Source organism: Tritonibacter mobilis, from assembly GCF_001681715.1.
GTDB lineage: Bacteria > Pseudomonadota > Alphaproteobacteria > Rhodobacterales > Rhodobacteraceae > Epibacterium > Epibacterium mobile.
The window spans coordinates 1-115,343 of the sequence record NZ_LNWY01000005.1; the positions used below are offsets into that span (position 1 = coordinate 1).

General features: G+C 60.7%; 103 protein-coding genes, 1 tRNA gene and 1 riboswitch (1 of these 105 running past the window's edge). Of the genes, 53 read left to right on the top strand and 51 right to left on the bottom strand.

All coding sequences use genetic code 11. From position 1 onward, the window contains the following. Window positions 1-551: 551 nt before the first annotated feature. Window positions 552-1,678 (bottom strand): IS3 family transposase gene (locus tag UB90_RS04120; protein WP_211267730.1). Its coding sequence is split into 2 segments (ribosomal slippage): window positions 552-1,408 and window positions 1,408-1,678, totalling 1,128 coding nucleotides; the frame shifts between segments, so codons are not numbered across the junction. Window positions 1,679-2,974: 1,296 nt separating this feature from the next. Between UB90_RS04120 and UB90_RS04130 the strand changes: the two genes are divergently transcribed. Next, on the top strand, window positions 2,975-3,175 hold the full coding sequence (locus tag UB90_RS04130) for a hypothetical protein (protein ID WP_065325276.1): 201 nt from the start codon (window positions 2,975-2,977) through the stop codon (window positions 3,173-3,175). 378 nt (window positions 3,176-3,553) lie between these two features. Here UB90_RS04130 and UB90_RS04135 read toward each other — a convergent pair. The 9 genes from UB90_RS04135 to UB90_RS04175 all read right to left on the bottom strand — a co-directional run bounded on the left by UB90_RS04135 (window position 3,554) and on the right by UB90_RS04175 (window position 15,153). Next, a tRNA-Arg gene (locus UB90_RS04135) sits at window positions 3,554-3,631 on the bottom strand. Between the two features lie 155 nt (window positions 3,632-3,786). Further along, on the bottom strand, window positions 3,787-4,122 hold the full coding sequence (locus UB90_RS04140; RefSeq protein ID WP_009178158.1) for a hypothetical protein: 336 nt from the start codon (window positions 4,120-4,122) through the stop codon (window positions 3,787-3,789). A 417-nt stretch (window positions 4,123-4,539) separates the two neighbouring features. Beyond that, on the bottom strand, window positions 4,540-6,612 hold the full coding sequence (locus UB90_RS04145) for a S8 family serine peptidase (RefSeq protein ID WP_065325277.1): 2,073 nt from the start codon (window positions 6,610-6,612) through the stop codon (window positions 4,540-4,542). A 2-nt stretch (window positions 6,613-6,614) separates the two neighbouring features. Further along, on the bottom strand, window positions 6,615-7,676 hold the full coding sequence (locus UB90_RS04150; protein ID WP_065325278.1) for a phosphatase PAP2 family protein: 1,062 nt from the start codon (window positions 7,674-7,676) through the stop codon (window positions 6,615-6,617). Window positions 7,677-7,964: 288 nt separating this feature from the next. Next, window positions 7,965-9,551 carry a transcriptional regulator, sarp family protein gene (locus UB90_RS04155; protein WP_227431622.1) on the bottom strand — a complete coding sequence of 529 codons (1,587 nt, stop codon included), beginning with the start codon at window positions 9,549-9,551 and terminating at the stop codon, window positions 7,965-7,967. A gap of 84 nt (window positions 9,552-9,635) precedes the next feature. After that, a complete protein-coding gene (locus tag UB90_RS04160) occupies window positions 9,636-10,601 on the bottom strand; it encodes an ABC transporter ATP-binding protein (protein WP_065325280.1) in 966 nt (321 codons plus the stop codon). Then, the gene (locus tag UB90_RS04165) at window positions 10,598-12,481 is read right to left on the bottom strand and encodes a dipeptide/oligopeptide/nickel ABC transporter permease/ATP-binding protein (RefSeq protein ID WP_065331879.1); all 1,884 of its coding nucleotides are present in this window, start codon (window positions 12,479-12,481) and stop codon (window positions 10,598-10,600) included. The genes UB90_RS04160 and UB90_RS04165 overlap by 4 nt, the downstream gene beginning before the upstream one ends. Then, the gene (locus UB90_RS04170) at window positions 12,478-13,425 is read right to left on the bottom strand and encodes an ABC transporter permease (protein WP_065325282.1); all 948 of its coding nucleotides are present in this window, start codon (window positions 13,423-13,425) and stop codon (window positions 12,478-12,480) included. The genes UB90_RS04165 and UB90_RS04170 overlap by 4 nt, the downstream gene beginning before the upstream one ends. Window positions 13,426-13,566: 141 nt before the next feature. Beyond that, complete coding sequence (locus UB90_RS04175; protein ID WP_065325283.1) at window positions 13,567-15,153, bottom strand: ABC transporter substrate-binding protein; 1,587 nt, start codon at window positions 15,151-15,153, stop codon at window positions 13,567-13,569. A gap of 107 nt (window positions 15,154-15,260) precedes the next feature. On the opposite strand from UB90_RS04175, the gene UB90_RS04180 reads away from it, so the two are divergent. Then, window positions 15,261-15,935, top strand: a complete 675-nt coding sequence (locus UB90_RS04180; protein ID WP_065325284.1) for a DUF1028 domain-containing protein — start codon at window positions 15,261-15,263, stop codon at window positions 15,933-15,935. Here UB90_RS04180 and UB90_RS04185 read toward each other — a convergent pair. Next, the gene (locus UB90_RS04185) at window positions 15,932-16,699 is read right to left on the bottom strand and encodes a FadR/GntR family transcriptional regulator (RefSeq protein WP_046002048.1); all 768 of its coding nucleotides are present in this window, start codon (window positions 16,697-16,699) and stop codon (window positions 15,932-15,934) included. The genes UB90_RS04180 and UB90_RS04185 overlap by 4 nt on opposite strands. A 92-nt stretch (window positions 16,700-16,791) precedes the next feature. Between UB90_RS04185 and UB90_RS04190 the strand changes: the two genes are divergently transcribed. Then, entirely contained in the window at window positions 16,792-18,012 is a 1,221-nt protein-coding gene (locus tag UB90_RS04190; protein ID WP_065325285.1) for a Zn-dependent hydrolase, read from the top strand. Window positions 18,013-18,018: 6 nt separating this feature from the next. Here the strand turns inward: UB90_RS04190 and UB90_RS04195 are convergent, their stop codons facing one another. From UB90_RS04195 to UB90_RS04220, 6 genes are all read right to left on the bottom strand, one after another. Beyond that, the gene (locus UB90_RS04195; protein WP_065325286.1) at window positions 18,019-20,244 is read right to left on the bottom strand and encodes a Hint domain-containing protein; all 2,226 of its coding nucleotides are present in this window, start codon (window positions 20,242-20,244) and stop codon (window positions 18,019-18,021) included. A gap of 262 nt (window positions 20,245-20,506) precedes the next feature. Continuing rightward, on the bottom strand, window positions 20,507-21,880 hold the full coding sequence (locus tag UB90_RS04200) for an aspartate aminotransferase family protein (protein ID WP_065325287.1): 1,374 nt from the start codon (window positions 21,878-21,880) through the stop codon (window positions 20,507-20,509). 62 nt (window positions 21,881-21,942) lie between these two features. Then, on the bottom strand, window positions 21,943-23,418 hold the full coding sequence (locus UB90_RS04205) for an NAD-dependent succinate-semialdehyde dehydrogenase (protein ID WP_065325288.1): 1,476 nt from the start codon (window positions 23,416-23,418) through the stop codon (window positions 21,943-21,945). Between the two features lie 84 nt (window positions 23,419-23,502). Further along, window positions 23,503-23,982, bottom strand: coding sequence for an Lrp/AsnC family transcriptional regulator (locus UB90_RS04210; RefSeq protein ID WP_065325289.1), 480 nt, complete (start codon window positions 23,980-23,982; stop codon window positions 23,503-23,505). Window position 23,983: 1 nt separating this feature from the next. Next, a complete protein-coding gene (gene doeB, locus UB90_RS04215) occupies window positions 23,984-24,976 on the bottom strand; it encodes a N(2)-acetyl-L-2,4-diaminobutanoate deacetylase DoeB (RefSeq protein WP_065325290.1) in 993 nt (330 codons plus the stop codon). Window positions 24,977-25,119: 143 nt separating this feature from the next. Continuing rightward, a complete protein-coding gene (locus UB90_RS04220) occupies window positions 25,120-26,139 on the bottom strand; it encodes a GlxA family transcriptional regulator (RefSeq protein ID WP_005628121.1) in 1,020 nt (339 codons plus the stop codon). Between the two features lie 201 nt (window positions 26,140-26,340). Further along, window positions 26,341-26,532: riboswitch (cobalamin riboswitch) on the top strand. A gap of 171 nt (window positions 26,533-26,703) precedes the next feature. On the opposite strand from UB90_RS04220, the gene UB90_RS04225 reads away from it, so the two are divergent. The 5 genes from UB90_RS04225 to UB90_RS04245 all read left to right on the top strand — a co-directional run bounded on the left by UB90_RS04225 (window position 26,704) and on the right by UB90_RS04245 (window position 30,655). Continuing rightward, window positions 26,704-27,711: an ABC transporter substrate-binding protein gene (locus UB90_RS04225; RefSeq protein WP_065325291.1), complete on the top strand. Its 1,008-nt coding sequence runs from the start codon at window positions 26,704-26,706 to the stop codon at window positions 27,709-27,711. Then, window positions 27,711-28,751, top strand: coding sequence for a FecCD family ABC transporter permease (locus UB90_RS04230; protein ID WP_065325292.1), 1,041 nt, complete (start codon window positions 27,711-27,713; stop codon window positions 28,749-28,751). Before UB90_RS04225 ends, UB90_RS04230 begins: the two co-directional genes overlap by 1 nt. Then, window positions 28,748-29,509, top strand: coding sequence for an ABC transporter ATP-binding protein (locus tag UB90_RS04235; protein WP_065325293.1), 762 nt, complete (start codon window positions 28,748-28,750; stop codon window positions 29,507-29,509). Before UB90_RS04230 ends, UB90_RS04235 begins: the two co-directional genes overlap by 4 nt. 11 nt (window positions 29,510-29,520) lie before the next feature. Beyond that, the gene (locus UB90_RS04240) at window positions 29,521-29,943 is read left to right on the top strand and encodes a pseudoazurin (RefSeq protein ID WP_065325294.1); all 423 of its coding nucleotides are present in this window, start codon (window positions 29,521-29,523) and stop codon (window positions 29,941-29,943) included. 169 nt (window positions 29,944-30,112) lie between these two features. Further along, entirely contained in the window at window positions 30,113-30,655 is a 543-nt protein-coding gene (locus UB90_RS04245) for a CHAP domain-containing protein (RefSeq protein WP_009177730.1), read from the top strand. 112 nt (window positions 30,656-30,767) lie between these two features. On the opposite strand, the gene UB90_RS04250 is transcribed toward UB90_RS04245, so the two are convergent. Further along, window positions 30,768-31,679, bottom strand: a complete 912-nt coding sequence (locus UB90_RS04250) for a PRC-barrel domain-containing protein (protein WP_065325295.1) — start codon at window positions 31,677-31,679, stop codon at window positions 30,768-30,770. Between the two features lie 194 nt (window positions 31,680-31,873). Beyond that, window positions 31,874-32,713 carry an HTH-type transcriptional regulator BhcR gene (gene bhcR, locus UB90_RS04255; protein WP_065325296.1) on the bottom strand — a complete coding sequence of 280 codons (840 nt, stop codon included), beginning with the start codon at window positions 32,711-32,713 and terminating at the stop codon, window positions 31,874-31,876. A 168-nt stretch (window positions 32,714-32,881) separates the two neighbouring features. Between bhcR and bhcA the strand changes: the two genes are divergently transcribed. The 4 genes from bhcA to bhcD all read left to right on the top strand — a co-directional run bounded on the left by bhcA (window position 32,882) and on the right by bhcD (window position 37,315). Then, window positions 32,882-34,072 (top strand): L-aspartate--glyoxylate aminotransferase BhcA, encoded by a 1,191-nt coding sequence (bhcA, locus tag UB90_RS04260; RefSeq protein WP_065325297.1) that lies wholly within the window; start codon window positions 32,882-32,884, stop codon window positions 34,070-34,072. Next, entirely contained in the window at window positions 34,072-35,037 is a 966-nt protein-coding gene (bhcB, locus tag UB90_RS04265; protein WP_065325298.1) for a beta-hydroxyaspartate dehydratase BhcB, read from the top strand. Before bhcA ends, bhcB begins: the two co-directional genes overlap by 1 nt. A gap of 45 nt (window positions 35,038-35,082) precedes the next feature. Further along, the gene (bhcC, locus tag UB90_RS04270; protein ID WP_065325299.1) at window positions 35,083-36,246 is read left to right on the top strand and encodes a 3-hydroxy-D-aspartate aldolase BhcC; all 1,164 of its coding nucleotides are present in this window, start codon (window positions 35,083-35,085) and stop codon (window positions 36,244-36,246) included. Window positions 36,247-36,349: 103 nt separating this feature from the next. Next, entirely contained in the window at window positions 36,350-37,315 is a 966-nt protein-coding gene (gene bhcD / locus UB90_RS04275) for an iminosuccinate reductase BhcD (RefSeq protein WP_065325300.1), read from the top strand. 63 nt (window positions 37,316-37,378) lie between these two features. Here bhcD and UB90_RS04280 read toward each other — a convergent pair whose 3' ends face one another. Then, a complete protein-coding gene (locus tag UB90_RS04280; RefSeq protein ID WP_065325301.1) occupies window positions 37,379-38,287 on the bottom strand; it encodes a LysR family transcriptional regulator in 909 nt (302 codons plus the stop codon). Between the two features lie 164 nt (window positions 38,288-38,451). Between UB90_RS04280 and xdhA the strand changes: the two genes are divergently transcribed. The 4 genes from xdhA (at window position 38,452) to UB90_RS04300 (ending at window position 44,772) form a co-directional block, all read left to right on the top strand. Beyond that, window positions 38,452-39,915 (top strand): xanthine dehydrogenase small subunit, encoded by a 1,464-nt coding sequence (xdhA, locus tag UB90_RS04285; protein ID WP_065325302.1) that lies wholly within the window; start codon window positions 38,452-38,454, stop codon window positions 39,913-39,915. 14 nt (window positions 39,916-39,929) lie between these two features. Continuing rightward, a complete protein-coding gene (gene xdhB, locus UB90_RS04290; RefSeq protein ID WP_065325303.1) occupies window positions 39,930-42,263 on the top strand; it encodes a xanthine dehydrogenase molybdopterin binding subunit in 2,334 nt (777 codons plus the stop codon). Between the two features lie 4 nt (window positions 42,264-42,267). After that, complete coding sequence (gene xdhC, locus UB90_RS04295; RefSeq protein WP_065325304.1) at window positions 42,268-43,119, top strand: xanthine dehydrogenase accessory protein XdhC; 852 nt, start codon at window positions 42,268-42,270, stop codon at window positions 43,117-43,119. A 69-nt stretch (window positions 43,120-43,188) separates the two neighbouring features. Further along, on the top strand, window positions 43,189-44,772 hold the full coding sequence (locus UB90_RS04300; protein WP_065325305.1) for a permease family protein: 1,584 nt from the start codon (window positions 43,189-43,191) through the stop codon (window positions 44,770-44,772). Window positions 44,773-44,830: 58 nt separating this feature from the next. Here the strand turns inward: UB90_RS04300 and UB90_RS04305 are convergent, their stop codons facing one another. Next, on the bottom strand, window positions 44,831-45,319 hold the full coding sequence (locus UB90_RS04305; protein WP_065325306.1) for an Lrp/AsnC family transcriptional regulator: 489 nt from the start codon (window positions 45,317-45,319) through the stop codon (window positions 44,831-44,833). A 174-nt stretch (window positions 45,320-45,493) separates the two neighbouring features. On the opposite strand from UB90_RS04305, the gene UB90_RS04310 reads away from it, so the two are divergent. From UB90_RS04310 to UB90_RS04320, 3 genes are read left to right on the top strand one after another with little or no spacing between them, the layout of a single operon-like run. After that, entirely contained in the window at window positions 45,494-46,540 is a 1,047-nt protein-coding gene (locus UB90_RS04310; protein ID WP_065325307.1) for a pyridoxal-phosphate dependent enzyme, read from the top strand. Further along, entirely contained in the window at window positions 46,533-47,696 is a 1,164-nt protein-coding gene (locus UB90_RS04315) for a M24 family metallopeptidase (RefSeq protein WP_065325308.1), read from the top strand. The genes UB90_RS04310 and UB90_RS04315 overlap by 8 nt, the downstream gene beginning before the upstream one ends. After that, window positions 47,696-48,451, top strand: a complete 756-nt coding sequence (locus tag UB90_RS04320; RefSeq protein ID WP_009178201.1) for a maleate cis-trans isomerase family protein — start codon at window positions 47,696-47,698, stop codon at window positions 48,449-48,451. Before UB90_RS04315 ends, UB90_RS04320 begins: the two co-directional genes overlap by 1 nt. A gap of 42 nt (window positions 48,452-48,493) precedes the next feature. On the opposite strand, the gene UB90_RS04325 is transcribed toward UB90_RS04320, so the two are convergent. From UB90_RS04325 to UB90_RS04335, 3 genes are all read right to left on the bottom strand, one after another. Beyond that, window positions 48,494-49,597, bottom strand: coding sequence for a M24 family metallopeptidase (locus tag UB90_RS04325; protein ID WP_065325309.1), 1,104 nt, complete (start codon window positions 49,595-49,597; stop codon window positions 48,494-48,496). Between the two features lie 72 nt (window positions 49,598-49,669). Then, window positions 49,670-51,259 carry an ABC transporter substrate-binding protein gene (locus UB90_RS04330; RefSeq protein WP_065321207.1) on the bottom strand — a complete coding sequence of 530 codons (1,590 nt, stop codon included), beginning with the start codon at window positions 51,257-51,259 and terminating at the stop codon, window positions 49,670-49,672. A gap of 46 nt (window positions 51,260-51,305) precedes the next feature. Beyond that, window positions 51,306-51,920 (bottom strand): helix-turn-helix domain-containing protein, encoded by a 615-nt coding sequence (locus tag UB90_RS04335; protein WP_005622802.1) that lies wholly within the window; start codon window positions 51,918-51,920, stop codon window positions 51,306-51,308. 248 nt (window positions 51,921-52,168) lie between these two features. Here UB90_RS04335 and UB90_RS04340 point away from each other — a divergent pair, with 248 nt between their 5' ends. The 7 genes from UB90_RS04340 (at window position 52,169) to UB90_RS04365 (ending at window position 57,137) form a co-directional block, all read left to right on the top strand. Next, window positions 52,169-53,212: an ABC transporter permease gene (locus tag UB90_RS04340; RefSeq protein ID WP_009178128.1), complete on the top strand. Its 1,044-nt coding sequence runs from the start codon at window positions 52,169-52,171 to the stop codon at window positions 53,210-53,212. A gap of 9 nt (window positions 53,213-53,221) precedes the next feature. Continuing rightward, window positions 53,222-54,127, top strand: a complete 906-nt coding sequence (locus tag UB90_RS04345; protein WP_005622798.1) for an ABC transporter permease — start codon at window positions 53,222-53,224, stop codon at window positions 54,125-54,127. After that, window positions 54,124-54,963 (top strand): ABC transporter ATP-binding protein, encoded by an 840-nt coding sequence (locus tag UB90_RS04350; protein ID WP_065325310.1) that lies wholly within the window; start codon window positions 54,124-54,126, stop codon window positions 54,961-54,963. Before UB90_RS04345 ends, UB90_RS04350 begins: the two co-directional genes overlap by 4 nt. Continuing rightward, the gene (locus UB90_RS04355) at window positions 54,960-55,709 is read left to right on the top strand and encodes an ABC transporter ATP-binding protein (RefSeq protein WP_005622795.1); all 750 of its coding nucleotides are present in this window, start codon (window positions 54,960-54,962) and stop codon (window positions 55,707-55,709) included. Before UB90_RS04350 ends, UB90_RS04355 begins: the two co-directional genes overlap by 4 nt. Before the next feature lie 3 nt (window positions 55,710-55,712). Next, window positions 55,713-56,201 carry a GAF domain-containing protein gene (locus UB90_RS04360; RefSeq protein WP_065325311.1) on the top strand — a complete coding sequence of 163 codons (489 nt, stop codon included), beginning with the start codon at window positions 55,713-55,715 and terminating at the stop codon, window positions 56,199-56,201. Window positions 56,202-56,429: 228 nt separating this feature from the next. Further along, complete coding sequence (locus tag UB90_RS22415) at window positions 56,430-56,591, top strand: DUF1328 domain-containing protein (RefSeq protein WP_005622791.1); 162 nt, start codon at window positions 56,430-56,432, stop codon at window positions 56,589-56,591. A 48-nt stretch (window positions 56,592-56,639) separates the two neighbouring features. After that, complete coding sequence (locus UB90_RS04365; RefSeq protein WP_005622789.1) at window positions 56,640-57,137, top strand: Dps family protein; 498 nt, start codon at window positions 56,640-56,642, stop codon at window positions 57,135-57,137. Window positions 57,138-57,290: 153 nt separating this feature from the next. On the opposite strand, the gene UB90_RS04370 is transcribed toward UB90_RS04365, so the two are convergent. Continuing rightward, a complete protein-coding gene (locus tag UB90_RS04370; RefSeq protein ID WP_005622786.1) occupies window positions 57,291-58,112 on the bottom strand; it encodes a response regulator in 822 nt (273 codons plus the stop codon). Window positions 58,113-58,225: 113 nt separating this feature from the next. On the opposite strand from UB90_RS04370, the gene UB90_RS04375 reads away from it, so the two are divergent. The 4 genes from UB90_RS04375 to UB90_RS04390 all read left to right on the top strand — a co-directional run bounded on the left by UB90_RS04375 (window position 58,226) and on the right by UB90_RS04390 (window position 61,853). Continuing rightward, the gene (locus tag UB90_RS04375) at window positions 58,226-58,423 is read left to right on the top strand and encodes a NepR family anti-sigma factor (protein WP_005622784.1); all 198 of its coding nucleotides are present in this window, start codon (window positions 58,226-58,228) and stop codon (window positions 58,421-58,423) included. Then, a complete protein-coding gene (locus UB90_RS04380) occupies window positions 58,424-58,981 on the top strand; it encodes an RNA polymerase sigma factor (RefSeq protein WP_009177640.1) in 558 nt (185 codons plus the stop codon). A 122-nt stretch (window positions 58,982-59,103) separates the two neighbouring features. Continuing rightward, window positions 59,104-60,828 (top strand): sensor histidine kinase, encoded by a 1,725-nt coding sequence (locus UB90_RS04385; RefSeq protein WP_227512133.1) that lies wholly within the window; start codon window positions 59,104-59,106, stop codon window positions 60,826-60,828. 215 nt (window positions 60,829-61,043) lie between these two features. After that, window positions 61,044-61,853: a PRC-barrel domain-containing protein gene (locus tag UB90_RS04390; protein WP_065325313.1), complete on the top strand. Its 810-nt coding sequence runs from the start codon at window positions 61,044-61,046 to the stop codon at window positions 61,851-61,853. Between the two features lie 99 nt (window positions 61,854-61,952). Here UB90_RS04390 and UB90_RS04395 read toward each other — a convergent pair whose 3' ends face one another. Further along, complete coding sequence (locus UB90_RS04395) at window positions 61,953-62,540, bottom strand: exopolysaccharide biosynthesis protein (RefSeq protein WP_040642444.1); 588 nt, start codon at window positions 62,538-62,540, stop codon at window positions 61,953-61,955. Between the two features lie 216 nt (window positions 62,541-62,756). Here UB90_RS04395 and UB90_RS04400 point away from each other — a divergent pair, with 216 nt between their 5' ends. Further along, window positions 62,757-63,245, top strand: coding sequence for a hypothetical protein (locus tag UB90_RS04400; protein ID WP_005622775.1), 489 nt, complete (start codon window positions 62,757-62,759; stop codon window positions 63,243-63,245). Between the two features lie 13 nt (window positions 63,246-63,258). Continuing rightward, a complete protein-coding gene (locus UB90_RS04405) occupies window positions 63,259-63,387 on the top strand; it encodes an entericidin A/B family lipoprotein (RefSeq protein ID WP_005622773.1) in 129 nt (42 codons plus the stop codon). Window positions 63,388-63,430: 43 nt separating this feature from the next. On the opposite strand, the gene UB90_RS04410 is transcribed toward UB90_RS04405, so the two are convergent. The 6 genes from UB90_RS04410 to UB90_RS04435 form a co-directional block, all read right to left on the bottom strand. Continuing rightward, entirely contained in the window at window positions 63,431-64,459 is a 1,029-nt protein-coding gene (locus tag UB90_RS04410) for an AbrB family transcriptional regulator (RefSeq protein WP_065325314.1), read from the bottom strand. Continuing rightward, window positions 64,446-65,213, bottom strand: a complete 768-nt coding sequence (locus tag UB90_RS04415; protein WP_065325315.1) for a citryl-CoA lyase — start codon at window positions 65,211-65,213, stop codon at window positions 64,446-64,448. Before UB90_RS04415 ends, UB90_RS04410 begins: the two co-directional genes overlap by 14 nt. Beyond that, on the bottom strand, window positions 65,210-66,397 hold the full coding sequence (locus UB90_RS04420; RefSeq protein WP_065325376.1) for a CaiB/BaiF CoA transferase family protein: 1,188 nt from the start codon (window positions 66,395-66,397) through the stop codon (window positions 65,210-65,212). The genes UB90_RS04415 and UB90_RS04420 overlap by 4 nt, the downstream gene beginning before the upstream one ends. Then, window positions 66,387-67,907, bottom strand: a complete 1,521-nt coding sequence (locus UB90_RS04425) for a tripartite tricarboxylate transporter permease (protein WP_065325316.1) — start codon at window positions 67,905-67,907, stop codon at window positions 66,387-66,389. Before UB90_RS04425 ends, UB90_RS04420 begins: the two co-directional genes overlap by 11 nt. Before the next feature lie 12 nt (window positions 67,908-67,919). Next, a complete protein-coding gene (locus tag UB90_RS04430; RefSeq protein WP_009177475.1) occupies window positions 67,920-68,405 on the bottom strand; it encodes a tripartite tricarboxylate transporter TctB family protein in 486 nt (161 codons plus the stop codon). 87 nt (window positions 68,406-68,492) lie between these two features. After that, complete coding sequence (locus UB90_RS04435; protein WP_065325317.1) at window positions 68,493-69,473, bottom strand: tripartite tricarboxylate transporter substrate binding protein; 981 nt, start codon at window positions 69,471-69,473, stop codon at window positions 68,493-68,495. Window positions 69,474-69,575: 102 nt separating this feature from the next. On the opposite strand from UB90_RS04435, the gene UB90_RS04440 reads away from it, so the two are divergent. From UB90_RS04440 to UB90_RS04450, 3 genes are read left to right on the top strand one after another with little or no spacing between them, the layout of a single operon-like run. Next, complete coding sequence (locus UB90_RS04440) at window positions 69,576-70,241, top strand: response regulator transcription factor (RefSeq protein ID WP_005625131.1); 666 nt, start codon at window positions 69,576-69,578, stop codon at window positions 70,239-70,241. After that, complete coding sequence (locus tag UB90_RS04445) at window positions 70,238-71,623, top strand: sensor histidine kinase (RefSeq protein ID WP_065325318.1); 1,386 nt, start codon at window positions 70,238-70,240, stop codon at window positions 71,621-71,623. Before UB90_RS04440 ends, UB90_RS04445 begins: the two co-directional genes overlap by 4 nt. Then, the gene (locus tag UB90_RS04450; protein WP_009177739.1) at window positions 71,593-72,615 is read left to right on the top strand and encodes an ABC transporter substrate-binding protein; all 1,023 of its coding nucleotides are present in this window, start codon (window positions 71,593-71,595) and stop codon (window positions 72,613-72,615) included. Before UB90_RS04445 ends, UB90_RS04450 begins: the two co-directional genes overlap by 31 nt. A 4-nt stretch (window positions 72,616-72,619) precedes the next feature. On the opposite strand, the gene UB90_RS04455 is transcribed toward UB90_RS04450, so the two are convergent. Beyond that, window positions 72,620-75,004: a 1-deoxy-D-xylulose-5-phosphate synthase N-terminal domain-containing protein gene (locus tag UB90_RS04455; RefSeq protein ID WP_065325319.1), complete on the bottom strand. Its 2,385-nt coding sequence runs from the start codon at window positions 75,002-75,004 to the stop codon at window positions 72,620-72,622. Between the two features lie 9 nt (window positions 75,005-75,013). Beyond that, on the bottom strand, window positions 75,014-76,216 hold the full coding sequence (locus UB90_RS04460) for a methionine gamma-lyase (RefSeq protein ID WP_065325320.1): 1,203 nt from the start codon (window positions 76,214-76,216) through the stop codon (window positions 75,014-75,016). Window positions 76,217-76,330: 114 nt separating this feature from the next. On the opposite strand from UB90_RS04460, the gene UB90_RS04465 reads away from it, so the two are divergent. Continuing rightward, window positions 76,331-76,789 carry an Lrp/AsnC family transcriptional regulator gene (locus UB90_RS04465; protein WP_065325377.1) on the top strand — a complete coding sequence of 153 codons (459 nt, stop codon included), beginning with the start codon at window positions 76,331-76,333 and terminating at the stop codon, window positions 76,787-76,789. Window positions 76,790-76,834: 45 nt separating this feature from the next. Here UB90_RS04465 and UB90_RS04470 read toward each other — a convergent pair whose 3' ends face one another. The 7 genes from UB90_RS04470 to UB90_RS04500 all read right to left on the bottom strand — a co-directional run bounded on the left by UB90_RS04470 (window position 76,835) and on the right by UB90_RS04500 (window position 84,560). Continuing rightward, window positions 76,835-78,718, bottom strand: coding sequence for a beta-N-acetylhexosaminidase (locus UB90_RS04470; protein WP_065325321.1), 1,884 nt, complete (start codon window positions 78,716-78,718; stop codon window positions 76,835-76,837). Between the two features lie 37 nt (window positions 78,719-78,755). Then, window positions 78,756-79,211: a GNAT family N-acetyltransferase gene (locus UB90_RS04475; protein WP_065325322.1), complete on the bottom strand. Its 456-nt coding sequence runs from the start codon at window positions 79,209-79,211 to the stop codon at window positions 78,756-78,758. Beyond that, window positions 79,204-80,133, bottom strand: coding sequence for an ATP-binding cassette domain-containing protein (locus tag UB90_RS04480; protein ID WP_081285518.1), 930 nt, complete (start codon window positions 80,131-80,133; stop codon window positions 79,204-79,206). The genes UB90_RS04475 and UB90_RS04480 overlap by 8 nt, the downstream gene beginning before the upstream one ends. Further along, a complete protein-coding gene (locus UB90_RS04485; protein WP_065325323.1) occupies window positions 80,123-80,935 on the bottom strand; it encodes an ABC transporter ATP-binding protein in 813 nt (270 codons plus the stop codon). The genes UB90_RS04480 and UB90_RS04485 overlap by 11 nt, the downstream gene beginning before the upstream one ends. Next, on the bottom strand, window positions 80,932-81,840 hold the full coding sequence (locus UB90_RS04490; protein ID WP_065325324.1) for an ABC transporter permease: 909 nt from the start codon (window positions 81,838-81,840) through the stop codon (window positions 80,932-80,934). The genes UB90_RS04485 and UB90_RS04490 overlap by 4 nt, the downstream gene beginning before the upstream one ends. Beyond that, entirely contained in the window at window positions 81,840-82,817 is a 978-nt protein-coding gene (locus UB90_RS04495; protein ID WP_005623688.1) for an ABC transporter permease, read from the bottom strand. Before UB90_RS04495 ends, UB90_RS04490 begins: the two co-directional genes overlap by 1 nt. Before the next feature lie 87 nt (window positions 82,818-82,904). Then, window positions 82,905-84,560 (bottom strand): ABC transporter substrate-binding protein, encoded by a 1,656-nt coding sequence (locus tag UB90_RS04500; protein ID WP_065325325.1) that lies wholly within the window; start codon window positions 84,558-84,560, stop codon window positions 82,905-82,907. A gap of 354 nt (window positions 84,561-84,914) precedes the next feature. Between UB90_RS04500 and UB90_RS04505 the strand changes: the two genes are divergently transcribed. Beyond that, window positions 84,915-88,196 carry a hybrid sensor histidine kinase/response regulator gene (locus UB90_RS04505; protein ID WP_065325326.1) on the top strand — a complete coding sequence of 1,094 codons (3,282 nt, stop codon included), beginning with the start codon at window positions 84,915-84,917 and terminating at the stop codon, window positions 88,194-88,196. A gap of 3 nt (window positions 88,197-88,199) precedes the next feature. Here the strand turns inward: UB90_RS04505 and UB90_RS04510 are convergent, their stop codons facing one another. Then, the gene (locus UB90_RS04510; RefSeq protein ID WP_065325327.1) at window positions 88,200-89,105 is read right to left on the bottom strand and encodes a MurR/RpiR family transcriptional regulator; all 906 of its coding nucleotides are present in this window, start codon (window positions 89,103-89,105) and stop codon (window positions 88,200-88,202) included. Between the two features lie 175 nt (window positions 89,106-89,280). Between UB90_RS04510 and UB90_RS04515 the strand changes: the two genes are divergently transcribed. The 7 genes from UB90_RS04515 to UB90_RS04545 all read left to right on the top strand — a co-directional run bounded on the left by UB90_RS04515 (window position 89,281) and on the right by UB90_RS04545 (window position 96,103). Continuing rightward, window positions 89,281-89,802, top strand: coding sequence for a TRAP transporter small permease (locus UB90_RS04515; RefSeq protein ID WP_065325328.1), 522 nt, complete (start codon window positions 89,281-89,283; stop codon window positions 89,800-89,802). Then, window positions 89,799-91,085: a TRAP transporter large permease gene (locus UB90_RS04520; RefSeq protein ID WP_005624717.1), complete on the top strand. Its 1,287-nt coding sequence runs from the start codon at window positions 89,799-89,801 to the stop codon at window positions 91,083-91,085. The genes UB90_RS04515 and UB90_RS04520 overlap by 4 nt, the downstream gene beginning before the upstream one ends. Window positions 91,086-91,135: 50 nt before the next feature. Beyond that, window positions 91,136-92,179 carry a TRAP transporter substrate-binding protein gene (locus UB90_RS04525; protein ID WP_065325329.1) on the top strand — a complete coding sequence of 348 codons (1,044 nt, stop codon included), beginning with the start codon at window positions 91,136-91,138 and terminating at the stop codon, window positions 92,177-92,179. Window positions 92,180-92,242: 63 nt separating this feature from the next. Continuing rightward, entirely contained in the window at window positions 92,243-93,709 is a 1,467-nt protein-coding gene (locus tag UB90_RS04530; RefSeq protein ID WP_065325330.1) for a M81 family metallopeptidase, read from the top strand. Continuing rightward, a complete protein-coding gene (locus UB90_RS04535) occupies window positions 93,709-94,764 on the top strand; it encodes a D-TA family PLP-dependent enzyme (protein WP_065325331.1) in 1,056 nt (351 codons plus the stop codon). Before UB90_RS04530 ends, UB90_RS04535 begins: the two co-directional genes overlap by 1 nt. Then, window positions 94,761-95,687 carry a sugar kinase gene (locus UB90_RS04540; RefSeq protein ID WP_065325332.1) on the top strand — a complete coding sequence of 309 codons (927 nt, stop codon included), beginning with the start codon at window positions 94,761-94,763 and terminating at the stop codon, window positions 95,685-95,687. Before UB90_RS04535 ends, UB90_RS04540 begins: the two co-directional genes overlap by 4 nt. 26 nt (window positions 95,688-95,713) lie before the next feature. Further along, window positions 95,714-96,103 carry a RidA family protein gene (locus UB90_RS04545; protein WP_005637293.1) on the top strand — a complete coding sequence of 130 codons (390 nt, stop codon included), beginning with the start codon at window positions 95,714-95,716 and terminating at the stop codon, window positions 96,101-96,103. An 86-nt stretch (window positions 96,104-96,189) separates the two neighbouring features. Here UB90_RS04545 and UB90_RS04550 read toward each other — a convergent pair whose 3' ends face one another. Genes UB90_RS04550 through gpmI form a run of 3 tightly spaced genes read right to left on the bottom strand, consistent with a single transcriptional unit; the run spans window position 96,190 to window position 100,197 of the window. Next, complete coding sequence (locus UB90_RS04550) at window positions 96,190-97,527, bottom strand: S41 family peptidase (protein ID WP_065325333.1); 1,338 nt, start codon at window positions 97,525-97,527, stop codon at window positions 96,190-96,192. A gap of 7 nt (window positions 97,528-97,534) precedes the next feature. Continuing rightward, window positions 97,535-98,680 (bottom strand): murein hydrolase activator EnvC family protein, encoded by a 1,146-nt coding sequence (locus tag UB90_RS04555; RefSeq protein ID WP_081285519.1) that lies wholly within the window; start codon window positions 98,678-98,680, stop codon window positions 97,535-97,537. Further along, window positions 98,677-100,197 carry a 2,3-bisphosphoglycerate-independent phosphoglycerate mutase gene (gene gpmI / locus UB90_RS04560; RefSeq protein WP_065325334.1) on the bottom strand — a complete coding sequence of 507 codons (1,521 nt, stop codon included), beginning with the start codon at window positions 100,195-100,197 and terminating at the stop codon, window positions 98,677-98,679. The genes UB90_RS04555 and gpmI overlap by 4 nt, the downstream gene beginning before the upstream one ends. A gap of 225 nt (window positions 100,198-100,422) precedes the next feature. Between gpmI and UB90_RS04570 the strand changes: the two genes are divergently transcribed. Next, window positions 100,423-100,884, top strand: coding sequence for a DUF1203 domain-containing protein (locus UB90_RS04570; protein WP_009177780.1), 462 nt, complete (start codon window positions 100,423-100,425; stop codon window positions 100,882-100,884). Between the two features lie 5 nt (window positions 100,885-100,889). On the opposite strand, the gene UB90_RS04575 is transcribed toward UB90_RS04570, so the two are convergent. The 3 genes from UB90_RS04575 to UB90_RS04585 form a co-directional block, all read right to left on the bottom strand. Beyond that, window positions 100,890-101,513, bottom strand: a complete 624-nt coding sequence (locus UB90_RS04575) for a LysE family translocator (protein ID WP_009177828.1) — start codon at window positions 101,511-101,513, stop codon at window positions 100,890-100,892. 85 nt (window positions 101,514-101,598) lie between these two features. After that, window positions 101,599-102,105 carry a GNAT family N-acetyltransferase gene (locus UB90_RS04580; RefSeq protein WP_065325336.1) on the bottom strand — a complete coding sequence of 169 codons (507 nt, stop codon included), beginning with the start codon at window positions 102,103-102,105 and terminating at the stop codon, window positions 101,599-101,601. Next, window positions 102,105-103,034 carry an ABC transporter ATP-binding protein gene (locus UB90_RS04585; RefSeq protein WP_065325337.1) on the bottom strand — a complete coding sequence of 310 codons (930 nt, stop codon included), beginning with the start codon at window positions 103,032-103,034 and terminating at the stop codon, window positions 102,105-102,107. Before UB90_RS04585 ends, UB90_RS04580 begins: the two co-directional genes overlap by 1 nt. 70 nt (window positions 103,035-103,104) lie before the next feature. Here UB90_RS04585 and UB90_RS04590 point away from each other — a divergent pair, with 70 nt between their 5' ends. Both UB90_RS04590 and UB90_RS04595 read left to right on the top strand, forming a co-directional pair. Further along, the gene (locus UB90_RS04590) at window positions 103,105-103,287 is read left to right on the top strand and encodes a zinc-finger domain-containing protein (protein ID WP_005679955.1); all 183 of its coding nucleotides are present in this window, start codon (window positions 103,105-103,107) and stop codon (window positions 103,285-103,287) included. Between the two features lie 53 nt (window positions 103,288-103,340). Continuing rightward, a complete protein-coding gene (locus tag UB90_RS04595; protein ID WP_065325338.1) occupies window positions 103,341-103,826 on the top strand; it encodes a flavodoxin family protein in 486 nt (161 codons plus the stop codon). Between the two features lie 65 nt (window positions 103,827-103,891). Here the strand turns inward: UB90_RS04595 and UB90_RS04600 are convergent, their stop codons facing one another. After that, a complete protein-coding gene (locus UB90_RS04600) occupies window positions 103,892-104,425 on the bottom strand; it encodes a hypothetical protein (RefSeq protein WP_065325339.1) in 534 nt (177 codons plus the stop codon). A 30-nt stretch (window positions 104,426-104,455) separates the two neighbouring features. Here UB90_RS04600 and polA point away from each other — a divergent pair, with 30 nt between their 5' ends. Together polA and UB90_RS04610 are read left to right on the top strand one after the other, a co-directional pair. After that, window positions 104,456-107,263: a DNA polymerase I gene (polA, locus tag UB90_RS04605; RefSeq protein WP_065325340.1), complete on the top strand. Its 2,808-nt coding sequence runs from the start codon at window positions 104,456-104,458 to the stop codon at window positions 107,261-107,263. 91 nt (window positions 107,264-107,354) lie between these two features. Then, a complete protein-coding gene (locus UB90_RS04610) occupies window positions 107,355-107,618 on the top strand; it encodes a hypothetical protein (RefSeq protein ID WP_065325341.1) in 264 nt (87 codons plus the stop codon). A 147-nt stretch (window positions 107,619-107,765) separates the two neighbouring features. Here UB90_RS04610 and UB90_RS04615 read toward each other — a convergent pair whose 3' ends face one another. Together UB90_RS04615 and UB90_RS04620 are read right to left on the bottom strand one after the other, a co-directional pair. Beyond that, the gene (locus UB90_RS04615) at window positions 107,766-108,533 is read right to left on the bottom strand and encodes a hydroxypyruvate isomerase family protein (protein ID WP_065325342.1); all 768 of its coding nucleotides are present in this window, start codon (window positions 108,531-108,533) and stop codon (window positions 107,766-107,768) included. Window positions 108,534-108,813: 280 nt separating this feature from the next. Further along, window positions 108,814-109,407, bottom strand: a complete 594-nt coding sequence (locus tag UB90_RS04620; protein ID WP_081285180.1) for a DUF1285 domain-containing protein — start codon at window positions 109,405-109,407, stop codon at window positions 108,814-108,816. Between the two features lie 52 nt (window positions 109,408-109,459). Between UB90_RS04620 and UB90_RS04625 the strand changes: the two genes are divergently transcribed. The 4 genes in view from UB90_RS04625 to UB90_RS04640 are tightly spaced (at most 45 nt apart) and all read left to right on the top strand, a layout consistent with a single transcriptional unit that may run on beyond the window. Then, a complete protein-coding gene (locus tag UB90_RS04625) occupies window positions 109,460-110,467 on the top strand; it encodes an AAA family ATPase (protein WP_065325343.1) in 1,008 nt (335 codons plus the stop codon). A gap of 23 nt (window positions 110,468-110,490) precedes the next feature. Further along, on the top strand, window positions 110,491-111,372 hold the full coding sequence (locus UB90_RS04630) for a DUF58 domain-containing protein (RefSeq protein ID WP_065325381.1): 882 nt from the start codon (window positions 110,491-110,493) through the stop codon (window positions 111,370-111,372). Then, on the top strand, window positions 111,369-114,158 hold the full coding sequence (locus tag UB90_RS04635) for a DUF4159 domain-containing protein (RefSeq protein WP_065325344.1): 2,790 nt from the start codon (window positions 111,369-111,371) through the stop codon (window positions 114,156-114,158). Before UB90_RS04630 ends, UB90_RS04635 begins: the two co-directional genes overlap by 4 nt. A 45-nt stretch (window positions 114,159-114,203) precedes the next feature. Further along, a protein-coding gene (locus UB90_RS04640) for a hypothetical protein (RefSeq protein ID WP_065325345.1) crosses the window boundary here: on the top strand, window positions 114,204-115,343 show its 5' portion. Its footprint extends 909 nt past the window's final position; 1,140 of the gene's 2,049 nt are visible here — the first part of the coding sequence; it begins with the start codon at window positions 114,204-114,206; the stop codon falls past the right edge of the window.

A 115,343-nucleotide genomic window follows, 5' to 3' on the forward strand; every position in this document is an offset into this window, starting at 1 on the left:
TTTTGTCAACACGTCCTAGATGCAGCTTCTTCACTATTGGCGGGAGGAGCGTCAACAATATCTTTCAGTAAGGACGTTGGGTTGAAATCAGCGAGACGCAACTCGCCTTATTCGTATATTGCCTCGGTCCAAAGTGAACTCTTGTAGAAACTCAGTGGGCGCTCGAGCCGCTGTTTTGCTCCTCTCTGCGGAGCCGCATGAATAACTGTCACGGCCGCGCGACACGGAAGTCTGTTCCGGGCTGCCTGCGGCCACCAACGGAAGCATCTTCAGCCGTCTAGGCAGGTGACCAGCCCCAAGCCGACCTCCACCGGATTGGTCAAAGCTGCACCGCAGTTTCCGAAACTGGACATTCACCATAGTCGCGCTTGGCCGCGCCTTCTGCAGTGAACTAATCGAGTGTTGACAGTGTATCCGACCGTCAGGATGATCATGGTGGCAACGCAGGGGTGGGGGCTATGCCATACTACAAACGTGTTCAAGAGCCGGTGAAGTGGTCCCAGTTTTTCGGACAGGTCAGCGGCTGATCTAAGGTGTATCCGGGTTGGTTTTCATGCCGCCAATTTCTCGTCTCGGTCGTGCCAGTATGCCTCTCTGGGTGTTCTGCGTTCAAGGGAGGAGTGGGGCCGCTCGGTGTTATAGAACGTCATCCTGTTGCTGATCACCCGCCTGGCCTGGAAGCCGTCGGCGATTTCTTCGAGATAGATCGCCTCCTGCTTGAGCGACCGCCAGAGCCTCTCGATGAAGATGTTGTCCATGTAGCGACTGCGCCCATCCATCGAGATGCGGATGCCCGCTTCCTTCAGCGTTGCGATCCAGGCCGATCCGGTGAACTGTGACCCTTGATCTGTATTCATGATCTCGGGCGGCCCGAAGCGGGCAATGGCCTCATTCAGCGCCTCGACGCAGAAGTCCGCATGCATCGTGTTCGACAGCCGCCAGCTCAGCATCTTGCGCGTGGCCCAGTCCATGATCGCCACCAGGTAGAGGAACCCGTGCCGGACAGGGATGAAGGTGATGTCGGCGCACCAGACCAGGTTGGGCCGGTCGATCACCATCTTTCTCAGCGGATACGGAAAGACAGGGTGCTGCGGATGCGGCTGGCTGGTTCTGGGCCGCTTGTAGATCGCCTCAAGGCCCATCTTCGCCATCAGACGGCGTACACGGTGCCGCCCGACCACGATCCCGTCACAGCGCAGATAGGCCGCGATCTGGCGGCTGCCAAAGAACGGGTATTTGGTGAACGCCCGGTCGATGTGCTTCATCAGCGCCAGTGTCGCCGCATCGATGCCGACCGGCGTGTAGTAGAACGCTGACCGGCTCAGCCTCACCAGCCGACATTGCTGGCTGATGCTCAGCTCGGGATGGTTGCGTTGGATCATCGACCGTTTCTTTGCTGGGCTCACTTCTTGAGCCCTTCAGACAAAAAATCGTTCTCGACCGCCAACCTCCCGATCTTGGCATGCAGTTCCCTGACCTCCGCCTCAGTCGGGCCAGCCTGCTTGCCACCGGAGAACACGTCCGCCATGCCTTCAATGGCTTGCCGCTTCCACGTGCTCACCTGGTTCGGGTGCAACTGATGCCTTGCCGCGATCTCCTGCACGGTTTTGTCGCCACGCAGCGCTTCTAACGCCACCTTGGCCTTGAACTGATCTGTAAAATTCCGGCGCTTCGCCATCTTCGTATCCTTCCACTGTGGTTGGATACACCTTTGACAACTGTCCGATTTCCTGGGACCACTTCAAGGTACGCCGCGCCGGAAAGATTGGGCGCAACATTCGGTTTACCTGCAACGCCGTCAAGGCGATGAGCGACATGAGCCGGTAGTCTTGACAACGGTCATGAGGGTTCTTTTTGCCGATGGCCAATAGTGCAACGCGCCACTTTTTTGCCTGAATATGTGCGCACAACGGGCGCAATGATACTCAAAAGCTTACACAGGCTTTTCATTTTTTGGAGATTTCAGTGCGCCATCTGTTCCTCATAGTTGCGCTTGGCCTTTCGGCATGTTCTGCTTCGAATTCCGATGTTGATAGGAGTCCAGTCTTCGCCAAGACGCCCCTGCCTAACAATAGTGCTTTAAGCTACCATTTCTCTCCCTACACCGTAGGTGGCAACACTCAAAGCTTGACTCTTAAAATCGGATTTAGAGAAACCTCCAGGAGAGGTGGCAACCCTGTCATTCCTGTCTCCGCTTCCCGATTGGCAGCCTATACCGACGCACGTATATCGGGTCGAGGTATGGAGCATGCTTTGGCGGGTATCGCGACGGAGTTGGCGAGGCGAACTTATTGTCCGGAAGGCGCAATCCAGCTGGCACCCACCGGGGCACGAACACATTTCAACCCGGATCAATTTGCGGCGGTTCTTGGTTCTCAGGCGAATTACCCGAAGCCGAAAGGTCGCGTGGAGCAGGTGCCGCCAATCGAAGCAAACGCGACTGGTGGCACAGTTAGGCTCAAATGCGATAGTCCCAACCCCTACGTAACGCCTGTGGCTGCTCTGGAGCAGCAGCTGTCAGCTCCGCAACTTCGGGCGCTAGCGTCTGGCCGCACGCATCGCAGCTATTCGAAACAACATGGTACCCAAGTCGAATACCTAGCTCCGGATGGAAACGCATATCTTTGGTATCCTGGCAATACGCGCGTTGTTGCCGGCACATGGCGCGTTGAGCAGAATGACCAGAATCCCAAGGCGGGTGTGATTTGCTATGCGTATCGCAATTCCCACAATCCCGCGCTTGGGCTGCGCAGTGGGGAGCAGTGTATAACCGCGCGCAGCTTTAACAGCGGACAACACGATGCTCGGAGTGGTGACTTGTTCAATCTGCGGACAGGGCACATTCCATATGTTCTACCCAAGCGCGACCTATCGTTTGAGGAGCTCTGACTCGGTTACTTCTCAGAAAAGAGGCGGAGGTGCGTTGTGCGTGGTAAGAAACCAAGGGGCGCCGTTGGTAGCAAAGGAGACCCCAATGGCAACTGAAAAACCGCTCGAACTTGAAGCCGCCGAGAAATGCTGCGCGATCAACGAAAGGCTGCAATGTGGAAGCTGCGCCGAGGCGTTCGAACACGCTTATGGCGACAACCAGGTGTGCTTTGCAGGAAACTGCATATTTCGCTTCCTGCGCTTCGCTGACCTTGAAGCAAAGCGCGGCATCCGCAGCGCCGGCTGAGCAGTCTTGAAGGTCCGCTAACGGGAAGTTCTTTGCGCCCGCAGTAGAGTATTCGCCGCACCTTGTTCGAATGTCGCGATTGGGCTGGCTGCGGACATCGACGCCCGTTTCATGAATGGCAGTCCATGTCCGCACTGCTGACCTTCAGGCACAATGCAGCGAAGAGCCGCCCGGGTAGCCCACCCGATCAGAGGCAAGGCTTCTGACGAAAAGAGCAGACCTATGTGGTGCTGTTCACCACGGGTTATGCTGAAAGACCGTTCTATCCCAGTGTGCTAGAAGAATCCTTCGATACGGCACCTCAAGTCTCTTGACAGGGGGTGTGCATGAAAAACGCCAAAACGTGCAAGCTTATGCTTCATTGGCAATGAAAGAACATGGCGAGCCGTGGAGGACTCGAACCCCCGACCTGAGAATTAGAAGTTCCCTGCTCTAATCCAGCTGAGCTAACGGCCCGTCTTAGAGAGGGTGTATCAGGGAATTTCCGAAGTATGTCAACTTAGGGTCGCGGGCCGAAAAACCTTTTTCCCAAGTGCGTTGGCAGACAGGCGGAGCAGGTGAGATCGTTTGTGCTGCGCGACCTTTTCACAAACCTCGTCGCCTGCGCGCGCTTATTCCTTGTCACTTGGATCTGGCGTGGGGGCATCTGGGGTGTCATCGGGCGAAAGTTCCGCCAGCGCGTCAAGCGCCACCCCGTCCAGCAAATCGCCCTGACGCTCCGCGAGGAAGCGGGCGGTGTCGGCGGGGAATTTGTTCAGTTCACGTAAAAAGGTGACCTGTGCGCGCCGCAGCGCCGTGAGCGCTTGATCAAATGCACTCTGATCACCCGAAGCGCGCGCGACTTGCAAGGCGGCGGCCTGCGTTTCCATCTGCTGAAAAGCCTGTTTCAGATTGGTGTCGTCCGGTTCTAACCGGTCCATGCCGTCGCCTGGAACGGACTCATCCATCGACTACTCCGGGGCAGCATTGGGCCACTTGCACCGCCGCGCCGTTCTCCTCCATGAGGAGAATTTTGGCACGGCAAGCGCCCGAGAGATACCAACACATCACTCTTGAACCACGCTCTCGGAGGACACTCTCTTATTCCATCTTGGATCGCCGGCGGCCCCTCATGGGACTGGGGGCCGCCGAAACTGCGTAGCTTGCACAGCGCGATACACACCAACCATATCACTCTGTACGGAACCAGCTCACGCTTGCTTGGCGGAACTACTCAATACTCACATCTACACTTTGGTACTAAAAAGGTCTTTTCACTCAACGGCATGTCCGCACTCACAAGACCAGTATGCCGCTGCCCGCCTCTCAATGCACCTGCTGGCGCGTGATGAATTCGTGAAAAAAGTGTAAACGCTGTGAAGCTTCTAGTTAAAGGAGTGATCCAAACTAGCCTCATCCGGAGGCAGACCACCTACGCCGCTGCGCTCGGCAGGGTGGTGCGGTGCACGGCTGGCAAAGCTCTGTACCGGGGCAAACCCTGCGGGATCGTCTTTTGCGGACTGGTGCCATTTCGCCAGTTCCTGCGCCAGCCTGCGCGTCACCAAAGGCGCCGCAACGCTGGTGCCCGACATGCGCACCCGGCTGCCGCTTCGCGATCCTGCGCCAAGACGTCCGCGCAGGGCGGGGCCGTCGTCCGCGCAGGCATGAAGGCTCACAGTCGCCCCTTCAGCCAAAGGTCCCCCCGGACCGGCGGAGGAATAGTCCCCAAGCTGTTCACGCCGCACGAAAGACGCCGCCACGGTGACCAGCTGCGCGCCGCCAGAAAGCGCATTGAGCGTGCCTGCGCGGGTGATGCTGCATCCTGTGGTGTGAAGCTCTGTTTCGGGAAACCCATCATCATCAAAGCTGCGATACGCCGGGTCTACCAGCGTTGAGCGCTGACGCAGCGGATTGATCTGACGCGGCACATCATTGCGCAGCACCAGCAGTTCGATATCGCGCGCTTCGGTCTGGCCCGGAGCCAGCGCGATCTCGACGATCCAGTCGCCGCAAGGTGGCAGCGGGCGGTACGGGTCGGCCGCCGCATTGGGCGGCAGAGCAACGGTGACGATCTCCACCCCGGTGCCCTCCACCGCCCCGTCGACCGGGGAGAAATCCCGCTGGAAGCCGTGATAGATCCCGAACTGGGCAAAGCCCTTATCCGTCGCACTGCTCTGATCCTTCTTCATGACCAATTGCAGGGCGGTATCGATGCGGATGGGCGCCTTGGGCATCGCGGGCGCAAACACCCCGGCCCCGGTTGGCGGCGTCACCTTGACCGAGAGGGAGGAATAGTCCGGTTTCAAACCACGCTGGCTGACGGCGATTTCCATATAGGTGGAGCCGCGATTGTCGGGGGCGACACGCAGAACCGCGCGGTGCGGGCGACCCGGCGCGATATTGGCATGCGCCGCAAGACGCGATTGCAGCGTATTGCCCGCAGGCAACACCACCCGCATCGGCACCTTATGCCTGCGATGCCAATACGCCATGGCCTGCTCCAGCGCGGAGGCCACCAGATGGCCACCGTTCTTGCCCACCCCACCCAGACCAAAGCTGAGGTTGATAATGAGCGGGAAGGCCGCATCCGCCGCACGCATCATGGCTTCGGTGCGGCGCATAATATCGTGAACGCCAAGGATCATGGCCCCGGCCATAAAGGTGGCTGCCGTATCGCTGACCATCGCCGTGGGCAGGTTCACCGCCACAATCGGGAATTTCTCTGGTGCGGCGTCCATCTCGTCTCCGCGCCCCGCGCCCGCCGCCAGATCCGCGACATGGGTGCCATGCAGGCGACGATAGCGAAACGGCCCGCTCCCCTTTTTGCCAATGGGGGGAAGGTTGCGATAGAAACGGTCCTCGTCGTAACCCGCCTCTTGCAGGCGCTGTTCAATCTCGGCGCGGCTGAACACATGGCCAAAGGGGACATCCGCGCTGCCGGCCCGCAGGCATTGCGCGTCCTGTTGCCAGAGAGAGGCAAATCGGCTGCGTTGCCCCGCATCCATGCGAAACGCAGGATGCGCAAAGGCGATGCCATCGTCGATCACCCCGATCACCGTGCTGTCTTTGGGCACTAAGGGCACCTCCGCCGCACCGGTGCCGGGCCCGGTTGCCAATGTGCAATCTGCAGCGTCGGGCAGAACAGGGGCGATCAGCGTACGATCCCGCAGCCCGTCGCGCATGCGGGCCATCAGGGTATCCAGTGGCCCCTCCTCCTCCTGATCCGGCAGCGGCAGTCCCTTGTGTAAGGCCTGCCCCTGATCCGTCGTCAGCAGCAAGGGCGGCAGGCCAGCCACGGCATCCGGTGCCTCAAGATCCAGCGCCAGAAGGCGGGTATTCAGGCCCTCCTCTCCGGCGGCGCGCAATTCGTCATCCAGCGTGTACCACCAATGCGCCGAAGGGTGCCGGGGCAGCGGGCGCAGTGGCCCGGCCCGGTCTTGTCGCCAAAAGAGCGTCATGTTCACACCTCCTGCAGAGCTGCGCTGCGATGCAACTCATCGACACAGGTCTGCCAGAGCCAATGCAGTTGCGGACTATGACGCAGCGCTAGATCCACGGTGGTCAGTGTGGTCACGGTCTGATCGTTGATCGCGCAACCGGTGCGCAGCGCATCCAGCGTGTCGATGTTGTAATCCGCCGCGCCAAAGGCCTGCATCTGCGCGTCCAGTTGACGCCATTGCAGTGGCGCTGCTTCTGTCTCATTCGGAGCGTGCGTTTGAACGCGCGCCAGCACATACCGCGCCAGCGTATCGCCCAACACTGCACCAGCGGCGCTGTCGACCGGGAAATGCACCCCCGCCACCGTGCGACTGACGGCAATACGCACCGCGAGACGGTCACATTGGCTGCAGAATTGCGACAGCCAAGACTCGGCATCGCCTTGCAGAGTTGTCGCAAGCTCTTCGGCCATCGCCTTGAACAATGTCGCGAGAAAGATCGCCTCGGTCGCGTGGCCGCTGGGCAAAGTGCCGTGGTCCGGGGTCTGTATCATGGGCTGCACTTGCGCAGAAAAACTCGCCGGGCGCGGGCAGCCAAACCCGTGTTTGATGCGAAACTGGACGGTTGCGCAAAAGCGCAGAGCCGCCGCAATGAACCGGAATATGGCCTTGCTGCGCGCCGGGTGAAAATGCGCCAGCGCCGAGAAGAAAGACGTCAAATCAGAGAGTTGAACATCGATCTCCTCCATCCGGTCCGCACGTAAGTCTGCATAGTGATGCAGGTAATCCAACTGCTGTTCAAAGATATCCGCCCCCGGCGCTGCAAGACGCATGAGGTCGACCTTTGACGCGCTGCCAAGGGCATCGGCGTGACAAAGATAAGCCACCCCATCGGGCGCATCCGTTTCTTGTGCCACCAGATTGATCACCACAGGTGCGATCAGCTCATAGTCGATCACCGCAGCCTGCGGCGTGCCCGCCAGATGTTCGAGGCTTGCGGTGTCAAAACGGCTGACGGCCTTGGCAGCGGGCGGTTGCCAATTGCCGATGATGCCCTCGCGGCTGAGCATAAGCGCGGTCATCATGGCCGCACTATGGTTTGAGCCGGGAAACCCGGCCCCCGTTTGGCCGGTATGACCGGTGTGACCCGAAGGCCAAGCTACACCACTTTGTCCCGTGTGGCCTGTATGTCCTGTATGTCCAAATCGCGCCATTGTCCCCATCCCCCAGATGATTGATGCCGTGCCGATCCCACTGAGCAGCTGCTTTAGAAAAGCAGCTGCCTCACTGCAGGTACCGTGAAAAGTTCGTGAGAACCGGCGGAGCCGCTGGCGGAAAAGCCTGCGCGCCCTAAAGGCAATTCGGGGCGTGGATCAGGCGAGACCCGCGCGGCGCAAGTTCCCTGAGGGGTATTCCGGTTCGGACAGATCCGACATGTCGAAGCCGGGTTCGAGATCACGCATCCGATCCTTTAGCGTGTCCACCGCCTCGCCGTCGCCGCGCTGCTGTTCAAGGGCTGCGAGATAGCGCAAGGGGGGGCGGAAACTGGGCACCAGCGAATGGGCCATGCGGCTGTGTACGCGCGCCGCCTCGTAATTGCCGACCAGTGCTGCCGAGACCCCGGCCTGCATCTCCCACCAATGGCGAGAGCGCGAAAACCGACCGATTTGCAACGCCTTGCGGGAATATCCCGCCGCGGTTTCCAACTGCCCCATGGCGATCTCGGCATTGGCCCAAGAGGCCCAAGCCAGCGGGTTGGACGGGTTCAGCGCGGTGGCATCACGGGCCAGTTCTCCGGCGGCAATCGGATCTTGTCCGGTCAGTAGGAACACATGTGACGCGGCCGCCTTGAGGGCTGCGTTTTCGGGTTCGGACTGCAACGCACGACGCGCGAGATTGGCCGACAGATGCGCCTGATGGCCGGGGTCGAGATCGGTGCTTTCGACGATCAGATTGGCCTGAATAAAGGCCCGCCATGCGAGGAAGATACCTTTTGGCACACGTTCATAGGCCGCTTGCAGGTCGCTGTCCGCCTGATCCAGATCCGGGCGATCCATACTGAAGATATTGCGCAATGCACGAAACCCCAGAAGGCTCGCGCTGATCTTGTTCTTGCGGGTCTCACTGAGCGAGAGCGCATCCACCGCCGCCTCTTGTGCGCGGTAGGCCAGTTGCAGCAATTCATCGTCATCATAGAGCAGCAAATCCTGCTGCATGCCGCGCCAATGGGCGGTCCAGTTGCTCTGTCCGTTGGAATGGCCGGGCATCACCACGCGCAACAACGTCTCGCGTCCGGCCTCGAGGATCTGGGTTTTGACCAGCGTGTGATCTGCCGCGACGCTATCATCGGAGGTATACCGGAACTCCAGGGGCGCGAGATCAGCGAGACCTTTTTCGATCTGACACTGGAAGACCTCATTTGCAGTCTGCATGTCCAGTTGATCCGGAGAGGTCCGGTTGAAATAGACGATCGGCTCGCCGGTTGGTGGCTCGGGGGAGGTCCGTTCCGCACCGTCTTGGGGGGCGCATGGCGCACTCAAAGCCGCGCGTTGTTCCAAGAGCCAGCCATCAAAGGGCGCGGGCAGGTCCAGGCCTTCGAGAAATTCGCCAGACGTGGTGGCCAAAGGCTCTGCCGCATTCGTCGTGACCAAATCCGGATTGAGTGTGAGCGTGCCATGTTCCGACAGTATCACATCCGCCTGCGCAAAGGCCTTGCGGAGCAGACGCAACTCCTGCCGCAAACTGGCGGAGGCCTGCGCCTTGCCACGCCCCTGCCAGAGCAGGTCCTGCAACCAATCGCGGGTGCGCTGTCTTTTGCGACCGGTGGCAAGCGCCGCGATCAGCGCTCTGCCGCGTTTGCTGGGCAGATGCAGAACATCCCCCTCCGAAGTTGTCACCTCGAAGGGGCCGAACAAATTCACATGATATGTAATATGCTCTGGCACGTTGTCTGCCCGCATCCCAACCCGATCCCCAAAACCGAGTATCGGAAATCTGGCCATGACCTGTCAACACATCTCAAAAGATGAATTTATGAGGCAGTTTTAATCTGTATCCGCCAGCGGGTGAAAGCAGGCCGCAGAAACCGAGTCTGACTGTACCTCAAGCGAGGGAACCGCCCCTGCGCAGACCTCGGTGGCGCGCGGACAGCGGGCGCGAAAGGCGCAGCCCTCGGGCGGGTTCAGCGGGTCGGGGAGTTCGGTCTCTTTGGCCTCGGGCGCGGCAAGGGCGCGGCCCACAACCGGCGCGCTGTCGGCCAAAAGCCGGGTATAGGGATGGCGCGGCGCGGCAAAGACCTGATCGGCGGGACCGACCTCGACCACGGAACCAAAATAGAGCACCGCGACGCGATCACTGACCGCCTCCACCACCGCGAGATCATGGCTGATAAAGATATAGGTCAGGCCGAATTTCTGTTTTAGATCAGCAAGAAGGTTCAACACCTGCGCCTGCACGGAGACATCCAGCGCGGACACAGGCTCATCCAGGATCAATATACGCGCATCCGCCGCCAAAGCACGCGCAATGCCGATCCGCTGCGCCTGTCCGCCGGAGAATTCATGCGGGTAGCGGTCGAGAAACTCCTCGCGCAGGTTCACCGCGGCAAAGATCTCTGCAATGCGGGCGGTGCGCGCCTTGGCGTCCATGCCGTGCAGATGCCGCAGGGGCGCGTCCATGATCTGGCGAATGGTTTTGCGCGGGTTGAGGCTGCTGATCGGGTCCTGAAAGACATATTGAATCTTTTGCCCAAAGGTGGCCGGGTCCGCGTTATCAAGCGGTGCACCGTCGATCTCAATCTGGCCGGTGGTGGGCGGTAGCAAGCCCACCAGCATCCGCGCCAATGTGGATTTTCCACACCCCGACTCACCCACGATGCCGAGGGTTTCGCCCTGTTCCACCGTAAGGGAGAGCGGCTGCACCGCTTTGACGCCCGCCTTGGGTGCGCCAAACAGGCGTTTGCCCACCGGGAAGGTCTTGCTGAGGTCGGTGAGTTTCAGTGCCGCGCTCATGCCGTGGCCTCCTGCACTGGGATTTCAGGGTCGATACAGCGGATCTTGCGCGCAGGCCCAAAGGGGCCAAGGTCAATGTCCCCGCTGCGACAGGCACTTGCGGCCTTGGGACAGCGGTCAGCAAAGGCGCAACCTGCGGGCAGTTTGTCCACCACTGGCGGCAGACCGGGAATGGCTGCCAATTGGCGTCTGCCTTGGCCAAGCTCCGGCACGCAGGCCATCAGCCGCGCGGTATAGGGATGGGCGGGCGCATTGAGGATGGCATCGGTGGGGCCTTCCTCGACAATGCGGCCCGCATACATCACCGCCACCCGATCACAGAGCTGCGCCACCACGCCAAAATCATGGGTGATGAAGATGATCGCCAAGCCCCGCTCGCGCCGCAAATCATCCAGGAGCGCAAGGATCTGCGCCTGCACCGTCACGTCGAGCGCGGTTGTGGGTTCATCCGCGATGATCACCTCCGGGTCATTGGCCAGCGCCATGGCGATGCCGACCCGCTGGCGCATGCCGCCCGACATCTCATGCGGGTAATTGTCCACGCGGGCCTCGGCATTGGGGATGCGCACGGATTTCAAAAGCTCAATCGCGCGGGCACGCGCCTCGGAGGTGCTGGTGCGATGATGGCTCTGGATCGCCTCGATGAGCTGCGCGCCAACCGTATAGAGCGGGTGCAGTGTCGCCAGCGGATCTTGAAAGATATAGGCCACACGGTCACCGCGCAGATGGCGCAGGGTCTCATAGGGGGCACCGATCAGATCCTCGCCCTTGTAATGCACCGCACCGCCGGTGATGACACCGGGGGGCGAGGCCACCAGCCCCATGATTGACAGCGCCGTCACGGATTTTCCAGAGCCACTTTCACCAATGATCCCAAGGCATTCACCCGGCCTTACCGAGAGGTCAACTCCGCCCACGGCCTTGTAGATGCGATCCTTCACGTGGAACTGGGTTTGCAGGTTGCGCAGGCTCAAGATGCCGTCGCCTTCGGGCTGCGGCACGGGGTCTGTGCGGCGCACCATGGTGGTCGGCATCGGGCGGCTGAGCGCGCCGGATTTCAGACGCGGATCAAGCGCGTCGCGCACGCCATCGCCCAGAAGATTGATCGCCATCACGATCACAAGGATCATCGCACCGGGCACCACGGAGGTATGCGGATTGGTAATCAGCGCCGAACGCGCCTCCCCCAGCATTGAGCCCAGATCCGCCTGCGGCGGTTGCGAGCCAAGACCGAGGAAGCTGAGGCCTGCCGTCTCAAGGATCATCCAGCCAATGGTGGTGGACATGGCGATCACGATCACCGGGACCACATTCGGAACCACCTCCGTGATAATGATCCGCGCATTCGACATCCCGCAGAGCCGCGCCGCATCGACAAATTCCTTATGCGCAATACCGACGGTGACACCGCGAATATTGCGAGCAAAGAAGGGGATGTTGACGGCGGCCACTGCGATCAGCGCGTTCAGCAGCCCCGGACCAAGTGCTGCGACGATCGCCAGCGCCAGCAGAATATAGGGAAAGCCCATCAGCATATCGACGCCGCGCATGATCACATTGTCCACGCGCCCGCCATAAAACCCGGCGATCACGCCGATGGCCGCCCCGATGGTGGCCGCCGCCACCGCCGCCGCAAAGCCCACCGCCAGCGACAGCCGCGTGCCCCACATCAGGCGGCTGGCGAGATCGCGACCAAGGTGATCGGTGCCCAGCAAGGCCCGCTCGCTAAAGGGTTTCTTGAACCGCTCTGCCGTGTTGGTCACATCCGGGTCGGGCAGCGGCAAAATGGGTGTCAGCAGCGCCAGCAGCACCACCACCGACATCACGATGAGCCCCGCCAGCGCGAGGCGGTTGCGGGACAAAAGACGCAGGAAGCTCATGCTTTGATCCTCGGGTCCAGAAGGCTTTGGGCGACATCGACGGCAATGTTAAAAAGCACGTAGCAGGCAGCGACAAAGACCACGCCGCCCTGCACCAACAGGATGTCACGTTTGAGGATGGCATCGACCAGCATGCGCCCGACGCCGGGCCACTGGAACACCATTTCGATATAGACCGCGCCTGAGAGCACAAACCCGGCCTGAATGCCCAGCACCGGGATGATCGACACCATCGCCGCGCGCAGACCATGGCGCCAGATCACGCTGCGCTCATGCACGCCTTTGGCGCGGGCGGTGCGGATGAAATCCTGCCGCAGAACCTCCAGCATGGCGGAACGCGACAGGCGCGCGATGACGCCAGTGGCCACCACCGCCAGCGCAATGGCCGGAAGGGTCAGATGGCTGATAAGGGCCGAGAGATCCCGCGCGCCGTAGATCGGCCACATGCCGGACACCGGGAACCAGCGCAGATTCACCGCAAATATCAGGATCATCATCATGCCGAGGAAAAACGACGGGATCGAAATGCCCAAAAGCACCGCAAATGTGATCGCCTTATCCGCCAGCCCGTATTGGCGCGCCGCCGAGACGACACCTGCCGCAACACCAAGGATCGAACAGATCACAAAAGATGTGCCCGCCAGCAACAGCGTTGCGTTGAACCGCTCCAGCACCTCATCCAGAACCGCACGATTGAGCGAGAAGCTGCGGCCAAAATCGCCCTGCAACATATTGCCAAGCCAGATAAAATACCGCTGCACCAAGGGCTTATCGAGGCCGAGATCGCGATTGAGCTTCTCCACATTCTCGGGCGTCGCATAAGAGCCAAGGATCGCCGTGGCCGGGTCGCCCGGGATCATCGCCATGATCAGAAACACGATGACCGAGATCCCCAGAAGGACCGGCACCGCGGAGATGAGCCTTTTCACAATATAGCCAGTCATGGCGTGCCTTTCTGCTCTGCCGATTGGGGGAGCGTGTTTCCGGGGAGACTTCAGCAGAAATTCCGGGGAAACGGGGGCCGCGCGCGCCCCGCAGGGGCGCGCGCGGGTCGGATCGGGCAAAGCCCGATCCGAAACCTCTCATCAGTTCTTGGTCACATCATCGAGCAGCAGGAAGAACGAAGGCTGCAGGGCAAAATCCCCCACCCGGTCCGAGGTCACCGCGTTCTGCTTCCAGTTGGCGACAAAGACCCACGGCGCATCCTCCTGCACGATGGTCTGCATCTCCTGATAGAGCTTGGCACGCTCGTCCTGATCGGTCGCAACGCGGGCCGCTTCCAACAGCTCATCCACCTTCGGGTTGGAATAATAGCCTGAGTTGAAGCCACCCTTGTCAGGCCATGCATCCGTGCGCAGCGCAAGGAAGGGCAATGTGTCGGGGTCATTGGTCATCCATGCCATCTCAGCCATGTCGGCCTTGCCCTCCAGCCCCGGATTGACCTCGCCCAGGAACGTGTTCCACTCGTAGGTTTCGATCTTCACATCCAGCCCCACGGCATTGAGGTCCGCCTGAATGGCGGTGCCCATGGCGATAGGATCAAGCATACCAGAGCCGCCCTCGGTCACATAGAACGTCAGCTCCGCCCCTTCTGCCCCCGCCTCGGCCAAGAGTTCACGCGCCTTGTCGGGGTCATAGGGATAGGGTTCGAGCGATTCATTATACGCCCAGGCAAAGGCGGGCGGGGTTGGGCCTGCGGCCACCTCGGCGGTGCCCTCCAGCACATCGTTCACGATCGCGGATTTGTTGATCGCGTAGTTCGCCGCTTGGCGGACGCGCTTGTCGGCAAAGGGGCCTTCCTTGGCGTTGAGGATCAGGAACCAGACATGCGGACCGGCCTGCTCATGCACGGTGAAGGCATCACCCTGGAATTCCGACAGCGCCACCGGCGGCACCTCGACCATCAGATCAATGCCACCGGCCAGCATTTCTGCCGTGCGGGTGTTGGCATCGGTGATCGGGCGGAAGACCACCGCGTCCAACTCTGCCGCGCCGTCCCAGTAGTCGGGGTTTTTCTCGACCACCACGGCCTCGTTCGAGCGCCACTCGGCAAATTTGAATGCGCCGGTGCCGGAGGGGTTGCGGCCGAACTCCGCGCCATGGGTCTTGACCGCCTCGGGCGAGACAATCAGGCCCGTGGGATAGGCAAGGTTCGACAGGAACGGCGCATAGGGCGCGTTCAGCTTGAATTTCACCGTCAGGTCATCGACCGCCTCGACGCTCTCCACGGCAGAGAAGAAGAAGGCCAGCGGGAAGGGGCCGGTGTTGTGGAAGGGGTGGTCCTCATTGAGCATCCGCTCGAAGTTGAACACCACTGCCTCGGCATTGAAGGCGCTGCCATCGTGGAAGGACACGCCCTCGCGCAGCGTGAATGTATATTCGGTGCCATCCTCGGAAATGCTCCAGTCGGTGGCCAGTGCGGGCTCCACCTCCAGAGTGCCGTCCTTGTAGCGCACAAGCCCGTCATAGACGTTCATCAGGATGCGGAAGTCATTCACCGCCGTCACCGCCGCCGGGTCAAGCGCCTTGGGTTCTGCGATCTGGCCGACGATCAACACGCCCGGCGGTGTCTGCGCCGCCGCGGGTGCCACGCCCATCGAAACCCCGGCCAGAGCCGTCGTCGCGAACATTGCAGCCAGTGCGCCGCGCCGCGTCATCTCAAGAAATTTCATGTCGGATCCTCTCTGCTGAGATTTATTTTTCATGATTAATTGTATCCACGCAAATTTTCATGATAAATACAAGTCTAAACCTGCAAGACCCCCGTCCGGAGACCACAATGACCTTTTCAATCCTGATGTATGACCGTGAGACAGGCAGTTTTGCAGCGGCGGCGGCCACTGGCAGCCTGTGCGTCGGCGGCTGGGTTTTGCGCGGAGATATCGAATCAGGGCTGGTGGCCTCGCAGGGGACCGCACCCAGCACATTCTGGCGCGATGACGTGCTGCGGCGGATGTATAGCGGAGACCGAGCAGAAGCGGCGGTGGCGCAGGTTACAGATGCAGATCCGGGGCGCGGACATCGGCAATTGCTGGCGCTTGATCGTTGCGGCGGCACTGGCGGGTTCACCGGCATGCAGAGTGTAAACTACGCAGGCCATATGACAGATCGCGATCTGGCGATCGCTGGCAATATGTTGGCGGGACCACAGGTTTTGACGGCGATGCATGAGGCAGCACAGGGCGAGTATGCCACGTTATCTGACCGGATGCTGGCTGTTCTGGATGCCGCCGCAACGGTTGGGGGGGATGCGCGCGGGCTGCAATCCGCAGCCCTTTTGGTGCTGTCACCAGAGCGCCCGCCACTGGACCTGAGAATCGATTATAGCGACGACCCGCTACCCGCCTTGCGTGCCCTGTGCCTGCGGGCGCATCGCTCGCCTTATTATGACTGGCTTACAGAAGTTCCGGTGTTGAAGGACCGCCACCGGGCGGTGCTGCCGGACGCCAGCTAACGCTGCTCACCAATAAAGCGGCGCGCCAGTTGCGCTTCTTGCGATTGCATTTGCTCCTCTGCGCCCTGCATATGCGAGGCCATAATCTGCCGCGCAGCCTCCGCATCGCCATCGCGCAGGGCTGTCACCAATTGCATCTGATGCTCGCGCCCACGCCGCCAGAGTTCCGGGTTTGGTGGCTCGTAAAGTTTGCGATAGATGGTCATATCGGTGAGCACCCGCGCCATGAAGGAAATCACAAACCCCAACAGCGCATTGCCTGAAAACTCCGCCAGCCGCGCGTGAAATTCGAGCGAGGAGATATGCTGCTCCTTCTCTTCCTCAGCCGACCGCGCCGGTTCTGGGTACCGGGCCGCGAGGGCTTCCATCTCAGCCAATTGCGCCTCATTCAGGCGGCCGGCAAGGCTCGCTGCAAGCTCAGGCTCCAGCGCGCGGCGCATCTGGTAGATGTCTGCAATCGACAGGTTCTGAAAGTAGAAATAATTCGCCAAGAGCGACCGGGCGCGGTTGGCAGAGACCTTGTCGACGAAACTGCCACCCCCCGGACCGGTTCGGGTGATGATCAGCCCCTGCGCCTCAAGGATGCGCATCGCCTCGCGCACGGTGCCCTTGGACACACCGAATTGCGCGATCATCTCCGTTTCATTGGGCAGCTTGTCGCCCTGCTGGAGGTCTCGCTCCACCACCCATGTTTTGATTTCATCCGCGACCCGCACAGGGCGGGAGCGCTTGGGTTGTTTAGGGCTATTGCTCTTACTACTCATCACCCGCCGCTCTTTTATCATGATAAAAACATAGACGGGAAAGCGGCGGGGGTATAGACCTCAATTCATCATGATAAATTGGGGATTGGGCCATGGATTGGGGACAGGAAGCACAACGACGCTTGGACAAGATTGCGACCTGCAGCAGCCCCGGCCCCGGCGTCACCCGCCTGCCCTATACACCCGAACACGCGGCCGCCATAGAACAGATCAGCGACTGGATGTGCCGTGCGGGCCTTGAGCCAAGGCTGGACGCGGCCGCCACGCTGGTGGGGCGCAGTGCGTCACCCTCCAATGGCGCGGCGGTGCTGATCGGCTCGCACCAAGACAGCGTGGTAGAGGGGGGGCGTTACGATGGCATCATGGGGGTGCTGATCGGCTGCCTCGCGCTGGAACGGCTGGCGGCAGAGGGCACGGTGCTGCCTTTCCCTGTTGAGGTGCTTGCCTTTGCCGATGAGGAAGGTGTGCGCTTTCCAACTGCGCTGATTGGGCCGCGCGCCATCGCAGGCAGCTTTGACCCAGAGGTGCTGGAGATGTGTGACGCCGATGGCTTGCGCCTGCGCGATGCGCTGGAGGATTTTGGCGGCAGACCGGATGATATCGCCGCAGAGGCGCGCGGCAAGGACGCCGCCCGCGCCTATCTGGAACTTCATATCGAGCAAGGTCCGGTGCTGGAACAGAGCGACGCGGCGGTCGGAATCGTCACCGGCATCTGCGGCATCGAGCGCAACAGCGTGAGCTTTGGCGGCGAAACCGGTCATGCGGGAACCGTACCAATGGAAGGGCGGCGTGATGCGCTGGTCGCGGCATCTGAGTTCATCGTGAAGGTCCATGATGCAGCTCGCCGTATCGACGGGCTGCGCGCCACCATCGGCACGCTGGCGCTGAAACCGGATGTGGTGAACGCCATTGCGCGGGATGCGACGCTGACGCTGGAAATCCGCGCTCTGTCCGATGCGGCGCGGCTGGAGTTTGCCGCTGCCGCGCAGGTTTGGGGCACCGAGATCGCTGGGACACGCGATGTAAGCTTTGCAATGTCGAAAACCTACGAGCAAACCGCCGTGCCCTGCGTGCCAGACCTGATCCAGACCCTTGAACAGGCCGCTCAGGATGCGGGCCAAAATGCGCCGCTGCTGCCATCGGGCGCCACCCATGATGCCTCTGCGATGGCGGACCTTTGTGATATTTCGATGCTCTTTGTCCGCTGCAAAGACGGGCTGAGCCACCGCCCCGAAGAATTTGCCTCTGCCGAGGACATGGGGGCTGCGATTGACGTGACCTGTGCCTATCTGCGCCGATTGGCGAAAGGCTAATCGGGGTTATGCGGCGAAACGCGCGCCCAGCGCCCGCAGATCGCGGCGTGTCAGATCGGTGCGCGCCAACTGGCAGTATTTGCTGGCGACATAGCTGCGCCCCAATGATCCACTGAGACGGCGCGCCAAGAACAGGTCTGGGAACACATCGAACAATTCCCGGCGATCATCATCTGCGAGACCGCGCAACGCCTCCGGGCCAGGCCAGAAGGTCTCTGTTGCGATCCCTTCGGCAAAGATGACCTGATGCGTTTCCGTCATCAGGTGGATGTAACTCACCCCTGTCTGCGGACTGCGGCGCGCGACACGGTCAGGCCGGAGCGCATGCAACAGCCGCGCGCGCACAAATGCCTCGTTCATATGACCGAGATCCCCCAGCCGCGGACGGTCCAACATAAATCGGTGCTGCGGCGAGATCATCAGGGGCCGGTCATTCGCAAAAAGGCCACCGGGGTGCAACACCAGCGGCATAAGGTGGGGTTGCGCGATGAGGTCGTCACCGCTCAGATCGCGTCGTCCAGTCCAGATCACCGGCTGGAGCCCATTGTCCGCCGTCTGCAGCAAATCCCCTGTGCGGATCTGCTCCACCGGGATTGCGCCGCGGGCCGTCGCGATGCGAATGCCCGGCGTAAAGCAAGGAATACCTGCCGCATAAAGCTGAGGTTGCGTGTTGATCATTGAGGGAGCAACGCCCTTTAGCACCAACTGCTCACCATCGGGGAAGGTGAGAACCGCGCTCCCCGATCCATCGTCGGTGACAATAACATCAGAGGCTGTCACCAGCCCGCCTGCACCAGACCCGCCGCTCAGCCCACTGACATCGATCTGATCATTGTAGAACCCATCCAGATCATCATCCGTGAGATCAAAATCCGAGATTGTGTCGGCCCCACCGGAGGTGGTCATCACAAAACGGTCGTCGCCACCCCCACCGGTGAGACTGTCATCGCCCGCACTGCCCGTCAGCGTATCGGCCCCCGCGCCTGCGTCGACATTGACACCGGTGCTGGACGCGCTTGCATCCAGACTGTCGTCAAAATCCGTCAGCCGCAGCCGTTCGATTTCCTGAAAATAGGCGGTATCGCTGCCGCCTTCGATGATGCCGATTTCTGCACCCGTGAAATTGACCGAAGCCCCGCTGCTCCGACCGGAGAGATCAACGAGATCGTCATCAACGCCGCTCTCCCCCCCGATGATTGTATCGACGCCCGAATTGTCAAAGATCTGGAAGGTGTCGTCATCGGCGTCGCCCTTCAGTTCGTCATTGCCGGTGCCGCCGATCAGGGTATCGGACCCCGCCCCGCCCTGAATGAGATCATCGCCCTCTTGGCCTGACAGATAGTCGTCCCCATCGCCGCCCTCGACTGTATCGGCGTCTGTGCCTGCCCAGATCGTGTCATCGCCATAGTCCCCATCAAGGGTGTCGGCGCCGGTTTCACCATATAGGACATCATCCCCATACATCCCGAGGACCAGATCATCGCCAGAGCCAGCAAAAACTGTGTCATTCAGGCCGGACGCGCCGAAACTCACGGTTGGGTTCGCGCCCCCTTGAATGGTGCCGAGGTACCAATCATCAGGGTGGCGCAATTCCCAGTTATACTCCTCATAAGTGCTCTGAGTCAGCGTGTCGCCCGGTTGGATGGTTGCGTAATATTGCAGCTGGCCAGCGCCATCTACCCACCACAGTTCAATCGGGCCGTCGGCAGAATTGGTGACGGTGAGCGACGTGGGTGTTGTGCCCGTTCCGGACGCTGCAGAAGAAAGGGTCGCCCACACATTGTCAGCATAAACCGAGTCGTTTCCCGCTCCCGCTAAAATGCTGTCTTGCCCATCCCCGCCCGCAAGATTGTCATTGCCTTCGCCGCCATCGATGGTGTCGTCACCCTGATCACCCGAAAGCGTATCATCTCCTCCTGCACCGATCAGACTGTCATCGCCATCGGATGCTTCGATGTAGTCACTCGCGTCATTGCCGGTGATGATATTGAAATCGTCCAAGCTGGTTGGGCTTCCCAAATTGGAATCAGTGCTGCCATTTCCATCTTCACCGACGCGATACCATGCCCCCCCGTCCCAGATTGAGATGATACGTGCCTCTGCATCAATGTTTACATAGTAGGTGCTTGGGAGCGCACGAAAATCCAGCCAATGGCCGTCGCTGGATTCAGATATAGAAGACCAGAATCCGGGGTCATTATAATTTGAGGACGTTACGCTATAGGTCGTCATTTGCTTCCGAATTCACACCATCAACACCACATAGACCGGCCCCCAAAGCAAGAGAGCCTGTAACGCGCGCGTGCTGAAATCTGGCTTTCGCGCGATGCAATTGAACCTAGAAAAGATGAATTAATACCGGCTCAAACCGACCGCAAAATCACCGGTATCATCATTAAATCAGCGCAAGGAATTGGTCTTTTCTTGAGGTGGGCAAACGGAAAACCGCCCACAGACATGCTGCGGGCGGCGCAATCGTGTTGAGGGGTTTGGATCAGCCCAGCACGGATTTGACCGCGCGCAGGGTGCCTTCGACCACCTGATCGGCCTCGGCGCGGGTCAGGCAGAAGGGCGGCGCAAAGCCCAGGATATCGCCCTGCGGCATGGCGCGCGCGATGATCTTGTCCTGTTCCAGCAGTTTCGCGGAAACCTGCGGGCCGATCTTGTCGGCGACGTCAAAGAAGGTGCGACTGTCGCGATCCTTCACAAATTCCACCGCGCAGAGCATGCCCTCGCCGCGTATATCGCCCACATTGGCGTGCGCGCCCAGCGCCTCGGCCATGGTGGCGTTGAGGTACGCCCCTACCTCGCCCGCGTTGCTGACAAGGTTCAGCTCGTCGATGAGTTTCAGGTTGGCCACACCCGCCGCCGCCCCGATGGGGTGCGCGGAGTAGGTCCAGCCGTGGCCGATGGGGCCGTTTTCATCGGTGCCTTGCTCCAGCACCTTCCAGACCTTGTCGCTGACAATGGAACCGGAAAGCGGCGCATAGGCGGAGGTCAGACCCTTGGCGATGGTGATGATGTCGGGCTCCAGACCGTAGTGGTCAGAGCCGAACATGGTGCCCAGACGGCCGAAGCCGGTGACCACCTCATCCGCAACCAGCAGAATGTCGTGTTTCTTCAGGACTGTCTGGATCGCCTCCCAATAGCCTGCGGGCGGCGGCACGATGCCCCCGGTGCCAAGGATCGGCTCACCGATGAAGGCCGCGATGGTGTCGGCACCTTCACGCTCGATCAGAGCTTCCAGCTCGGCCACGCAATGCGCGACGAACTGCTCTTCGGTCTGGTTCAGATCTTCGCGACGGAAATAGTAAGGCGCTTCGGTGTGGATCACCTGCTCGACGGGCAGGTCGAATTTCTTGTGGAACAGCTCAAGCCCCGTCAGGGAGCCGGTGACCAGCCCGGAGCCGTGATAGCCGCGCCAGCGCGAGATGATCTTTTTCTTCTCGGGGCGGCCAAGGATGTTGTTGTAATACCAGATCAGTTTGACGTTGGTTTCATTGGCGTCCGAGCCACCAAGGCCGAAATAGACCTTTGACATGTTCTTGGGCGCGCGATCCAGGATCATCTTGGCCAGCGTGATCGAGGCCTCGGTGCCGTGGCCCACGTAAGAATGATAATAGGCCAGCTCGCGCGCCTGATCGACGATCGCCTCGGCAATCTCCTGACGGCCATAGCCGACGTTGACGCAGTAGAGCCCGGCAAACGCATCCAAGAGCTTGGTGCCGTCGCGGTCCTCGATAAAGACGCCGGAGGCGGTCTTGATCACCCGGTTTGCGCTCTCACCGCGCGCGTGCTGCGCCAGATGGGTCGAGGGGTGAAAGAAGTTGTCGCGGTCCCATTGGTCCAGTTGATCGTTCTTCAGCATGATCTGTCCTTCCTATTTCCGTGCTCCACCTGCGGGGTGGAAAATCTCATCTCACTCAAGGGTTAAGCCCAGTCGCGGCAGACGTATTTGACCTCGGTAAACTCTTCCATGCCCAGCCGTGCGCCCTCGCGCCCCATGCCGGATTGTTTGGTGCCGCCAAAGGGGATCGGCGCACCAGTGACCTTGGTGCGATTGACCGCCACCATACCAAACTGCAACGCGCGGCTCAGGCGATAGATCCGGCGCGGGTCGTGGCTGTGCACATAGGCAACGAGGCCATATTCGCTGTCATTGGCACGCTGGATCACCTCATCCTCGGTGTCAAACGGCGTGATCGGCGCCACCGGGCCAAAGGTCTCTTCGCGCAGGATGGCCGCATCTGCGGGCACATCGGTCAACACGGTGGGTTCATAAAACAGCGGCCCCAGCGCGTGGCGTTTGCCACCACAAGCGAGGGTTGCTCCCTTTTCCAGCGCGTCGGCCACGTGGTGTTCCTGTTTTTGCACCGCTTTTTCGTTCATCAAGGGACCGATGTCGGGATCATCAATCCCCTTGCCCACAGTCAGCGCCTGCGTCGCTGCAACAAAGCGGGTGCAGAACTCGTCATAGATGGCGCGTTCAACAAAGATGCGGTTGGCCCCGAGGCAATCCTGCCCGGAGGTGGCAAATTTCGCCTTGATGGTCTCGGCCACCGCGCGGTCCAGATCGCAGTTCTTAAAGACGATCACCGGGGCATGACCGCCCAGTTCCATCACCAGCCGTTTGACCGTCTCGGCGGACTGGCGATAGAGCAGCTTGCCCACCTCGGTCGAGCCGGTGAACGACAAGGCCCGCACCCGCGCGTCCCGTGTCCATGGCTCAACCACCACTGGGGCCTTGCCCGTAACCACGTTGAACACGCCCTTGGGGATGCCCGCGCGTTCCGCAAGCTCGGCCAATGCCAGCGCGCTGAAAGGTGTTTCACCAGAAGGATGTGCCACAACGGTGCAGCCTGCCGCCAGCGCGGCTGCGGCCTTGCGGGTCAGCATCGCGGACGGAAAGTTCCACGGCGTGATCAATGCGGCCACGCCCACAGGCTCGCGCCACAGCTCCACCTCGGCATCGGGCAAATGGCTGGTGACGCCCTCGATATTGGGGCGTTTGGATTCCTCGGCATAGAATTCGACAAAGGCCGCGCCATACTCGATCTCGCCGCGCGCCTCTGAGAGGGGCTTGCCCTGCTCCAGCACCATCAGGCGGGCGAGGTCTTCTTTGTGTTCGATCATCAATTCAAACCAGCGACGCAGGATGGCGCAACGGTCCTGCGGCAGCATCAATGCCCAGCTGGCAAAGGCGGCATGCGCCGCATCCACCGCAGCAGAGGAATCCTCTGCCGTCATTGCGGTCACATCACCGATGAAATCCCCGGTGGCCGGGTCGTTCACAGCGACAACCTCGCCATTGGATGAGGCACACCATTTCCCATTTATGTAGGAAAACGAGCGCACTAGCGATTTGTCACTGATCTCCGCACGCGCGGACAGGGCCGATAACGACATATCTGCTCCTCCTGAAAGTCTCAGGAAGAGTGTGCAGGGAGTTTTCAGAAGATGTGACTGAAGTTTGCCGGGTGGGCAGAGGATTCAACTGCCCTGCAGCAGGATTTCGAGAGGCGGCACGCCCGCGCCCTTAACGGGTTTGGTCACAATATAGGTGAAATAGCGGCTTAGACCGATGCGCGCATCAAGCATCGCGTCGATCAGCCGCTGGTAAGCATCGATATCGCAAGTAACGATCTGCAACAGATAATCAAAGCCACCGCCCAGCGCCCAGCAGGCCACCACCTCATCATAGCGCTGCATGGCGGCCTCAAAGGACTGAAAGCTTGCCGCCGTGTGATCCGCAAGTTCGGCCGCCACAAAGACGGTCACGTGCGGTGCGATTTTCTTGAGGTTGATGCGGGCGTTATACCCCTCGATCAGCCCGGCCTTTTCCAGCTTCTTCAGGCGTTCCCAGCAAGGCGTGGACGACAGGCCCACCTGATCGGCCAGTGCTGCCTTGGTGATGCGGCCATCGCGGGACAGAATGCGGAGGATATCAAGGTCGCGCTGATCCAGATGCATGTCAGCCCTCGACCACACCGATCACGGCGGCGCAGTCACCGGATTTTATCATGCCGGGGAAATGGCGGCTGATCAGCACGCCACTGCGGCGGGCGCGGTATTCCACGGGGGCCTGCCCGGTGCGGTCGGGCGACCAGACGCGGGCGACCACATCGCCCTTTTGCACATGATCGCCAAGGTCGAGCATGATCTCAAAAAGACCGTCGTGCTCGCTGAACAGGAAACAATCCCCATCCGGCATATCGAGCGTCACACTCGGGTCAATCTGCATCTCACCCTGAAAAATTCCAAAGTGGATCAACACATTGCGCAGGCCTTTCTTGGCGATGGCATTGCTGCGCGCGGTGGACATGCCGCCGCCTCCCAACTCCGTGGTGACCAGAACCTTGCCCATGTCCTCAACAGCGGTGTCGTACATGCCTTCGCTGTCGATCTCCAAAAGTTGCACGGAGTAAGGCGCGTTAAAGGCCTGCATCGCGGCGTAGCAGGCCTCCTGAAGGCCCTTGTCCTCAAGGATATGCGCCGCAGCGAAGGGCACAAAATCCAGCGTTTTGCCGCCGGAGTGAAAATCCACCGCCACATCCGCCATCGGCAGGAGCGTGCGTTGGAAATAATCAGCAATCTTTTCAGTGACCGTGCCATCGGGGCGGCCCGGAAACGCGCGGTTCAGGTTGCCCCGATCAATGGGCGAGGTGCGCGCGCTGACGCGAAAGGCAGGATAGTTGAAATAGGGCACGATGATCAGCCGCCCGGTGACATCCTCGGCGCGTGTGGTGGCGGCAAGCTCTTGCAGCGCCACGGGGCCTTCGTATTCGTCGCCGTGATTGGCTCCGGTCAACAGCGCGGTTTTACCCGTGCCGTTCTGGATCACCGTGATCGGGATCATCACGGACCCCCACGCGCTGTCATCCCGGCTGTAAGGCAGCTTTAGAAACCCATGGTGCACACCGTCCTGATCCAGTGGAATCGTCGGAGAGATCGGATTGTCTTTCATCGCCTTGTCCTTTTGCCTGTCGGGAATGAAGCACCCTTCGCCTCAATTGCGGGGCCTCTCTCTATGTCACCAATACGAAGGCTGAGCGGGAATTCAAAGCCTTGTGTGCGCTCGCGCCATTCGCGCAGGTTGTTGCGCTCTCGCTAGTCGGAGCGCAGCCCTGCCCCCGCACGGTCGCGCGCGCGCACCTGATAGGGGGTCATGTTGTACTCACGCCGATAGGCACGAGAGAGCGATGTTGACGAGGCAAAGCCGCTGGCAAAGGCGATCTCTGCGATGGGAAGGTTCGTATCCGTGATGAGCTTGTTGGCCAGTTTCAGCCGCAACTGCATGTAGTGCTTGGCCGGGGTGGTGTTGAGATGCGTCAGGAACAACCGTTCCAGATGGCGCACAGAGATCCCGGCACGCTCGGCGATCTCAGCCGTCGGGAGCGGATGTTCGATGAACTCTTCCATGATGGCCATGGCACGTACCAAACGGGCCTCTAGGAGGTTGGTATTGCGGGCAGCCCCCTGGGGCTGTTCGCCAGAATAGCCCCGTGCGGTGTCGATCATCAGCACGCTTGCCAGTTCGGCGCAATGTTGCGGTGCGAGGATCTGCGACAGGTAGCGCACCACCAATTCGGCACTGTAACCGCCCCCGGCAGAGGTCAGGAGACCTGCGTTATCCTCCACCAAGCGATCTGTGAGCGTTGGGTATTCTCCGGCCTCCCGCAGCGCGCGCAAGTCTTGCCAATGGGTTGTGGCCGGACCCGACAAGGGCGCGGACCGGCGGATATAGGCGGTTGCCGCATCTGACAGCAAAAAGGCCGGGCGACGCAGCTTTTGCATTGCACGCGCACGCGCCAGCCAGCTGCCGCCGCTGCAGTTGCGCCCGCCGATGACAAAGAGCACATCTTGCAGATATTGCAGCCCAATTGCCGGTTCCGCCCGGATCATCATTCCCGCAGTGCCCGTCACGACACCCGGACTGTCAGAGGTGATCCGCCATGAAAACCATGTGCCTGCTTCCAGTGCATTTGCGGCCTCAAACACCGCAAGGATCGAGGACAGCTCGATATGCGAAAACCCCGGCTGCACAAAAATCTCAACCGTCAATCGCGGGTTTTCACCGCTGGCGTCAGGCGGTGCGCTGGGAGTTGAGGGCGTGGGATTTGCGTTCATATTGGATCAAGACCCTATCCGGCTCGGAAGCACCTCCACAAGTCATCTCGAGCCGCTTTCTCGCAGCAATGCGTCACTTCAGGATCAAGCCGGTTCAGACACTCTCTCTGCTGGGCTGGCGACACGGCGGGATCTTTTTGGCGTGCGCTTGCCCCTGCCCGAGGGACGGTGGGAAAGGCTATTGCCGAACGCTAAGATCCCCCTTAACAATCGCGCGTCGGTTTCCATTTGGAAATAATAGGGAATCCGCCACCATTCTTTGGTGAACCGGAACTGCCCCCGCAACTGTAGGCGCGGAGCGTCGGCGAACTGCCACTGCAGCCTTGGCTGTGGGAAGGCCCGCCGACACGATGAAACGCCAGTCAGGAGACCTGCCGACATCTGTTTTGCAACTTGGCTCGGACGGGGTGTCCGAGGAGGTGTCGAATGCACGTTGTCAGCAGCAAAGTTGACGCGGATCATAGCCAGATCAGGGATACGGGCCATTGCCGTCCGGTCGGTGGTCCAGTTCTGAAGCGGCATATCCTCTCTTTCTCCGGGTCCATCACATACCGGAGTTGATCCATGTATCCGAAATTCCTTCTGGCGAGCGCTCTTTGCGCCACCGGTCTTGGCGTTGCCGCGCAGGCTGACACCACCTATCCGCTCACGCTCGAAAATTGCGGATCGGAAGTCACCTTTGACAAAGCCCCCGAAACAACGGTGACCGTTGGTCAGGCCGCAACAGAGGTTCTGTACGCGCTGGGTCTGGGTGAAAAGGTCACCGGTACCTCGGTCTGGTTCACCAAGGTGCTCCCCGAATTTGAAGAACTGAACGCCGGGGTTGAGCGTCTTGCGGACAATGATCCCAGTTTTGAGAGCGTTGTGGCCAAGCGCCCCGGGCTGGTGAGCGTACAATATGAGTGGCATGTCGGCCCGCAGGGTATCGTTGCCACGCGCGAGCAGTTCTCTGACCTTGGCATCCCGACCTACGTCCTGCCTGCCGATTGTGTGGGCAAAGACAACACCAAGGGGTCCGATGGCACCCGCCTTGAGATGTATGAAATGAGCAGCGTCTATCGCGGCATCGAAGAGATGGCGCAAATATTCAATGTTCCTGAGCGCGGCACAGAACTAGTGGCGAGCCTCAAAGCCCGCGAAACCGCCGCGATTGAAACCGCCAAGGCGCTTGATCTGACTGATAGCTCTGCGGTGTTCTGGTTCTCTTCGGCAGAGATGGACATCGACCCTTACGTCGCCGGGCAAGCTGGCGCACCCGCCTATATGATGGAGGCCCTCGGCCTGCGGAACGTCATCGAAAGCAATGAGGAATGGCCGACCGTCAGCTGGGAAACCATCGCGCGCGCCAATCCGTCGGTGATTGTGGTCGCCCGTATGGAACGCCGCCGTTTTGAGGCCGACGATGTTGAGAAAAAGCTGGAGTTCCTGCGCACGGACCCGGTTGCCAGCCAGATGGATGCGGTGAAAAACGACCGTATCGTGATCCTTGATGCCCATGCGATGGATCCCTCGATCCGCAATATCTCGGCGCTGGAAACCCTGGCCGAAGCACTGCCCGCATTGGATCAGTGATGAGCGACGCGGCACTCACCCGCCCCCTGCATAGAGGTGTCACGCTGTGGGGCGTGCCGGGGATTGCCGTCTTGACGCTGGCCATTCTGGCCGGCGTCATTATTGGAGAGACGCCGCTGCCTATCCCCACGGTGGCGGCGGCGCTTGCCAATAACCTGTGGGATGCAGGCTATGTAATCGATCCCATTGATGCCGGTATCATCTGGAGCTACCGGCTCCCCCGGACCTTGGTTGCGGCGGCCTGCGGCGCAGGGTTGGCGCTTTCGGGCGTGGTGCTGCAATCGCTGGTGCGCAATGCGCTGGCCGATCCTTATTTGCTCGGTGTCTCCGCCGGGGCTGGCGCCGGAGCGGTCACCGTGACTGTCTTGGGAGTCGGCGGCGGCCTCTTGGGGATCTCGACAGGTTCTTTTATCGGCGCGGCATTGGCCTTTGGTGTTGTATCATTGTTGGCGCGCGCCGCCGGGGGTGGCCCCGCACAACTGGTTTTGGCCGGGATTGCCGGGTCGCAATTATTCAATGCGGTCACATCTTTTCTGATCGCCAAATCGGCAAATGCCGAACAGGCGCGCGGGATCATGTTCTGGCTACTTGGGAACCTGTCCGGTGTGCGCTGGCCGGATGTGTCACTCGCGGTGCCTACAGCGGTTTTAGGTTTTTTCGTCTGCCTTTGGTTCGCCCGAGCCATGGATGCGTTTTCCTTTGGTGCGACCTCGGCGGCCGCGTTGGGCATACCGGTGCGCCGGGTGCAAATCGCCCTGATCGGAGCTGTGACACTGATGACCGCCGCCATGGTGAGCCTTGTTGGGTCCATCGGTTTTGTCGGTCTCGTGATCCCGCACGCCATGCGCTACGTTGTGGGACCGCGCCATGTGCGGCTGGTGCCAGCGACCGCCCTTGCAGGTGCGGTGTTCCTGATCGCCGCCGATATCGCATCACGCGTGTTGATCCCCGGACAGGTGGTGCCCATCGGGGTGGTCACCGCATTGGTGGGCGCGCCCGGCTTTGCGCTGATCCTCATTCACAATCGGAGTCGGGTATGAAACTGACCGCCACATCACTGGGTTGGCGCGCAGGCTCCAGAGCAATCGTCGAAGATGTCTCTGTGCAGATTGAACCCGGAGAGACCTTTGGCCTGATCGGCCCGAACGGATCTGGAAAGTCGACTTTGCTAAAGCTGCTGGCGGGGCTTGCCAAGCGCGGCAAGGGCACGGTGCATCTGGACGACCGCCCCCTCGCGGATCTGTCCCGGCGCGAGATCGCGCAGAGCATCGCGTTTGTGGAGCAGATCGCGGACACCTCGGAGCGACTGACAGTCCGCGATGTTGTGGAATTGGGGCGCACGCCCTGGCTCTCGGCCCTCTCTCCGTTTGATGATCATGATCGCTCCATCGTGATGGACGCACTGCAGGCCGTGGACATGGCGGATATGGTCGATCAGGCTTGGGCGACCCTTTCGGGCGGTGAACGCCAGAGGGTTCAGATCGCGCGCGCCCTTGCCCAGCGCCCGCGATTGCTGATCCTGGATGAGCCGACCAACCACCTCGACATCCATCACCAAATGACGCTCCTGCAATTGGTCAGCCGTCTTCCGATTACCATTGTGATGGCGCTTCATGATCTCAATCAAGCGATGAACTGTGATCGGGTCGGGGTAATGCAATCGGGGCGACTGATCGCCTGTGGCCCGCCCGCAGAGGTGTTGACGCCGGATCGGCTGGCTGAGGTTTTCCGCATCCGCGCAACGCCGCTCTTTGATCCAACCGATGACTCCACCGTTCTTCATTTTCATTGCCTATAGGACTTAACGATATGAAATTTCACATGGTTTTTGCAGCTGCAATGATGGCCTCGCCTCTGATTGCCGAGACCCACGAGGTGCAGATGTTCAATCGCAACGAACAGGGTGCGATGATCTATCAGCCCGAGTATTTACAGATTGCCCCCGGCGACAGTGTGCGGTTCATCCCCACGCAACCCAGTCATAACGCGGCAACGATTGACGGAATGATCCCCGAGGGTGCAACACCTTTCAAAAGCAAGATCAACGAGGACTTCACCGTGACCCTGACCGAGAGCGGACGCTACGGCATCAAATGTTCGCCGCATTTTGCGATGGGAATGGTGATGGTGATTGATGTGGGCGACGTGGACGTCGCACAGGAGTTGCCCGAGGATTTGCCAAAACGCGCGATGCAGCGATTCCGCGACATTCTCGCTGTGGACGCCCAGTGATATTGACACCCCTCTCGATACCAAGTCGGGAGGGGTGACGAAATTGTTCCATGTTTTCTGAGTCATTGGCAAGAATCTGCCACCGCGCAACAGGCGTATTGGCACACACGGGTTTTTGACAGAATGTTACGGCGCTTCACGAACGTCAGAAACAACGCCAGAGATTCCCTTGCAGACCATTGCCCGCACCCTCCGCCTGAAATCGATTGTTAGTGGAATTCTTCTTATCGCGGCTCTGGGCCTGAGCGCCTGTGGCGAAGCGCCCGTTGGCGATGATAGTCAGATCGATCCAACCCGCCGTGCCTTTGCGATGCGCGAGGCGGAGAGCCTGCGATCCCGTGGGGCACGCGTCTGGTGTGTGCCTTTTGCGCGTAATCTCTCCGGTGTGGAAATTCGCGGCAATGCGCGGACATGGTGGAAACAGGCGCAGGGCCTGTTTGATGTTGGCAAATCTCCCTCTGTTGGCGCCGTCATGGCCTTCAGCGCCACGCCATCTATGCCGCTTGGCCATGTTGCGGTGGTCTCTGAAGTTGTTGATGACCGCATGCTGCGAGTCGATCATGCCAACTGGCACCGCAACAAGGTATCGCTTGGGATGGCCGTGATTGACGTTTCCGACAAGAACGACTGGTCGCGTGTGCGTGTGGAAAGCAACCCCGGCTCATTTGGCAGCGTCTACCCGATCAACGGGTTCATCCGCCCCAATTCCTGATCGCTGGGCTATTATCCCGGCAGAACAGAGAGAAGGCCCGCCAAAGACTGGCGGGCCTTTTTCGTCAACAGATGGCAAGGGCGCCATCACTACTCACTAACCAAGCGCGGGATTACCCTTCGTAGGCATCCATGCCCTTCAGCTTATCTTCGGTCATCGGTAGATAGACACGAACTTCGTCACCGCCGGTCTCATGCAGAACTTCGATCTGGTTCAGGTCCAGTTTTACCGGCTTTTCACCGATACCGAGGAAACCGCCCACATCGACGATGGCGTGGGTGATCTCACCCTTGTCGTTCATCACGAGGTCAGACACCTCGCCCATCCATTCGTCCTTGGCATCATAAGCGCGGGCACCGGTCAGCATTTCGGCGGTGAGCTTATCACCCTGCACGGTTTCAAAGCCCTCGCGCTGCATCTCGCCCATCTCGCTCTTGACCTCGGCAGTGGTCTCTTTGACCTCAGCGGTCGCATCGTTCACTGCTTCGCCAACATTGTCTGCTACGGCTTGGGCGGAGTTCTCAAGGTCCTCGGCTGTGTTTTCCACTGCAGTCGCGGTGTTATCCGCCACCTGCTCTGCACGATTGCCGAGATCGTTCATCGCGGTGTGCTCATAAGCTGGTGCATTCTTCAACTCAGCCACTTCCGCCTGCATCACCAAGAAATAGTCCGCGTCATCTTCTGCGGTGGCGCTGTCCGACACCATTTTCAGAGCATCCATGTCGACAGCGACCTGACGTTCACCGATGCCGAGGAACCCCCCGATATCAACCAGAACGGACTGGATGTTGCCATCGCGGCTCAGCACGATGTCATGCACTTCGCCGATGTCTTCCCAATCTTGCTGCACACCTTCATAGCCCTCAGGGTTGACCTCGGTGCTGGTGGTGTAGATGCGCTGGCCAATGAACTCGGAGGCTTGGATCGCCATTGGATCAGCTTCGGCCATAAACTTGTGATCATCCGCAAACGCCATGGTAGAAGTGGCAGTCAGCAGGGCGGTAGAGATCAGAAGGTTTTTCATCAGTACTCTCCTCATTTGAGTGTATTCAGTTGCGGCCGCTTACAGCCACACAACGAGAGCACCGGAGAAATTGTTCCTGTGTTTTTTGAGGTTTGTCAGAAAATTCTTATCGCGCCCTTTGTGAAAGACCTGAATGATCGCGCCGTCATAGCCTCCGCTCTGCACCCCAACGGCACACGCGCAGGATGTGCCCCTCAGGAGGCAACATCTCCGCCAATGGCCAAGGTCAAGGCGTGCGCCGCCTCGATTACGGGGCGGCTCAACTGGGTGATTTCCTGCGCGCTGATCCGGCTGGTCGGACCAGAAACGGAGATCCCCGCGATGGCCTCTCGGTTCATGTCGAAAACCGGTGCCGCAATACAGCGCATGCCCGCGTTCTTTTCCTCATTGTCGACCGCAAAACCCTGCGCACGGATCGCCGTCAGATCCTGTTTCAGCGCCTCATGATCGGTGATGGTGTGATCGGTAAAGACCTCCAGCCGGGTGGTCGCCAGTAGCCGGTCCAGGCGACCGACATCCATCTGCGCCAAGAGCGCCTTGCCGATGCCCGATGCATGCATCTGCGACAGGGTACCGGGCGGAAAGAAAGCGCGAATGCTGGCGTGGGTCTCCACCTGACTGAGAAACAGCACATGGCCCTCCTTCTCGATCCCGAGGTTGGCGGTCTCGCCCGTTTCCTCCATCAGCTTTCGCAGGATCGGGCGCGCGCGATCCACCAGACTGGTGCGGCGCAGGAACCGCGCACCGATCACAAAAGCCCGCGCGCCGATGTGCCAGAGCTGTTCTTCGGTGTCGAACTCCACCAGCCCGCGCCCTTCGAGCGTCACCAGGATGCGGTAGACGGTGGCAGGCGACTGGCCCATCTCCTCGGCGATCATGGTGAGCGGTTTGCCCTGCGCTTCGCTGAGAAATTCAAACACCTCCATCGCCCGGTCGAGTGACTTGATGGTGTTTTGCGCCGTTTTGTCATGCCAGTCGCGCGGGCGTCCACGCGCCCGCCGGGTGGCTTTAGGAGCATTTTCTTGCGAATCCATAAGATCCCTCCGGCACTATGCGAAATTCAAATTCACGATATGAAAAACTCAAACCGCTGACAAGGAACGATATTTCCGGAAATTCCCATTTTCGAAAAACGATTTCAAAAAAATTTCATCGCTGACGGGTCCGGACTAGGGTGTCTCAACGACGGAAGGAGACATTCCATGAGCTTTCAAAATCCCGTTTTCATCCCGGGTCCGACCAACATCCCCGAAAGCCTGCGCAAGGCCTGCGACATGCCGACGATCGACCACCGCTCGCCGCTGTTCGGTCAGATCCTGCATCCGGCCCGCGACGGCGTGCGCAAGGTTCTGAAAAGCGAAACCGCCGAAGTTTTCATCTTCCCCTCCTCCGGCACCGGCGGCTGGGAAACCGCGCTGAGCAACACGCTGTCGGCAGGCGATACCGTGCTGGCGGCACGCAACGGCATGTTCAGCCACCGCTGGATCGACATGTGCCAGCGCCACGGGCTTGATGTGCAGATCGTCGAGACCCCCTGGGGCGCAGGCCTGCCCGCCGACCGCTATGAGGAGATCCTGAGCGCCGACAAGGACCACAAGATCAAGGCGGTGCTGGCCACCCACAACGAGACCGCCACGGGCGTGAAATCCGACATCGCCGCTGTGCGCCGCGCGTTGGATGCTGCTGGCCACCCGGCGCTGCTGTTTGTTGATGGCGTCAGTTCCATCGCCTCGATGGATTTCCGCATGGACGAATGGGGCGTCGACGTGGCCGTCACCGGCTCGCAAAAGGGATTTATGCTGAGCGCGGGCCTCGCCATCGTTGGCTTCAGCCCCAAGGCGATGGAGGCGACAAAATCCGCCCAGCTGCCGCGCACATTCTTTGACGTGCATGACATGGCCAAGGGCTATGCCAACAACGCCTACCCCTATACGCCCGCCGTGGGGCTGATGAACGGGCTCAATGAATCCTGCAAGATGCTGCTGGCTGAGGGACTGGAGAACGTCTTTGCCCGCCACCACCGCATCGCCGAAGGGGTGCGCGCCGCCGTGGGCGCCTGGGGGCTGGAGCTCTGCGCCGCCACGCCGGAGGTCTATTCCGACACTGTCAGCGCCATCCGCACGCCCGAAGGGTTCAACGCCACCGATATCGTCACCCATGCCGCCGACAAATACGGCATCGCCTTTGGCGTGGGTCTGGGCGAGGTCGCGGGCAAAGTGTTCCGCATCGGCCACCTCGGCAGCCTGACCGATGTGATGGCGCTCTCCGGCATCGCCACCGCCGAGATGTGCATGGTCGACCTCGGCCTTGATATCCGGCTCGGCTCCGGTGTTGCGGCAGCGCAGGAGTATTATCGCGGCAATGCGGCCTCCGCGCAGCAGGACGCCGCGTGATGAAGGACAGCGCGATGTATATCCCCACCTATGAGGACATGCTGGCGGCGCATGAGCGGATTGCGCCGCACATCCGCCGCACGCCGATCCGCACCTCGGCCTATCTGAACGAGCTGACCGGGGCGGAGCTGTTTTTTAAGTGTGAGAACTTTCAGGAGCCGGGCGCCTTCAAGGTGCGCGGTGCCAGCAACGCGGTGTTTGGTCTAGACGCAGCGCAGGCGGCCAAGGGCGTCGCGACGCATTCCAGCGGCAACCATGCCTCCTGCCTGTCCTATGCGGCGATGCTGCGGGGCATTCCCTGCAACGTGGTGATGCCGCGCACCGCGCCGCAAGCCAAGAAGGACACCGTGCGCCGCTATGGTGGCAAGATCACCGAATGCGAGCCCTCCACCTCGTCGCGCGAGGAGACCTTTGCCCGCGTGCAGGCCGAGACGGGCGGCGATTTTGTGCATCCCTACAACGACCCGCGTGTGATCGCGGGACAGGGCACCTGCGCGAAGGAGTTCGTGGAACAAACCGATGGGCTGGACCTCGTGCTCGCGCCTATCGGCGGCGGTGGCATGATTTCGGGCACCTGTCTGACCCTGTCGACGCTGGCGCCGGAAACCCGGATCATCGCCGCCGAGCCCGAGCAGGCCGATGACGCCTACCGCAGCTTCAAAGCGGGCTACATCATCGCTGATGATGCGCCCAAGACCATCGCTGACGGGCTGCTGGTGCCGCTGAAGGATCTGACCTGGCATTTTGTGGCGAACCATGTGTCCGACATCCTGACCGCATCGGATCCCGAAATCATCGACGCGATGAAGCTCATTTGGAAGCACCTGCGCGTGGTGATGGAGCCCTCTTCGGCGGTGCCCCTCGCCACGATCCTGAAGAACCCTGAGACCTTTCGCGGCAAGCGCGTCGGTATCGTTTTGACCGGTGGCAATGTCGACCTCGACCGCCTGCCATGGACGCTTTGAGACCCTGTGTGTCCCTAAATAGACTCTAATATGGGAGTAACCCCTATGAATGCACCCGCAAATTTCGAAAACCTTGAAGTGGGCTTTGACGTCCCAGCCCTGCCCGGCATGGACGAAGCCGATATTCAGACACCCTGCCTTGTGCTCGACCTTGACGCGCTCGAGCGCAACATCAAGAAGATGGGCGACTACGCCAAAGCGCATGGCATGCGGCATCGCGTGCACGGCAAGATGCATAAATCGGTGGATGTGGCCAAGCTGCAGGAATCGCTGGGTGGCGCAGTAGGTGTCTGCTGTCAGAAAGTGTCGGAGGCCGAAGTCTTCGCCCGTGGTGGCATAAAGGACATATTAGTCTCTAATCAGGTGCGGGATGCGGCCAAGATCGACCGTCTGGCCCGGCTGCCAAAGCTTGGCGCGCGCACGATCGTCTGCGTCGATGATCTGGCCAATGTGGCGGATCTGTCGGCGGGCGCACAAAAGCACGGCACCGAGATCGAGTGCTTTGTTGAGATCGACTGCGGCGCGGGGCGTTGCGGTGTCACCACCACCGAAGCCGTGGTCGAGATCGCACAGGCCATCGATGCGGCAGCGGGCCTGAAGTTCACCGGCATCCAAGCCTATCAGGGCGCCATGCAGCACATCGACAGCTACGAGGGCCGCAAAGAAAAACTCGACATCGCCATCGCACAGGTTGCGGATGCGGTCGAGGGTCTGAAAGCGGCAGGTCTCGCGCCTGAATTAGTCTCTGGTGGCGGTACAGGCTCTTATTATTTCGAGTCTAACTCGGGCGTTTATAACGAATTGCAGTGTGGTTCCTATGCGTTCATGGACGCCGACTATGGCCGTATCCTTGATCAGGATGGCAAACGGATCGATCAGGGCGAATGGGAAAACGCGTTCTTCATCCTCACCCAGGTGATGAGCCACGCAAAAGCCGACAAGGCGATCTGCGACGCGGGCCTAAAGGCGCAATCGGTGGACAGCGGGTTGCCCTTCATCTTTGGCCGAACCGATGTGGAATACGTCAAATGCTCTGACGAGCATGGCGTGATTGCCGACCCCGAGGGCGTGCTCAAGGTGGGCGAGAAGCTGAAGCTGGTGCCCGGCCACTGCGACCCCACCGCCAATGTGCACGACTGGTACGTCGGCGTGCGCGGCGGCAAGGTCGAGACCCTCTGGCCGGTATCTGCCCGCGGCAAGGCCTACTGAACAAACCCCCAACTGGCGGAGGTGCGCATCGCCGCCCTCCGCCGGCTTTTTATTTGCCTCGTGGTCCAGATGAATGGGCCGCGCCCGATCAATGGAGACACTGATGTATATCGTACCCGAACGGGCGATTGCCGACCTGATGACGCGCGATGCTGCCTTTGATGCGGTGGAGAAGGTCTTTGCCGCTATGGCCGCCGGTGACGCCTATAACTTTCCGGTGGTGCGCGAGGCCATTGGCCATGAGGACGCGCTTTATGGGTTTAAGGGCGGCTTTGACCGCGCGGGCCTGTCGCTGGGGCTGAAGGCCGGCGGCTACTGGCCCAACAACCTGGAAAAACGCGGGCTGATCAACCACCAGTCCACCGTGTTCCTGTTTGACCCCGACACTGGCAAGGTGCGCGCCATGGTCGGAGGCAATCTCTTGACCGCGCTGCGCACGGCGGCAGCGTCTTCGGTGTCGATCAAGCACCTTGCGCGCGAGGACGCCAAGGTGATCGGCATGATTGGCGCGGGCCATCAGGCCAAGTTCCAGCTGCGCGCCGCGCTGGAGCAGCGTGACTTTGACAAGGTGATCGGCTGGAACCTGCATCCCGAGATGCTGTTGAACCTCGAAGAGGTCGCAACCGAGGCGGGCCTGCCGTTTGAGGCGGTTGAGCTGGACGGCATGCGTGCTGCGGATGTGATCATTTCCATCACCTCCTCCTTTGATGCGATCCTGAAGGCGGATCAGGTCAGCCCCGGCACTCACATTGCCTGCATGGGCACCGACACCAAAGGCAAGCAGGAGGTCGATCCCCAACTTCTGGTGCGCGCCACTGTCTTTACCGACGAGGTGGCGCAATCCACCTCGATCGGCGAGGCGCAGCATGCGGTGGCGCAGGGTCTGATTGGCGAGGCAGATGTGGCGCAGCTGGGTGCCGTTATTAACGGCGCGCATCCGGGCCGGACCTCGGCGGAGCAGATCACCCTGTTCGATGGCACCGGCGTTGGCCTTCAGGACCTTGCGGTAGCCGCCTCAGTGGTTGAGTTGGCGGTGAAAAAGGGCATCGCCATCGAAGTCGATTTTTAACCTCAAGACGCCATCACTCACGGCTGTTTGCGCCCCGGTTCATCGCCGGGGCGTTTTTTTTCGTCAGACGTGCGCGCCCAGATAGGCCTGACCGCGTTCGGTGATGAAATCCACCAACAGGCGCACCTTCGGGTCCTGCAGTTTTTTATGCGGATAAAGGCAGCCGAAGATCGCAGCCATAGGGTGCGCCTCCGGCAGGATCTCCACCAGTGCGCCCGTGCGGAGATGCTCGGCCACCTCAAATCGCGGTTTATTGACGATGCCCCGGTGATCCAGCGCCCAGTTCAGCAGCACCTCACTGTCATCGGCATCATATTTGCCGCTGACTTCGAATTTTCGAAATCCAGATTCTGTGTTCAAGGTCCAGAAATACTCTGGCGAACGTGGGTAGCGCAGCAGCAGGCAGTTGTGTTTGCCCATCAGATCCTGCGGCACACGCGGGGTGCCGTATCGGTCCAGATATGAGGGCGATGCGCATAGCACGCGCTCCACCCCAGCGATCTTGCGCATCTTCAGGCTCGAGTCGCTCGGCGTGCCGACAAAGAACGCCAGATCCAACCCATCGGCAAGGATATCGACACGGCGATCCGACATCCGCATCTGCACATCAATTTCGGGGTGTACTTCGACAAAATCAGGCACTAACGGGGCAATTATGAGCCGTCCGGCCGCCAGAGGCGCGGTGATTTTCAGGGTCCCGCGCGGGCGGCCAGAGAACTGCGCAACCACGCTCTCAGCTTCCTCTACCACCTCAAGGATACGCAGGGCTTCCTGGTAGAATCGCTTGCCTGCCTCTGTGGGCGTCAGCGACCGTGTGGTGCGATTGAACAGCCGCACACCGAGATGTTCTTCCAGTTCTTTGATCCGTTTGCTGGCCACAGCCGGGGTCAGACGCACGTCCCGCCCGCCTGATGTGATACTGCCCAGCTCCACCACGCGACAGAACAGACGCAGGCTCTCCATATAAGCCATTCAAAAACCTCGATTGCTGAGACTCTCCCGATATAGCCGAGCAAATCGCCTCTGATTATCAACACATCGTTGAAAGTATTTCGCAAAGCACGCCGTATTTCAATGCAGTCAGAGGGGTTACTCTGTGCCGCAGCTCTAGAGGCAGGGCAGAACAGGGAGGTTCAATGGCTCAGGAACATCAAATCCGCTTTCTTCTGAACGGAGAGGAAAAGCGCATCGCTGACGTCAAAGCGACGCTGACCTTGCTGGATTACCTGCGCCTTGATCAGCGCCTGACGGGCAGCAAGGAGGGCTGTGCCGAGGGCGATTGCGGTGCCTGCACCGTGCTGGTCGGTCGCCTGCATCAGGGCCAGCTGCACTATGAGACGGTCAACGCCTGTATCCGCTTTCTGGCGTCCCTGAACGGGTGCCACATCGTCACCGTCGAGCATCTCTCTGGCCCAGAGGGTCGCCTACACCCGGTGCAACAGGCGATGGTGGATTATCACGGCAGCCAGTGCGGCTTTTGCACGCCGGGCTTTGTCATGTCGCTCTATGCGCTGTGGATGGGCAATCCGGAGCCGTCGATGCAGCAGGTCGAGACTGCGATCCAGGGCAACCTCTGCCGCTGCACCGGGTATGAGCCGATCGTGAAGGCGGCGATGGCCGTCACCCAATACGGCACCCCGGCGCATGACCACCTCACCCGCGAGCGCCAAGCTGTGACCGCGCAGTTGATCGCGCTTCAGCCCAAAGCGCGCATCACTACAGGCCCCGAGGACGACCGTGCGATCCTGCCGAAGGATGTTGCCGACCTCGCACAGGTGTTGGCCGAAAACCCCAAGGCGACCATTGTGGCTGGTTCCACCGATGTGGGGCTGTGGGTCACCAAACTCATGCGCCCGATCTCTCCGGTGGTGTTCATCACCCATCTGGAAGAGTTGAAATCCGTCGCCCTTACGGATGACGCGCTGACCATTGGCGCTGGTGTTACCTATTCCGAGAGCGAGGCCGCGATCCGCGAGGCTTTCCCGCATCTTGGCGAATACTGGGACCGCATCGCCGGCTGGCAGGTGCGCAATATGGGCACCATCGGCGGCAATATCGCCAATGGCTCTCCGATTGGGGACACACCGCCGGTGCTGATCGCCCTTGGCGCTGAGGTCATGCTGCAAAGCACCCGTGGTACCCGCATCCTGCCGCTGGAAGATTTCTTTATCGACTATGGCAAGCAGGACCGCGAGGCGGGCGATTTTGTCGCCGCCATTCGCATTCCGCGCAGCCAACCGGGCCAGATCGACGCGGCCTACAAGATCTCCAAACGCCGCGACGAGGATATTTCTTCGGTGGCCGCCGGGATCAGCGTCACCATCACTGATGGCATCGTCACCGCCGCCCGTCTGGCGTTTGGTGGCATGGCCGCGACGCCCAAACGGGCCGCGCATGCCGAAGCGGCGCTGGTCGGACAGCCCTTTACAGCCGCAACCTTTGATGCGGCTGCAAAGGCGCTGACCCAAGATTTCACCCCGCTGAGCGATTGGCGCGCAAGTGCGGACTACCGGATCACCGTCACCGCCAACCTCTTGCGCCGGTTCTATCTGGAACAAGACAGCACACAGGACGCGCCGGTGCGTCTGGCCATCGCGTGAGGGAGGATAGAACCATGAAAGATCTGAACACCACCGCCGAGATCAAGAGCGCCGCCCATCAGGACCTCAAGCACGACAGCGCCATCAAGCAGGTGCAGGGCCGGGCCGATTACACCGATGACATTTTGGAACCCGCAGGCACCCTGCACGCCTATCTCGGGGTCTCCACCGTCGCACATGCCAACATCCGCGGCATGGATCTGTCCCGGGTGCGATCCGCACCGGGCGTGGTGGACGTGCTGACCGCCGACGACATCCCCGGCGTCAATGACGTCAGCCCCACCGGCAAACATGACGAGCCGGTGTTCCCGACCGAGAAGGTAGAATTCCACGGCCAGCCGCTCTTTGCGGTGATCGCCGAGAGCCGCGATGCGGCACGCCGCGCCGCGGAGCTGGCGGATATCGACTATGAGGTGCTGCCCCACGCGCTGGATGCGATTTCGGCCCGTGACGCTGGCATGCCCATGGTCACCGACCCGCTGAAACTGGAGCGCGGCGATGTGGAGACTGGTCTGGCCGAAGCGCCGCACCGCGTGCAGGGCCGCGTCACTGTCGGCGGGCAGGATCACATGTATCTCGAGGGCCATATCGCCTTTGCCATTCCCGGCGAGGATGACGATGTGATCGTGCATTGCTCCACCCAACACCCGAGCGAGGCGCAGCATATGGTGTCTCATGTGCTTGGCGTGCCGTCGAATGCGGTGGTGGTGAACGTGCGCCGCATGGGCGGTGGGTTTGGTGGCAAGGAAAGCCAGATGAACCTGTTCTGCGCCGTTGCGGCCCTTGGCGCCAAGAAGCTGAACCGCCCCGTCAAGATCCGTCCCGACCGCGATCAGGACATGACGGCGACCGGCAAGCGGCATGATTTTGTGATCGATTATGATCTCGGCTTTGACGGTGAAGGGCGCATTCAAGCTGTGGACAGCCAGTTTGCCGCGCGCTGCGGCTATTCCTCGGACCTCTCCGGCCCGGTGACGGATCGCGCGCTGTTTCATGCCGACAACGCTTATTTCTATCCTCACGTCCGCCTGACCTCCTGCCCACAGAAGACAAATACCGTCTCTAACACAGCGTTTAGAGGCTTTGGTGGGCCACAGGGTGTGGTTGCAGCGGAACGGATGATCGAGGAGATCGCCTATGCGCTGGGCAAAGACCCTCTGGAGGTGCGCAAGGCCAATTTCTATGGCCAACCCGGCGATGGCCGCACCCTCACCCCCTATCATCAGGAGGTCGAGGACAATGTGATCGGTCGCATCGTCGAGGAGCTGGAAGAGAGCAGCGACTATCAGGCGCGCCGCGCGGCGATCATTGCCGACAATGCCAAGGGCGGCATCATCCGTCGTGGCATCGCGCTGACGCCGGTCAAATTCGGCATCTCCTTTACTGCCACATGGTACAATCAGGCCGGTGCGCTGATCCACATCTACAATGACGGCTCGATCCATCTGAACCATGGTGGCACCGAGATGGGACAGGGCCTGAACACCAAGGTCGCGCAGGTGGTGGCCGAGGCGTTTCAGGTCGATTTCGACCGCATCAAGATCACCAAGACCACCACGGAGAAGGTTCCGAACACCTCTGCCACGGCGGCCTCTTCCGGGTCCGACCTCAACGGCATGGCGGCGCTGGATGCCTGCGAACAGATCAAGACGCGGCTGGTCAAATTCGCCGCCGAGAGCCGGGGCGTGGCCGAAAGCGCGGTCAGCTTTGGCCCCAACCACATTCGCATCGGTGACGAGCTGGTGGAGTTCGCGACCTTCATCCGCGAGGCCTATATGGCGCGGGTGCATCTGTCGGCGGCAGGGTTCTACAAGACGCCCAAGATCCACTGGGATCGTGCAGCGGGCAAGGGACGGCCGTTCTACTATTACGCCTATGGCGCGTCTTGTTCCGAGGTCGCCATCGACACGCTCACCGGGGAATACCGGGTGGAGCGCACCGACATCCTGCATGACGTGGGTCGCTCGCTGAACCCGATCTTGGACAAGGGCCAGGTTGAGGGCGCGTTTATTCAGGGCATGGGCTGGCTCACCACCGAGGAGCTGTGGTGGGATGACGCAGGGCGCCTGCGCACCCATGCGCCTTCGACCTACAAGATCCCGCTGGCCTCGGATCGGCCGCGCAGCTTCAACGTGAAGCTCGCGGATTGGTCGGAAAACCGCGAGATGACCATCAAACGCTCCAAAGCCGTGGGCGAGCCGCCCTTCATGCTGGGGATCTCGGTGCTGGAGGCGCTGTCGATGGCGGTGGCCTCGGTTGCCGACTATCGCGAGTGCCCGCGTCTTGAGGCACCCGCCACGCCCGAACGCGTGCTGATGGCGGTCGAACGGCTGAAGGCCGGAGGGTGAGGCCATGCAGGCAGAGCGGCTTCGCCAGTTTCTCGATGCGCCCGGTCCGGTGGCCAGCCTACGGCTGACGCGGGTGCGGGGGTCCTCGCCGCGCAACATGGGCACAGAGATGTATGTGCGCGCAGAGAGCCTCTTTGGCACTATCGGCGGTGGCCAGCTGGAGCATCTTGCCATCGCGTCGGCGCGGGAATTGCTGGCGGCGGGAAACCTGTCGCACCATATGGATGTACCGCTTGGCCCCGAGATCGGCCAATGCTGCGGCGGGCGGGTGGAGATCGCCCTCACACGGATGAGCACCAGCGACAAGGAGGCCGCCCTGCGCGAAGCGGAGGCACAGGACGCGGCGTTGCCTGCTGTCTATATCCTCGGCGCAGGCCATGTAGGCCGCGCACTTGCGGATCTATTCCAGCACATGCCGGTGCGCGCGGTGCTGATTGACCAACGCGAAGAGGAACTGGACCAGTCCCACGCGCAGGTTGAGCGCCGCCTAAGCGCGATCCCCGAAATCGACGTGATGAACGCGGCCCCCGGCAGCGCCTTCATCGTGCTGACCCATGACCACGGGCTGGATTTCCTGCTGACCTCAGCCGCCCTGCAACGGGGCGATGCCGCCTATGTCGGCATGATCGGCTCTGCCACCAAGCGGGCGAAATTCGCTAGCTGGACCCAAGACCACTGCGACGGTCTCTCTGTCGCAGATCTGATCTGCCCCATCGGGGCAGGCGGTAGCCGCGACAAGCGGCCCGCCGTGATTGCCGCACAGGTTGCGGCAGAAGTGATCACGGCACTGACCTCTGAAACTGCCGCAGACCACCCCGCATATGGGGAGACTGCCCTGCATATCGCGGCGCAGTAGTAGACCGCCGCACCTGATTGGGGAGGGAGGAGAACCACCCCAAAGGTCGGCCATCAAAGGGAGGTCCCCATGAGGGATGGGAGTTATACCTACAAGCTGTTTCACCGCAGCGATTTCAGCGCGTTCTGGGCGCTGTTTACCGACAATATCGTCAACCTGATGGTGCTTGCGGGCATCTGTCAGTTCGTCTTTCAGATGCCCGCCGAGATCGTCTATGGCCGCATTGTGCCGGGGGCAGGTGTTGCGATCCTTGCCGGGATCGTGGCCTATGTGGCGCTTGCCAAACGCGCCGCACACCAACACGGGCGGGACGTCACCGCCCTGCCCTACGGCATCTCGACGCCAGTGATGTTTGTCTATCTCTTTGGCGTGATCGGCCCGATCTACTGGGCCACCAATGATCCGCTTTTGGCGTGGCAAGTGGGGATCGGGGCCGGCTTCATGGGCGGAATTGTTGCCGCCCTTGGTGCGGTTGTTGGCCCATGGCTCAAACGCGTGACACCACGCGCGGGTATGCTCGGCACGCTCTGCGGTATTGCCTTGGTGTTCATCGGTTCGGTGCCTCTGGCGACCGTGTTTGAGAACCCGTTCATCGGCTTTGCCTCCATGATCATCATTCTCTGGGGCCTCGTGGGGCGGTTTCGCCTGCCGTATAATATCCCTGCAGGTCTTCTGGCGCTGCTTGTTGGCACCGTGGTGGCGCTGATGCTGGGCACTTCGACCCTAAGCCTTGAGGGCATCGGGTTCTATCCGCCGCTGCCCTACATCGGGGATCTGATCGCGGGTATTCAGTACCTCTTTGCCAATCCCGAGCTGTTCTTGGTGCTGGTGCCAGTGCAAATCTACAACTTCATCGAGACGATGAACAACGTCGAGAGCGCCGAGGCGGCGGGCGATCACTACCCGGTGGCCACCTGCCAGATCACCGATGGCGTCGGAACCATGATCGGCGCGGTCTTTGGCTCTCCCTTCCCGACCACCGCCTATATCGGCCATCCGGCCTACAAACGCATGGGCGCGCATGCAGGCTATATCATCGGCGTCGGCACGGTGATCCCGCTGGCGGCGTTTTTTGGCCTGCTTGCCTTCCTCAACAACCTGATCCCGGTGGCCGCAGCAGCACCGGTGCTGGTGTTTGTGGCACTGAGCCTGATCACCAACACTGCCCATTCGGTCAAGACCGAGCATATGGCGGCAGTGACCATCGCGATGATGCCGCATGTCTCGGCGTTTTTGATGGTGAAATGGGCGGCCCTGATCGGCGCGCTCGGAGCGGTCGGCGTCGCAGGCGTGCCGCAGTTGGGAGACGCCGCGCTGACCTCGGCGCTGCTACAACAGGGCGCGCATTTCAGCGGTCATCTGTCGCTTTCGCAAGGGGCCATCCTGACCGGGCTGATCTGGGGGGCCATCGTTGCCTATGTGATTGACGGGAACTTTCGCAGCGCTGGCGGCTTTGCCATTGCTGCGGCAGCAATGTCGGCGCTTGGGATCATCCACGGGGCGAGCCTGCACTGGCCAGAACTGAACAGCGTGACTGGCGGCTATTTGATCGCGGCGGCGTTCCTCTTCATCTATCCGCTGTTTCACAAGGAAGATGATCTGGTGAATGCAAATGCGGTGTTGGAGGAAACCCCGCCACAAGCCGCAGAATAGGCCACTTGTCCAAACCCTGAACCTAGACCTGCGCGCTGAGTGGATACCAGCGCGCAGGTTATTGTGAGGTACGTCGGGACTGGTCGACCATATCAAGCACTGGCATTGAAAACCCTGTTTTAACCCGATCCATCACCGCGCTGGTGCGAAACCGCAGTACGTTTTCTTCGGCAAAGAACTGACGACGGGTGAACTCATCATAATCGGCCATATCGCGCGCCGAGATGATCAGCACAAAATCAGCGTTCCCCGTCACATAGTAGCACTGCATCACCTCCGGTGCGGCGCGCATCTGCGCCTTGAAGCGGTCCAGATCTTCCATCCGCTCGTTTTGCAATGTCACCTCGACAATCAGCAGCAACCCGCGTCCCACCTTGTCCGGGGCGAGCACGGTGATCTCAGATTCCACCACATTTGAGGCCCGCAACCGTGCCAGGCGTTTGCGGCAGGCATCCGGCGACAGCCCCACCTGCTTGGAGAGCGCCTCGGCGGTCATGCGGGCGTCGGACTGGATGGCCTCCAGTATCAAGGCGTCGAATCTATCCATACCGGCAGAATGGCGGAAATTCGGCCTCTGGGTAAGACGCAACGGTTCTGCCGGACGGTATTCGGATCATTATAGCTCGGTTAGTACGATTTTCGGCCAGATCCGATCCAAGAAATCCGGGATACGTCACCGCAAGAGCGCTAGGCTGAGCATCAAAGAACAGGAGCCCGCTTTATGCCCGTGACATTTGCCAACCCCCACCGTGGTCGGGGTCTCGCCCTCGACGCGCCGTTTCCTTGCGATGATGCAAAAGGGGTCGCCGATTTGCTGGGGCAATGCCCTGCGCATCAGGAAACACCGCTCCTGTCTTTGCCCACATTGGCCGCGCACTGTGGCGTTGCTCAGATCCACCTCAAGGACGAGCGCAACCGCATGGGGCTAGGCAGTTTCAAGGCACTCGGGGCCGCGCACGCCATTGCCCGCGCCGCCTGGGACGTGGTTGAGGGCGGCGATTGGTCAAAGGCGCTGGCAGGGCGCACATTCGTCACCGCAAGCGCAGGCAACCACGGACTGTCCGTTGCCACCGGGGCGGCGCTGTTTGGGGCGCAGGCGGTGATCTACCTTGCCGAAACCGTGCCCGAGAGTTTTGCCGCGCGCTTGCGTGCCAAAGGTGCCGAGGTGGTGCGCGAGGGAACCGATTACGAGGCCAGCATGGATGCGGCAGAGACGGCGGCAGTGCGCAACGGCTGGACGTTGCTCTCTGACAGCTCTTGGCCCGGATATACCGCACTCCCTTATCTGGTGATGGAGGGATACCTGCAACTCGCGGCGGAGGCTGCTCAGCAGATCCCCGCGCCACCAACACATATCCTGCTGCAAGCCGGGGTGGGCGGGTTGGCGGCTGCGGTCGCCGCCCATGCGCGCAAGGTCTGGGGCGACGCCCCGCAGATCATTGTCGTTGAGCCAGAGGCTGCCCCTGCCCTCATGGAAAGCATCCGGGCTGGCAACGTGGTCGACACCCAAGGGCCGGTCTCTGCGATGGGGCGGCTGGATTGCAAAACGCCGTCGATGATCGCGCTTCAGGGATTGGCGCGCGATGCGGATCTGTTTGTCATCCTCACCGAAGAGGAGGCCGCTGCCGCCGTGGTCACACTCCAAAACGAAGGACTGGCCACAACCCCCTCTGGCGGGGCCGGGATCGGTGCCTTGATCGCCGGGCTTGATCTGCCCGAAGACGCCCGCGTTTTCGCAATCTTGAGCGAAGGGCCAGAGGATGCCTGAGACGTCGCTGATCTTTCCCGCGCGTGAATATCAAAACCGCATCACCCGGTTACAGGACCGTATGGCAACAGCCGGGGCCGATGCGCTGCTGCTGACCACGGCGGCGGATGTGTTTTACGTGACTGGGTTCCTGACCCGGTTCTGGGAAAGCCCCGCCCGGCCCTGGTTCATCGTGTTGCCCGTCTCTGGCGATCCGGTGGCGGTCATCCCCTCGATCGGTGCCGCCTTGATGCAGCGCACATGGATCACGCAGGTCCGGACGTGGGATGCGCCTGACCCTGCGGATGACGGACTGAGCCTCTTGGTCGACACGCTGGCGTCATTGGTCCCAGAGCAGGGAAAAATTGCTGCCCCCATGGGATTTGAGACACATTTGCGGATGCCGCTTGCAGATTATCACGCCCTCTGCGCGCAGCTGGCCCCGCGACAGGTGATGGATGGCACTGATATTGTCCAACGGGTGCGTGAGATCAAATCCGAGGCCGAAATTGCCAAGATCCGCACCACCTGCGCCATCGCCGGGCGCGCTTTTGATCGGGTGTCAGAGATCGCGGGCGTGGACCGCCCGCTTGATCAGGTGTTTCGCGCATTTCAGGCTCTGTTACTGGGCGAGGGGGCCGATTGGGTGAGCTATCTCGCCGGCGGCGCGGGCGCAGATGGTTACGGCGATGTGATCTCTCCGGCCACCGCGCAGCCGCTGGAGCGCGGCGATATTTTGATGCTCGACACTGGTGCGGTCCGCGAGGGGTATTTCTGCGACTTTGACCGCAACTATGCCATCGGTCCGGCCTCGGATCTGGCTAAACGCGCGCATTCCGCGCTCTGGTCTGCGACGGAGACCTGTCTTGAGGCGCTGCGTCCGGGGATGCTGGCGCGGGATGTGCATCAGATCCTGCGCGATGCGCTGATCGCACAAGGGGCCACACCCGGTGCTGGACGGCTGGGCCATGGGCTGGGCGTGACGCTGACGGAATGGCCGTCGTTCACCCCGAAGGACACCACGCCCCTGCGCGCGGGCATGGTGCTGACGCTCGAACCCGGCGCACTGGTGGGGCCGGATCGCATCATGGTGCATGAGGAAAACATCGTTTTACGCGAAAGTGGTGCTGAGCTTTTGTCGCCCCGTGCCCCCTCTGACCTGCCGGAGATTGGGTGATGACATCCTTTCCGTATGAGATCGCGGAAGACCCGCGCCTGCGTCTCGGGCTGATTGCCTTGCAGGTGGATGAAACCATCGAAGAGGACTTCCGCCAGATGTTTCCTCAGCCTGCCGCACGGCTACACATCAGTCGCGTTCCTTCCGGTGCGGAGCTGACGCCCGACACCATCGCCGCCATGGAAGAGGATTTGCCACAGGCCGCGCGTCTGCTGCCGCCTGCCGCCCGGTTTGAGGTCATCGCCTATGGCTGCACCTCCGGTACCAGCCTGATCGGCGCAGGTCGCGTGAGAGAACTGGTCCGTGCCAATGCTACAACACACGCCGTCAGTGACCCGCTCAGTGCCGCGATTGCCGCGCTCCGGGCACTGAATATGACGCGTGTCGGGATCGTCTCGCCCTATATCGCCTCCGTGGCCGCCCCGATCCGCGCAGGATTTGAAGCGGCGGATCTTGTGGTGCCCGACATGCTTGGCTTTGGCGAGGAGATTGAGGCCCGTGTCGCGCGGATCGCACCTGCCTCCATCTGTGCCGCGGCCCGTGCGCTTGCATCACGGGCTGAACTGGATGCGATATTCCTGTCCTGCACCAACCTGCGCACACTTGAGGTCATTCCGACGCTCGAAGCGGAATTGGACCTGCCGGTGCTGAGTTCCAACCAAGTCCTCGGCTGGCACATGGCAAGCCTCGCGGGCCTTGCGCTGCGGGATCTGGCGGTGCCGGGACAGCTTGGAAAACAGGCGGCGCAGCTCTGAGCCACGCCGCCTGTTTGTCCTTAGCCCTGAGGGGCTGTGTGCTTAGACGCGCACCATGTCGCGTGGCATCTCGGAAAAGATCTCCGCACCGTCTTCGCGCAGGATGACGATTTCCTCCAGACGGATGCCGAACTTACCCTCTATGTAGATGCCCGGCTCGATCGAGAACACATTGCCCTCCGCCAGCACCACGTCGGAATTGGCGGCGATATAGGGCGGTTCGTGAATGTCGATACCGAGACCATGGCCGGTGCGATGCAGGAAGCGATCCCCATAGCCTGCGGCGGTGATCACATCGCGCGCGGCCTTGTCGATATCGCTGGCCACAACACCGGGTTTAGCCACCGCGAGTGCGGCCTGAACGGCCTTCTCGACCACGTCAAAGACCTCCTCGTAATCCTCTTCGGGCGTACCAAAGTAGCCGCAGCGGGTCATATCGGACGGGTAGCCATCCAGACGGCAGCCTGTGTCAATCAGCACAGCAGAGTTGCGGGTCAACTGGGTGTCACCGGGCGTGTGATGCGGGAAGGCCCCAGACGCGCCAAAGCACACGGAACAGAACTCCAGCGTCGCTCCGGCAGCAACATATTCAGTTTTGATCAGTTCAACGATCTCGCGCTCGGTGACGCCTTCTTTGAGGGCAGCAAACGCGGCTTTGACGGCCTTGTCATTGGTCAGATGCGCGGCTTTGATCGCGTGGTACTCGCTGTCGTCCTTGGAGGCCCGCAACAGGCTCACGGTGTCATCGGCAAAGCGACGGCGCGGCGTCTCCAGCGCGTCCAGAAGGCGCAGCGAGAAATCGGTGCGCATGGTCTCATCCAGAACCACCGACAGATTCGGGCGCGTCGCGCCGCAGGCCTCAAGAAGTGCGGCCAGAGCGGCATCCGGGCCTTCGTCATCACGCCATGGGTAGAACGGCAGGTCCGTGTCCTTGCGCGCGGCGGCGGCATTCAGCGCCGGCATCAAAAAGCCCGCATAAGACTGGCTCACCAAGAGCATCACCGGGCGCTCATCGCCATGGGGATGCACACCAGACAGCCACGCCATATGGCTGGAAGGGCCGAGGGCGACAAGGTCGGTGCCTGTCAGCTCCATACGGGCACGCAGAGCAGCGAGGCGGGCGGCGGTCAGCGGGAATTCGGTCATCGAAGGCTCCGGGATTATAGCGAGAGATAGGGGAATCGGGCCACCAGCGCGGGCGGCCCGATCAGTTCACGGTTACTCTTTTTCCACCAGACGGTAGAACACAAAGTCAGAGGTCGCGCCGTTGACGTAACCCGAAACCGCCTCGTTCATGGCGACCTGATAGGCGGCCTGGAACATGATCACGATGGGCGACTCGGCTTGCACCTCTTTTTGCAGCTCGCGGTACATGTCGAGACGGGCATCCGCGTCGCTCTCGGACAGCGCTGCCATGGTTTTCTTGTTCATCTCTTCCGGCACGGCCCATGCGTTGCGCCAGGTGGTGGTCGCTGCATAATTGTCGTCAGAGTTGTCGGAATTATAGGCGAAGGCCTTGGCGTTGGAGTGCGGATCCATGAAGTCCGGGCCCCAATACAGCAGCATCGCCTCATGGCTGCGCTCGCGGTATTTGGTGATCACCTGGCTCCCGGTGCCCGGCAGGATCTCAAAGTTGATGCCCGCATCGGCAAAGCTCGCTTGCAGCGACTGCGCCATATCGGTGAAGGGGGCCGCATTGATCACATCCAGAGAAACGGTGATCGGGGTCTCGATGCCGGCCTCGGACAGGATGCTCTTGGCCTTTTCCGGGTCATAAGAGAACGGGGTCTCATCATAAGAACCGGGGAAGCCCTTGGGCCAGAAGGCCTGATGCACTTCCATCTGACCTTTGATGATCGTGTCGGTCATGCCTTTGTAGTCGACCAGATAGCGTGCCGCTTCCCAAACTGCCGGGGGCGTCAGGCTCTCGGTTTTCTGGTTGAACGACAGGAAGTGGACAGCCGCCTGCGGGAAGGTCTCAACCTTAATCTCGCCACTGTCGAGCGAAGCCACCTGATCCGGCGTCATATTGCGCGCCAGATCCACGTCGCCTTGCTCCAGCAGCAGCTGCTGGGTCGCGCTTTCGGCAACGTGACGGATGATCACGCTGTCGATCTTGGGCGCACCGTTGAAATAGGTCGGGTTCGCCTGCATGCGAACCATCTGACCCGCAGAATAGCGTTGCAGCGTGAAGGGACCGGAACCGGCTGCATTGGCGTTGAGCCACGCATTGCCCATGTCGCCGTCAACTTCGTTTTCCTGCACCAGCTTGCTGTCGACGATGGATGCGGGGCGCGCAGCCAAAACGTTCAGCACAAATGCCGGAGAGAAATCGCCCGCGTATTTCACGGTGACGGTGTTGCCCTCGCCCGTGACCATTTCGCCGATATTATCCGCAGTCCAGCCCAGTTGGGTCAGGATGAACGCCGGGGTCAGGTTCAGCTTCACCACGCGGGAGAAGGAATAGACCACGTCTTCTGCGGTTACAGGGTTGCCAGAGGCAAACGTCGCGCCATCGCGCAGGGTGAAGGTGATGGTCTTGGCGTCGGGATCGGTGACCCATTCCGAGGCCAGACCTGCCGCCAGAACGGTGGTGTCTTCGGCATCGTATTGAACCAGACGGTCATAGAGGTTGGTGACCAGCTCGCCAGAGGTGAACTCATAGGCCTGCGCGGGGTCGATGGCGACGATATCGTCGATGTTCTGTGCCACCACCAGCACGCCCTCGGGCGTGTCGGCCAAGACGGCAGGTGCCGCAAGCGGCAACAGCAGCGCGCTGGCCAGCAATGTTGTCTTCAGATGTTTCACGGGAGGTCTCCTTGTTGGATGAAACTTCTAGTCAGTCTGTCGCGGTTTACGCGTTCTGTTTGTGGGACAGTTCCGGAAGCTCGATGGCGCCTTTGCGATTGAGAACTGTCAGCGTCCCGGTCCAGAGGATTCGGGCGGTGTGATCGGTTGGATTGCTCCATGCGTGCGGGGTATTGCCGCTGTAGTGCAGGCTATCGCCTGCGGTCATGGCGAAGGACTGGCCGTCCAGCGTTTGCTGGATTTCCCCCTCAAGGACAAAGATGATCTCTTCGCCCTCATGGCTCACGGTTTCCGATACATAGCCAGACGGGATGTGCAGGATATAGGACGACATCTCAGAGCCGGGAAAATCCGCGCCCAGCGCCTCATAGCGCAGAGAGGAATCATCCAGTGCAAACAGCGGTCGTGTTCCCGCACGGGTCAAACCATCCGAAGGCTTCGATGCCGAAATGAAATAATCCAGCCCAACATCCAGCGCCGCCGAAATCTGCGCCAACGTCCCAAGCGAAGGCGTTGCGTTGTCGCGCTCAACCTGACTGAGATAGCCGACCGACACACCGGATTTGTCGCAGAGCGCCTGCAAGGTCAGTTTCAACTGCTTGCGGCGCTTGCGGATCGCGGGGCCGACATTGGGCTCTTGTGGTGGTTTTTCACGCGGCATTTTTGTTCTTCACACTTTGGGTTGGACCCTGCGTCTGTAGCATCAGACAGGGTCACATTCCTGGATGTTGTCTCGCTCACGCTACAAAAAAAATTTTTGTCAGGCAAAAATTTTTTTGCACATTTCGAAAATTGTTTTATGCCTGATGCACCAACCACCGCGTCAGGGGCCTCTCTGGCGCAGAGTTTTCACGATGCCAGATCTCCCGGCTGCCGGGGGTTTTGGGAGGAGAAAAGGGGACCAGACCCTTGAATACAGCCGCGCCTTCACACGCCGGGCTGAGGAAAACCGCCAGCGCATTTGGTGGCTTTGTCATCGTCACTTTCCTGACGTTTGTCGGATTGATGGCGATCACTTTCTTCATCGGCCGCGTGATCCCGATTGACCCGGTTCTGGCCGTGGTCGGAGATCGCGCCACGCAAGAACAATACGACGCCGCCCGCATCGCCATGGGGCTGGATCAGCCACTGGTGGTACAGTTCATCACCTATGTGGGCGATGTGTTTCAGGGTGATCTCGGCCATTCGGTGTCCACCAACCGCCCCGTCGCAGAGGATCTGGCGCGTGTCTTCCCGGCAACCCTGGAGATGGCAACGCTTGGGATCATCATCGGCGTCGGCATGGGCGTTCCGCTGGGTGTCTGGGCCGCAGCAAGGCAAGGCACATGGGTGGATCAGTTGATCCGCGTCTTTGCACTGCTGGGTTACTCTGTTCCTGCCTTCTGGCTTGGTCTTGTGGGGCTGGTCGTATTTTACGCGGGCCTTGGCTGGGTCGGTGGTCCGGGACGTGTCGATATCTTCTACGAGGGTCTGGTCGAGCCGCACACCGGCCTGCTGCTGGTCGATGCCCTCATTGCAGGCGACATGGATGTGTTCCGAAGCGCATTGGATCACCTGGTCCTGCCCGCCACCATCCTTGGGTTCTTCTCCCTCGCCTATATCGCGCGGATGACCCGCAGCTTCATGCTGGATCAACTCGGCCAAGAGTACATCACCACCGCCCGTGTCAAAGGCGTGTCGGAATGGCGGGTGATCTGGACCCACGGCTTCCGCCCGATCCGGGTGCCTCTGATCACGGTGATCGGCCTTTCCTATGCGGCACTGCTGGAAGGTTCGGTGATGATCGAGACGGTCTTTAGCTGGCCGGGCATCGGCAACTATCTGACCGTGGCGCTGCTCAATGCCGATATGAACGCCGTCCTTGGCGCAACCTTGGTGATCGGTTCGGTCTTCATTCTCATCAACAAGCTGTCGGATGTGCTCTACCGCATTCTCGACCCGCGCAGCCGATAGGAGGGTGCCATGACAACGATGACAAACTGGCTGCTCGACGACTCCCCCAGCTCCCGCCTGCAGGCCTCCTTGGGTCACAGCTACCGTGTGACACGGATGCTGATGCGCAATCCGCTCGCTGTGGTCGGGGCGCTGATCCTCTTGGTGTTGATCTTGGCGGCCATCTTTGCGCCGTGGATCGCACCGCATAGCCCGCTGGGACAAAACCTCGGTCAACGCCTGCTGCCGCCCTCTGCCGCGCATTGGATGGGCACCGATGAGCTGGGCCGCGACATCTTTAGCCGCGTCATTTACGGCGCGCGTATCACCCTGTTGATCGTGGCGCTGGTGGCGGTGATCTCGGCACCGCTTGGACTGCTCATCGGGGCTGTGTCTGGCTATTTCGGTGGCTGGACGGACAAGATCATCATGGGCGTGACGGATGTTTTCCTGTCGATGCCAAAGCTGATCCTCGCGCTCGCCTTTGTCGCGGCACTTGGGCCGGGGATTGAAAACGCGATCATCGCCATCGCCATTACATCCTGGCCTGCCTATGCGCGTATCGCACGGGCCGAAACACTGACCTTCCGCAACTCGGAATTCATCTCGGCTATGCGCCTGCTTGGCGCATCACACACGCGGATCATCACCGGCCATGTGCTGCCGCTGTGTACCTCGTCGATGATCGTGCGGGTCACGCTGGATATGGCAGGTATCATCCTCACCGCAGCTGGTCTGGGCTTCCTCGGCCTTGGCGCACAGCCGCCGCTGCCCGAATGGGGCGCGATGATCTCGCGCGGTCGGGCCTTTATCCTCGATCAGTGGTGGGTCGCCACCATGCCCGGCTTTGCCATCATCATCGTTTCGCTCGGTTTCTGTTTCCTCGGTGACGGCCTGCGCGATGTGCTGGACCCCAAACAGGGGGGCAAATCATGAGCGATATGCCACTTTTGGAACTGGAAAACCTGCGCGTGAGCTTCCCCACGCCGCAAGGGCGCGTCGAGGTGGTCAAAGGCCTGTCCTTCACCTTGGGTCGCGAACGGCTCGGCATCGTCGGCGAAAGCGGGTCGGGCAAATCCATGACGGGCCGCGCGATCCTGCGGCTTGTGCGTAAACCGGGACGCCAGCAGGCTGATCGCATGATCTTTGACGGCATCGACCTGCAAGGATTGTCGGAACGCAAGATGCGCGACCTGCGCGGCGCGCGGATCTCGATGATCATGCAAGACCCGAAGTTCTCGCTCAATCCGGTGATGACCATCGGCGCGCAGATTGCCGAGGCGCTCAAGACCCACGAGAACCTTGCCCGCAGCGAGGTCAAATCCCGCGTGCTGGAGATGCTGCATTCCGTGCGCATCAACGATCCCGAACGGGTGGTGAACCTTTACCCGCATGAGGTTTCGGGCGGTATGGGCCAGCGTATCATGATCGCCATGATGCTGATCCCGCGCCCGGATCTGCTGATCGCGGATGAGCCAACCTCAGCGCTGGATGTCTCGGTGCAGGCGCAGGTTCTGGACCTCATCGACGAGCTGGTGCGCGACAAGGGCATGGGGCTGATCCTGATCTCGCATGACCTCAATCTGGTGGCGCGCTACTGCGACCGTATTCTGGTGATGCACGCGGGCGAAGTGGTCGAAAGCTGCGCGGCAGAGGACCTGCACAAAGCGACGCACCCCTATACCCAAGGCCTGCTGGCGGCGGTGCCACGGATGGAAGAAACGCGCGAGGAACTCCCCGTCCTCGACCGCAGCGCATGGAGCGGCACATGAGCGCGATCATTTTGAAAAATCTCGACATTTCCTATGGTCACACCAAGGTGGTAGAGGGCGTGAATATCGAGGTCGCCGAGGGCGAGAGCTTTGCTCTGGTCGGTGAAAGCGGATCGGGCAAATCCACGATCCTGAAGGCCATCGCAGGCCTTGCTCCGGATTGGAGTGGCGAGATCTCGGTCCTGGGACAGCCCCGCGGGCGCAACGTGGATCAAGGCTTTGCCACCCGTTGTCAGATGGTGTTTCAGGACCCTTATGGATCGCTGCATCCGCGCAAATCTGTGGACACGGTGCTGAGCGAGCCGCTCAAGATCCATGGGCTGGGAAATCGCGATGCTCGCGTGATCGAGATGCTCGCAGCCGTGGGCCTCGATCAGCGGTTTCGGTTTCGCTATCCACACCAGCTTTCGGGCGGGCAACGCCAGCGGGTCGCCATCGCGCGCGCCCTGATGCTGGAACCCAAGGTGATGCTGCTTGATGAGCCCACATCGGCGCTGGATGTCTCGGTACAGGCGGAGATCCTCAACCTGCTGAAGAAACTGCGCCGCGAGCAGGGGCTGACCTATCTGATGGTGACCCACAACCTGCCTGTCGTCAGCTTCATGTGCGACCGCATGGCTGTGATGAACAAGGGCCGCATCGTCGAGATCGCGCCCGCAACAGCGCTCCACGATGGCAGTTTCACCGACCCTTACACGCAATCCCTTTACGCCGCATCGGGCGGCAATCCAGACCGCAAGGACTAAGACATGACGGACACAAACACGGCGCGCCACGATTTTGAAAAAGCGCTGTCAGAGGCCACCACCGAAGAGCAGGCTTATGACGCGCTTTGCACGCTGACCAAGGCCACGGTGGGGGCAAAGCTGTTTACTGTTATGACCGCTGACATGGACGCTATGCTCGCCCGTCGCGTCTACACGGATGATGCGGAAAATTACCCCACAACAGGCACCAAGGAAATCGAGATGAACCGCTGGTTCGAGCAGGTTCATGGCCGTCACGAGACCTTTGTCTCCAACACATTGGCCGACATCGACACCGTGTTCCCCGATGCGGAGCTGATCGGCAAACTGGGCTGCGGATCGGTGATCAACCTGCCGGTGATCCTTGGCGGCAAGATGGTGGCCACGGTCAACATCCTGCACGAAGAGGGTTATTACACGCCCGAGCGTGTCGCACAGGCGCATGAGTTGCTTCGCCTGCCCTCCATGGCAGTGCTTGCTCTCGCCTCTTGATCTGTTGCGGGTATCCAGACCATCGCGTCTGGATGCCCGCCCACACTTTGTCGCGCTCAAACCCGTGCTGGGCCCTGCGCACATCCTCCGAAAAACCAAGGCTCTGTTGTCGCCAACCGGCGAATACGGCAGAGATTGAGAATTTCGCGGAACAAAATCTGCCCTCTGCCGTTGTCTCCCCGAAGCCCACAGAGGGTGGGCATTGAAACACGGCAAAGGAGACACCCCATGCTTGGTTGGGCACTGACATTCCTAGTGATCGCGCTGATCGCGGCCGTCTTTGGCTTTGGCGGCATCGCCAGCGCCTCGGCCGGGATCGCGCAGATCCTCTTCTTCATCTTCCTGGTGATGTTTATCGCCGCGCTGATCTTTCGTGCTGTGCGTCGCTGACGCACAGACACGACCCATCACGCAAACTCCCTTCGGAAAGGAGATATTATGACGACTGCATTGAACGTGAAACCACAACTGGCCCCCGTCGAGACAGGCGTTCGCGACACCGAGGCAATCGCCGAAGGTCTGAGCGACGTGCTCGCGGACACTTACCGCCTCACGCTAAAAACCCATATTTATCATTGGAATGTCGAGGGCCCGTTGTTCTTCTCGCTGCACAACCTCACCGAGGAGCAGTATCAGAACATGTTCGCGGCTGCAGACGAGTTGGCAGAGCGCATCCGCGCCTTGGGCCACCTGACGCCGGGCAAGATCAATGGCGTGCTGTCTGACAGCATCGTAGATGATCTGGGCCAAATGCCGAGCGCGGGCGAAATGTGCAAAGACCTTGAGAAAGATCACATGCGTTTGGCGCACCGACTGCACGCGCTGATCGAACTTGCGGAGGCGCGCAAGGATATGGTGACCGGCGACTTGGCAACCGAACGCGCGGCCTTCCACGAAAAAGCGGCTTGGATGCTGCGTGCTTTGTCTGCCTCGTAAGCACGCACTCATCCATTAAGAAGCCCTGCACACCCATCGGTTTGCAGGGCTTCTTTATTTTCAAACTTTAAAAACTGATTTGATATCTGTGCGCACAAAAAGACCCCGCACAAGCAAATGTACGGGGTCTTTGGCGAGGGATGGTCGCGTTGGTTAGCTGGTCAACGTATCGGTAGAGGAGAAGAACATCGCCTGACTGATCGCCGAGATTACCTGATCCGGGACATAGGGCTTTGCAATCATGAAGGCAGGTTCATGACGTTCGCCAGTGAGGAGACGCTCAGGGAAGGCCGTGATGAAGATCACGGGCACATCACCCAGCTCTTCAAGCAGGTCCGCCACGGCATCAATACCGCTGGAGTTATCGGCAAGCTGAATGTCAGCCAGGATAAGGTCCGGCTTTTCCTCAAGGCCAAGTTTCACCGCCGCCTTGTGAGTGCGTGCAATACCCGTGACCTCGTGCCCCATCATGGAACAGATACCTTCAAGATCCATCGCGATAATCGCTTCATCCTCGATGATCATGATCTTGCCGCTCACGGATTGCTGCATTTCATCGCGTGCAAGCTGGATCAGTCGCGCCGCTTCATCGGCAGAGATTTCCATGACGTCGGCAACTTCGCTCACCGAAAACGCCTCTACTGTGTTGAGCAAGAGCGCCTCGCGGGTATTGGCGGTCAGAGAGGCCAGATGTTGCAGCGCGCGGGCCCGTGGGCCGTCATCCAGCTCTGCCACAGGCTGGCCAGAACTGCTCCAGAGTTTGTGGAACACTTTGAAAAGCGCCACTTTTCCACCGACGCTCTCCGCATTAAAGCAGGACGGATCGGCAAGGATCGCCTCCAGCGTCGAGGCCGCATATGTGTCGCCCGATTGCTGAGCACCGGTGAGCGCACGCGCATAGCGGCGCAGGTATGGCAAATGCGGAGCGATAAGGTCAGACAGAGTCAGCGCTTGTCCTGTTGTAGGGGTCGACAATTTTTTTCTCCTGTCACCAATATTTCTCGGAACAAACGCACGATTGGGGCGTTTGTTCCATGGAAATGGATATTATTTGCGCCTGAAAGTTAAAGGTGTTGCGGGAGAGATGAATGGCAAACAAACTTTCACAACAGCCATGGGACACTCTGATCGACGAAAACCTTAAGCGGGTTTTTGACGAAGATGCGAATGCGGATTTGCCGCCGCATCTGATGGACCTACTTGATCGTCTGGACAAGATTCCGGTCGCGGATGGGTCAGGGAGCGCATCCGGCGCTCCCTCCCACTCCCAGGAGGAGGCCGAGTAAATGGATAGACAAGGTGCGAAGGCTGAATTGACAAGCCATATGAAGGTGCTGCGCGCTTTCGCCATGAGCTTGACCCGCAACGATGCGGCAGCAGATGACCTCGTGCAGGACACAATCCTGAAAGCATGGACCAATCTGGACAAGTTTCAGGAAGGGACTAACATGCGGGCATGGCTTTTTACCATCCTGCGCAACACGTTTTATTCAGGCCGTCGCAAGGCGATGCGCGAAGTGGAAGATTCCACCGGCAGCATCACCGAAAGCATCTCTGTGAAGCCAGCCCATGACGGCCGCCTGCAACTGGCAGAGTTCCGTCGCGCGCTGAGCGAGTTGCCAGCTGAACAACGCGAGGTTCTGACGCTGATCGGCGTTTTGCAATATTCCTATGAAGAGGCCGCCGAGGTCTGCGGCGTGAAGGTCGGCACGGTCAAAAGCCGCCTTAACCGTGGTCGCGAGGCCCTCTCCATCAAGATGCAGCTAAAGGCTGACGAACAGCTGGAACTGACAGATGCAGCCACCCATGCGGTCGTCGCTGCAAGTGGTGGAACCGCCGCGTGAACAGAATGAACTTTCCGTCCCTCGCCCTGCTTCGGGGTGGGGGCGCCCGCAATCGCGCCTCATCCATTTCTGACAATTCACCCGACGCGCCCCGGCCCTTCGCCTGGGCGCGGGGTCTGTCGGTGCGCCTTGCCGTTATGCTCTCTGTCGCGATGGTGCCGCTGGGCCTCATCGCAGTGGATCAAACCGTGCGGCTGCAACAAGAGGTCACCGCCTCCAACAACCTGAGCCTAAAAGCACTCACCGCAGAATTTGCGCAAGAAGAGCGTGAGATCATCAAATCCGCCTTCGCCTCTGCCGAGGCACTTGCGCTTTCAGTGCCCGATCTGACCCAAGATCTGGATCGCTGCCGGGCGTTGATGGAGCGTTTCATCGACACCGCCCAAGAGCGCTACAGCTTTGCAGGTTTTCTGCCCAAAGACGGCGTCATGTCCTGCGCCTCCACCGGGCTGACAATCGACTATTCTGAGAATCCGAACTTCCCAGATTGGATGCGTCGCCCGAAGCGTGAAATCAGGGTGAACTCCTTTGGCCCCGTTGCAGGCAGCGCGGTCCTGATCATTTCCGAACCCGTCTATGATCCGAACGGCACCTTTATCGGCAATCAGATCATTCACGTCCCGCACGAACGCATCGACAAGAAATTTCAGACCAAGCTTGGCGAGCGCCCGCTTGATCTGGTGACACTGAGTGCCGAGGGCGACATCCTGAGTGCCTCTGGTGCGCGCGAGACGGCGTTGGATCGCCTCCCCGCCAACATGAGCATCAAGGAGCTGATCTCGCTTAATCCGCGTCACATCGAGGCAGAGAATGCAGCAGGAGAGATGCGACTGTTCTCCATCGTCCCGATCCTGAGCGATGCGTTCTACGTGGTCGGAAGCTGGGACCCGGAGGGCATACACGCCCCGACAGAAACCAACGCGTTGCAGCATCTCTTTTTGACGCCTGCGCTGTTTCCGATGCTGATGTGGCTTGTCAGTCTGGTCCTGATCTACGTGGCGCTGGATCATCAGGTTGTCAGGCACCTTCGCATCATCGGTATGCAGATGCGCCAATTTGCCCGCTCCCGCGTGCTGCCCAGCCCTCCAAAAAGCGGACTGATGCCGCATGAGCTTGAGGTCATCTATAACCAATTCACGCAAGTCTCCGAAAAGCTGTTGCATGACGAGGCACATCTGTTTGATGCCATGCACGACAAGGATGTGCTGCTGAAAGAGCTGCATCATCGGGTCAAAAATAACCTGCAATTGATCTCTTCGATCATCTCGATGCAGATCCGCAGAACACGCAATCAGGTGACGGCAGCCGCGCTAAAGACCGTGAACCAACGGGTGACCAGCATGGCGACGGTACACCAGACGCTGTATCAGGCGTCAGAGCTTGGTCGCGTTCAGGCCAATGACCTATTGCGTGACGTGGTTAAACCGCTGACCGAATTGGCCCCGACCACCGCGCCTATACCCAAGATCGACATCGATCTGGAGCCGGTTGTCCTCTATCCGGATCAGGCCGTCCCGCTGGCACTGCTGACCGTCGAGGCCGCAACAAATGCGCTGAAGTATCTTGGCGTCGACAAGGCTGGCAATCGCTGGGTCCGCGTTTCACTCAAAGTTCTGCAAGAGGGTGAAGTCTGTCTGACCATCGCCAATTCGACCTCCGATGAGGCAGAATTTGAAGACGAAGGCACCGGGCTTGGCAGCCAGTTGATCCGCGGCTTTGCCCGCCAGTTGGAGTGCAGTCCAAAGATCACCGAGGGCGAAGACAGCTACGCCATGAGCGTGACCTTTGAGACATTGCCCTTTGACCACGAAGACAGAGCGCTCGCCGGCGTCGATCACGACAACTAACACGATCATCATGCACCATAGGGGCCGTTCTGTTTCGCAGGGCGGCCCTATTTTCGTGACGGGTTCACAACATGGATCTCGGCAAACTCTTGCGCGCCAATTCTTGCCGATGCGACGTACAGCATTTTTGGGCGCGGAACATTGAGTGGCGCTTTGCGTTTTGATTATGCCTGCATGCACATGCGGGCGCGTCTCACCGAATAGGAGTTAAGACGATGAAAAAGCTGTTGATTTCCACGTCTCTGATCATCGCGATGGGTTTGCCCGCTGTTGCAGCAGAGACCAGTGACATGTTCCGCAGCGAAGCCGGTCCCGCAGAGTTCCATGCCTCGTCTTTTGTGGGAAAGCGCATTTACCAGACCGAAAATGATGCGCTCAAGGATGTGATGGACGGCGTTCAGGACGGCTGGGCTGACATCGGTGAGGTCAATGATGTGATCCTCAGCCGCGATGGCACAGCAGAGGCGGTTTTGGTCGATATTGGCGGTTTTCTCGGGGTCGGAGAGAACCAGATTGCCGTTGATATGGACGCGCTGAAGTTTGTGCGCAACGGCAATTCAGACGGGGGTGCGGATGGCTATTTCCTCGTCCTGAATGCCCCGGCTGATGCCCTGGAAGCCGCCCCACGCTACGAGACCGCCAAGCAGCCCGCCATTGCAGAACCAACGCTCAAGGAACCCAAACGCAGCGATGCTCCGGCGGATCGGGTGGAGAGCGCATTTGGCATCAATGAAACCACCGAAGCCTCGGTTCACATGGCAGAGCTGACCGCAGAAGAACTGCTCAGCGCGACCGCCTTTGATGCCAATGACGAAATGATCGGACAGGTGGCTGATATCGTGATGGACGGTGAGGGCAACGTAAACGCCGTTGTGGTCGACGTCGGCGGTTTCCTCGGCCTTGGGGCCAAGCCGGTCGAACTGGAACTGGCGGACCTCAGCATTGAGGATGAATCCGGCACCATTCGCATCTACACGATGTTGACCAAATCCCAGATGGAAGAGCTGCCCGAATACAAGGGCTGACATAATCTGGAAGATCACGCCGTATCTTTGACATCTACCGGCCGGGCCTGACCACAGGTCCGGCCCTTTTGTTGGGCCGGACGCACCGCGACACTGCCCCTAAAAGAGATGGATCGCCGCCCCGCCGATCGCAAGGGTCAAGCCCGTGACGGTCACCAGCGCGATCAGCCCATCTCCGGTCAGCATCGACAGCGCCAGCAAAGCAACAACGCCGCCGAGGATCGACGAAGTAAATGGCAAGATTTCAAGGAAGGGCATGATCAAACCGCACAACAGGCAAATGCCCTGAAGCACCCGCAAGAACGGCGGTGTCAGCAGCGATTGCAAACGGCGTTTAAATCTGCGGTCCATCCAAGCCGCAAGCGATCGCAGCGTGCGGGTTGCTTTTTGCGTATTGCGCGCAGGCAGTGAGCGTTTCGACAAGAATGAGGGCAACCACAGGTGATTGCGTCCCATCAACATCTGCGCTGAAATCAACGCAATGGTGATGCCACACGCCGAGGAAAACAGCGGGATACCACTCAATGGTGACACCAATGCCAGCGATGGGGCCAACAACACTGCGGCAATGGATTTGACCCCCAGTTCATCCATCAGTTCGGATACTTGCAAACCATCCTTGCCGTCTTCTAACAGCTGGTCGGTCGTATCTAATACATCTTCGACTGGGTGGCTCGACTGGGTCATGGGGTCCGTTTTCCAAAAAAGGGGCTTGGCTCGAATTCTGAACGCCTCAGGCGGGGCAAAGTTCCCTTTGATTTCACCGTTATTCAATTGGCCATTATAAGGTCGGAACAAAATAGGCGGAAAATTTCCTTTAAAAATCAGGAACATTCTGCCGCCTCTGCGTGTTGATAGTGCAGATCCCGCGGGGATATGAGCACTATATCAAGGAGCTAAACGATGACACATCTGATCCGTACAACCGCTCTCGTTGCAACCATGGCGACCGCCGCTGGCGCGTCCACGATGGTACAGGAAATCGAAGTCACCGCCGACGCCAGCGCGCTTAAGAACAGCGAAGCCGTATCGGTCTGGAGCGAACTCGAAACCGACCTTGAGACCGCATTGGCGGCGCAGTTGGTGGATCAGATCGCCGACAAAGAGATGGAGGATGCCGCCGAGATCGACATTGAGATCGACACCGTGGCGCTGGCTTCCAGCCTTGAGGCCGAAATGGGGATCGCCGATTCCGTCCTCGAAGGGGACGTCTCTGTTGACCTGCCGGGGAGCCAGTACGACCAGCGCTACACCCTGACCGTGAGTGCCGAGCAGGCGAATGTCTACTACCCCGAGGGCACCGACGTGACCACGCTCAACGTGGGCAGTGAAGTCTTCTACACCGCGATGGTTGACGCCTTTGCAACCCATGTTGCCGAGAAACTGAAATAACAGGAGGCCCGCCATGCGCATGATCTACCTGTCACTGGTGGCCGTTCTTGGTCTGACCGCCTGCGAGGCCACCGAGGGACTGGGCCGCGATGTGTCCAACCTTGGCAATGAAATCGAAGAAGAGGCGCAGGAAGCGCAATAACCTCACTGTGCATAGCCCCGGCGTCAGTAGCGCCGGGGCTTTTTCAGGTGGGTCTGGCCCTGCTGAGCGCCAGCGGCATCAGCACCGTCAGGATCATCAGCCGCATCACGTGATGCGCCGCGACAAAGGCGGGATCGAGCCCGAGTGTGACGGCAATCGCCGCCATGGCCTCTACCCCGCCGGGCGCAAAGGCCACGATCAGCAGCGCGGGCGACAGGCCCATGATCTGCATGCTGACCCCGATGGCGATCAAGGTGATCACAACATTGACGCCCGTGACCCACAGCCCCGCCAGAAAATCGAGTTTCAGATCCGCGAGCTTTTGCCCGACAAAACGCGAGCCGATCAGGGTGCCCATCACCAGAAACGCGACAAAGGTCGCCTCTTCTGGTGGGCGTCCGGGTGTGAGCGCAAAAATATGTCCGGCGGCGCTGCAAAAAATACCAGCCAGCAAATAGGCGGCGGGCACGTTCAGGCGATCAAACACCGCACCGACCGCAAGCGTGACCCCCACCAAAAGCGCCAGTTGCCACAGGGCCAGAGGATGCTCTGGCATCAGCTCCACACCCGTCGCCCCAAAGACCGTCGAGACCAGCACCGGCACACAGAGCGTCAGAAACAACACGCGGATGCTTTGTACGATGGCGATGCGAGAGGTCTGTCCGTTTTCACTGAGTGACAGCGCCAGCACATAGCTCAGATGACCGGGCGCGGCGGCCAGAACCGCGTCTCTCGCGCTGAACCGCATCCAGTGCTGAAGCCCGATACGACTGATCCGGAGCGAGATGAACAAGCTCACCGCGAGGATTGCGATGGTAATGGGCCATGCCAGCGCCGAGGCGAGCATGTCGCGGGTGACGCTGCTGCCAATGTTGATCCCCAAGAGCACAAAGGCCGTGGTCCTGAGCCACACTGGCATCTTGATCGGCAATCCAAAGAGCGCCGCCAGCGACACCGCCGCCGCCGATCCGGTCAGGGGTGCGGAGGGAAAACCGATTGCTTCAAAAATCAAGGTGCCCAACACGGCGACGACAAGCGCGCCAATCAGGCCAAATGTATCACGTAGGGTCATACGTCCATCTGTATTTTGGCGGGGTCGGCCCCTTGTTGCGACCGCCCTGTTGTTGCTGCTCCCAGGCGTGGGACAGGATGCCCACGGACCGTGACAGGCAGAATAGCCCGCGCGCCAGTGGCGGGGCAAAGCCCAGCTCCGCATAGATCACTGCGGTGGCGCCGTCGATGTTCATCGGCAGGGCTATGCCTTTTTCAGCCGAGATCTGCGTCTCGATCGCTTGACCGATGTGTTGGAACCGTCCTGACACCGCGCCCGCCTCTGCCGCCTCGGACACCAGCGCCATCAGACGCGGCGCGCGCGGGTCGGTCGGTTTGTGGAACCGGTGGCCAAAGCCGGGGATGATCTTGCCATGTTCTGCGCGCCAGTCGTCCAGCGCCGCGGCCAGATCCCCCGCGTGGGCATCGACGTGGTGATAGAGCTCCACCGCCTGCTGCCCGGCCCCGCCATGCACATCGCCCAACATGTTGACCGCCGTCGCCATCGCATTGTTCAAGGGCAGCCCGCAGGTGACCGCCATCCGCGCCGCCGCAATCGAGGGGGCCTGTGGGCCGTGATCCACAGCCGAGACCAAGGCCGCCTCAAACAGACGGGCCTGCGCAGGTGTCGGCCGGTCGCCGCGCACCATCAGCCAGATCATCTCGGCAAAGCTGACGTTGCCGATCAGATCCTGCACGGGGGTGCCCCGCAGGTCGATGCGACCCGGTTCCATGTCGATAATAGACGTGCGCCACCAATCACTCACATCGCTCATATAATGCGCTCCCGTCTCAGGGTTTCGACCTCATCGGCGCTCAGGCCAATGTCCTGCCAGATACTGTCATTATCTGCACCCAAGGCAGGGGGCGCTTGATCCGGAACCGGGCGATGGGTGCCAAACCGGACCGGCGCGCCCGCCAGCGATAGCGGCGCATCTTCGGTCTCGACCTCGGCAATCAGGCCACGATCCTTGATTTGCGGCTCATTCAGGATCTGCGACACCGTCAGCACCGGCCCCGAGGGTACGCCAAGCGCGTTGAGTTCCGCCACCCACTCCGCAGCGGGCCGGGTCCGAAGGACGCTTTCAAGTTCGGCGCGCAGCATGTGACGGTTGCGTTTGCGATCCTCTCGGGTGGCATAGTCCGGATGCGCCAGAAGATCGTCGCGCCCGAGATGGCGTGCCATAGATTGCCATTGCTCATCCCGGTTTGCGGCCACATTGATCGGCCCATCCGCGCAGGCAAAGGTGCCCGAGGGCGCGGATGTTGTGTTCTCATTGCCATGCGCGCCGGGGGTTTGACCTGCGATCAGATGGTTGGACACCACCCATCCCATGGTGGAAATCACCGCCTCGGTCATGGAGATATCCAGAAACGCGCCACGCTCCGGATCGTTGAGCGCTGCCGAGATCGCAAAGGCGGCCGTCATACCGCCCACGGTATCTGCCAGCGGGTAGCCCACGCGCAACGGCGCGCTGTCGCCATCGCCGGTGATCGACATCACGCCGCTGATCCCCTGCACGATCTGGTCATAGGCGGGGTTGTCCTTCCACGGGCCGTCCTGCCCGAAGCCGCTGATGGCGCAATAAATGAGGTTTGGATTTTCCGCCTTCAGCACCTCATATCCCAGACCAAGGCGCTCCATCACGCCGGGACGGAAGTTCTCAACCAATACGTCAGATGTGCGAACAAGGCGCTTTAGCAGCGCCTTGCCTTGGTCGTGTTTCATGTCGAGGGTCACGGATTTCTTCTGTGCGTTCTGCGCCAGAAAACTCACCCCCATCAGGGATTTATTCCGCTCTGGATCGGCCCCCAGTTGGCGGGCCAGATCACCGGTGCCGGGGCGCTCGACCTTGATGACTTCTGCACCGAGCAGGGCCAGCTGATAACAGCAATACGGCCCCGCAAGCACATTGGTCAGGTCAAGAACCCGAACCCCGGAGAGCGGTTTAATCCCCATCGGCCACCCCGGCAGCACGGGCGCGGGCACGGCGCGCACGGTAGCTCGGAACGATCACCAGCAGTATGGCCAGCACCAACAGCCCCAGCGTCATCGGACGATCAAGGATGAAGGAAATGCCGTCATAGATCTGCATCGAGCGCGCAAAGTTATCCTCCAGCATCCGCCCCAGAATGAAACCGATGAGCAAGGGGGCCAGCGGATAATCCGCAAACCGCAGCACCGTCGCACAGATGCCAAAGCCCACGAGGATCAACAGCTCTGTCGCATTGTTCTGTCCGATATAGGACCCCATCAGGGTGAAGAACAAAATGAACGGGATCAGATAGTTGCGCGGGATCGACAGGACCTTGGCGATATAGGGGATGAGCGGCAGGTTCAGCACCAAGAGCACGAGGTTGCCGATATACATCGAGATGATAACCGCCCAGAAGATATGCGGGCTATCCACCATCAGCCGCGGCCCCGGCGTCACGTTAAGTGCAATCAACGCCCCCAACAGGATCGCCGTGGTGCCCGACCCCGGAATACCAAGCGTCAAGAGCGGCACAAACGATCCGGTACAGGCCGCGTTATTTGCGGTCTCCGGTGCGGCCAGCCCTTTGATAGAGCCTTTGCCGAATTCTTTCTGTTCTTCTTCGGTGGCGATGTTACGCTCCACCGCGTAGCCGAGGAAGGAGGCGATCGTCGCCCCTGCGCCGGGCAGAACACCGATAAAGAAGCCTTGGATGGACTGGCGTCCGATCACGGGCGCGATCTTGCGCGCCTCTTGGCCAGATATCCGCAGACCGGTGATCTTGCCACCGTCCTCGCCGCCTTGGGCTGAACGGTTCGGGTTCATCACCAGAAAGATCGCCTCGGGCAGGGCAAACATCGCCATCGCCAGCGTGATAAAGCTGAACCCGGATTGCAGATCCATCAGCCCCATGGTGAAGCGCGGCATGTTGAACAATGCGCCCTCGCCCACCGTGGCCATCATCAGCCCCAGAAGCGTCATCATCAGCGCCTTAGCCACATTGCCGGTGCCCGCAAAGGCCGCAATCGCCGACAGCCCCACGACCATCAGCGCGAAATACTCGGCCGAGTGGAACAGGAGTGCGACCGTCGACAGCATCGGCGCAAAGACCATCAACAGGATCGCGCCGATGGTGCCCCCCATGAAGGACGAGATCGCCGCAATGGTCAGCGCCTTGCCGGCCATGCCTGCGCGCGCCATCGGATAGCCATCGAAACTGGAGGCTACGGTGCCCGCCACCCCCGGCGCATTGAGCAGGATCGACGAGGTCGAGCCGCCGAAGATCGCGCCATAATAGACCCCGGCCAGCAGGATCAGCGCCGCCGAAGGATCCCCCAGCGTGATCGCGACCGGAATCATGATCGCAATGATGGACATGGGGCCAAGCCCCGGCAGCATCCCGATGAATGTCCCGATCAGACAACCGCCGATCACCATCAGGATATTTGTGAGAGAGAAGGCCGTAGAGAGGCCGATCATCAAACCTTCGAGCATCTGAGCCTCCGATTATCCGAGAAAGAACGGCAAGGGCCGCAAGAAGATGCCCAGCACGCCCTCAACGAGGTACCAGACAACGCCGGTGGCGAAGGCAGCAACCGGGATCAAAATCCACAGCTTGCGCTCGCCAAGGATCATCGCGCCCACGATCAGGAACCCGGAGGTGGACAGCAAGAACCCCGCCGGGCGCAGCAAAAGCGCATAGGCGACCATCAGCCCCAGCAAGAGCGCGGCCTGACCGATGTTGTAATCCCCAAGGCGGCGGTAATCGATGTCCGGGGTCTTGACCTCGCCACTGGGTTTTTCCAGCCCCAGAACGATAATCGCAGCGGTAATGATCGACAGAACGGCCAGAACCTTAGGGAAGGTGCTCGGCCAGATCGGGTTTCGCTGCATGAACGGCGGCAACAGCTGATCCATGGTGAAAAAGGCCGCATAGCCATAGGCCAGAGCGATGCCGAGAATGATCAGCGCGATCCAACGGTCGAGCGCCATGATCTCCTCCTGTGATTGTTTTGGGGGATACGGGAAAGGGTCCGGCACCCGCGATTGGTGCCGGACCGAAGCGTGTCTGCCTAAGGCTTAAAGGAAGCCCAGTTGCGTCATCAGGTCGCCGATGACTTTTTCCTGGCTTTCAAGGAAGCTGCGGAACTCGTCACCGGAGTTGTGGATGTTGACCCAGCCGTTGCGTGCGCGCACGTCTTCCCACTCGGGGGTGTCGTACATTTTGGAGAGCACGTCCTGATAGGCGGCAACCTTGTCTTCCGACAGGCCCGGCGCACCAAAGAACCCGCGCCAGTTCACGAAAGTGGTCTCCAGACCCTGCTCTTTCATGGTGGCAGCACTGTCATAGGCCGGCACACGCTCGTCCGCTGTCACGCCGAGGATTTTGACTTCGCCCGCTTCGGCCAGTGCGATTGCCTCAGAAAAGCCGGTGGAGAGCGCCTTGATCTCACCCGACAGCAGGGCTGCCATCGCCTTGCCGCCTGCGTCATAGGGGATGTATTTCAGCGCGGTCGGATCTTCGCCCGCAGACTGCATCACCATGGCCGCAACGAGGTGGTCCATGCCACCCGGAACCGAGCCACCGCCCACGGCAGTGCCGCGCGGATCTTCACGGTAGGCCGCGAGGAACTCTTCCATATTGTTGATCGGGCTGTCCTTGGCCACGACCAGGGCCGCGTAGTCCCCGATGGTGCCTGCAACCAGCGTCAGGTCACGGAAGTTGTGCGGGAACACACCGGTCAGCGAGCGGATCACGATGGGGGTGGAGTTCACCATCAGCGTGTCATCAAGGCTCTCGGCATTCTCGATCAGGTAACCGATGGCCTTACCACCGCCACCGCCGGACATGTTTTCATAGGATGCGGTGCCAACGAGGCCCGATTTGGTCAGCGCCTCACCAGTGCCGCGCGCGGTTCCGTCCCAGCCACCGCCGGCACCGCCGGGGATCAGGAAGTGAATCTTGTCGAGAGCTTGCTCGGCCATAGCCGGGGAGCCGAAAGTCAGTGCAGCCGCAGCAGCAGCCATCAGGGTCCGACGACCCAGCGCAAAAGATGTCATAATGTTCCTCCCATTTGACAAACACGCAAAAGCGCGATCATGAATCATGGTATTCCGACCCAAGCTGACACAAACCTGACACGGAGCAGATGTTTCGCCCCAATGCGCTACTTACTCGTCGAAGATAACGATCAGCTTGCGAACGCGGTACTGGATCGGCTCACACTTGACGGTCATGTTGTGGACCGGGCACCGGATCTGGGCACGGCAGACGATTTTATCGCCACAACGGAATACGATATGATTCTGCTCGACATCATGCTGCCTGATGGCGATGGGCGGCAGTTCTTGCAGGCCCATCGCACGGCACAGCGCAATACACCTGTGATTGTATTGACCGCCCGATCAGAGGTATCGGACCGCGTCAGCGTTCTGGACCTCGGGGCTGACGACTACATTGTCAAACCGTTCGATTTCTCAGAGCTTGAAGCGCGCTGCCGCGCCGTTCAGCGCCGCCGCAGCGGGGGTGCGAGCAATCTACACAAATATGGCGACGTGGTATTTGACCCTTTGGCCTGCACTCTGACAGTGAATGGGCGCGAGGTGCGGCTACGCAACCGAGAGTTGCGCCTATTTGAGATTTTCATCGCCGCCCCCGATCAGGTTTTTTCCAAATCCAAGCTGGTGGATCGGCTGTTTTCTTATGACGTTGACGCCTCGGAGAACGCCATTGAGGTCTATGTGGGACGGCTGCGCAAACATCTCGAAGGCGCACAGGCGCAGATCGTGACAGTGCGTGGGCTGGGCTACCGGCTGAGCCTGTCATGAACACGCCGATCCTGCTGCGTGGCTCCATCAGACGACGTCTGATTATTCAGTTGTTGGCGGGTGCTGCACTGCTTGCGAGTTTGATGTTTCTGGTGGTTCAGAACTATGCGCGCGACCTCGCGGGGCAAAGTCAGGATGAAATCCTCTCGGCCTCGGTGACGGCGATTCTCGATTCTGCATCGGTGCGCGATGGCGATCTCACTGTGGATATTCCCTATTTCGCCTTCTCTATGCTCGGCAATATCAGTGATGATCGCGTGTTTTACGCCATCACCCGCAATGGCGATTTTCTAACAGGATACTCCGACCTGCCCAAACCCGTCGCCAGCAATGGGATTTTACCGCGATTTCAAACCGCCCATTACGATGGCGAAGAAATTCGGATGGCGACCGCCACCCGGCGTCTGTCCGTCAGCGGCACGCCTGATTTTGTCGAAGTCACCGTCGCGCAGACCCGCTATGGCCTGCGTCAGCAATTGGCGGGGATTTCACAGACCGTGGCCGGGTTTGGCATCGGTTTCTTTGTGATCGCGGCTGTCTTTGGCATTCTCGCTGCCCAATCCGCGATCCAGCCGCTGCGGCAATTGGCAGGCTCGGTGTCCCGGCGCGGCCTTTCGGATCTGCGGCCCGTCTCAGCCCCGGTACCAGCGGAGATGGAATCTCTGGTGGGCGCGCTCAATGGGTTTATGAGCCGCCTCAAAACCTCGCTCTCACGCTCTGAGGATCTGATCGCCGAGGCCGCGCATCGGGTCCGCACCCCGCTCACCACCGTGCGCACGCAGGCGGAAATCACCCTGCGCCGGGTGGATAAACCCGAGAACCGTCAGGCCGTGCGCGAGATGATCCGCGCCATTGATGAGAGCAGCCGGGCAGCAGGACAATTGCTAGATCACGCCATGGTGTCTTTTCGCTCCGACCACCTGGAGATGGAAGATGTGGAACTGACCCGTCTGGCGCAGGATGCGGTGTCACGCCTGCGTCCAATGGCGGAGCTGCGCGATATCGACCTGGAGATTTCTCTGCCCGACCTCGCAATGGTGGTGAAGGGCGATCCGATCCTGATGCAAAGCGCGCTGCTCAACCTGCTCGACAATGCGATCAAATACTCCCCCCCGGACAGCACCGTTCACGTCACCGCCCGCAGAACCGAAAGCGGCGCTGAAATCACCGTTCGGGATGAAGGTGCAGGCTTTCCCAAGGCGGATATGGGCCGCCTGACCCGCCGATTTGTCCGCGGCGGGAATACGGACGCAGTGGTCGGATCCGGGCTTGGCCTTACCATCGCAAACGAGGTTGCCCGCGCCCATGGCGGACGCCTGTTTTTGACCAACCACAGCGACAAAGGTGGCGCATGCGCAAGCTTGTCTTTTCCATTGGCTTGATTTTCCTCGCACTCGCCCCTGCGGCGCATGCGTTCGAGGTTGAGGAGCGGATCAGCGTCGGCCCGGCAGATGCCCGCCGCGTGCTGCGTGTGATATCCACCGGGGATGCAGAGTTTTTTGAGCCCACCTTGCAGGATTTCCTGAGCGACCTTCCTGATGTGCGGATCGAATACACCGTCGCCAGTTCCGGCGAGATGATGAAAGCCCTCGACCAAGAGGGCCTCAACATGGATCTGGCGATCTCCATTGCGACTGATCTCCAGACCAAACTGGTGAATGACGGTCAGGCCCAGCCCTACAGCTCCGCGACGACAGAGCGCCTGCCTGTTTGGGCACGCTGGCGCGAGCATCTCTTTGCCTTCACGCAGGAGCCTGCGGCGGTGGTGCTGTCACGCAAGGCCCTCGACGGATTGCCATTGCCGGAAAACCGTCAGGATCTCATCGCATTGATCCGCGATCATCCAGAGCGGTTCAGAAACAAGATCGGAACCTATGACATCCGCACCTCTGGTCTTGGGTATCTTTATGCCACACAAGATGCGCGGACCTCGGAAACCTATTGGCGCCTCAGCGAGGTGATCGGATCGGTGGGCGTGCGTCTTTATTGCTGTTCGAGCCAGATGATCGATGATGTGGCTTCGGGCGAATTGGCCATGGTCTATAACGTTTTGGGCAGCTACGCGCGCGAGAAAAGCAACACGGAGGACGTGATCGTCCTGCTGCCAAAGGACTACACGGTGGTGGCCTTGCGCACCGCGTTCATTCCACGCGGCAGCCAAGCGCCCGAACTTGCAGGTTTGATGATCGACCACCTGATTGCCCGCGGCTGGCAGGCAGCGCCCGGTGCCTTTTCGGTTCTGGATGACGATTCATGGAGCGATGACACCCAGGCTCTGCGTCGTATTCGCATGGGGCCTGGGCTGCTGGTGTATCTCGACGCGCTCAAAAAGGCTGCGTTTCTGCGCGAATGGAGCAGCGCCGTCTTGCGTTAGGCCGCTATCCCGCCTGTCCGCCGGGAATACGGCGCGCGCCCACCGTCAGCTCACCCACCGATCGCGCAAGACTGTGACGGTCGAGGCCAAAGTGACGGTAAAGGTCGCCGATGGTGCCCGTTTGGCCAAAGTGTTCAACGCCATGCGACACCACCCGATGCCCTGCGACTGACCCCAGCCACGAGAGCGTCGCCGGATGGCCATCAATCGCGGTAATCAGAGTGCAATGGGCGGGCAGTTCGCCCAAGAGACGCTCCACATGCGATATGGCCTGCGGGTTCCCGCGCGCCCGTTCCCGCTGCGCCGCCGTCCAGCCCGCATTGAGACGGTCCGCCGAGGTCACCGCCAGCACCGCAACATCGCGCCGATGCTCGCCAATAAGTCCCGCCGCCGCAATCGCCTCATCCGCGACCGCGCCCTGATAGGCGATCACCACCGAACAATTCGGCCCCGGCTTGCGCAACCAATAGGCCCCATCAATCGCGCCCTGACGAAAGGCATCATCGACCCGCTGCCCCGGCTGCTCCAAGGGTTTGGTGGTCAGCCGCAAATAGACCGATCCGCCGGTTTCATCCCGCAGCCAGGTACGTTCGTCCGGGTCGCCTTCGCCATCGCGTTGCATATAGTCAAAGGCCCATTCCATGATGACCGCGAGTTCATCGGCAAAGGCCGGTTCAAAGCTCGCCAGCCCATCCTGCGCCATACCCGTGAGGGGCGTGCCCACGGATTGATGCGCGCCGCCTTCTGGCGCCAACGTCACCCCCGAAGGCGTGCCAACGATCATGAACCGCGCATCCTGATAGCAAGCGTAGTTCAGCGCATCCAAACCTCGGTGCACAAAGGGGTCATAGACCGTCCCGATCGGGATCACCCTCTTGCCCCAGAGGCTATGCGACAGGCCCGCCGCGCCCAGAAGCAGGAACAGGTTCATCTCGGCGATGCCCAGTTCGACATGCTGGCCTTGCGGATCAAAGTTCCATTTGGCCGTCGAGGGAATGCGATGCTCGATAAAGGCGTCCTTCTGTGCCTTGCGAGCAAAGAGCTTGCGCCGATTGACCCATGGCCCCAGCCCCGTGGTGCCGGTCACATCCGGCGAGGTCGTCATGATCCGCGCCGCCAGATCGCTGTCGCCCCGCGCCAGATCGTCGAGGATCTTGCCAAAGGCCATCTGCGTTGAAATCTCGCGGCTTGTGTCCACCGCAACCGCAGGCACCGAAAGCCGCGCATCCGAGTAGCGCCGCGCCCCCTTGGCAAAAAACGGCACCTGATCAAGGTAGGCCTGAAAGCCCGCCGTGTCAGAAACGGTTGCCATCGGCTCCCACTCGTCGCCCTCGGCGACGCCCATATGAGTCTGCCACTCACTCATTTGCGCCTTGGTCATGAGACCGCCGTGGTTGTCCTTGTGGCCCGCAATTGGCGTGCCCCAACCCTTGATCGTATACGCAAGGAAACAGGTCGGGCGGTCGTGGTCGATGGCGGCGAATGTGTCGGCCATGGTCTCCACGCAATTGCCGCCGAGGTTCTCCATCAGCGCCGCCAGTTCCGCGTCGCTGCGCTTGTCGATCAGTGCCGAGACCGCGCCCTGATCGCCCAGATCCTCCATCAGCCGTTTGCGCCAATTGGCCCCGCCCATATAGGTCAGCGCGGAATATTCCACGTTCGGGCAGGCGTCGATCCAGTCGCGCAGGGCCGCGCCGCCGGGTTCCTCAAAGGCGGCCCGTTGCAGAGCGCCATATTTCACCCGCACCACGTCCCAGCCGAAGGCCTCGAATATTTTCTCGACCCGGCCAAACAGCCCCTCGCGCACGATGCCATCAAGGCTCTGACGGTTGTAATCGATGATCCACCAGGTGTTGCGCAGGTCGTTCTTCCAGCCTTCCTGCAACACCTCGTAGATGTTGCCCTCGTCCAATTCCGCATCTCCGACCAGCGCCACCATCCGGCCCGGATTGACATCGCCGCCCCAGTCCTTGGCCGTGATGAAATCCTGCACCATGGACGCCAGCGCGGTGATCCCCACACCAAGCCCCACAGACCCGGTGGAGAAATCCACATCGTCAATGTCCTTGGTGCGACTGGGGTAGCTCTGCACGCCGCCATAGCCCCGGAAGTTCTCCATCTTCTCGCGGGTCTGGTGGCCCATGAGGTATTGCATCGCGTGAAAGATTGGCGAGGCATGCGGTTTGACCGCCACCCGGTCCTCGGGGCGAAGCGCCGAGAAATAGAGCGCGGTCATGATCGACACCATCGACGCCGAGGACGCCTGATGGCCGCCGATCTTGATGCCATCTTCCTTGGCGCGCAGGTGGTTGGCGTTGTGGATCATCCAGTGGGACAGCCACAACAGCCGTTGCTCCACAGTTTTCAGGTGCTGGATCTGGTCGGACATCTCGCCCCCTTACTCTGCCGCCTGCCGCATCTCGGGCGACAGCGCCTGATGCAGATCATCCAGAATGTCAGAGACTTCTTCCAGCCCCACCGACAAGCGCACAAGCCCGTCGCTGATGCCATGTTCGGCGCGTTCTTCGGGCGTGTAGGTGGAATGGGTCATAGAGGCCGGGTGCTGAATCAGCGTCTCCGCATCGCCAAGAGACACCGCACGATGGATCATTTGCAGGCGGTTCATCAGGCTGATGCCAGCCTCCATGCCGCCTTCGAGTTCGAAGGCGATCATGCCACCGGGCTGCGCCATCTGCACCTTGGCAATCGCGTGCTGTTCAAAGCTCTGCAGACCGGGGAAATAGACTTTGGCGACGCCGGGCTGGGCCTCAAGCCACTCCGCGACGGTCTGCGCCGAAGCACAGTGACGGTCCATCCGCAGCGCCAGCGTTTTCAGCCCGCGCATGATCAGCATCGCGTTAAAGGGCGCCATCACCGCGCCGGTCATATCCTTCATGCCGACAAGGCGGATTTCGGTCAAAAGCTCGGCGCTGCCCGCCACAAGCCCTGCGACCACATCGCCGTGACCACCAAGGTATTTGGTCGCCGAATGCAGCACCAGATCCGCGCCCAGCTCGATCGGGCGGGTCAGGTACGGTGTCGCATAGGTGTTGTCCACCACCACCCGCGCACCCACGGAATGGGCAATCTCAGAGGCCAGCTTGATGTCCACCAGCCGCATATTGGGGTTGGCGGGGGTCTCGAAATAAACCACGCGGGTCTTGTCACTGATGGCGGCACGCAGGGCGTCTGCGTCGGTCATGTCCACATGGGTGATGGTCACGCCCCATTTTGCAAGCCCGTGGCGCATATAGGCAAAGGTGCAGCCATAGAGCGTCTTGTCGACGATGACCTCGTCACCGGGGCTCAGGAGCGTCCACAGGATCGCCGTCACCGCGCCCATGCCGCTTGCCAGTGCCAGACCGGCCTCGGCCCCTTCGAGCGTGGCGATGCGCTGTTCCAGCAGGGCGCAGGTCGGGTTCGAGATCCGGCTGTAGATATGGCCCTCGCGCTCGCCCGCGAACATTTCACCCCCGGCTTCGGCGTTCTCGAACACAAAGGTCGAGGTCAAATGCACCGGCGGCGTCAGCGCGCCCTCGTTCTGCATCGGGTCATAGGCGTGGTGGATGGCACGGGTGGCAAAGCCTTTGGCGTCGGACATATGGGGTCTCCTTCCTCATTTGTCCGCCATGATGCGCCCCCGTGCGAGGCGTTAGATTGCAAAAGATACCAATATCACCGATCATGTTGGCAGATTCTGCCAATGGACAGCAAAATGGACACCAAAGATCGCCAGATTATCCGCGTACTTCAGGCCAATGGTCGGATGACCAATCAGGACCTTGCGGACGCGGTGAACCTCTCGCCCTCGCCCTGCCTGCGCCGGGTTAAGAACCTTGAGGCCGCCGGTGTGATCCGGGGCTACAGCGCCGATGTGGATGCCCGGGCCTATGGGCTGCCTATCACGGTGTTTGTGCGCATCAAACTGGAGCGCCACAATGAGGAGGACGTGAAGAATTTTGAGCGCCGCGTCCATATGATCGACGAGGTGCTGGAGTGTCACATTCTGACCGGGGCCACGGATTACCAGCTGCGAGTGGTGGTGGCCGATCTGGACGCCTATGAAGATTTCATCCGCAACCGCATCCACCCTATCGGGGGCATTGCCTCGATTGACACCAGCTTTGTCTACAGCACGGTCAAGAACACTTCGGTCTTTCCAAGGCTGGGATAAAAACGGCCCCGGAGTGTCCCCGAGGCCGCTGATCTGTTTGGTGGCTCAGAGGCGCGGCATCCGTTCCGCGAGCGCTGTGAACCTGTCATAGTCTTTGTTTTCCGCTGTGCTCCACCCGGCCTCGGCAATGGCGCTGAGGCGGGGGAAAATCATGTGGTTGCGGCGCGCCATCGTGGTCAGATGCTCGCTCCAGACGCAGGCCTGAACCCCCTTCAAACGCCCAATTAGAGCCGCATCTCCGTTGTCGGCCTCAAACGCATAGGTCTTGTCGAGCGGGGTGAAACCGGCCCAGCTGGCCCCCGGCGCGTACCACGCATCCGACAGCGCCATATCGAGGTAATAGGCCTGCCCCGGCGTGCTGACCACGTCGTAGCCCTCTTGCGCCAGCTCAGCGGTTTTCTCAATGGTGGTCCAGGCAAACAGCAGGCTGTGCGCGGGGTCCAGACCACCGCCATGGGCGACCTCTTCCCAGCCGCCGAGCTTGCGGCCAAGACCGATAAGAAAGTTCTGAATGTGGCGTAGGAAATAGGCCTGCAATTCCGGCGTGTCCTTCAGGCCGGTTTCGCGCATCATCGCCTTTGCCTTGGGCGATTGCATCCATGCGCCCTTGGCCACCTCGTCACCGCCCACATGCACGACCTCGAACGGGAAGATTTCGCAGACCTCGGCCAGCACGGTCTCGGCAAAGGTATAAGACCCCTCAATGGCCGGGTTCAGCGCGTTATTGCCAAAGCCCTGCACCGACCAGTAGCTCTCGGGTTCTTCTTGGTCGACGAGGTCGGGCAAGGCCCCCAACACACAGGCGCAGTGCCCCGGAACATCGATCTCCGGCATGACCTCGACACCCAATCGGGCCGCATGTTTCACCACCTGTCGCGCCTCGTCTTGCGTATAATAGCCGCCCTGCCCGGTCATATCGGGGCCAAGCTGCGGCAACACCGGCAGGTCCATCCCTGTATGCGCGGCGATCTCGGTGAGCTGCGGATAGGCCTTGATCTCCAGCCGCCAGCCTTCGTCATCGGTCAGATGCCAGTGGAACCGGTTCATTTTGTGCCACGCCAGAATGTCCACATAGCGCAGCACCTGATCGAGCGGGTAGAACTGGCGCGAGACATCCAGATGCGCGCCGCGCCAGCCGTGGCGGGGGGCATCCTCGATCTGACCACTGCGGGGAACACCATAACGCGCAGGCTCCGCATGGGCATTGGTCAGCACCTGCGCCAGCGTAATCAAACCGTAAAGCAGCCCCTGCCCCGCACCATGCTGTAGGGTGGCTTTACCCTCCGTCCAGGTGATCCGATAGGCGTCCTCGCCCAGCGTCTGATCCGCCTCAACAGTCAGTTGCGGGACGTCGTCCTTGGCGATCAGCACAAAGGGGGTCGGTGCCAGTGGATGCAGGCGGCGGGTCAGGTCTGCCACCTGTAATAGGCTCCGCATCACCGCAACGTCATCGGTCCGAAGTGCCAGATGGACGGGGGCCGTGGCGCACCACTCCGTAATGGCGGCTTGCTGAGGTTCGGGCAAAACACCGCATGTTAGACCCGCATTTTGCGATGCATTTGTATCTGCAATCGCCGCTGAGGCCTGCAAGTCCCCGGCAAAGGCCGGGACAAGGGTTCCGTCCTCCAGCAAGACCCCGGCAGATTTTGGCCCCTCATTGGAATGTAGCGCTGGACGGGTGAGGTTGAACTCGGTGAACCGCCACGTCTCGCCCGGTTGCAGCACAAAGCCCGCGTCAGAGGCATACTCGTGGAAATTCGCCTGCCGCCGTATCAGCCGCGCCCCCGTGCAGCGCGAGGGGCGCAGGCAGCGCGTCAGGGTGGCATAGACAAGGCGCGGATTTGCAACCGGAGTGTCGCCGCAATTGGTCAGCGCGAACTCCATCGCGCCCTCTTCGGCGTGCCAAAGGCTGTCGAGGTGGAAGTGCATTTGAGATGATCCTGTTGGTTGTATGTGTCAGAGGATGTCAGACAAGGGCGCGCGCAAAGACGCCCTCATCAGAGTCCGGGATCGCCACCGCGCCGCAGACCTGCTGATAAAATTCCACCGGCCCGGCCTGACCGATGATGCCATAGGCAAAGCCGTCGCCATGCAAGCGATGCAGTGCAGCGAGCAGAAGCGCCTTGCCAAGCCCCTTGCCACGGGCCTCAGGGTCGACGCCCGTGGGACCAAAAAAGCCGCGACAGGTGACGTCATAACAGGCAAACCCCAAGAGGCGCGTGCCTTCGGTCGCGATCAGAACCCGCGCCGGGCGCGCGGCCAGCGCCACCGTGCACTCATCCACCCATTTGGGACTGAAATGCCGGCCCACGAACCCCAGCAGGATATGCGATTCAAACGGCAGTGCAGGGCGGATCGTGAGACCGTCCGCCAGATTGGGCACCGGCGGCAGACGATAGAGCGGCACCAGCATATCAGGCATGGGCGGCCTCCGCGTGTTCCGCGATGAGGTGGCCGGGGCTCACTTCCTGCAAGGCACGGACAGGATGCGCGCTGAGGTCCCGCACCTGGCGTGCCTCGGCGGCAAAGCCCGCATCGCTGCCGGTGAGGCGCAGCTCTGGGTCGGGAACCGCCGCGCGCAGCAGTTTCGTATACCCATGTTGCGGCGCGCCCACGACCTCTGCGGTGGGGCCTTTCTCGACCACCTGACCGCGAAACATCACCGCCGTGTCTTCGGCCAGATACTCCGCCGTGGCGATATCGTGGGTAATGTACAGGAGCGACAGCCCGTGTTCGTCCTTCAGGCGCTGCATCAGCCCGAGGATGGATTTGCGGATCGACACATCCAGCATCGAGGTCGGCTCATCCGCCACGATCAGACGCGCCTTGACCGCCAATGCGCGGGCGAAATTCACCCGCTGGCGCTGCCCGCCCGACAGTTCATGCGGGAACTTTGCGGGTGTCGAAGTCGGGTCCAGCTCCACATCCTCAAGGATCATGCGCAGGGCCGTTTCGGGATCGGCCTCTGGCTGGTGCAGCGACAGCGCGCGCAGCAGGTGATGGCGGATCGTATGCGCGGGGTTAAGCGCCGAAAACGGATCCTGAAACACCATCTGCACCGCTTGCCGATAGCGCATCTGGTCGGCGCGTGTGGTCAGCTCTGCGATGTCTTGGCCCTCAAACAGGATGCGGCCCGAGGTCGGCGTGTGATGCCCCACAATCATCCGGCCCACCGTGCTTTTGCCAGAGCCGCTCTCTCCCACCAGCGCCAGCGCACGGCCCGGCATCAGATCAAGCGAGACATTGCGCAGCGCATGCACCTTGGTTGCGCGCCCGAAGGCGGGGCGCAAGGTGAAGGTCTTGCTGAGGTTATCAAGGCTGAGGATCGGGGTTTCAGACAGCATGACGCGCTCCTTTCGGGCGTTTGGCAAGGATCGGCATCGCCTCCCACAGGCTGCGGGTGTAGTCGTGGCTTGGGCTGGTCACGATCTGCGCGGCAGTGCCGATTTCGACAATCTCGCCCGCGCGCATGATGCCGATGCGGTCCGAGATCTGCGCCATCAGGGCGATGTCGTGGGTGATGAACAGAACAGAAAACCCCAATTCGTCCTTCAGCCGCAGCACCTCTTGCAGGATTTCGCGCTGCACCACCACATCGAGCGCGGTGGTTGGCTCATCCATGATGATGAGTTTGGGTTGCAAGGTGAGCGCAAGGGCAAGCGCCACCCGCTGCCGCATCCCCCCCGACAGCTGATGCGGGTGCGAATGCATACGATCCGCCGGGATGCCGACCATCTCCAGCATATGGGCGGTGCGATCCTGTGCCTCCGCCTTGGTGATCGGACCGTGCGCGCGCAGCATGTCGTAGAACTGGCGAAAGATCGTCATCACCGGGCTGAGCGAGTTCATCGCACTTTGGAACACCATGGAGACTTCGGACCAGCGCCACGCACGCAAATCCTTGTCGGAGAACGACAAGACATCGCGCCCTTCAAACAGGATGCGTCCGCGACGCACCAATGCCGGAGGTTTGTGCAAACGCATCAGGGCATAGGCCACCGTGCTCTTGCCGCAGCCGGACTCGCCCGCCAGACCGAGGATCTCATTGGGTTGGATCTCAAACGAAATGTCCCGAACAGCGGTGAAGGGTTCGCCTGCGGTCAGGTAATCGACCCGCAAGCCTTCGACAGAGAGAAGCGCGCTCATTGGCTGGCCTCCTGCATGCGTTGGCGCAACAGGCGCTTTTCGATCCGGAGCGCCTTGGCGACATTGCCAAGGGTGCGCATCCGGGGGTTTGCGATCTCGTCCACGCCGAAGTTCATCAGCGACAGGCCCACGCCGATCAGGACGATGGCGGCACAGGGGGCCAGAACCTCCCACCAGGCACCCACCATGATCGCCGATGCGGTCTGCGCATTGTAAAGCATGGTGCCCCACGACAGCGCCAAGGGGCTGCCAAGGCCGAGGAATTCCAGCGTCGCCTCGGTGATGATGGTGAAGATGACAGAGCCGATAAAGTTGAAGCCGATGATCGACAGAAGGTTCGGCAGCATCTCCACAAGGATCATCCGCCATGTGGGCTCGCCAATCATCGCAGAGGCCTGAATAAAATCGCGGGTTTTCAGCGACATCGCCTGCGCACGGGTGACGCGCGCACCCCAGGCCCAAGAGGTCAGGCCAATAATCAGCGCGATCGCCCAAGGCCCGACCTGACCGAGGAAAGCGGCCAGAACCAGCAGAAGCGGCAGTTGCGGCAGCACCAGCACCACATTGGTGAGGAAGTTCAGCACATCATCCACTATACCGCCGAAATAGGCGGCGGTGATGCCGATGAAGGTGCCGATAGCGGTCACGATCAGCCCGGCAACAATCCCCACCATCAAGGAGGTGCGGGTGCCCCAGATCAACTGGCTGAACACATCGCGCCCCATGCGGGTGGTGCCCAGCCAATGCTCCACCGAGGGGGCCTGATGCGGACGACCCACGCGGGCGATGGGGTCGAAAGGGGCAAGCAAAGGCGCAGCCAATGCAATCGCCACATAGGCCAGCACGATAGCAAGCCCGATGGCCGCCTTGCGGTTGCGCAGGAAGGTACGGAGGAGATCTGACATCAGGCCCTCTTCAGTCTGGGGTCAAGGAAGACATAGGCCAGATCCACCGCGAGGTTCGCGAGCAGCATGGCGAGTGTCATGATGAGGAGCTGGCCCTGGATCAGCGGGAAGTCCCGCCCGACGATGCCGAGGTACAAAAGGTTGCCCACACCGGGATAGTTGAACACCACCTCGGTAATAAGAGAGCCACCAAACAGCGCCCCGAAACTGAGCGCCAGCGCGGTGACGGAGGGCAGCAGCGCGTTGCGGGCGGCATAGGCATAGCGCACGCGGGCATCGCTCAGCCCCTTGGCTTCGGCCATGGCGAGGTAGTCCTCTCCCAGCTGCCCAATCATGTTGTTGCGCATGGTAATGAGGTAGCCGCCGATCAGCACCACGCTCAGCGTCACCACCGGCAAAAAGCCGTGATAGGCCACGGAAGAGATGAATTCCCAGCTCCACGCCGGGTCCAGCTTGGGATCAAAGGCATAGGAGGTCGGGAAAAAACGGTTGCGCACCGCAAGGAAATACAGCCCGCAAAGCGCCACCACGACAGCGGGCACCGATTGCAGCGCCAATGCGGTGGGCGAGGCGATCACATCCGTAAGCTGCCCGCGCCGCCATGCCGCAAGCACACCAAGAAGCGTGCCGATGGAAAAGGAAATCAACAGGGCCGAGCCGGTCAGGAACAAGGTCCACGGCAGCGCCTGTGTCAGCACATCGGCAACCGGCATCGGGTAGAACTTGATCGACAGCCCAAAGTCCCAGGTAAAGATCGAGCCGAGATAGGCGAAATACTGTTCATGCAGCGGCGCGTCGATGAACCCAAAGGTGGCCATCAGCGCCTCGCGCGCTTCGGGTGCGATCATGCCACCGGAGTTCGCCAGCATGATATCCGCCGGGTTGCCGGGCAACAGGCGCGGGATCATGAAGTTGAAGGTCGCGGCCACCAAAAAGGCAACGGCATAAAAGCCGAGCCGCTTCAAAAGAAAACGCATCACGTCAAACCATCTGTCGGGAGGGGGAGTGTGGCGCCAAAAGCGGGACCACTCATCAGACGAGCGGTCCCGAAGGTCGGGGAGGAATTATTCGACCGGGCGCAGGTTCAGGAGGTGGATCAGACGGGCCGGATTGGTCTTGTGAACCACCGGGTTGGCCACCGGGTTGTCGGCATTAAAGAAGCCTTCAAAACGCTTGGTGTTGTACTGATACCAACGCGGATTGTTGAACACATAGGCCAGCGGCATGTCTTCACCGACGATCTTTTGCACATCGGCGATGATCGCCATTTGCTTGTCGGTATCGCTGGTCTGGGTGAAGGCATCCAGCAGGCCGCTCAGCTCTTTATTGTAGTAGCGCGAGGCGGCAAAGCGCGATTTGGCCTGATTGATCTCATGCAACGAGTCCAGATACTGGTTGAAGGGGGTCGCACCGACACGAACGGAATTGATCGCCATGTCGTAGTCGCCCTTGATCAGCTTTTCGGTCCAGATCGCAGACTCGGGGGTTGAGACATTGGCCTTGATGCCGGCAGCATTCAGACCTTCAACCGCAATCTGGCTGCTGTTGACCCAGTCAGTCCAGCCATTGGGCACGATGACCTCAAGATCGATCTGTTCGCCATTCGGGGTCTCGACAAAACCGTCACCATCGACATCCTTGAACCCGGCTTCGGCCAGCTGCACCTTGGCCCCGTCGATATCGTACTGGGTAAACGCACCGAACTTGTCGTCCACCTCGGGGTTGTTCCACGCGTGATAGGCGCGGCCCAGTCCGGACGGATACTGGTTGATCGTCGGGTAGCCATAACCTGCGATTTCAACCATCGCCTCACGATCAAACGCCATCGACACCGCACGGCGGAAGGCAACATCGTTGATCGCTTCTTTGTCGCCGGCCTCTTTGGCCTCAAAGTTCATGTAGAACGCCACGAGAGAACCTGCGGGCAGCCAGTAGCTGTGATGCTCCGGGTCCTTGGCAACATAGGTGTTCTCGATATCAGGCAGGAAAGACCCCATCCAGTCCAGCTCGCCATTGGCGGCGGCTGCCAGCGCCTGATCGTTGTTGGCGATCTGCGGGAACCGCATGCAGTCGACCTTGAGGCTCTCAGCGTCCCAATAGTTGTCATTGCGGCACTGGATGTATTCCTGCGGCGTGAAGCGACGGATTTCCGTAAGCGGACCAGAGCCAACCGGATCAGGGTTGGTAAAGGTAACGGGGTCTGCAACTTCGCTCCAGATGTGTTCCGGCACGATCGGCACGCGCACGATCTGATACATCGCCTGACTGGAGGGGGTGGAGAGGTTGAATTGAACCGTCATCTCGTCGATTTTTTCGACGCCAGAGAGCATCTGCGCCATGCCCACGCTATCGAGCGCCGGATCGCTCAGCGCCAGATCGAAAGATTTGACCACGTCATCGGCGGTGAATGCTTCGCCATCGGACCACTGGACGCCCTCACGCAGCGTCACGGTGATGGTGCTGAGATCCTCGGAATATTCAAATGCGGTCGCCAGACGGTAAATCGGCTTGCCGCCATCCAGCGCGTTAAAAATAATCAGCGGCTCGTACATGAAGTGCATGACCGAGGGCGCGGCGGTGGTCTGGTTGAACGGGTTGAAGTTCTCCACCCATGCGGTGACCTGTTCCGGCAGCGCACTCAGCACGGTTTCCTCTGCCTGAGCAGCGGTGGTCCAGAGCGCAACCGAGGCCAGCAGCCCGGCGGTAGCAGTGAATTTCATTTTCTATCTCCCTGTGATGACGGGTTTGCCCCGCCTCGTGTTCATCCGCCTGATCCCGCCTTGCGACAGGTGGCCCATGTTACAATCCATGGTAGCATTCAGTCTCCTCACCAAACGCCGGGGATGTCCCACAATGAAGTCCGCGCTGCGCCTCCAATGGTACCCGAAAAATCGGAAATTTCGTCAAAACGCCGCGCGCGCCGTTTTGACGTATCGTAATAATTTAAATATTCCAATTCGTTAGAGATATTATTCTCGGGTCGGCATTTATTGTGAATACCGCCTGTGCTCTTGCGTCAATTATGGCTAGGCCGCAGGATCACGCATAACACAACCAGAAAAACCGGAGCCACCGTGCCGCTACAGGGAATCCGCGCGCGCCTGCTGTTTACCTTTCTTCTTGCGTCGGTTCTGCCACTGGCGCTGGGCGGTATGGTGTTCTATCGGCTGGTCAATCAGACCATCGCTACCGAGACCTTTCAGAAGGTGGCTTTTGTGCGCGATGCCAAGGCCAGCGAAATCACGCAATATATGACCTATGCCCGCAGGCAGGCCGAAAACCTCGCCCAGTCTGCCAATGTGCGCTACTCCGTGGGGGAGTTTTATGGCTTTAGCCATGCGCTGCGGCAGATGGACGGTACCCCCGAGGAAGCGGGCGCCAAGCTGCGCAATATTTTCGATATTGATGGCCCTGCGGCGCCCCCGTCCGGTATTGGCAGTGAGGATCGGCTGCTGCGCGAGGCGCTGGAGTATTCCAATACCCATCGCCGCTTTCACGCGGGGTTTCTCGACTTTTTGAACGAGGCGGAATTCGACAATCTCTATCTCGCGGATCGTCACGGTCAGGTGGTCTATTCGGTGCACAAAGATCGCTATCTTGGGCGCATGCTGGACACGGGCACTGTTGGTTTGGGGCAAGCCTATAGCCGCGCGGTCAGCCAGCCGGGTTATGATCCGGTGTTTCAGGACTACGCATTGGATGCGGTCACCGGGGATCTCGTGGCCTATCTGGCGGTGCCGGTGCGCCTGCATGGCAGCAACAAAGGCGCGATGATCCTGCGCATGCCGCCCAACAGCCTGCAACGGCTGATGATCGAAAGCGAAACCGCCCTGACGGTGTTGTCGTCGCAAGGGACGGTCATTGCCTCCAGTGGCGGGCCCACGCCCGGTGATATGCCGGATGCGATGACCGGCGCGGATGGGGTCGCCCTGCTGGAGGCAGGTCTCTCGGGTGATCCGTCCCTGTCTGCCTGGCGGGTGCTGGACCCGCCCTTTCCCGAATGGACGGTCGTCGCCGAGGCGGACAGCGACACGGCTTTTGCCACTAGCCGCCAGCTGCGCAACGCGCTGTTCCTGATCGGGGCAGTGGCTGTTGCGGGCCTCGGGGTATTGTCCTTTCTGTTTTCCAACGCATTGACCCGCCCGGTCCGGCGCATCTCTGAGGCCGCCAGCGCGGTCGCCACCGGCAGTCTGAACGAAGCACTCCCCGAATACGACCACCCGGTGGAATACGCGCGCCTTTCGCGCGCGGTGAACCAGATGCGACGCGCCTTGCGCGATCAACTCGACATGATCCGCGATAAGAACGCCGAGCTTCAGGAAAACCTGCGCCAGATCGGCGAAAAGAACGCCAAGCTCGAAGAAGCGGACCGGATGAAGGACCGCTTCCTTGCCAATACCTCGCACGAGCTGCGCACGCCGTTGAACGGGATCATAGGCATTCTGGAAACGCTGGAAGGCGGCGCCATGGGCGACATGCTGCCCGCACAGGCGAGCCAGCTGCGTCTGATTACCTTCAGCGCGCGGCGCCTGTCGCGGCTGGTGGATGATCTTCTGGATATCTACCGCATTCGTGAAGGCCGCATGCGGCTGGATTTGCAGCCCGTGGATGTCGCCCATGCGCTGCGCAACGTGCTGCAGTTGTTGCAGCCGACTTTTCAGGTGGATCCGGCCAAATTCCACCTCAACCTGCCCGAGGATCTGCCCGCCGTCACTGCGGACCCGGTGCGGTTTGAGCAAATCCTGTTCAACCTGCTGTCAAATGCGGTGAAATATGGCGGCGGCAGCGAGGTGCATATCACCGCAGAGCGGCGTGCCTCGGGGCAGATGGCACTTGCGATCCGCGATCATGGCCCCGGGATTGCTGCCGATAGTATGGAGCGGATCTTTCACCCGCTGGAACAGCTGATGCCCGAAGGGTCGGGTCAGGCCACAGGCACCGGTCTGGGGCTCACGATTGCGCGCCATCTGGCTGATCTGATGTCGGGCAGCATCGAGGTCTCAAGCACCCCCGGCGAAGGATCGGAATTCCGGGTACTCTTGCCGCAATCCGACCTTCCGGCGATTGCGCCGCTTGAGGAATGGCTGCCCACGCAACTTGCCCCGGCCCCTATGATGCAGTCCGAGACAGGCAACACCAGCCCGGCCGCACCGGATGGGTCGCCGATGATCCTCGCCGTGGATGATGAACCGATCAACCTGCAAGTGCTGCAAAATGTGCTGCAACCGCAAGGTTACCGTGTCACCACAGCGCGCAACGGGACAGAAGCGCTGCGCAATGTTGCGCAGGACCGGCCTGATCTGATCGTGCTGGATGTGATGATGGCGGGTCTCAGCGGGCTTGATGTGGCGCGGGACCTGCGCCGCCGCCATGGATTGCATGAACTGCCGATCATTCTGCTCACCGCGCGCGGGCGCACCAGCGATATGCTTGCGGGGTTTGAGGCAGGCGCCAATGATTATGTGGTGAAACCCTTTGTCAAAGACGAGCTGTTGAGCCGCATTCGCACCCTTCTTGAGGCCAGCCGCGCCCGCAGCCGGGCCGAGGAAAACCGCGAACTGAAAGAGGAAATCGAGCGCCGTATCCAGATCGAGGACGCCCTGCGCCTGTCGCAGCGCCGGATGACACAATTGCTAGACACGCTGGAGGACGGGCTGATCTGCATCAATGCCCGCGGTGTGGTCACTTACGTCAATGACGCCGCGCAACAGGTTCTCGACCAGCGCGTGACGGTGAACCGCAGTCGTCTGAAGGAGGTTCTGCCCCCGGAGGTTCTGGCCCCGCTCGAACAAACAGAAGTCGAGGACGAGCCGATCCACATGGAAATCACCCTGCGTGGGACCTCGCATCAGGTCAGCCTGTTTGCCATGCTCCCCGAAGCTGGCGGCGGGCGTGCCGTGCTGTTCACACAGGCGCAAACCCCGCGCGCGCAATTCGTGCACTCTCTGCGTGACGTGGTCGACACTTCGCTGCCTTCCTTGATCACAGAAGATACCACCGAAGAAGCCAGCGCCGCGACCGGTGACAGCTACCGCGAAACCATCGTAGCGCTGATGTCGGACTCGCTGGAGATCTGGAACGCCGCGACCGGCAAGGGCAAGATCGACTTTGCCGAGACCAGTGGCATCTGGCGCGTGAACCTCGACAAGACATCACTGCAGACCCGCACGCTCGACAAATACCTGCTGATCGAGACCCTGCCCGACAACCCGCGCTGGCGGGACGTGCTGAAAACCGTGAGCTTTGTGCTCTCGCTCAAGGAACGCGACACCGTGGACGAGGCCCTCGCCCAGCGCTTTGATGCGATGGAAACCCGACTGGAGGAGTTCCGCGCCTTGATCGCCCAGCGCGGCTGAGGCTTAGTCGCCCAAGGGCTGCGGCCCCGTGCGACCGTGATAGGCGGTGAGAGAGGCCCGGATGCGGCGCAGGTTCTCGGTTGTGGCCTCGCTGCGCGCCTGCGCCACAGACATCGCCAACGCATCCACGATCACCAAATGGGCATAGCGCGATGCGGTGGGTTTCAGAATGTCCGGATCTTCGGGCAGATCGGCCTCGATTGCAATGGTCGCTTCCTGCGCCAATCGGCTGCCGGGGCGCGTGATGGCTACGACCGTTGCGCCGTAACCCCCGGCGATCCCCGCCGCGCTGACGACTTCATCCGCCGCGCCGCTGGTGGAGACCAAAAGCAGCACATCATTCGTCCCCAAGGTCGCCGCGCGCATCTGCAACAGATAGCTGTCGGAAACCGCAACTGCCGGAATTCCAAGCCGAAACATCCGGTTGGCCGCCTCCTGCGCCACCATTGTTGATCCACCGCCGACCCCGGCGACCACGATCTGCCCGGCCTCCGTCAGCGCCTGCACCGCCGCATCCATTCGTTCGGGCACGATCTGCTGACGCATCACATTCACGGTCGCGTAGAGCGCGCCCAATACCTGATCGACCGCGCCTGCGCCCCCCTCGGATACGTCCCGGTGACTGGGCGCGAGGTATTGCAGGCTGACCGCGAGGTTCTGTGCCAGGCGCAATTTGAACTCTCGAAACCCGTCACATCCCATGCTCCGGCAAAAGCGCACAACCGTGGGCGTGCTGACCCCAACCGCCCCCGCAAGTTCGGCTATGGTCATGCCGGAAATCTCCTCAAGATGTGCCGACACGAAGTCTGCAACCTTCTGCTCACGCGCGGCAAAGGTGCCGTTCAACTGGCGCAGATTGGAGATCAGATCCACTGCGCCCTGTGCGGGGCCGTTGTCAGGTGTCGGCATCTGTCTCTCCGGTCATTTAATCAGGCGATTCTGTACCTAAGATACATTTTCAGGTCAAATCGCCATCGAATTCTTCCTTTATACATCCACATTTGTAGCCAAGTAACAAAAATTACTTGACGGAACCCACAATACCTCCTGAATATGTACCTCAATTACAAAACGGGGAGTCGTCATGATCGGGGATTTTGCAGGTCGGCTGAGCCACCAGATCAATCGCGGGACCGAGGTCATCCTTGCCGCGCTGATGGTGGCTCTGGTGCTCGACGTCTGGATCGGCGTTGTGGATCGCTACTTCTTTCACTGGCAATTGCCATGGCCCGAAGTGCTGGCGCGCTACCTGATGATCTGGGCTGCGATGCTGGCGGTCTCTTCGGGGATTGCGCGGCGCGAACATATCGGGCTGACGGCGGTCTTGCTGAACCTGCCCGCACCGCTGCGCCGCGCCATGCTGATCGCCATCGACCTGATGACATTCGCCCTGTTTTTCTACGTGCTGTGGTTCGGCATCGGTTTTGCCGAAAGCGGTGCCAAGCGGCAGGCAATGATCCTTGGCGCAACGTTGCAGCCCTTCTACGCCGCAATCCCCGCCGCCGCCGCGCTGGCCTGCGTTCAGGTGGTGCTGGTGATGGTCCGCGATGCCGGACGACAGCTTGATCTGCCCGAAACCGATAGCGAAGAAGGAGCAGGCGCATGATTGTCGGCATCTGTTTTGTGGTCCTGCTTGCCGTCGGCATGCCCATCGGCTTTGCCATCGGGCTTGCGGGCGTCATCGGTATCTTCAGCATGGGCGGCGGCACCACGTTCCTCGCCATCGGACCGAGCAAGATCTTCAACGGGCTCAATATCTTTCCGTTTCTTGCGATGCCCTTCTTCATTCTTGCAGGCGAGATTATGAACAGCACCGGCATCACCGGGCGGCTGGTCAAACTGGCGGAGGTTCTGGTGGGGCGTTTTCGCGGTGGCCTCGCCCATACCAATATGCTGGCCTCGGTGTTCTTTGCCGGGCTCACCGGGTCTGCCACCGCTGACGCCGCAGCCTTTGGCCGCACGCTCGTGCCCGCCATGGTCAAACAGGGGTACAAACGCGATTACGCCTGCGCAGTCACGGCTGCGGGATCAATCATCGGACCGACCATTCCACCATCGGGGCTGATGGTGGTCTATGGCTCCTTGATGGGAGTCTCCATCGGAGGGCTGTTTGCAGCAGGGCTGCTGCCGGGACTGGTGATCTGTGCCGTCTGCATGGGCGTGATCGCCATTGGCGGCAAACGTGAGAACCTGCCCAAGGCCGACCGCGGTGCCACATTGGGCGAAATCTGGCAGACATTTCTGTCATCGATCACTGCGCTCTTGATGCCTGTCATCATCCTTGGTGGCATCCTTGGCGGGATCGTCACACCGACCGAGGCGGCCTCTATCGCTGTGGCCTATGCGCTGTTCATCGGCTTCTTCGTCTACCGCACACTGACCTTCCCCGACCTCTACGCAATGCTGGTGCGCACCGCGCGCATCACCGGTGTGATCTTTGTCATCATCGCCTTTGCCGGGATCTTGGGTTGGTGGATGAGCTTCGAGCGCATCCCGCAGGCCATCGCGGGCAGCGTGTTGGGACTGTCGGAGAACCCTTATGCGGTGATCGCCATCATCATCTGCATCCTGCTGGTGGTCGGCATGGTGATGGATATCACCGCGATCCTGATCATCCTCGGCCCGGTGCTCGTGCCGCTCACCGAACAGATCGGACTGGAGCCGATCCACGCAGGCATCATCTTTGTGCTGGCGCTCAATATCTCTTTGATGACGCCGCCGGTGGGGGCCTGCCTCTTTGTGCTGTCCTCGGTCACGGGCGAGAAGCTGGAGCGGATATCAGTGAAGCTCGCCCCCTTCCTGATCGCCGAAGTGATCATCCTCTTCCTATTCGCATTCTGGGAGGACGCGGCCCTGATGCTGCCGCGCGCGCTCGGATTTGCCCCCTGATCGGGGCCACCAAACCAACCATCAAAAAAACCAACAGTGAGGAAATCAAAATGAAAACAGTCCTGAAAACTGCTGTCGTTGGCGCGATTGCGGCCCTGACCGCCAGCTCCGCCATGGCCGGTGGCACCATCCGCTTTGGCCATGACAACAAGACAGACCCATTTGAAAACCCCGCACACGCCTGCACGGCAGTGTTCCAGAACATCGTCACCGCCGACACCAATGGCAGCGTCACGGTCGAGGTCTTTGGCTCCAACCAGCTTGGCACCGCTGCCGAACATGTCCAGCAGGTGCGTGACGGTGTCATTCAGGCGACACTCACCTCCACCGGCGCGCTGGCCAGCTATTACCCGCGCATCGACGTGCTGAACCTGCCGTTTGCATTCGCCAACAACGCATCGACCTACTCGGTCTTTGACGGTGAATTTGGCGAGGCACTGGCAGCAGATATCGAGGCGGAACTGGGTGACGTTGTAGTGCTGGGCTTCCCGGATACGGGCGGGTTCTTTGCTGTCACCAACTCGCAGCGCCAGATCGCCAACCTTGAGGATTTCGACGGCATCCGCATCCGCACCATGACCCTGCCAAGCCACCAGAAAATCGTGCAGGCGCTGGGGGCGGAGGCCTATCCGCTCAGCTGGGGCGAGGTCTATTCCGGTCTGCAAACCGGCGTGATCGACGGTCAGATGAACCCGGTGCCGATCATCTCTTTTGCGAATTTCGCAGAGGTGCAAAAGCACATGACGCTCACCAACCACCTGTTCTCACCCTACACCTTTATGATCAACAAGGCGTTTTACGATGGTCTGACCGAGGCGGAGCAGAACACCCTGCACACCGCCGCCGAAAGCTGCGTCACTGCCAGCCGGGGCCTTTCGCGCATCATCGAGGCCTCGGATCGTGGTCTGGCGGGTCTGATGGACAAGATCGAAGTGACCGCCCTCTCCTCCGAGCAGCGCGCCGCGATGGCCGGTGCCACCCAGCCCGCGTTTGAGGCCCATGTGGCCGAGAACCTCGACGCCAAGGCGGGCGAGTTGCTGACGCTCTTCAAATCCGAAGTCGGGAAGGCCAACGACGCCTCTTACCTCGACTAACGGTCCCCGTCCGGGGCGTGAGCGCGCTCTCGCCCCGGAACCTCAATTTCAAGGATTTGCCTCATGCGCGTCTTCTGCGCTTCTCTTGCCACCGAAACCAATACCTTCTCGCCGCTGCGCACGGATTTTTCCGACTTTGCGCAGAGCTTTTACGCCCCTCCGGGCGAGCACCCGGACACTCCGACGCTGTGTTCCGCCGTGTTCCCGGCCTTGCGGCGGCGCGCAAAAGAAGAAGGGTTCACCCTGATCGAAGGCACCGCCACATGGGCGGAACCCGGCGGGCTGGTGAGTGCGGCAACCTGGGAGCATCTGCGCGATGAGGTGCTGAGCCAGTTGAAGGCCGCCCTGCCAGTGGATGCGGTGGTGCTAGGCCTGCATGGCGCGATGATTGCGGATGGCTGCGTCGACTGCGAAGGCGAATTGATCGCCTCCGCCCGCGCGCTGGCGGGGCCGGACGCCAAGATCGGCGTGAGCTTTGACCCCCACAGCCACCTGAGCGCCAAACGGGTCGACAACGCCGACATCATCACCGTGTTTAAGGAATTCCCACATACCGATTTTGTCGAGGCGGGCGAGGCTTGCGTGGATCTGACCCTGCGCGCCGTGCGCGGTGAGATTGCGCCCGAAATATCAGTCTTTGACGTGCGCATGATGGATGTGCTGCCAACCAGCATTCAGCCGATGCGCGGGTTCGTGGATAAAATAATGGGGCTGGAAGCGCGCGGCGAGATCCTCTCCGGCTCTGTTATTCACGGGTTCATGGCCGGCGACAGCCCCGACCTTGGCGCAAAGATCGTCGTGATCACTGACGGCGATGCCACCAAAGGCGAGCGCCTGTCCCGTGACCTCGGGATGGAGCTATTTGGCTTTCGTGGTCGCACCAAACCCGATTTTCTCCCGGCAGCCGAGGCCCTGCGGCGTGCAGATACCAGCACCAAGACCCCCGTTGTGGTCGCTGACGTCTGGGACAATCCGGGCGGCGGTGTGGCGGGCGATTCAACAATTTTGCTGCGTGAGGTGCTGACCCAACAGCTGGATGGTGTGGCCTTTGGCACCATTTGGGACCCGATGGCGGTGCGTCTGTGTTTCGCAGCTGGCGAGGGTGCCGCGCTGGATCTGCGCTTTGGCGGCAAGACCTCTGCCCATGCGGGCGCACCGGTGGACGCGCGGGTCACGGTGATGCGGCTGCAACGTGATGCGGTGCAGAGTTTTGGCACCTCGGTGGTGCCGCTTGGCGATTGCGCGGTGATCCGGATCGGGGATCTGGACATTGTGTTGAACACCAACCGCAGCCAGACGTTCTCACCCGATCTCTTCACCAACCTCGGCATTGATCTTGCCCATAAACGCATCGTGGTGGTGAAATCCACCAACCACTTTCACGGGGCCTTTGCGCCAGTGGCCGGAGAGATCCTCTACGCTGCCGTTGATGGCCCCTATCCAAACGACCCGGCGCGCACCGACTACACCCGCCTGACCCGTGCGATCTGGCCGCGTGTTGAAACGCCGCATGCTGAGGAGACTGCCTGATGACCTTGCCCATCGACACCCCCGCCGTTCTCGTCGATCTGAACATCGCAGAAGCCAATGTCCGCGCTTTTCAGGACTATTGCGACAGCCACGGACTGCAGCTTCGCCCGCATATCAAAACCCACAAACTGCCGCGTCTGGCAGAATATCAGATTGAACAAGGTGCCATCGGCATCACCTGCCAGAAAATCACCGAAGCCGAGGCCATGATCGCGGGTGGCGATATGCGTGATATTCTGATCACCTATAATATCCTTGGTCAGGACAAGGTCGCACGGCTGCGCGCCCTGTCCGAACAGGTGCGCCTGTCCGTCGTGGCGGATAATGCCGCTGTTGTCGAAGGGCTGAGTGCAGGGTTTGCGGATGCAAAAAACCCGCTCCCGGTGCTGGTCGAGTGCAATACCGGCGCGGATCGCTGCGGTGTGGAAACTCCGGCAGAGGCGCTGGAGCTGGCTTCAGCGATCAATGCTGCCCCCGGTCTGCGCTTTGCGGGGCTGATGACCTACCCGCCGACGGGGGGTGCGACGCAGGTCACTACATGGCTCGCCGAAGCCAAGGATCTGATTGAGGCCACGGACCTGACAGTAGAAGTGATTTCCTCTGGCGGATCACCCGATATGTGGCGCGCCCACCATATGCCGCTCGCCACCGAATACCGGATCGGGACCTATATCTACAACGACCGCTCCTTGGTGACACGTGGCACTTGCGACTGGGACGATTGCGCCCTGACGGTTCTGGCGACGGTGGTTTCCACCCCGTCAAAGACCCGTGCAATCATAGACGCAGGGTCCAAAGTTCTAACCTCGGATTTGCTTGGTCTCGAAGGCTTTGGTCACGTTCTGGGGCACCCCGATCTGAAAATTGATCAACTGAGCGAAGAGCATGGCCGGATCACCTCGGATCAGCCAACCGGACTTCGGGTTGGCGACCAACTCCGCATCGTGCCCAATCATGCCTGCGTGGTGTCGAATATGCTCGACCACGTCACGCTGATACGCGGCGATGCGATCATCGGCACCGAACCCGTCGCAGCGCGGGGGCAAGTCTGGTGAGCAGTCCTCAGATCCTATGCCTTGGCGAGCCATTGGTGGAGTTCAACCAGACGCCTGACGGTTCCTTTGCGATGGGTTTTGGCGGTGATGTGTCAAACGTCGCCATCGCCGCTGCCCGACAGGGCGCACGCGCAGGAATGATCACCCGCGTCGGCGATGATCCCTTTGGGGCAGCACTTGGCGATCTGTGGTCTGACGAGGGCGTCTCGACCACGCATGTCACCCGCGCCACCGGAGAAGAAACCGGCGTCTATTTCGTGACCCATGATGCGGATGGTCATCACTTTACCTATCGGCGCAAAGGATCAGCCGCCTCACGCCTCGCCCCGGCGGATCTGCCGCGCGCAGCCTTGCAGAACTGCCCGGTGTTTTATGCCTCTGGCATTAGCCTTGCTGTGTCTCCCAGCATGCAAGGCACCGTGACTGAGGCCGCAGCACTCACGCGCGCCGCAGGCGGCATGTTTGCCTTTGATCCGAACCTGCGCCTTGCGCTCTGGTCACTGGACGTGGCCCGCGAGACAACACATCGCTGCATGGCGACCTGTGATATTGCCCTGCCGGGGCTGGACGACGCACGGCGATTGACGGGCCTGAACACGGCTGAGGACATTGCCAGGTTCTATCACGACCTCGGCCCGCGCATCGTGGCCCTGACGCTGGGGGCTGAGGGTGTGCTGATCTCTGTCGACGGCGCGCAACGCAGGCTGTCCGGGCACCCCGTCGCGGCCAAAGACGCCACCGGCGCAGGCGACTGTTTCAACGGCGCCTTCCTCGCGAGCCTTCTGGCAACTGACGATCCATTCGCCGCAGCCGAGCATGCCAATATGGCCGCCGCGCTCTCGACCACCGGATTTGGTGCTGTGAGACCGATCCCGACCCTTTCCCAAACCCGCAACGCCCTTGAACACGCGGTGCGGGGCTAAACTCCCAAACTATCAGGAGACTCCTCATGACAATTGAACGTATCGGCGCAGAGCGCACTGGCGCAGGTGGGCAGAATCTGCCGTTTTCCCCGGCCACCCGCGCAGGCGATTTTGTCTTTATTTCCGGTCAGGTCGCGATGAATGAACGGGGCGAGATTGAGCCCGGCGGCATCGAGGCACAGACCAAGCGCACCATGGAGAACGTGATCGCGGTGCTGGCGCAGGCGGGTTGCACGCTGGATGATGTGGCCAAGGTCAATGTCTGGCTTGATGATCCGCGGGATTTCTGGACCTTCAACCGGGTCTACGCGAGCTATTTCCCCAATGGCGCTCCGGCACGCTCGACGGTGCGCTCGCAGTTGATGGTCGACGCCAAGATCGAAATCGATGTGACGGCGTATAAACCTCTGGGCTAAGGCGTCGTTAAAAAAGCCACCCCATAAAACACAAACGGGCCGCCCGATGGGGCGGCCCGTTTTCTATCCATATGCGCGGTCAGGCGTTATTCTTTTGGCCCCAGCGCAGACAGGCCTTTGAGGATATCGATAGCATAGGCCAGCTGATAGTCCTGCTCGCGCAATTCTGCGGCTTTCTCGGCTTTTTCGCGATCCGCTTCGATCTGCCGGACTTCATCCTCCGACAGACTGTCGTTGTTCAAACGACCACGCAGCTCTGCCTCGGAGCGCGGACCAAAGGCGCTGCTGGCGGGCTCGTCTTCTTCTGCTTCAGGGCGGCGGCGCGGCTGTGCCACGACGATATCGGGGCTGACGCCAAGTGCCTGAATGGACCGGCCAGACGGGGTGTAGTAACGCGCGGTTGTCAGGCGCATGGCACCGTCGCTGCGCAGTGGCATTACGGTCTGCACCGATCCTTTACCAAAGGACTTCGTGCCCACAACAATCGCCCGGCGATGGTCTTGCAAGGCACCCGCAACGATTTCCGATGCAGAGGCGGAACCGCCATTGATCAGCACCACAATCGGTTTACCGTCGATCAGATCGCCCGGCGTTGCGTTAAACCGCTCGCCATCTTCGGGGTTACGGCCACGAGTGGAGACGATCTCGCCGCTTTCGAGGAAGCTGTCGGCAACACTGATGGCCTGTGTGAGCAAACCACCCGGATTGTTGCGCAGGTCGAGCACGATCCCGTTCACATTGTCCATACCGCCCAGCGCCTCAACCTGTTCTTGCAGGTTGGATTCAAGGTTCGGCGTGGTTTGTTCATTAAAGGTGGTAACGCGCAGCACCACGGAATCACCCTGAGTGCGGCCCCGCACGGCGGTGAGCTTGATGGTGTCGCGGATGATGGAAACGTCAAAGGGCTCGTCTTCGCCTTCGCGCACCACGGTGATGATAATCTCCGACCCCACCGGGCCGCGCATCAGTTCGACTGCTTCATCCAGCCCCAGACCAAGCAGGCTCTCACCATCCACATGGGTGATAAAGTCACCAGCCTCGACACCGGCCTCATCGGCGGGCGTGCCATCCATCGGAGAGACGACTTTGACAAACCCGTCTTCCTGCGTGACCTCAATGCCCAGACCGCCGAACTCACCACGGGTCTGCACCCGCATCTTGGTGGCATCCTCGGGCGACAGATAGCTGGAGTGCGGATCAAGAGATTGCAGCATGCCGCCAATTGCGGCTTCGATCAGCTCTTTTTCATCGACCTCTTCGACATATTGCGCACGGATGCGTTCAAAGATGTCACCAAACAGATCGAGCTGTTCATAGACGGTTGCCTTGTTGCTCTCTTGTGCCAGCAGTGGTGCTGCCACATATGTTGTCGCCACAAAGCCCGCAAGCGTCCCGCCCAGAGCCGCCATCGCAAATTTCTTCATCTCTTGCCTATCCACCTTGCCCTGTCCGAAACCACGTCTCTGGGTCCACGGGACTGTTTTCCATTCTGACTTCTATATAGAGCGTTTCCGAGCGGCCAGTTCCACCCCCTTCACCGCTAAGTGACAAAATCGCGCTGCTCGCTGCCGCATCCCCGCCCATCAGGCCAACTGGCGTACCTTCAGGGATCACTTGCCCGGCTTCTCCAAAGACGTCGGCAAGGCCCGATAGGATAAAGAGCGTGTTGGGTTGCGGCTCCAGAATCACCACATTGCCAAGATCAAGGAGCGGGCCGAGGTATCGGATTGTCGCCGCTGTCGGTGTGGTGACAAGCGCTCGGGGGCGAGTCGCTACGAGAATGCCCGCACGCGCGACACCCGCCGCATCCTTATCCCCATAGCCGCGCAGCAAAAGCCCCTCGACCGGGAAGGGCAGATCGCCGCGCAGATCGGTGATATCTGCATCATCAGCCTCGACCCCATTGGCCTCCGCGATGAGCGCAAGCCCATCGGCAAAACCGGTCAGAGTCTCGGTTGAGGAGATCAGGATCGCAGTCTGAACTGGATCTTCGGTAAAGCGCTTGGGCAGGTCCTGGCGATCCGCAATCGCGGTCGACAGTGCCGCACGTGCGTCCTGTACGCCGCGCAAACCATCCTCAAGCTGCTGCGCCGCACTCTGTTGTAACAGCCGCAGGTCCCGCACCTCTTGCAGATCATTGCGCAACGCATCGGCGCGTGCCTGCAGTCCCGGTGTCACCTCGGCAAGCATCATCGCAGACCGCGCGGCCCCCAGTGGACCGGAGGGATGTAGCATCAGCACTGGCGGCGTTGAGGTCTCAATCGTGGTGATCACACCCAATAGATCTGCAACCTCATCCTCGCGTGCCTTGAGCTGGGTGGTGAGTTGCGTTTCACGCCGCGCCACACGGCGCAGCCCCTCCCGCATCGCCTGAAGCCCGTCTTCATAGGCGCGCACGGTTTCCGTCAGCGCCTTGACCCGGTCATTGGCGCTTTTGGCGGCATCCAGCCGCTCTGACGCAGCCTCTAGCGCCGCCGCTGCGGCCGTGGCTGCTTCGCCGGGGTTCTGGGTTGCTGCTTGCGCAGGGATCGCGACCAAAAGGCCAAGCGCCAGCATCATCACGCGCAGTGGCATCATACGAGCAGGCTTTCCCCGGTCATCTCCGCAGGTTTCTCCAGCCCCATCAAGGCCAGAAGCGTCGGCGCAAGATCGGCCAAGCGCCCATCCTTCAGCGCTGCTCCCTCTGGCCCACCAACAAGCGCCACCGGCACAAGATTGGTGGTATGCGCCGTATGCGCGCCGCCCGTTTCCGGGTCGACCATCATCTCGCAATTGCCGTGATCCGCAGTGACAATCATTGCACCGCCCGCGTCCTTCAGGGCCGCGACAACCTCGCCTAGGCCCTGATCCACTGCCTCGCACGCCTTGATCGCCGCGTCGAGATCGCCTGTGTGGCCAACCATATCTGGGTTGGCGTAGTTGGTGACAATGAGGTCATAGCCCGCCTTGATCGCCTCGACGAATTTCGCGGTGACCTCGGGCGCAGACATCTCAGGCTGCAAATCATAAGTCGCTACCTTGGGCGATTTTGGCATAAAGCGGTCTTCGCCTTCCTCGGGTGTTTCCTTGCCGCCGTTGAGGAAGAAAGTCACATGGGGATATTTCTCGGTCTCCGCCAGACGGAACTGACGCTTGCCCTGTTTGGCCACCCATTCGCCCAACGTGTTGACGATGGCCTTTTTCGGATAGGCGGTGGTCATATAGGCGTTATGGCCTTGGGAATATTCCACCATGCCCAGCAGCCCCGAAAGCACGGGCCGCGGGCCGGTGTCGAACTCTGCAAACTCCGGCTCGCCAATGGCGCGCAGGATTTCCCGCGCCCGATCCGCCCGGAAGTTGAGACAGAAGAACCCGTCGCCGTCTTGAATGCTATCAAAGCCCTCGATCACCGTGGCCTTAACGAATTCATCCAGCTCTTCACGCCCATAGGCGGCCTCAACTGCCGCCTTCGCACTCGGCGCGGTGAACTGACCCGCACCCTTGACCATGGCCTCATAGGCTTGGCTCACGCGCTCCCAGCGGTTGTCGCGGTCCATGGCGAAATAACGCCCGGTGACGGTGGCGATTTGCGCCCCCTCCGCCATACCGGCCTCAAGCTGATCAAGATAAGTGAGCGCCGATTTCGGCGCTACGTCCCGCCCGTCGGTAACCGCATGCAGCCAAACCGGCACGCCCGCATCGCGGATCGCCTTAATCGCGGCCAGGATATGGGTCACATGGCCATGCACGCCGCCATCCGAAACCAGCCCCATCAGATGCGCCGCACCCCCGGTTTCCTTCAGTTTGGCGATAAAGGCCTGAAGCGCGGCATTGTCGTAAAATGATCCGTCCTCGATCGCCAGATCGATCTGGCCGAGGTCCATCGCCACCACCCGGCCCGCGCCGATATTGGTATGACCCACCTCGGAATTGCCCATCTGACCGCTGGGCAGCCCTACATCGGGGCCATGGGTGATCAGCCGCGCGGTGGGGCTGCTTGCCATGATCGCATCCAGCGTTGGCGTCTTTGCAAGATAGGGCGCATTGGCCGGTCCCGGCTCAGCACTGCCCCAGCCATCGAGGATGCAAAGAACAACGGGTTTGGGTGCGGTCATGGCGCGTCTCCGGTCAACGAGTGCGGTGTTTCGCCTCGGGTTCTACAGACTGTCGCGCGGTTGGGAAACCGGGGAGTGCGCAATCCGCGCGAATGTGACCTCCGCCGGTGCGTTTTTGCGCATCTCTCTCCGCATCACAGGGGGCGAAGGCGCAAGATCCGGGTCGCTGGGCGAATGGCTCGACTGTTAGCCATACCCACAGAGTTCACCAACAGGACCAAACCCATGCCCCAGATCTTCGCCATGCCCACCGAAACCGTGCGCGCCTATCAGGCCGGCCAGCCCGACGCCCATGGCCAGCTGCCGGAACGCGCCACCTCTGACGGCGGCGGCAACCCATGTCGCCATTGCCTGACCTACATCCCTGAGGGGGCCGAGATGCTGATCCTCGCGCATCGCCCCTTTCCCACAGCGCAGCCCTATGCAGAAACCGGGCCGATCTTCCTCTGTGCCGACACCTGCACCCGGCACGAGGGCCCGGAGATGCCCGAGGTCTTCACCCGTTCCCCCGACTATCTGATCAAGGGATATGGCGAAGACGACCGCATCGTCTACGGCACCGGGATCGTGATCGACAAGGACCGGATGATGGCGCAGGCCGAAGAGATCTTCGCCGACCCGCGCGTGCGTTACATCCACATCCGATCCGCGCGCAACAACTGCTATCAGGCGAGGATCGAGCGCTGACGCCCTTAGCGCGCGGCAACGAGGCTAAGGCCACTGGCGACGAACACCCCGCCCGTGGCCTTATGCAGCCGTGACATCGCCCGGCGAGACAGTTTCAATTCGCGCACCCAAGCGCCAAGCCCGCAGTAAAACGCCGCCACACCAAATGACCCCAGTCCGACCACTGTGACCATTGTGGCAAGCTGTCCAAGTCCTGTGCCTTCAGGTGACAGGAACTGCGGAAACAACGCTGTGAAAAATATGATGGCCTTGGGATTGCTCGCCGCCACGGTGAAGCCGCTGAGAAACAGGCGGGCAGAACTCATGGTGGCTGGTCCCTTGGCCTCTGCCATATCGACCCGCCGCGCAGCGCTGCGCCACATCTGGATACCGGCCCAGATCAGATAGGCAGCGCCCAAGTATTTCACCACCAGAAACAGGCTCGCGGACCCGGCAAGCACCACCCCCAGCCCGGCAGAGGCTGCAATCGCCTGCAAGATCGACGCCGATGCATTGCCCAGCGCGGTCCAGATCGACCGCAGCCAACCGCTCCCTGCACCATGGGCAAATGCGATCAGCGTGCTTGGACCCGGAATGAGAGAGACCCCGACAACCGCAGCTGCAAACAGGACGATCTGGTGCAAATCCATTCTTAAGAACCCTCTCAGCCAAATACCGACGGGCCGCAGAGACGTGCCGCGCAGCCGATCATTTCAGGGACCTTAAGCGGCGCAATCACCCAGAGCGAGCGTTAATTGCGCCAGTGTGAACCTCGGGCAGCGTCTTGGTCATCGCGTAGTTATGCATCATCACGCCCCGGCGTTCAAAATCGCGACGGTGTTCCTCCGTAAAGCCTTGGCGCAGAAAGAACCGCCGCGCCGCCTCGCTGGCCTCAACATAAAGCGCGGACAGGCCAAGATTGCGGGCCTCACCCTCCAGCCGGGCATAAAGGTCCGCACCGATGCCCGTGCCGGCCACCTCGGGCGCAAGGTAGAAACAGTCGATGTGGCCGTCGGCCTCCAGCTCGATAAAGCCCTGCGCCACGTTGTTTGCGTCCGCCGCGACCCAGATGCGGCGGCCGTCGCGGGCGCGCTCCAGCACCCGGTCGACCGGGGCGAGCTCGGGGCTCCATGCGGCGCATTGTTCAGCGGAATAATCCCGCGCGCCGACCTGATGCACGGCGGTGTGAAAGATCCGTGCCCAGTCGGCGGCGTCACGGGGTTCAAACGGACGGATCTGCATCAGCGGGACTTTGTCAGCGCGAGGAAGACATCTTCGAGGTCGGCCTCTTCGGTTTTGACGTCCCGAATGGAAATCCCGGCTGCGCGCACCGCCTCCAGCACCGCCTCTGCAGAGGTTTCGTTGCTGTGATAGCGCAGCACCACGGCACCGTCACCGCGCAGCTCGGCCTCGATCCCCGGCCCTTCTGGCAGGGTCGTGACGGGGGCGGCGGGCTGCACCACCATCGCGCGTGCATCAAGGCGGCCCAGCAGGTTTGCAGTCGAATCCCGCGCCACCACTTCGCCCTGATTGATGATGGCGATCTCGTCGCACATCTCCTGCGCTTCCTCCAGATAATGGGTGGTGAGGATGATGGTCATGCCCTGCGCGTTGAGCTTGCGGACGTTCTCCCACAGCATCTGGCGCAACTCGATGTCGACACCGGCGGTGGGCTCATCCAGCACCAGAATATTGGGGCGATGCACCAGCGCCTTGCCCAGCAGAAGCCTGCGCCGCATGCCACCCGAAAGCGTGCGGGCATAGGCTTCGGCCTTGTCCTCCAGCCCGATCAGTTTCAGGATGCCGTCGCTGTCGCGCTCGGCTTTTGGCACACCATAAAGACCCGCCTGCACCTCCAGCGCGCCGCGCGGGGTAAAGAACGGGTCGAGGTTCAATTCCTGCGGCATCACCCCGATCGAGGCGCGGCTCTGGCGCGGATTTGCGTCCTGATCGAAGCCCCAGATCGTCACTTTGCCACTGGTTTTCAGCACCAGCCCCGCAAGGATATTGATCAGTGTCGATTTGCCCGCACCATTCGGCCCCAGCAGACCAAACACCGATCCACACGGCACAGTGAGGTCGATCCCTTTTAATGCATGTTTCTCCGGCTGACCTTTGCGCCCTTTGTAAGTTTTGCGCAAAGCTTCAATGCGGATTGCCTCATCAGTCATCGCGGCTCTTGCCCCCGGTATTTCCATGGCTCATAAAGCCCCTAACGCATTAGCCAGAGGATCGCCAGCGATGACCATTGAAGCGCCGGAAACCAAGATCGTAGACAGCTACCGTGTCGCCTGCGACGGCAGCGAAGGCGCGCTCGGTCATCCGCGGGTCTATCTTCAGATCCCCGAGGACAGCGGGTTTGTCGAATGCCCCTATTGTGATTGCAAATACATCCACCGGGATTTTGAAGGCAAAGTCGCCTGAACCGGGCTTGCCTGAGCTTTTGATCCGCGCCTGGGTTCGCTAGTCTGCCGGATATGGCAGAGCTGTTGATCATATATCATTCCCGCACCGGCGGCAGCCGGCAGATGGCCGAGGCTGCTTTTGCGGGCGCTTCGGACGAGGGGGCCGCGCGTCTGGTCCACGCTGAGGAAGCCAGCCCCGAGGATTTGCTGGCGGCAAGCGGCTATCTGTTCTGCGCGCCGGAAAACCTCGCCGCGCTCTCCGGTGCGATGAAGGAATTCTTTGACCGCTGCTACTATCCCGTGCTGGGACAGATCGAAGCGCGCCCCTATGCGCAGATGATCTGTGCCGGGTCGGATGGCGAGAACGCCGCGCGGCAATTGGCAAGGATCGCACAGGGCTGGCGGCTGAAGGCGGTGCAGGAGCCGCTGATTATCTGCACCCACGCACAGACTCCGGAGGCGATTCTGGCCGACAAGGTCATCCCCGAGGATGAATTGCAGATGTGCCGCGACGTAGGTCAGGCCATGGCTGCAGGCCTTGTGATGGGAATGTTCTAAATCTGTCGAACTGCCATATGGGCCAATACGCTACCTGCAGGCCACCGCGACACATGCGTGCAACATCACAGTGCAGAGCGACGCTCTTTCAGGCCATTCAAAGCATCACATAGCTGATCAAAATGGCCCCCTGCCAATTGCAGCCGCTGAATGAGATCCCAACCACCCCAGACCTGAAACGCCTCGGACGCATTGAATTCACCTCTCCCCCAAATCGTGCCGGGCTTCGCGCGATCATAGGAAAAACTTGCGTTCCCATAGCTGCCGTCCTCGCAGATAAATTGAGCAGAACCGCTGGCATCTGATGTACTTAGAATCTCCCATTTTCCGCGGCACGCCACGCCATCCAGGGTCTTCCCCTCGATATTGCCCGACAACCAACCGAGCGTCGCCCCATGGATGCTTTGCCCATTGTCGAAACAGGCCAAAAGCGGTGTACAGTGGTCGCCCTGACCCGGGTTCGAGGTGCAACCAGACAAGAAAGCTTCCGCCTCGGAACTTGAGGCTTCGCGTTGGCAGGATGTAATCAAGAGACCGCTCAGGCCGAGCAGAGTGATTGCAGTGACGCGACGGATCGGAGATAAGGCGGATAAGAACATCTGGGAAACAATCGGTTGGGGTCAAACACCATGAGCACTAGCAATTTTGGCAAAGGCTGTCACCTCCACCTGATTGATGGCTCCGCCTTTATCTTTCGCGCCTACCACGCGCTGCCACCGCTGACGCGCAAATCCGACGGGCTGCCGATCGGTGCGGTCGCGGGGTTCTGCAACATGCTGTTCAAACAGGTCGAGGACAACAAGGGCCCCGATGCGCCCACCCATGTTGCGGTCATCTTTGACCATTCCGGCAAGTCGTTCCGCAATGACATGTACGATCTCTACAAGGCCAACCGCCCCCCCGCGCCGGAGGATCTGGTGCCGCAGTTCCCGCTGACGCGCGAGGCCACCCGCGCCTTCAACATCGCCTGCAAGGAGATCGAAGGCTTCGAGGCCGACGACATTATCGCCACATTGGCCTGTCAGGCGCGCGAAGCGGGTGGACGCGTCACCATCATCTCGTCGGACAAGGACCTGATGCAGCTGGTCGGCGACGGGGTCGAAATGCTCGACGCGATGAAGAACAAGCGCATCGACAGCGATGGCGTGCGCGAGAAATTCGGCGTCGGCCCCGACCGGGTGGTGGATGTGCAGGCGCTTGCCGGTGACTCGGTCGACAACGTGCCCGGCGCGCCCGGCATCGGCATCAAGACCGCAGCGCTGCTGATCAATGAATTCGGCTCGCTGGAAGATCTCCTGGACCGCGCCGAGGAGATCAAACAGCCCAAGCGCCGCCAGACCCTGGTGGAAAAACGCGACCAGATCGAAATGTCCAAACGCCTCGTTCAGCTGGATTGCGACATGGAGCTGGACTTCACCCTCGACGATCTGGAAGTGCGCGACCCGGACGCGGAAACGCTCCTGGGTTTCCTCGCCGAGATGGAATTCCGCACCCTGTCCAAGCGGATGGCCGACCAGCTGGGCCGCGAGGCTCCGACCATCCCCGAAGCACCCTCCGCCGCGGCCGCCGCGCTGGAACTGCCCGAAGCCCCCGGCTTTGACAGCGCCGAATACACCACCGTGCGCGACGCCGAGACCCTGCAACAGTGGATCGACCTCATTCGCGAACACGGCTATGTCGCGGTGGATACCGAGACCACCGGCCTCAACGAGATGATCGCCGATCTGGTCGGCATCTGCCTCTGCGTGGTGCCCGGGCAGGCCTGCTATGTGCCGCTCACGCATAAGGCGGGCAATTCCGGCGATCTGTTTGGCTCTGACGATCTGGCCGAGGGGCAGATGCCGCTGGCGCAGGCGCTGGAGATGCTGAAACCGGTGCTGGAGGATGACGCCATCCTCAAGATCGGCCAGAACATGAAATACGACGCCAAGATCTTTGCCCGCAACGGCATTAACGTGGCCCCGATCGACGACACCATGCTGTTGTCCTACGCGCTGCACGGCGGCATGCACGGGCATGGCATGGACACGCTGTCGGAACGCTACCTCGATCACCAGCCGATCCCGATCAAATCGCTGCTGGGCAGCGGCAAATCGGCGATCACCTTTGACCGGGTGCCGATCGACGACGCCACGCCCTATGCGGCCGAGGACGCCGACATCACCCTGCGCCTGTGGCAGCAGTTCAAACCGCAATTGCACCAGAAACAGGTGACCACGGTCTACGAGACGCTGGAGCGTCCGCTGGTGCCGGTGCTGGCGCAGATGGAGCAGAACGGTATCAAGGTGGACCGCGACACGCTGAGCCGGATGTCGAACGCGTTTTCGCAAAAGATGGCAGCACTTGAGGCTGAGATCCACGAGCTGGCGGGCGAAAGCTTCAACGTCGGCTCCCCCAAACAGCTGGGCGAGATCCTCTTTGACAAGATGTCTCTGCCGGGCGGTAAGAAAGGCAAGACCGGCGCCTATGCCACCGGCGCCGACATCCTGGAGGATCTGGCCACCGAGCACGAGCTGCCCGCCCGTGTGCTGGACTGGCGGCAGCTGTCAAAACTGAAATCCACCTATACCGACGCCTTGCAGGAACATATCCACCCGGAGACGGGCCGGGTGCATACCTCGTATTTGCAGACCGGGGCGAACACCGGACGTCTGGCCTCGAGCGATCCCAACCTGCAAAACATCCCCGTGCGCAGCGAGGAAGGCCGCCGCATCCGCGAGGCCTTTGTTGCCGAAGAGGGCAATGTACTCCTGTCGCTCGACTACAGCCAGATCGAGCTGCGCATCCTAGCCCATGTGGCGGGAATCGACGCGCTGAAACAGGCCTTTGCCGATGGTCACGACATTCACGCCATGACCGCCTCCGAGGTCTTTGACGTGCCGCTGGAGGAGATGACACCGGAGATCCGCCGCAAGGCCAAGGCGATCAACTTCGGGGTGATCTACGGCATCTCGGGCTTTGGTCTGGCGCGCAATCTGCGCATCCCGCGCGGCGAGGCGCAGGGCTTCATCGACCGCTATTTCGAGCGCTTCCCAGGTATTCGCCAATATATGGACGACACCGTGAATTTCGCCAAGGAGCACGGCTATGTGCAGACGCTGTTTGGCCGCAAGATCCACACGCCGGAGATTGCCGCCAAGGGGCCGCGGGCGAGCTTTGCCAAACGGGCTGCGATCAACGCGCCGATTCAGGGCACTGCGGCGGATGTGATCCGCCGCGCCATGGTCCGGATGCCGGATGCGATTGCACATCTGCCCGCCCGCATGCTGTTGCAGGTACACGATGAATTGCTATTCGAGGTTCCTCAGGATCACGTGGACGAAACCATTTCGGTCGCCCGCGAAATCATGGAAGGCGCGGCCGATCCGGCGGTGCATATGGACGTGAAACTGGTGGTCGACGCCGGTCGCGGCCAAAACTGGGCCGAGGCGCATTAACGCGCGCTCTGGCCCGTTTTAGACAAAGCCCTTCCCGGCGGGCGCCCGACGTGGCCGCCGGTTTTTGACCAAACCAATTGGACGACCCGTTTTGAAACCGATCATCTTAACCGCACTGCTGGCGGCGCTGACCGCCTGTGCCCATCACATCGACCCGCAGGTCACCGCCTATAACGGCGACAGCGTCACCATTGCTACCAAACAGAAATTCAAACGCCACTGGGCGCTGAAAGTGGCCAAGGACGAGGCCGACCGCGTCTGTCGCGCCGGTCAGGGCAAGCGCGCCGAACATGCCTCGACCGAGACCGACCGCGCCCGTGGCCGCAATCTGGACCTGTTCCTCTGCTTGCAGTGACCGGTCGCGCCAATATGCCCTGCGCCGCGCCAGCGGCGCCGGGCCCAACGCCCGCAGATCATCTGTGATGATCGCACGGGGGGCGGGAGCTTCACCGGCACAAAAGATGCGGCGCGCTCGGCACTCCGTAGCCGTCCAAGATGTCTCTCAAGCCGCCTGTAACGCCCGCATCCACCGCAGGCTATCCTCAGTACGGGGCGTGCTGGGCGTGTATTCCGCACTGACCCAGCCCTGATAGCCACTGTCATCAATGGCTGCAAAAAGTGCGTCAAAATCCAGCGGCCCATTGCCCGGTTCGCAGCGCGAAGGTGCTGCCGCGAACTGCACGTGGGTCGCGCGATCTCCAAAAGCCTCCCAGACCTTGAGCGCATCGCCATGGATCAACTGTGCATGGTATGCATCAAACTGCAGGGTCACATTATCGCGCCCGACCTCATCGAGAATGTCCGCCGCGAGGTTGTAATCATCAAGGAAATAGCCCGGAAAATCACCGTTGTTCAGCGGCTCGATAGTGAACTGCTGCTGCGGCGCCGAATCCGCTGCTGCTTGCAAGTTTTGCACAAAAGTCTGTCGCGCCGCTGCGCCCTTAGCCGGTCCGGCCATCACATGAATGCGCCCTGCCTTCAGCATATCGGCGTAGCGCAGCACCCGGCGGATGTCGCGCTGGAACCGGTCTGCCTGCTCTGGCACGGCTGCATAACCCGGATCACCGCCGGTGTAGTTTGGCGGCGGAGCGTTGATCAGCAGCAATTCCAGCCCATTGGCAAGAAGCGCACGTTGGGTTTCTTTGGCCGCAAACTCATAGGGAAACAGCACCTCCACCGCCTCGAAACCGGCGGCAGCTGCCGCCGAAAAACGGTCCAGATAAGGAAGCTCCGCAAAGAGCATGGATAGATTGGCCGCGAACTTTGGCATTCTCACCTCCTGCTGCGCGTGCAGTCCCCGTCACATCACTATACCACAGACCTGTGACGCGCGTACGCGGGTTTTAATTTAACTTTGAACTGCACCTGCTCTCGTAATGCGTTGATATGCATCCGCCCGGCACAGATGAAAATGCCCTCATTTTGCGCAATTTTAATGGATTGCGCGGACGCCTGTTTCTGAGTGCAATGATGATCCCCGGATCACCACTTACGTCGAGCGTGGCGCTGATCTGCACAGCCCACAAGCCTCAAGTCAAAAACGTTTGCCGTCAGGCAAGATCCAGCGCGTCCGCCTCTATGATGCGAAAGAAGCAGCCCTGAGACCATAGGCCGAACCAGCCTTCATGCGCCTCACCCATTTCCATAAGCCGGTAAAAGCTCTTGCGATCTATGAGCGCCTCGAGCCCCGCGCGTACATGCACGTAAGGCGAAGGTTCCCCGGTATTCGGATCGCGCTCGACCCGAACCGGGTTATCCGACCCAGCGATGGTCTGATCGCCAACCTGAGTGGTAAAGGTGAGAACCTGGCTCTCACCCGCGCCAGTGGCCTCGAAATCGACCGCGACGAAAGGCGCATCCTCGACAGTGATGCCGACCTTTTCTACCGGTGTCACCAGATAGAATTTTCCGCCTTCCAGCTTCAGAATCGATGAAAACAACTTCACCAATTCAAACCGGTTGATGGGGGAGCCAAGGTAGCTCCAGCTGCCATCACGGTGGATGCAAATATCCAGATCTCCGCAGTAGGGTGGATTCCACAAATGCACCGGCGGCAATCCGCCTTTGCCTGCGGCCTTTGCGCTTGCTTCTAGGGCATTTGCATCTGGTGTCACGGCTTTTTGTCCACTCATTCGTTTTGCCATTCTATCTCTGCGCGATACACTGAGAACATATAAGCCCACAGAAAGGGAAGTCATGAGCGAAGCACAGGATCTGTTGTCCGACATCGAAGCGCTGGAAACCAAGCTGCAAGAGGCGCGCGCCTCGATCACACGTCGGTTCATCGGACAAGAGCGGGTCGTCGATCTGACGCTGGCGACCTTGCTGTGTGGTGGCCACGGCCTGTTGATCGGTCTGCCCGGCCTTGGCAAAACCCGGCTGGTGGAGGCACTCTCGACCGTTATGGGCCTGAACGGCAACCGGGTTCAGTTCACACCGGACCTGATGCCTGCAGATATCCTTGGCTCTGAGGTGCTGGATACGGCGCCCGATGGCACCCGCGCCTTTCGGTTTGTGCAGGGGCCGATTTTTTGTCAGCTTTTGATGGCGGATGAAATCAACCGCGCCTCGCCCCGGACCCAATCGGCGCTCTTGCAGGCAATGCAAGAGAAAACCGTCACGGTCGCAGGCGCAGATCGGGCGCTGGATGCCCCGTTTCATGTGCTCGCAACGCAAAACCCGATCGAGCAGGAAGGGACCTATCCGCTGCCAGAAGCGCAGCTTGACCGTTTCCTGATGCAGATCGACATCCACTATCCCGACCGGGACACCGAGCGCGATATCCTCATTGCCACCACCGGTGTCGAAGAGAGTGAGGTGCATCAGGTCTTTACTGCAGATGAGCTGATTGCGGCTCAGACCTTGTTGCGCCGCATGCCTGTTGGCGAGTCGGTGGTTGAAGTGATCCTCGATCTTGTGCGCGCCTTCCGCCCCGAAGAACCCGGTGCAAGCGAACGGGTCGCCCAGACCGTGGCATGGGGACCGGGGCCGCGAGCGGCGCAGGCCCTGATGATGGCGGTGCGGGCGCGGGCATTGTTGCAGGGCCGCCTTGCCCCCAATCCGGAGGATGTGGTCGATATGGCGCGCCCGGTGCTGAGCCACCGGATGCAGCTGAATTTCGCAGCCCGCGCCCGTGGCGATAGCCTTGCAGATTTGATTGATGAGACCGCAGCCACCCTGATCCGAGCCGAGGCCGCCGCGTGAACCACCCTGCCCCCTCCCGCGATATGACTGCCCGTGGTCCGGCTGGTCAGATTCGCAGCCGCGCCGAAGAAGCTGCCAGTGTCCTGCCCCCCTTGCTGGTGCAGGCGCAGCAATTGGCTGGCGCGGTTTTGCTCGGAGAACACGGCCGCAGAAGGTCCGGCGCTGGCGATGATTTCTGGCAATATCGCCCGGTGCAACAGGGCGACAGTCGTCGCATGATCGACCATCGCCGGTCTGCGCGCGGCGATCAGCAGTTTGTGCGCGAAAGGGAATGGCAGATTGCGCAGACCGTGCACCTCTGGGTCGATCAGGGGCACTCCATGCGTTTTGCCTCGAATGCCAAATTGCCGCAGAAAGTTGACCGCGCCCGCCTGTTGGCCTTGGCCTCAGCCGTGTTGATGGTACGTGGCGGCGAGCGCGTGGGGCTGACCGGGGGTGCGCTGCCCCCGAGACGCGGCAATATGCAGATCCTGAGGCTGGCCGAGCATTTCACCACCATTGACGACACAGCCTATGCCCCACCCGAGCATCGAGCGCTGATCCCTCATGCGCGTGCGCTGTTCATTTCAGACTTTCTCGGCCCCTTTCAGGAGTTGGAAATCGCACTCACCAAGGCGGCGGACCGTGGATTGCGTGGTGTGCTTCTGCAGGTTCTGGATCCCACTGAGGAGATGTTTCCCTTCAGCGGTCGCACCCGTTTCGAGGGGCCGGATAGCAGCTTCAGCCACGAAACATTGAAAGCATCCGCTCTGCGTGATCGGTACCTGGATCGACTGGCGGAACGGCGCGATGCGCTGGAACAATTGTGCCGCGCGGCAGGCTGGACCTTGGGCCTGCACCACACAGGCGATAGTGCGCAATCCGGTCTGCTGTGGCTCTATCACGCATTGGAGCTGCGCCAATGACCATGATCGCCGGCATAGGTTTTGCCAGCCCATGGCTGCTACTGGGGCTCTTGGTTTTGCCAATCCTGTGGCTGTTGCTGCGGGCCATTCCTCCGGCCCCAAAACGGCAACCGTTTCCAGCCGTGACACTTTTGTTGGGGCTAAAAGACGACGAGAGCCTGTCGGATCGCACCCCGTGGTGGTTACTGCTCCTTCGGATGCTCGCCGTGGCTGCAGCCATCTTTGGTCTATCGGGGCCAGTGCTAAACCCTGCACAGGAACATGGTGGCAGTGGTCCACTGTTGATCGTCATGGATTCTGGCTGGGGCGGCGCGCCACGTTGGGAGCAGAACCGCGCTCAGATCGAGGCGGAGCTAAGTGAGGCCGGGCGCGCAGGTCGCCCTGTTGCACTCATGCGCCTGACTGCACCAGAGCCACTGCAATTCCTCGCTGCAGGTCACTGGAGCCGCCAATTGCCGGGGATGACACCCGCGCCATGGGTGGCCTCTCCCGAACAGCTACAAGACACTGCAAAAATGATCGCCGAGGCTGAAGGCGGGTTTGATACGCTCTGGCTGAGCGACGGTGTGGCAATGGAAGGTCGCGCCGATCTGGTCGCGACACTTGCCGAACGCGGCGAGATCGAAGTGTACGAGAGCGGCGCGCCTGTGATGGGCCTGCTGCCCGCCACTTACGAAGACGGTGCAATTACCCTGCGCGCCCTGCGCAGCAGCACCGGGCTTCAACAAGAGATCACCGTGCAGGCCCTTGGGCCGGACCCAAACGGTACAGAACGCGCGCTGGCCTCAACCACGATGACCTTTGCCGTCTCTGCCAACAGCGCCGAAGCACAGCTGGCGTTACCCATGGAGTTGCGTGCCCGCATCAGCCGGTTCGAGATCCTGAACACCCGCTCTGCCGGGGCGGTTTCACTGACCGATGATCGGTTGCGCCGCCGTGAGGTCGCATTGATTTCCGCTCAGAGCAGCGATGAAGGCCTCGCACTACTTTCTCCGCTCCACTACCTGCGTCAGGCGCTGGAGCCGACGGCAGAGTTGCTCGAAGGAGCACTGCCGGATCTATTGCCTGCAAACCCGGACGTGGTGGTTCTCGCCGATGTGGCCCGTCTGGCCCCCGCGCAGGAAGAGGCGCTGATTGACTGGGTGGATCAGGGTGGCTTGCTGTTGCGGTTTGCCGGGCCACGTCTGGCCGCCAGCGATACGGCCCGCGACACCGAGGAACCGCTGATGCCGGTGCGCCTGCGTATTGGCGGGCGCAGCATAGGCGGGGCCATGAGTTGGGGCCAGCCAAAGGCGCTCGCGCCATTTGCGGAAGCTTCACCCTTTTACGGTTTGGAGATCCCGCAGGAAGTTACCGTCAGCTCACAAGTCATGGCACAACCCGACCCGGAACTGGCCAGCCGCGTCGTAGCCGAGTTGAGCGATGGTACGCCCTTGGTAACGCGTAAATCACTGGGTCAGGGTCAAGTGGTCCTGTTCCATGTCACGGCGAATGCGGAGTGGAGCACCCTGCCGCTCTCGGGGCTGTTTGTCGACATGCTGGAACGTCTCGCGGTGTCTTCTGCTGCAAAGCCTCCTGCGGCAGAGGCTCTGGAGGGCACCACATGGCAGGCGGTTGAGGTTTTGGACGGCTTTGGTCGCCTGGCAGACGCGGACACATTGGCAGGTGTTGCGGGGCCAGATCTGATCGACGCCCCTTCGGGACCCACGTTGCAGCCCGGGCTTTATACCAGCGGCAGCGGCGCCTATGCCCGCAATGTCTTGCGCATGGGGGATGAGATTCGCCCCGCCACTTGGCCTGCATCTGTGCCGGTTCTCACCTATGAGGGCGCACAGGAGCGCCCCCTCGGCGGTGTGCTCTTGAGCTTTGCGCTGGTGCTGCTGGCACTCGACATTGCGGCGGCACTTCTGGTGTCTGGTCTCTGGTCTCCTGCTAAAGTGGCGGCACTGATGCTCGCTGCGGGGATAGCGGGTGGCATCACCACGGGACTGCCGCAATCTGCACAGGCTCAGACAGCTTCCAATTCGTCCGCTGCGACTCCGACGGAACTCACATCAGAATTGACACTGGCCTATGTGCTGACAGGTGACGCGCGGGTCGATCAGATTTCCGCCGAAGGGTTACGTGGCCTAAGCAATGTAATGGCGCTGCGCACCTCCGTCGAACCTGCGCCACCATACGGGGTGGATCTGGAAACCGACGAGTTGGCGTTTTTTCCGTTTCTCTACTGGCCTGTCACGGAGGGGCAGTCGCTCCCCTCATCAGAAGCTTACAGCAAGCTCAATGCCTATTTGCGCACGGGCGGTATGATCCTTTTTGATACCCGTGATGCAGACCTAGCGGTCACCGGGGCCAGCAGCGGCGCGGCGCGACGCCTGCAACAACTGGCGCTTCCGCTGGATATTCCACCCATAGAGCCAATCCCTGCCGATCATGTGCTGACACGTGCGTTCTACTTGTTACAGGATTTTCCCGGTCGTCATCCGCGCGGGCAAATCTGGGTCGAAGCCGCACCACCGGATGCTGAACAGGTTGAAGGACTGCCCTTTCGCAACCTCAACGACGGGGTAACCCCGGTGGTGATCGGCGGCAATGACTGGGCAGCGGCATGGGCGGTGGATGAGCGCAACGCGCCGCTCTATCCGGTTGGGCGCGGGTTTTCAGGTGAACGCCAGCGCGAGCTGGCCCGGCGCTTTGGTGTGAACCTTTTGATGCATGTGCTGACCGGCAACTACAAATCCGATCAGGTGCATGTCCCTGCTCTGCTCGACCGGCTTGGGCAGTAGGTTCATGCAGATCACTCATCCTGTGGCGCAAGGAGCCCACGTCGAATGACTCAGACCATTCTCTTTGACCCGCTGGTGCCCTGGGCGCTGCTCGCTGCACTGGCGGGGGTGAGCTTTGTGGCATTGGGGCTGGCCATCTGGCGGCGGCTCGCGGGCTGGGCGTTGCGCGCTGGAGCCGCGCTGGTTCTGCTGGCCGCACTTTCCGGCCCGGTCATTCAGGTCGAAGATCGTACCCCCCTGAGCGATATCGTCATCGTTGCCGAAGATCGCACTGCCAGTCAGGCTCTCTCTGACCGGGGCGATCAAATGGCAACTGCGCGCGCTGAGATTGAAGAGGCGCTGGCGGAGCGCGCCAATACCGAAGTGCGCTGGATCACTGTCGAAGACAGCCCCGACGATGGCGGCACCCAGTTGATGGATGCCTTGACACGGGCATTGGCAGACGAGCCACGAGCACGTGTTGCAGGTATTATCGCGCTGTCAGACGGGCAGATCCACGATATGGAACGCGCGCCTGATCTCCCCGCGCCACTGCATCTCCTGATGACCGGCCGCGAGGGAGACTGGGATCGTCGCCTGATCGTCAAAAATGCTCCATCCTTTGGGATTATCGGAGAGCCGATCACTCTGACGCTACAGGTCGAAGATCAGGGCGCTGCACCGGAGGGCGTGCAATATACCGAGCTGCAGATCGCAATCGACGGAGGCGCGCCGCAGAATTTCCGTCTGCCGGTAGGAGTTGATTTCGACCTGCCGCTGACCCTGCCCCACGGTGGACGCAATGTGATCGAGTTCCGCGTTCCTGAGGCCACCGGCGAGTTAACAGCCCGCAATAACGCCGCCCTGTTGCAGATCAACGGCGTGCGTGACCGGCTACGGGTGCTGCTGGTATCCGGTGCTCCGCATCCGGGCGGGCGTACATGGCGCAACCTTCTGAAATCCGACAGCTCTGTTGATCTTGTGCATTTCACTATCCTGCGCCCTCCCGAGAAACAGGATGGCGTGCCAGTGGATGAGCTGTCTTTGATCGCCTTTCCAACCCGAGAGCTGTTTCTGGAAAAGATCGAGGATTTCGATCTCATCATCTTTGATCGCTACAAACGGCGCGGCATCCTACCATCGGCCTATCTGGAGAATGTCGCCAATTACGTTCGCCGCGGTGGCGCGGTCCTAGTGGCGGCCGGT

Coding starts and splice junctions, on each gene's coding strand:
- UB90_RS04130 (WP_065325276.1), top strand. CDS start 2,975: ATGGCAACTGAAAAACCGCTCGAACTTGAAGCCGCCGAGAAATGCTGC.
- UB90_RS04140 (WP_009178158.1), bottom strand. CDS start 4,122: ATGGATGAGTCCGTTCCAGGCGACGGCATGGACCGGTTAGAACCGGAC.
- UB90_RS04145 (WP_065325277.1), bottom strand. CDS start 6,612: ATGACGCTCTTTTGGCGACAAGACCGGGCCGGGCCACTGCGCCCGCTG.
- UB90_RS04150 (WP_065325278.1), bottom strand. CDS start 7,676: ATGATGACCGCGCTTATGCTCAGCCGCGAGGGCATCATCGGCAATTGG.
- UB90_RS04155 (WP_227431622.1), bottom strand. CDS start 9,551: ATGCGGGCAGACAACGTGCCAGAGCATATTACATATCATGTGAATTTG.
- UB90_RS04160 (WP_065325280.1), bottom strand. CDS start 10,601: ATGAGCGCGGCACTGAAACTCACCGACCTCAGCAAGACCTTCCCGGTG.
- UB90_RS04165 (WP_065331879.1), bottom strand. CDS start 12,481: ATGAGCTTCCTGCGTCTTTTGTCCCGCAACCGCCTCGCGCTGGCGGGG.
- UB90_RS04170 (WP_065325282.1), bottom strand. CDS start 13,425: ATGACTGGCTATATTGTGAAAAGGCTCATCTCCGCGGTGCCGGTCCTT.
- UB90_RS04175 (WP_065325283.1), bottom strand. CDS start 15,153: ATGAAATTTCTTGAGATGACGCGGCGCGGCGCACTGGCTGCAATGTTC.
- UB90_RS04180 (WP_065325284.1), top strand. CDS start 15,261: ATGACCTTTTCAATCCTGATGTATGACCGTGAGACAGGCAGTTTTGCA.
- UB90_RS04185 (WP_046002048.1), bottom strand. CDS start 16,699: ATGAGTAGTAAGAGCAATAGCCCTAAACAACCCAAGCGCTCCCGCCCT.
- UB90_RS04190 (WP_065325285.1), top strand. CDS start 16,792: ATGGATTGGGGACAGGAAGCACAACGACGCTTGGACAAGATTGCGACC.
- UB90_RS04195 (WP_065325286.1), bottom strand. CDS start 20,244: ATGACGACCTATAGCGTAACGTCCTCAAATTATAATGACCCCGGATTC.
- UB90_RS04200 (WP_065325287.1), bottom strand. CDS start 21,880: ATGCTGAAGAACGATCAACTGGACCAATGGGACCGCGACAACTTCTTT.
- UB90_RS04205 (WP_065325288.1), bottom strand. CDS start 23,418: ATGTCGTTATCGGCCCTGTCCGCGCGTGCGGAGATCAGTGACAAATCG.
- UB90_RS04210 (WP_065325289.1), bottom strand. CDS start 23,982: ATGCATCTGGATCAGCGCGACCTTGATATCCTCCGCATTCTGTCCCGC.
- doeB (WP_065325290.1), bottom strand. CDS start 24,976: ATGAAAGACAATCCGATCTCTCCGACGATTCCACTGGATCAGGACGGT.
- UB90_RS04220 (WP_005628121.1), bottom strand. CDS start 26,139: ATGAACGCAAATCCCACGCCCTCAACTCCCAGCGCACCGCCTGACGCC.
- UB90_RS04225 (WP_065325291.1), top strand. CDS start 26,704: ATGTATCCGAAATTCCTTCTGGCGAGCGCTCTTTGCGCCACCGGTCTT.
- UB90_RS04230 (WP_065325292.1), top strand. CDS start 27,711: ATGAGCGACGCGGCACTCACCCGCCCCCTGCATAGAGGTGTCACGCTG.
- UB90_RS04235 (WP_065325293.1), top strand. CDS start 28,748: ATGAAACTGACCGCCACATCACTGGGTTGGCGCGCAGGCTCCAGAGCA.
- UB90_RS04240 (WP_065325294.1), top strand. CDS start 29,521: ATGAAATTTCACATGGTTTTTGCAGCTGCAATGATGGCCTCGCCTCTG.
- UB90_RS04250 (WP_065325295.1), bottom strand. CDS start 31,679: ATGAAAAACCTTCTGATCTCTACCGCCCTGCTGACTGCCACTTCTACC.
- bhcR (WP_065325296.1), bottom strand. CDS start 32,713: ATGGATTCGCAAGAAAATGCTCCTAAAGCCACCCGGCGGGCGCGTGGA.
- bhcA (WP_065325297.1), top strand. CDS start 32,882: ATGAGCTTTCAAAATCCCGTTTTCATCCCGGGTCCGACCAACATCCCC.
- bhcB (WP_065325298.1), top strand. CDS start 34,072: ATGAAGGACAGCGCGATGTATATCCCCACCTATGAGGACATGCTGGCG.
- bhcC (WP_065325299.1), top strand. CDS start 35,083: ATGAATGCACCCGCAAATTTCGAAAACCTTGAAGTGGGCTTTGACGTC.
- bhcD (WP_065325300.1), top strand. CDS start 36,350: ATGTATATCGTACCCGAACGGGCGATTGCCGACCTGATGACGCGCGAT.
- UB90_RS04280 (WP_065325301.1), bottom strand. CDS start 38,287: ATGGCTTATATGGAGAGCCTGCGTCTGTTCTGTCGCGTGGTGGAGCTG.
- xdhA (WP_065325302.1), top strand. CDS start 38,452: ATGGCTCAGGAACATCAAATCCGCTTTCTTCTGAACGGAGAGGAAAAG.
- xdhB (WP_065325303.1), top strand. CDS start 39,930: ATGAAAGATCTGAACACCACCGCCGAGATCAAGAGCGCCGCCCATCAG.
- xdhC (WP_065325304.1), top strand. CDS start 42,268: ATGCAGGCAGAGCGGCTTCGCCAGTTTCTCGATGCGCCCGGTCCGGTG.
- UB90_RS04300 (WP_065325305.1), top strand. CDS start 43,189: ATGAGGGATGGGAGTTATACCTACAAGCTGTTTCACCGCAGCGATTTC.
- UB90_RS04305 (WP_065325306.1), bottom strand. CDS start 45,319: ATGGATAGATTCGACGCCTTGATACTGGAGGCCATCCAGTCCGACGCC.
- UB90_RS04310 (WP_065325307.1), top strand. CDS start 45,494: ATGCCCGTGACATTTGCCAACCCCCACCGTGGTCGGGGTCTCGCCCTC.
- UB90_RS04315 (WP_065325308.1), top strand. CDS start 46,533: ATGCCTGAGACGTCGCTGATCTTTCCCGCGCGTGAATATCAAAACCGC.
- UB90_RS04320 (WP_009178201.1), top strand. CDS start 47,696: ATGACATCCTTTCCGTATGAGATCGCGGAAGACCCGCGCCTGCGTCTC.
- UB90_RS04325 (WP_065325309.1), bottom strand. CDS start 49,597: ATGACCGAATTCCCGCTGACCGCCGCCCGCCTCGCTGCTCTGCGTGCC.
- UB90_RS04335 (WP_005622802.1), bottom strand. CDS start 51,920: ATGCCGCGTGAAAAACCACCACAAGAGCCCAATGTCGGCCCCGCGATC.
- UB90_RS04345 (WP_005622798.1), top strand. CDS start 53,222: ATGACAACGATGACAAACTGGCTGCTCGACGACTCCCCCAGCTCCCGC.
- UB90_RS04350 (WP_065325310.1), top strand. CDS start 54,124: ATGAGCGATATGCCACTTTTGGAACTGGAAAACCTGCGCGTGAGCTTC.
- UB90_RS04355 (WP_005622795.1), top strand. CDS start 54,960: ATGAGCGCGATCATTTTGAAAAATCTCGACATTTCCTATGGTCACACC.
- UB90_RS04360 (WP_065325311.1), top strand. CDS start 55,713: ATGACGGACACAAACACGGCGCGCCACGATTTTGAAAAAGCGCTGTCA.
- UB90_RS22415 (WP_005622791.1), top strand. CDS start 56,430: ATGCTTGGTTGGGCACTGACATTCCTAGTGATCGCGCTGATCGCGGCC.
- UB90_RS04365 (WP_005622789.1), top strand. CDS start 56,640: ATGACGACTGCATTGAACGTGAAACCACAACTGGCCCCCGTCGAGACA.
- UB90_RS04375 (WP_005622784.1), top strand. CDS start 58,226: ATGGCAAACAAACTTTCACAACAGCCATGGGACACTCTGATCGACGAA.
- UB90_RS04380 (WP_009177640.1), top strand. CDS start 58,424: ATGGATAGACAAGGTGCGAAGGCTGAATTGACAAGCCATATGAAGGTG.
- UB90_RS04390 (WP_065325313.1), top strand. CDS start 61,044: ATGAAAAAGCTGTTGATTTCCACGTCTCTGATCATCGCGATGGGTTTG.
- UB90_RS04395 (WP_040642444.1), bottom strand. CDS start 62,540: ATGACCCAGTCGAGCCACCCAGTCGAAGATGTATTAGATACGACCGAC.
- UB90_RS04400 (WP_005622775.1), top strand. CDS start 62,757: ATGACACATCTGATCCGTACAACCGCTCTCGTTGCAACCATGGCGACC.
- UB90_RS04405 (WP_005622773.1), top strand. CDS start 63,259: ATGCGCATGATCTACCTGTCACTGGTGGCCGTTCTTGGTCTGACCGCC.
- UB90_RS04410 (WP_065325314.1), bottom strand. CDS start 64,459: ATGACCCTACGTGATACATTTGGCCTGATTGGCGCGCTTGTCGTCGCC.
- UB90_RS04415 (WP_065325315.1), bottom strand. CDS start 65,213: ATGAGCGATGTGAGTGATTGGTGGCGCACGTCTATTATCGACATGGAA.
- UB90_RS04420 (WP_065325376.1), bottom strand. CDS start 66,397: ATGGGGATTAAACCGCTCTCCGGGGTTCGGGTTCTTGACCTGACCAAT.
- UB90_RS04425 (WP_065325316.1), bottom strand. CDS start 67,907: ATGCTCGAAGGTTTGATGATCGGCCTCTCTACGGCCTTCTCTCTCACA.
- UB90_RS04430 (WP_009177475.1), bottom strand. CDS start 68,405: ATGGCGCTCGACCGTTGGATCGCGCTGATCATTCTCGGCATCGCTCTG.
- UB90_RS04435 (WP_065325317.1), bottom strand. CDS start 69,473: ATGACATCTTTTGCGCTGGGTCGTCGGACCCTGATGGCTGCTGCTGCG.
- UB90_RS04440 (WP_005625131.1), top strand. CDS start 69,576: ATGCGCTACTTACTCGTCGAAGATAACGATCAGCTTGCGAACGCGGTA.
- UB90_RS04445 (WP_065325318.1), top strand. CDS start 70,238: ATGAACACGCCGATCCTGCTGCGTGGCTCCATCAGACGACGTCTGATT.
- UB90_RS04450 (WP_009177739.1), top strand. CDS start 71,593: ATGCGCAAGCTTGTCTTTTCCATTGGCTTGATTTTCCTCGCACTCGCC.
- UB90_RS04455 (WP_065325319.1), bottom strand. CDS start 75,004: ATGTCCGACCAGATCCAGCACCTGAAAACTGTGGAGCAACGGCTGTTG.
- UB90_RS04460 (WP_065325320.1), bottom strand. CDS start 76,216: ATGTCCGACGCCAAAGGCTTTGCCACCCGTGCCATCCACCACGCCTAT.
- UB90_RS04465 (WP_065325377.1), top strand. CDS start 76,331: ATGGACACCAAAGATCGCCAGATTATCCGCGTACTTCAGGCCAATGGT.
- UB90_RS04470 (WP_065325321.1), bottom strand. CDS start 78,718: ATGCACTTCCACCTCGACAGCCTTTGGCACGCCGAAGAGGGCGCGATG.
- UB90_RS04475 (WP_065325322.1), bottom strand. CDS start 79,211: ATGCCTGATATGCTGGTGCCGCTCTATCGTCTGCCGCCGGTGCCCAAT.
- UB90_RS04480 (WP_081285518.1), bottom strand. CDS start 80,133: ATGCTGTCTGAAACCCCGATCCTCAGCCTTGATAACCTCAGCAAGACC.
- UB90_RS04485 (WP_065325323.1), bottom strand. CDS start 80,935: ATGAGCGCGCTTCTCTCTGTCGAAGGCTTGCGGGTCGATTACCTGACC.
- UB90_RS04490 (WP_065325324.1), bottom strand. CDS start 81,840: ATGTCAGATCTCCTCCGTACCTTCCTGCGCAACCGCAAGGCGGCCATC.
- UB90_RS04495 (WP_005623688.1), bottom strand. CDS start 82,817: ATGCGTTTTCTTTTGAAGCGGCTCGGCTTTTATGCCGTTGCCTTTTTG.
- UB90_RS04500 (WP_065325325.1), bottom strand. CDS start 84,560: ATGAAATTCACTGCTACCGCCGGGCTGCTGGCCTCGGTTGCGCTCTGG.
- UB90_RS04510 (WP_065325327.1), bottom strand. CDS start 89,105: ATGCCGACACCTGACAACGGCCCCGCACAGGGCGCAGTGGATCTGATC.
- UB90_RS04515 (WP_065325328.1), top strand. CDS start 89,281: ATGATCGGGGATTTTGCAGGTCGGCTGAGCCACCAGATCAATCGCGGG.
- UB90_RS04520 (WP_005624717.1), top strand. CDS start 89,799: ATGATTGTCGGCATCTGTTTTGTGGTCCTGCTTGCCGTCGGCATGCCC.
- UB90_RS04525 (WP_065325329.1), top strand. CDS start 91,136: ATGAAAACAGTCCTGAAAACTGCTGTCGTTGGCGCGATTGCGGCCCTG.
- UB90_RS04530 (WP_065325330.1), top strand. CDS start 92,243: ATGCGCGTCTTCTGCGCTTCTCTTGCCACCGAAACCAATACCTTCTCG.
- UB90_RS04535 (WP_065325331.1), top strand. CDS start 93,709: ATGACCTTGCCCATCGACACCCCCGCCGTTCTCGTCGATCTGAACATC.
- UB90_RS04545 (WP_005637293.1), top strand. CDS start 95,714: ATGACAATTGAACGTATCGGCGCAGAGCGCACTGGCGCAGGTGGGCAG.
- UB90_RS04550 (WP_065325333.1), bottom strand. CDS start 97,527: ATGAAGAAATTTGCGATGGCGGCTCTGGGCGGGACGCTTGCGGGCTTT.
- UB90_RS04555 (WP_081285519.1), bottom strand. CDS start 98,680: ATGATGCCACTGCGCGTGATGATGCTGGCGCTTGGCCTTTTGGTCGCG.
- gpmI (WP_065325334.1), bottom strand. CDS start 100,197: ATGACCGCACCCAAACCCGTTGTTCTTTGCATCCTCGATGGCTGGGGC.
- UB90_RS04570 (WP_009177780.1), top strand. CDS start 100,423: ATGCCCCAGATCTTCGCCATGCCCACCGAAACCGTGCGCGCCTATCAG.
- UB90_RS04575 (WP_009177828.1), bottom strand. CDS start 101,513: ATGGATTTGCACCAGATCGTCCTGTTTGCAGCTGCGGTTGTCGGGGTC.
- UB90_RS04580 (WP_065325336.1), bottom strand. CDS start 102,105: ATGCAGATCCGTCCGTTTGAACCCCGTGACGCCGCCGACTGGGCACGG.
- UB90_RS04585 (WP_065325337.1), bottom strand. CDS start 103,034: ATGACTGATGAGGCAATCCGCATTGAAGCTTTGCGCAAAACTTACAAA.
- UB90_RS04590 (WP_005679955.1), top strand. CDS start 103,105: ATGACCATTGAAGCGCCGGAAACCAAGATCGTAGACAGCTACCGTGTC.
- UB90_RS04595 (WP_065325338.1), top strand. CDS start 103,341: ATGGCAGAGCTGTTGATCATATATCATTCCCGCACCGGCGGCAGCCGG.
- UB90_RS04600 (WP_065325339.1), bottom strand. CDS start 104,425: ATGTTCTTATCCGCCTTATCTCCGATCCGTCGCGTCACTGCAATCACT.
- polA (WP_065325340.1), top strand. CDS start 104,456: ATGAGCACTAGCAATTTTGGCAAAGGCTGTCACCTCCACCTGATTGAT.
- UB90_RS04615 (WP_065325342.1), bottom strand. CDS start 108,533: ATGCCAAAGTTCGCGGCCAATCTATCCATGCTCTTTGCGGAGCTTCCT.
- UB90_RS04620 (WP_081285180.1), bottom strand. CDS start 109,407: ATGGCAAAACGAATGAGTGGACAAAAAGCCGTGACACCAGATGCAAAT.
- UB90_RS04625 (WP_065325343.1), top strand. CDS start 109,460: ATGAGCGAAGCACAGGATCTGTTGTCCGACATCGAAGCGCTGGAAACC.
- UB90_RS04630 (WP_065325381.1), top strand. CDS start 110,491: ATGACTGCCCGTGGTCCGGCTGGTCAGATTCGCAGCCGCGCCGAAGAA.
- UB90_RS04635 (WP_065325344.1), top strand. CDS start 111,369: ATGACCATGATCGCCGGCATAGGTTTTGCCAGCCCATGGCTGCTACTG.